Source organism: Kitasatospora sp. NPDC034533 (assembly GCF_055575155.1).
Map to the genome: position 1 here is coordinate 21742 of NZ_JBVITE010000009.1, position 95854 is coordinate 117595.

General features: G+C 74.4%; 83 protein-coding genes and 1 pseudogene. 41 read left to right on the forward strand and 43 right to left on the reverse strand.

Annotation, left to right across the window (positions count from 1 at the left end):
• Positions 1-140: 140 nt before the first annotated feature.
• The 5 genes from ACZ55U_RS08975 to ACZ55U_RS08995 form a co-directional block, all read right to left on the reverse strand.
• Positions 141-479, reverse strand: a complete 339-nt coding sequence (locus ACZ55U_RS08975) for a hypothetical protein (RefSeq protein WP_465523991.1) — start codon at positions 477-479, stop codon at positions 141-143.
• A gap of 103 nt (positions 480-582) precedes the next feature.
• The gene (locus ACZ55U_RS08980; protein WP_465523993.1) at positions 583-747 is read right to left on the reverse strand and encodes a hypothetical protein; all 165 of its coding nucleotides are present in this window, start codon (positions 745-747) and stop codon (positions 583-585) included.
• 161 nt (positions 748-908) lie between these two features.
• Complete coding sequence (locus ACZ55U_RS08985; RefSeq protein WP_465523995.1) at positions 909-2123, reverse strand: cytochrome P450; 1215 nt, start codon at positions 2121-2123, stop codon at positions 909-911.
• Between the two features lie 236 nt (positions 2124-2359).
• On the reverse strand, positions 2360-2578 hold the full coding sequence (locus tag ACZ55U_RS08990) for a ferredoxin (RefSeq protein ID WP_465523997.1): 219 nt from the start codon (positions 2576-2578) through the stop codon (positions 2360-2362).
• Positions 2579-2807: 229 nt separating this feature from the next.
• The gene (locus tag ACZ55U_RS08995) at positions 2808-4352 is read right to left on the reverse strand and encodes an ATP-dependent DNA ligase (protein ID WP_465523999.1); all 1545 of its coding nucleotides are present in this window, start codon (positions 4350-4352) and stop codon (positions 2808-2810) included.
• A gap of 1028 nt (positions 4353-5380) precedes the next feature.
• On the opposite strand from ACZ55U_RS08995, the gene ACZ55U_RS09000 reads away from it, so the two are divergent.
• The 3 genes from ACZ55U_RS09000 (at position 5381) to ACZ55U_RS09010 (ending at position 8782) form a co-directional block, all read left to right on the forward strand.
• Positions 5381-5860 carry a GNAT family N-acetyltransferase gene (locus ACZ55U_RS09000; protein ID WP_465524001.1) on the forward strand — a complete coding sequence of 160 codons (480 nt, stop codon included), beginning with the start codon at positions 5381-5383 and terminating at the stop codon, positions 5858-5860.
• 277 nt (positions 5861-6137) lie between these two features.
• The gene (locus tag ACZ55U_RS09005) at positions 6138-6965 is read left to right on the forward strand and encodes a CAP domain-containing protein (protein ID WP_465524003.1); all 828 of its coding nucleotides are present in this window, start codon (positions 6138-6140) and stop codon (positions 6963-6965) included.
• A 194-nt stretch (positions 6966-7159) separates the two neighbouring features.
• A complete protein-coding gene (locus ACZ55U_RS09010; RefSeq protein ID WP_465524005.1) occupies positions 7160-8782 on the forward strand; it encodes a sigma-70 family RNA polymerase sigma factor in 1623 nt (540 codons plus the stop codon).
• Positions 8783-8796: 14 nt separating this feature from the next.
• Here ACZ55U_RS09010 and ACZ55U_RS09015 read toward each other — a convergent pair whose 3' ends face one another.
• Positions 8797-9033, reverse strand: coding sequence for a hypothetical protein (locus tag ACZ55U_RS09015; protein ID WP_465524007.1), 237 nt, complete (start codon positions 9031-9033; stop codon positions 8797-8799).
• A gap of 406 nt (positions 9034-9439) precedes the next feature.
• Positions 9440-11029 (reverse strand): M1 family metallopeptidase, encoded by a 1590-nt coding sequence (locus ACZ55U_RS09020; protein WP_465524009.1) that lies wholly within the window; start codon positions 11027-11029, stop codon positions 9440-9442.
• A 395-nt stretch (positions 11030-11424) separates the two neighbouring features.
• On the opposite strand from ACZ55U_RS09020, the gene ACZ55U_RS09025 reads away from it, so the two are divergent.
• The gene (locus ACZ55U_RS09025) at positions 11425-12393 is read left to right on the forward strand and encodes a carbohydrate kinase family protein (protein ID WP_465524011.1); all 969 of its coding nucleotides are present in this window, start codon (positions 11425-11427) and stop codon (positions 12391-12393) included.
• On the opposite strand, the gene ACZ55U_RS09030 is transcribed toward ACZ55U_RS09025, so the two are convergent.
• On the reverse strand, positions 12394-12921 hold the full coding sequence (locus ACZ55U_RS09030; protein ID WP_465524013.1) for a GNAT family N-acetyltransferase: 528 nt from the start codon (positions 12919-12921) through the stop codon (positions 12394-12396).
• 160 nt (positions 12922-13081) lie between these two features.
• On the opposite strand from ACZ55U_RS09030, the gene ACZ55U_RS09035 reads away from it, so the two are divergent.
• Positions 13082-14041, forward strand: a complete 960-nt coding sequence (locus ACZ55U_RS09035; RefSeq protein WP_465524015.1) for a polysaccharide deacetylase family protein — start codon at positions 13082-13084, stop codon at positions 14039-14041.
• 82 nt (positions 14042-14123) lie between these two features.
• Here the strand turns inward: ACZ55U_RS09035 and ACZ55U_RS09040 are convergent, their stop codons facing one another.
• The 3 genes from ACZ55U_RS09040 to ACZ55U_RS09050 all read right to left on the reverse strand — a co-directional run bounded on the left by ACZ55U_RS09040 (position 14124) and on the right by ACZ55U_RS09050 (position 16822).
• Positions 14124-14555: a YchJ family protein gene (locus tag ACZ55U_RS09040; RefSeq protein WP_465524017.1), complete on the reverse strand. Its 432-nt coding sequence runs from the start codon at positions 14553-14555 to the stop codon at positions 14124-14126.
• Positions 14556-14635: 80 nt separating this feature from the next.
• The gene (locus ACZ55U_RS09045) at positions 14636-16180 is read right to left on the reverse strand and encodes an FAD-dependent monooxygenase (protein ID WP_465524019.1); all 1545 of its coding nucleotides are present in this window, start codon (positions 16178-16180) and stop codon (positions 14636-14638) included.
• A gap of 27 nt (positions 16181-16207) precedes the next feature.
• Positions 16208-16822, reverse strand: coding sequence for a TetR/AcrR family transcriptional regulator (locus tag ACZ55U_RS09050; RefSeq protein WP_465524021.1), 615 nt, complete (start codon positions 16820-16822; stop codon positions 16208-16210).
• Between the two features lie 275 nt (positions 16823-17097).
• On the opposite strand from ACZ55U_RS09050, the gene ACZ55U_RS09055 reads away from it, so the two are divergent.
• A complete protein-coding gene (locus tag ACZ55U_RS09055; protein WP_465524023.1) occupies positions 17098-17427 on the forward strand; it encodes a cytochrome C oxidase subunit I in 330 nt (109 codons plus the stop codon).
• Between the two features lie 80 nt (positions 17428-17507).
• Here ACZ55U_RS09055 and qcrB read toward each other — a convergent pair whose 3' ends face one another.
• Positions 17508-19130, reverse strand: coding sequence for a cytochrome bc1 complex cytochrome b subunit (qcrB, locus tag ACZ55U_RS09060; protein WP_465524309.1), 1623 nt, complete (start codon positions 19128-19130; stop codon positions 17508-17510).
• A 407-nt stretch (positions 19131-19537) separates the two neighbouring features.
• Here qcrB and ACZ55U_RS09065 point away from each other — a divergent pair, with 407 nt between their 5' ends.
• The 3 genes from ACZ55U_RS09065 to efeB all read left to right on the forward strand — a co-directional run bounded on the left by ACZ55U_RS09065 (position 19538) and on the right by efeB (position 23503).
• Complete coding sequence (locus ACZ55U_RS09065) at positions 19538-19864, forward strand: hypothetical protein (RefSeq protein WP_465524025.1); 327 nt, start codon at positions 19538-19540, stop codon at positions 19862-19864.
• 241 nt (positions 19865-20105) lie between these two features.
• Positions 20106-22181, forward strand: coding sequence for an iron uptake transporter permease EfeU (efeU, locus tag ACZ55U_RS09070; RefSeq protein ID WP_465524027.1), 2076 nt, complete (start codon positions 20106-20108; stop codon positions 22179-22181).
• The gene (efeB, locus tag ACZ55U_RS09075) at positions 22181-23503 is read left to right on the forward strand and encodes an iron uptake transporter deferrochelatase/peroxidase subunit (protein ID WP_465524029.1); all 1323 of its coding nucleotides are present in this window, start codon (positions 22181-22183) and stop codon (positions 23501-23503) included. Before efeU ends, efeB begins: the two co-directional genes overlap by 1 nt.
• Positions 23504-23579: 76 nt before the next feature.
• On the opposite strand, the gene ACZ55U_RS09080 is transcribed toward efeB, so the two are convergent.
• Complete coding sequence (locus tag ACZ55U_RS09080) at positions 23580-25034, reverse strand: HAMP domain-containing sensor histidine kinase (RefSeq protein ID WP_465524031.1); 1455 nt, start codon at positions 25032-25034, stop codon at positions 23580-23582.
• Entirely contained in the window at positions 25031-25711 is a 681-nt protein-coding gene (locus tag ACZ55U_RS09085; protein WP_465524033.1) for a response regulator transcription factor, read from the reverse strand. Before ACZ55U_RS09085 ends, ACZ55U_RS09080 begins: the two co-directional genes overlap by 4 nt.
• Positions 25712-25989: 278 nt before the next feature.
• On the opposite strand from ACZ55U_RS09085, the gene ACZ55U_RS09090 reads away from it, so the two are divergent.
• Complete coding sequence (locus ACZ55U_RS09090; protein ID WP_465524035.1) at positions 25990-27489, forward strand: glutamate synthase subunit beta; 1500 nt, start codon at positions 25990-25992, stop codon at positions 27487-27489.
• 829 nt (positions 27490-28318) lie between these two features.
• Complete coding sequence (locus ACZ55U_RS09095) at positions 28319-28849, forward strand: hypothetical protein (RefSeq protein ID WP_465524037.1); 531 nt, start codon at positions 28319-28321, stop codon at positions 28847-28849.
• 69 nt (positions 28850-28918) lie between these two features.
• On the opposite strand, the gene ACZ55U_RS09100 is transcribed toward ACZ55U_RS09095, so the two are convergent.
• Entirely contained in the window at positions 28919-30376 is a 1458-nt protein-coding gene (locus ACZ55U_RS09100; RefSeq protein WP_465524039.1) for an MFS transporter, read from the reverse strand.
• A 130-nt stretch (positions 30377-30506) separates the two neighbouring features.
• Between ACZ55U_RS09100 and ACZ55U_RS09105 the strand changes: the two genes are divergently transcribed.
• Entirely contained in the window at positions 30507-31139 is a 633-nt protein-coding gene (locus tag ACZ55U_RS09105) for a TetR/AcrR family transcriptional regulator C-terminal domain-containing protein (protein WP_465524041.1), read from the forward strand.
• Positions 31140-31241: 102 nt separating this feature from the next.
• Entirely contained in the window at positions 31242-31754 is a 513-nt protein-coding gene (locus ACZ55U_RS09110) for an isochorismatase family protein (RefSeq protein WP_465524043.1), read from the forward strand.
• 69 nt (positions 31755-31823) lie between these two features.
• Here the strand turns inward: ACZ55U_RS09110 and murQ are convergent, their stop codons facing one another.
• On the reverse strand, positions 31824-32729 hold the full coding sequence (murQ, locus tag ACZ55U_RS09115) for an N-acetylmuramic acid 6-phosphate etherase (RefSeq protein ID WP_465524045.1): 906 nt from the start codon (positions 32727-32729) through the stop codon (positions 31824-31826).
• Between the two features lie 94 nt (positions 32730-32823).
• Between murQ and ACZ55U_RS09120 the strand changes: the two genes are divergently transcribed.
• Positions 32824-33441: an endonuclease gene (locus ACZ55U_RS09120; protein ID WP_465524047.1), complete on the forward strand. Its 618-nt coding sequence runs from the start codon at positions 32824-32826 to the stop codon at positions 33439-33441.
• Between the two features lie 50 nt (positions 33442-33491).
• Here ACZ55U_RS09120 and ACZ55U_RS09125 read toward each other — a convergent pair whose 3' ends face one another.
• Both ACZ55U_RS09125 and ACZ55U_RS09130 read right to left on the reverse strand, forming a co-directional pair.
• A complete protein-coding gene (locus ACZ55U_RS09125) occupies positions 33492-34172 on the reverse strand; it encodes a DUF6445 family protein (protein WP_465524049.1) in 681 nt (226 codons plus the stop codon).
• A 122-nt stretch (positions 34173-34294) separates the two neighbouring features.
• Positions 34295-34942 carry a TetR/AcrR family transcriptional regulator gene (locus tag ACZ55U_RS09130; protein WP_465524051.1) on the reverse strand — a complete coding sequence of 216 codons (648 nt, stop codon included), beginning with the start codon at positions 34940-34942 and terminating at the stop codon, positions 34295-34297.
• A 168-nt stretch (positions 34943-35110) separates the two neighbouring features.
• Between ACZ55U_RS09130 and mca the strand changes: the two genes are divergently transcribed.
• A complete protein-coding gene (mca, locus tag ACZ55U_RS09135) occupies positions 35111-36016 on the forward strand; it encodes a mycothiol conjugate amidase Mca (protein ID WP_465524053.1) in 906 nt (301 codons plus the stop codon).
• 113 nt (positions 36017-36129) lie between these two features.
• Here the strand turns inward: mca and ACZ55U_RS09140 are convergent, their stop codons facing one another.
• The gene (locus ACZ55U_RS09140; RefSeq protein WP_465524311.1) at positions 36130-37548 is read right to left on the reverse strand and encodes an extracellular catalytic domain type 1 short-chain-length polyhydroxyalkanoate depolymerase; all 1419 of its coding nucleotides are present in this window, start codon (positions 37546-37548) and stop codon (positions 36130-36132) included.
• A 340-nt stretch (positions 37549-37888) separates the two neighbouring features.
• On the opposite strand from ACZ55U_RS09140, the gene ACZ55U_RS09145 reads away from it, so the two are divergent.
• Positions 37889-38434 carry a PaaI family thioesterase gene (locus ACZ55U_RS09145; RefSeq protein WP_465524055.1) on the forward strand — a complete coding sequence of 182 codons (546 nt, stop codon included), beginning with the start codon at positions 37889-37891 and terminating at the stop codon, positions 38432-38434.
• Positions 38435-38605: 171 nt separating this feature from the next.
• Here the strand turns inward: ACZ55U_RS09145 and ACZ55U_RS09150 are convergent, their stop codons facing one another.
• The 3 genes from ACZ55U_RS09150 to ACZ55U_RS09160 all read right to left on the reverse strand — a co-directional run bounded on the left by ACZ55U_RS09150 (position 38606) and on the right by ACZ55U_RS09160 (position 41136).
• The gene (locus ACZ55U_RS09150; protein WP_465524057.1) at positions 38606-39604 is read right to left on the reverse strand and encodes a YdcF family protein; all 999 of its coding nucleotides are present in this window, start codon (positions 39602-39604) and stop codon (positions 38606-38608) included.
• 323 nt (positions 39605-39927) lie between these two features.
• A complete protein-coding gene (locus ACZ55U_RS09155) occupies positions 39928-40353 on the reverse strand; it encodes a hypothetical protein (RefSeq protein WP_465524059.1) in 426 nt (141 codons plus the stop codon).
• Between the two features lie 105 nt (positions 40354-40458).
• On the reverse strand, positions 40459-41136 hold the full coding sequence (locus ACZ55U_RS09160; protein WP_465524061.1) for a TetR/AcrR family transcriptional regulator: 678 nt from the start codon (positions 41134-41136) through the stop codon (positions 40459-40461).
• 283 nt (positions 41137-41419) lie between these two features.
• On the opposite strand from ACZ55U_RS09160, the gene ACZ55U_RS09165 reads away from it, so the two are divergent.
• Positions 41420-42922, forward strand: coding sequence for an MFS transporter (locus tag ACZ55U_RS09165; RefSeq protein WP_465524063.1), 1503 nt, complete (start codon positions 41420-41422; stop codon positions 42920-42922).
• A 78-nt stretch (positions 42923-43000) separates the two neighbouring features.
• Here the strand turns inward: ACZ55U_RS09165 and ACZ55U_RS09170 are convergent, their stop codons facing one another.
• From ACZ55U_RS09170 to ACZ55U_RS09210, 9 genes are all read right to left on the reverse strand, one after another.
• The gene (locus ACZ55U_RS09170; protein WP_465524065.1) at positions 43001-43882 is read right to left on the reverse strand and encodes a lysophospholipid acyltransferase family protein; all 882 of its coding nucleotides are present in this window, start codon (positions 43880-43882) and stop codon (positions 43001-43003) included.
• On the reverse strand, positions 43879-44721 hold the full coding sequence (locus ACZ55U_RS09175; RefSeq protein WP_465524067.1) for a GNAT family N-acyltransferase: 843 nt from the start codon (positions 44719-44721) through the stop codon (positions 43879-43881). Before ACZ55U_RS09175 ends, ACZ55U_RS09170 begins: the two co-directional genes overlap by 4 nt.
• Positions 44722-45155: 434 nt before the next feature.
• On the reverse strand, positions 45156-46538 hold the full coding sequence (locus ACZ55U_RS09180) for a serine hydrolase domain-containing protein (RefSeq protein ID WP_465524069.1): 1383 nt from the start codon (positions 46536-46538) through the stop codon (positions 45156-45158).
• Positions 46539-46716: 178 nt separating this feature from the next.
• Entirely contained in the window at positions 46717-48042 is a 1326-nt protein-coding gene (locus tag ACZ55U_RS09185; protein WP_465524071.1) for a M1 family metallopeptidase, read from the reverse strand.
• A 46-nt stretch (positions 48043-48088) separates the two neighbouring features.
• Positions 48089-51964, reverse strand: coding sequence for a Pls/PosA family non-ribosomal peptide synthetase (locus ACZ55U_RS09190; protein ID WP_465524313.1), 3876 nt, complete (start codon positions 51962-51964; stop codon positions 48089-48091).
• A gap of 540 nt (positions 51965-52504) precedes the next feature.
• Entirely contained in the window at positions 52505-53368 is an 864-nt protein-coding gene (locus ACZ55U_RS09195; protein ID WP_465524073.1) for an NmrA family NAD(P)-binding protein, read from the reverse strand.
• Positions 53365-53853, reverse strand: coding sequence for a hypothetical protein (locus tag ACZ55U_RS09200; RefSeq protein ID WP_465524075.1), 489 nt, complete (start codon positions 53851-53853; stop codon positions 53365-53367). The genes ACZ55U_RS09195 and ACZ55U_RS09200 overlap by 4 nt, the downstream gene beginning before the upstream one ends.
• A gap of 150 nt (positions 53854-54003) precedes the next feature.
• Positions 54004-54525 (reverse strand): MarR family winged helix-turn-helix transcriptional regulator, encoded by a 522-nt coding sequence (locus ACZ55U_RS09205; RefSeq protein ID WP_465524077.1) that lies wholly within the window; start codon positions 54523-54525, stop codon positions 54004-54006.
• A gap of 57 nt (positions 54526-54582) precedes the next feature.
• A complete protein-coding gene (locus ACZ55U_RS09210) occupies positions 54583-55758 on the reverse strand; it encodes an FAD-dependent monooxygenase (RefSeq protein WP_465524079.1) in 1176 nt (391 codons plus the stop codon).
• A gap of 150 nt (positions 55759-55908) precedes the next feature.
• On the opposite strand from ACZ55U_RS09210, the gene ACZ55U_RS09215 reads away from it, so the two are divergent.
• The 3 genes from ACZ55U_RS09215 (at position 55909) to ACZ55U_RS09225 (ending at position 60396) form a co-directional block, all read left to right on the forward strand.
• Positions 55909-56514 (forward strand): TetR/AcrR family transcriptional regulator, encoded by a 606-nt coding sequence (locus ACZ55U_RS09215; RefSeq protein WP_465524081.1) that lies wholly within the window; start codon positions 55909-55911, stop codon positions 56512-56514.
• Positions 56515-56811: 297 nt separating this feature from the next.
• A complete protein-coding gene (locus ACZ55U_RS09220) occupies positions 56812-58431 on the forward strand; it encodes an alpha/beta hydrolase (RefSeq protein ID WP_465524083.1) in 1620 nt (539 codons plus the stop codon).
• Between the two features lie 342 nt (positions 58432-58773).
• Positions 58774-60396 carry an FAD-binding oxidoreductase gene (locus ACZ55U_RS09225; protein WP_465524085.1) on the forward strand — a complete coding sequence of 541 codons (1623 nt, stop codon included), beginning with the start codon at positions 58774-58776 and terminating at the stop codon, positions 60394-60396.
• A 77-nt stretch (positions 60397-60473) separates the two neighbouring features.
• Here the strand turns inward: ACZ55U_RS09225 and ACZ55U_RS09230 are convergent, their stop codons facing one another.
• Positions 60474-61202 carry an ABC transporter ATP-binding protein gene (locus tag ACZ55U_RS09230; RefSeq protein ID WP_465524087.1) on the reverse strand — a complete coding sequence of 243 codons (729 nt, stop codon included), beginning with the start codon at positions 61200-61202 and terminating at the stop codon, positions 60474-60476.
• Positions 61203-61615: 413 nt separating this feature from the next.
• Between ACZ55U_RS09230 and ACZ55U_RS09235 the strand changes: the two genes are divergently transcribed.
• The 3 genes from ACZ55U_RS09235 to ACZ55U_RS09245 all read left to right on the forward strand — a co-directional run bounded on the left by ACZ55U_RS09235 (position 61616) and on the right by ACZ55U_RS09245 (position 69004).
• The gene (locus ACZ55U_RS09235; RefSeq protein ID WP_465524089.1) at positions 61616-64999 is read left to right on the forward strand and encodes an FtsX-like permease family protein; all 3384 of its coding nucleotides are present in this window, start codon (positions 61616-61618) and stop codon (positions 64997-64999) included.
• The gene (locus ACZ55U_RS09240; protein WP_465524091.1) at positions 64996-67872 is read left to right on the forward strand and encodes an ABC transporter permease family protein; all 2877 of its coding nucleotides are present in this window, start codon (positions 64996-64998) and stop codon (positions 67870-67872) included. Before ACZ55U_RS09235 ends, ACZ55U_RS09240 begins: the two co-directional genes overlap by 4 nt.
• A 145-nt stretch (positions 67873-68017) precedes the next feature.
• The gene (locus tag ACZ55U_RS09245; RefSeq protein WP_465524093.1) at positions 68018-69004 is read left to right on the forward strand and encodes an ABC transporter ATP-binding protein; all 987 of its coding nucleotides are present in this window, start codon (positions 68018-68020) and stop codon (positions 69002-69004) included.
• A gap of 54 nt (positions 69005-69058) precedes the next feature.
• Here ACZ55U_RS09245 and ACZ55U_RS09250 read toward each other — a convergent pair whose 3' ends face one another.
• Positions 69059-69241, reverse strand: coding sequence for a hypothetical protein (locus ACZ55U_RS09250; protein WP_465524095.1), 183 nt, complete (start codon positions 69239-69241; stop codon positions 69059-69061).
• 328 nt (positions 69242-69569) lie between these two features.
• Here ACZ55U_RS09250 and ACZ55U_RS09255 point away from each other — a divergent pair, with 328 nt between their 5' ends.
• The 8 genes from ACZ55U_RS09255 (at position 69570) to ACZ55U_RS09290 (ending at position 77590) form a co-directional block, all read left to right on the forward strand.
• Complete coding sequence (locus tag ACZ55U_RS09255) at positions 69570-70202, forward strand: AAA family ATPase (protein WP_465524097.1); 633 nt, start codon at positions 69570-69572, stop codon at positions 70200-70202.
• 158 nt (positions 70203-70360) lie between these two features.
• Complete coding sequence (locus tag ACZ55U_RS09260; RefSeq protein ID WP_465524099.1) at positions 70361-71113, forward strand: thioesterase II family protein; 753 nt, start codon at positions 70361-70363, stop codon at positions 71111-71113.
• 133 nt (positions 71114-71246) lie between these two features.
• The gene (locus ACZ55U_RS09265; protein WP_465524101.1) at positions 71247-72485 is read left to right on the forward strand and encodes a styrene monooxygenase/indole monooxygenase family protein; all 1239 of its coding nucleotides are present in this window, start codon (positions 71247-71249) and stop codon (positions 72483-72485) included.
• A 245-nt stretch (positions 72486-72730) separates the two neighbouring features.
• On the forward strand, positions 72731-73138 hold the full coding sequence (locus tag ACZ55U_RS09270; protein WP_465524103.1) for an archease: 408 nt from the start codon (positions 72731-72733) through the stop codon (positions 73136-73138).
• A 45-nt stretch (positions 73139-73183) separates the two neighbouring features.
• Positions 73184-74611: an RtcB family protein gene (locus tag ACZ55U_RS09275; protein WP_465524105.1), complete on the forward strand. Its 1428-nt coding sequence runs from the start codon at positions 73184-73186 to the stop codon at positions 74609-74611.
• Between the two features lie 166 nt (positions 74612-74777).
• Positions 74778-75803 carry an ABC transporter ATP-binding protein gene (locus ACZ55U_RS09280; protein WP_465524107.1) on the forward strand — a complete coding sequence of 342 codons (1026 nt, stop codon included), beginning with the start codon at positions 74778-74780 and terminating at the stop codon, positions 75801-75803.
• Positions 75800-76633 (forward strand): ABC transporter permease, encoded by an 834-nt coding sequence (locus ACZ55U_RS09285; protein ID WP_465524109.1) that lies wholly within the window; start codon positions 75800-75802, stop codon positions 76631-76633. The genes ACZ55U_RS09280 and ACZ55U_RS09285 overlap by 4 nt, the downstream gene beginning before the upstream one ends.
• A 276-nt stretch (positions 76634-76909) precedes the next feature.
• Positions 76910-77590 carry a type 1 glutamine amidotransferase domain-containing protein gene (locus ACZ55U_RS09290; protein ID WP_465524111.1) on the forward strand — a complete coding sequence of 227 codons (681 nt, stop codon included), beginning with the start codon at positions 76910-76912 and terminating at the stop codon, positions 77588-77590.
• Between the two features lie 173 nt (positions 77591-77763).
• Here ACZ55U_RS09290 and ACZ55U_RS09295 read toward each other — a convergent pair whose 3' ends face one another.
• Positions 77764-79281: a carboxylesterase/lipase family protein gene (locus ACZ55U_RS09295; RefSeq protein WP_465524113.1), complete on the reverse strand. Its 1518-nt coding sequence runs from the start codon at positions 79279-79281 to the stop codon at positions 77764-77766.
• Positions 79282-79419: 138 nt separating this feature from the next.
• Here ACZ55U_RS09295 and ACZ55U_RS09300 point away from each other — a divergent pair, with 138 nt between their 5' ends.
• From ACZ55U_RS09300 to ACZ55U_RS09325, 6 genes are all read left to right on the forward strand, one after another.
• Positions 79420-80112 (forward strand): TetR/AcrR family transcriptional regulator, encoded by a 693-nt coding sequence (locus ACZ55U_RS09300; RefSeq protein WP_465524115.1) that lies wholly within the window; start codon positions 79420-79422, stop codon positions 80110-80112.
• Positions 80113-80238: 126 nt separating this feature from the next.
• Positions 80239-81312, forward strand: a complete 1074-nt coding sequence (locus ACZ55U_RS09305; RefSeq protein ID WP_465524117.1) for a TIGR03617 family F420-dependent LLM class oxidoreductase — start codon at positions 80239-80241, stop codon at positions 81310-81312.
• Between the two features lie 223 nt (positions 81313-81535).
• Positions 81536-82087, forward strand: coding sequence for a hypothetical protein (locus tag ACZ55U_RS09310; protein ID WP_465524119.1), 552 nt, complete (start codon positions 81536-81538; stop codon positions 82085-82087).
• Positions 82088-82268: 181 nt separating this feature from the next.
• Positions 82269-82514, forward strand: a complete 246-nt coding sequence (locus tag ACZ55U_RS09315; RefSeq protein WP_465524122.1) for a hypothetical protein — start codon at positions 82269-82271, stop codon at positions 82512-82514.
• Entirely contained in the window at positions 82511-83353 is an 843-nt protein-coding gene (locus ACZ55U_RS09320) for a hypothetical protein (protein ID WP_465524124.1), read from the forward strand. Before ACZ55U_RS09315 ends, ACZ55U_RS09320 begins: the two co-directional genes overlap by 4 nt.
• A complete protein-coding gene (locus ACZ55U_RS09325) occupies positions 83350-84009 on the forward strand; it encodes a ribonuclease FAU-1 family protein (protein WP_465524126.1) in 660 nt (219 codons plus the stop codon). The genes ACZ55U_RS09320 and ACZ55U_RS09325 overlap by 4 nt, the downstream gene beginning before the upstream one ends.
• 77 nt (positions 84010-84086) lie before the next feature.
• Here ACZ55U_RS09325 and ACZ55U_RS09330 read toward each other — a convergent pair whose 3' ends face one another.
• From ACZ55U_RS09330 to ACZ55U_RS09355, 6 genes are all read right to left on the reverse strand, one after another.
• Positions 84087-84863, reverse strand: coding sequence for a hypothetical protein (locus ACZ55U_RS09330; protein WP_465524128.1), 777 nt, complete (start codon positions 84861-84863; stop codon positions 84087-84089).
• 102 nt (positions 84864-84965) lie between these two features.
• Complete coding sequence (locus ACZ55U_RS09335; protein WP_465524130.1) at positions 84966-86087, reverse strand: bile acid:sodium symporter family protein; 1122 nt, start codon at positions 86085-86087, stop codon at positions 84966-84968.
• Positions 86084-86401: a hypothetical protein gene (locus ACZ55U_RS09340; RefSeq protein ID WP_465524132.1), complete on the reverse strand. Its 318-nt coding sequence runs from the start codon at positions 86399-86401 to the stop codon at positions 86084-86086. The genes ACZ55U_RS09335 and ACZ55U_RS09340 overlap by 4 nt, the downstream gene beginning before the upstream one ends.
• A complete protein-coding gene (locus ACZ55U_RS09345) occupies positions 86398-87285 on the reverse strand; it encodes an isocitrate lyase/PEP mutase family protein (protein ID WP_465524134.1) in 888 nt (295 codons plus the stop codon). The genes ACZ55U_RS09340 and ACZ55U_RS09345 overlap by 4 nt, the downstream gene beginning before the upstream one ends.
• 259 nt (positions 87286-87544) lie before the next feature.
• Positions 87545-88417: a class I SAM-dependent methyltransferase gene (locus tag ACZ55U_RS09350; protein WP_465524136.1), complete on the reverse strand. Its 873-nt coding sequence runs from the start codon at positions 88415-88417 to the stop codon at positions 87545-87547.
• Positions 88418-88628: 211 nt separating this feature from the next.
• The gene (locus ACZ55U_RS09355) at positions 88629-88928 is read right to left on the reverse strand and encodes a hypothetical protein (RefSeq protein ID WP_465524319.1); all 300 of its coding nucleotides are present in this window, start codon (positions 88926-88928) and stop codon (positions 88629-88631) included.
• A 157-nt stretch (positions 88929-89085) separates the two neighbouring features.
• On the opposite strand from ACZ55U_RS09355, the pseudogene ACZ55U_RS09360 reads away from it, so the two are divergent.
• Positions 89086-89610 (forward strand): annotated as a pseudogene (locus ACZ55U_RS09360) (DinB family protein).
• A gap of 90 nt (positions 89611-89700) precedes the next feature.
• On the opposite strand, the gene ACZ55U_RS09365 reads toward ACZ55U_RS09360, so the two are convergent.
• Together ACZ55U_RS09365 and ACZ55U_RS09370 are read right to left on the reverse strand one after the other, a co-directional pair.
• A complete protein-coding gene (locus ACZ55U_RS09365) occupies positions 89701-91134 on the reverse strand; it encodes an MFS transporter (RefSeq protein WP_465524315.1) in 1434 nt (477 codons plus the stop codon).
• Between the two features lie 2 nt (positions 91135-91136).
• Complete coding sequence (locus tag ACZ55U_RS09370) at positions 91137-91727, reverse strand: TetR/AcrR family transcriptional regulator (RefSeq protein WP_465524138.1); 591 nt, start codon at positions 91725-91727, stop codon at positions 91137-91139.
• Between the two features lie 75 nt (positions 91728-91802).
• Here ACZ55U_RS09370 and ACZ55U_RS09375 point away from each other — a divergent pair, with 75 nt between their 5' ends.
• Positions 91803-91961 (forward strand): hypothetical protein, encoded by a 159-nt coding sequence (locus ACZ55U_RS09375; protein WP_465524140.1) that lies wholly within the window; start codon positions 91803-91805, stop codon positions 91959-91961.
• Between the two features lie 141 nt (positions 91962-92102).
• Here the strand turns inward: ACZ55U_RS09375 and ACZ55U_RS09380 are convergent, their stop codons facing one another.
• Entirely contained in the window at positions 92103-92279 is a 177-nt protein-coding gene (locus ACZ55U_RS09380; RefSeq protein WP_465524142.1) for an antitoxin, read from the reverse strand.
• A gap of 152 nt (positions 92280-92431) precedes the next feature.
• Here ACZ55U_RS09380 and ACZ55U_RS09385 point away from each other — a divergent pair, with 152 nt between their 5' ends.
• Positions 92432-94063 carry a M28 family peptidase gene (locus ACZ55U_RS09385; protein ID WP_465524144.1) on the forward strand — a complete coding sequence of 544 codons (1632 nt, stop codon included), beginning with the start codon at positions 92432-92434 and terminating at the stop codon, positions 94061-94063.
• A 261-nt stretch (positions 94064-94324) separates the two neighbouring features.
• A complete protein-coding gene (gene lpdA, locus ACZ55U_RS09390; RefSeq protein ID WP_465524146.1) occupies positions 94325-95731 on the forward strand; it encodes a dihydrolipoyl dehydrogenase in 1407 nt (468 codons plus the stop codon).
• Positions 95732-95854: the final 123 nt, after the last annotated feature.

A 95854-nucleotide genomic window follows, 5' to 3' on the forward strand; every position in this document is an offset into this window, starting at 1 on the left:
CTGCCGCAAAACCTCCCCGCGAAAGGCTACGATCACGACCAAAAAAGTCCGCCCCCCCGCCCCCCCCCCCACCACCTCCCGCCCCCCCCCCCGCCGTTCCTGGAGACTCCGGCGAGGTTCCCAGAGCTTCGGCGAGGTTCCTAAAGCTTCGGGGGCGCCGGGGCACCCGTGCCCCCGCCGGCCTTGACGCCGTTCACCATCGCCTGGTGGATCGCCCGCGCGGTGGTCTCGTCGTCCGCCGGCAGCGGGCTGCCGGAGACGGTGTACCAGTCCAGCGCGCCGGTGTACTGGACGGTCAGCTCCACCTCGCCGTCCACCCAGGTGGTGTGCACGGTGAGGTCGCCGGAGATCGGGCCGACCTCGGCGGTGCGCACCCCACCGGGGCCGCTGATGATCGATTGGGTGGTCCAGGTCGCCCACGACGTGCGCGGGTCCGCGGGCGCCGGGGCCTGGCGGTTTCCTTGGTCGTGTTCGGTCATGCGCCTATCCTCCCCCGCGGGTGGCCCGCCGCCGGAGCAGCGACACCTGCGGTCACGGCGACCGCCCGGTCCCACCGGGCGGTCGAGTCGGTTCCGCGGACGGTCAGCCGGTCTGGCCTGGCTCGTCCAGCATGGTGTCGCCCTCCGCCTGGGAGGTGTCCTGCGCGTGCAGGTTCTGCATCGAGGTGATGCCCTCCTCGGGGTCCGCGGCGCGGACGTCCGCGTCCTCCTCGGTGCTCACCTTGGACCGGTCGCTCATGTCGGTCATCGCGGGCTCCGTCTCCTCGGCCGGCCCGGATGCGCCCGGGCCGGAGGCGCGGCAGGGTCGGTGCTGTCTTTCGCCCTTCAAGCCTGCCTCCGCCCCGGCGCCGGGGCCAGCCGGGTGACCCGGGGAGCGTCCCGGAGAGGTCCCGCCGATTCACACGGTCATCACCAGGTCACCGGCAGCGACCGCATGCCGTAGATGAACGAGTCGGTACGGAAGGCGAGTTCGTCGCGGGGGACGGTCAGCCGCAGTCCGGGCAGCCGCCGGAACAGGGTGGCCAGCGCGATCTGGAGCTCGGCGCGGGCCAGCGGCTGGCCCAGGCACTGGTGCACGCCGAAGCCGAAGGCCATGTGCCGCCGGGCGTCCCGGTCCAGGTCCAGCTCGTCGACCGGCGACCGGTCGGTGCCGCCGAACACCTCCTCGTCCCGGTTGGCGGTGGAGAGCATCGCGATCACGCCCTCCCCGGCCCTGACCGTCGTGCCGCCCAGCTCCACGTCCTCCAACGCCACCCGGGGCACCCCGGTGTGCACGATGGTCAGCAGGCGCAGCAGCTCCTCCACCGCGCCGGGCACCGCGGCCGGGTCGGCCAGCCTGGCGATCTGGTCGGGCCGGTCGAGCAGCAGGGCGGTGGAGAGCGCGATCATGTTCGCGGTCGTCTCGTGCCCGGCGATCAGCAGCAGCAGGCCGGTGGCGGCGACCTCGCGCGGGGTCAGGTCGTCCCGGGCGGCGAGCCGGCTGAGGATGTCGTCCTCCGGCTGCTGCCGCTTGCGGTCCGCCAGCGCCCGCAGGTACGCCAGCAGCTCCTCCTGGGCGTCGAGGAGCGTCTCCAGCGTGTTGGTGCTGTCGAGCAGCGTCCGGCTGATGCGCTGGAAGAACCGGCGGTCCCCGTACGGGACGCCGAGCAGCAGGCAGATCACCAGGGAGGGGACGGGCAGCGCGAAGTCGGCGACCAGATCGGCCTCGGTGCGGCCGCCGGTCATCGCGTCCAGCGCCTCGTCCACGATCCGCTGGATGTCGGGGCGCATCGCCTCGACCCGCTTGACCAGGAAGTCCCCGGTGACCATCCGGCGCAGCCGGGCGTGCTCGGGGTCGTCGAGCCGCAGGAAGGTGGGGTTCTCGGCGATCCGCTCCCGGCTTCCGGCGATCAGCACCGGGAAGGTCGGGTGGCGGGGGTCCGCGCTGAACCGGCGGTCGGACAGGACGGTGCGGACCTCGGCGTAGCCGGTGGCCAGCCAGCAGGGCTCGCCGCCGGGGACGTCGGCGCGGGTCAGCGGGGCGGTGGCGGCGGCCTCGGTGTAGGCGGGCGGCGGTCCGAACGGGCACTCGGCGGAGTGCCGGGCGGGGAGCGGGACGGCGTGGGCGGTGGGCGTGCTCGTCAAGGCGGGGGTCTCCTTGCTTCGCGGAGCTGCTCCGGTGGGGTGGGGTGACGGCGCGTCAGTTGTCGCGCAGCGTCCGGGGGAGCGGCCGGGCCGGATCGGCGCCGACCGGCCTCCGGGCGTTCGTCGTCGGGCAGTTGGGCGCTGCGGCAGTCGCGCAACTCGGCGGTCGGCAACTCGGCGGTCGGGCAACTGGCCGGTCGGGCGTTCGGGCAGGTGGCTGAGCAGGGGGCGGCCGGTCAGCCCTCGACCTCGGCCGGCTCGTCCTCGACCACGGTGATCGCGCCGCCCGGGCAGAGCTGCGCGGCCAGCCTGAGATCGTCGAACTGGTCCGGGCGGAAGGTGGTCTGACGGAGCCTCACCAGGCTGTCGTGGTCGTCCTGGTCGAACACCTCGGGAACGTTGGTCACGCACATCCCGGAGCTGCAACAGCGGTCCCGGTCGACACTCACCCGCATGGTCGGGCACCTCTCGCCAGTGTGCCGCCGGCTGTCCGGCGGCCGACTCTCGTTGTCATGGCCAACCTAGCCGCCGTTGCTCCGTCCACGGATGGTGCCGTGGACGGATCGTCGAGAATGGCCGATTCGGTGCCCGTCGGAGCCGCCGGGCGGCCCGGCAGGTTTGGACGGGCGCCGCCCCGGCGGTCGGGTGGCGCGCGGTGGATCGCGCCGCCCGCCACCGCCGGGCTCACAAACCCTCAGCGGCGGCGATCTCCCGCACCGTCGCGACGGTGTCGGCCTCGGCGGCGGACTTGTCCGTCCGGTAACGCACCACCCGGGCGAACCGCAGGGCCAGACCGGCGGGGTAGCGGGGGCTGCGCTGCACCCCGTCGAACGCGATCTCGACGACCAGTTCCGGCCGGACCCGCACCGTCCAGGCGTCCCGCCCGGTCTCCCGGGCCAGCAACTCGGTGGTCTGCCAGGCGAGCGTCTCGTCGGTCAGGCCCTTGAAGGTCTTGCCGAGCATCACCCACGGGCCCAGCCCCGGCTCGCCCGCCGCCCGGGCGCCCAGGTGCAGGTTGCTGAGGAAGCCGTCCCGCCGCCCGCTGCCCCACTCGGCGGCCAGCACCACCAGGTCCAGGGTGTGCCGGGGCTTCACCTTGATCCAGCCCGCGCCCCGCCGCCCGGCCGCGTACGGGACCGCCGGGTCCTTCACCAGCACGCCCTCGTGGCCGAGCGCCAGCGTCTCGCGGAAGAAGGCCAGCGCCCGTTCGCGGTCCCCGGTCTCGACCCGGTCGACCCGCAGGTCCCGCGGCGCGGCCTCGGCCAGTGCGGCCCAGCGCTCCCGGCCGGGACGGTCGACCAGGTCCTCGCCGTCCCGGTGCAGCAGGTCGAAGAAGTAGACGTCGAGCGGGACTTCGGCGCGCAGCCGGGCGGGGTCCCGCCGGGAGGCGGTGCGTGCGGCGGTCTCCTGGAACGGGCGCGGCCGACCGTCCGGACCGAGCGCGACCGCCTCGCCGTCCAGCACGGCCGAGCGCAGCGGCAGCGCCAGTGCGGCCTCGACCACCTCGGGGACGCGCGCGGTGATGTCGTCCAGGCTCCGGGTGAACACCGCGACCTCCCCGCCCTCCCGGTGCACCTGCATCCGGATGCCGTCCAGCTTCCACTCCAGCGCGGCCGGACCGGTGCGCTCCAGCGCCGTGGTCACGTCAGGGGCGGAGGCGGCCAGCATCGGCCGCACCGCCCGGCCCACCTCCAGCCGGAACTCCGCGAGCGCCGGTTCCCCGCCGCTCAGCGCCGCCTGCGCCACCGCCCGGGCCGATCCCCGGAACATCAACGCCCGCCGCACCGAGGCCGGCGACACCCCGGCGGCCTGCGCCACGGCGTCCCCGACTACCGCGTCCAGCGCCCCCTGCCGCAGGTCCCCGACCAGAACCGCCCGCAGGAACGCCTGCTCGACCCCGGTCGCCCGCGCGAACACCTCGTGCAACAGCCGCCGCCGCTCCGACTGGGCCCCCGGTCCGTGCACCCCGGCGATCCGCTCCAGGGTCTGCTCCACCTCCCGCACCCCGAGCGAAGCCTCCGCCGCCGGCTCCGGCAGCCCCCGCAACGCCGCCGGCCCGATCCCCGTCCGCAGCCGCTGTGACTCCCCGGACAGCAACGCCACCGCCGCCGCCCCCTCCACCGGCCCCAGCTCCCGCAGACACCCGGCCAGCAACGCCGTCTTCACCCGCCGCCCCGCCTCGGCCGCCACCTCCCGCGACACCACCGCCAACCGCTCCAACCCCGCCACGCCACCACCTCCAACCCTCCCCAGCATCCGCCCCACCCCCTGCCCCCGCACCCCTGGACCACTCGTCCCGGCCCGACGGCGATCGCCCCACCCTCACCCGACCGGCCCAGGCCCGGCCACTCGTCCCCGCATCCCAACCGCGGCCACCTTCACCCACCACGCGGGACCCAAGCCCCCGACGGCGGTCACCTCACCCCCCACCCGACCCACCGCGCATCGCCCCAGCCCAAATCCAGCCCCTCGCCCCCGAAACCCTGGCGCGCGGCTGTCCCCCGCCTACGCGTCCGCAGCCCCCTCGGGCCGACAATCCGCCCAGATCCCCATCCTGACCTCGGCCGCCCACCACTCCTGGACCACTCGCACTGGCCGTTGCCGGGTCCCTGACGGTGATCACCTCATTCCACCCGACCGGCCCAGGCCCGGCCACTCGCCAGCCCAGGGTCGGCCACCGCTTCCAAAGCCCGAGCGCGGCCACCCCACCCCTCACCCACCACGCGCAGCCCCCACCGGTGCGACCGACGCCCCCGGACACCACCAGGCCACAACCCCGCCCCCTGACGGCGATCACTCACCACCCAGCCCGGCGCGCGACCGCCGTCCGATCAGCCCAGGCCCGGCCATCCCCCTGGCCGCCCAACGCCCATCCGCATGCCGACAACCCGCATGGACCCCCGCTTGTCCTGGGCCGTCCACCACACCTGGACCACCGACCCCGGGCCCGCAACACCACCCTCACGGCGATCACGTCCCCACCCGGCTCGCCGCGTACCGCCCCTCGCCAGCCGCCCCTCCCCGAAACCCGGACACGCGGCCGCCGCACCCACCGACACGCCCGCAGCCCCCGAAGGGCCCAACCCAGACCGGGGCCGTTCATCACTGCCCCGCCCGATTGGCCCGTTCAGGTGGTGGTGGCAAGGCGACGGAGTGGTGTGCGTAGTGGGTGGTGTTGGCCGCTGTGGTGGTCGGTGGTGGCCCGACGGGGCGTCATGCTTGGGGCCCGCAATGATCGCCGAGTGATGGAGCCCGAGATGAGCGAGACCACCAAGAACGCCTGGCAGGTCGGTGCGCCCGAGTCCGGTGACTACGCCGCGTGGCGTGAACTCTACCGGGGGTACTGCGAGTTCTACCGGGTGCCGAGTACGGACGAGAAGGCCAAGCTGGTGTGGTCCTGGATCACCGACCCGGAGCACGAGGTGTCGGCGCTGCTGGTTCGGGACGAGGAAGGCCGGCCGGTCGGGCTCGCCCACTACCGGCCGTTCTCGCGGCCGCTGCACGGGGCGGTCGGCTGCTTCCTGGACGACCTGTTCGTGATGCCGGAGGTCCGGGGCGGCGGGGCGGTGGACGTGCTGTTGGGCCGCCTGCGGGAAATCGCGGCCGAACGCGGGTGGAACACCGTGCGCTGGATCACCTCCGAGGACAATTACCGGGCCCGCGGAAAGTATGACCAGGTCGCCACCCAGGTCAGGTTCATCACCTACGACATGGCTCCGGAGGCCCCGGCCGGCTGAGCCCGCGACGCGACCGCCGGACACTCGTTCGGAGTTTCTGTTATCGACGCCCCGCCGGGAGGTCTCCCAAGTGTCGACACCCGACCAGTCGACCCGGAACAGAAAGCGTGGCCACGTGAACAGCGACGACAGGACGACCATCCTCCCGGCGAGCGGAGGCGACGCCGGTGGCGGCCACGGGAGTGGTACCCGTGGCCGCCCCGGCGGTCGGGCGGCGCGGCGGGCCGCCGAGAGGCACGCCGGCCACGGCAGGCGGGCGCGGCGGCGCGGCGGGATCGTGCCGGTCGCCGCGGTCGCCGCCGCGGTGGCCGGCACCGGGCTGTTCGCCGCGCTGGCCGGCGCGGGCTACGCGGCGTACGGCGGCAAGCAGGCCGACCGCGACGTGGCCGCCCAGCCGCTGTCCGCCGACGCGCTGATCTCCGCGGAGCTGGGCACACGCGGGGGCATCCAGGTCCCCGGCACCGGGGGTACGAACCCGGACCTGCCGCTGCCGGTGAGCCCGACGTCCGCCGCCCCGAGCGCCTCGGCGGCCGCTCCGGCCACCACCGCCCCGGCCTCCCCGACGGCATCCGAGGCCGGTCCGGCCACCGCCCCCGCTGCCCCGGCGCCCGCGGCCAAGGCGGCTCCGGCCTCCAACCGCCCCAACTCCGCCGCTCCCGCCCCCGCCGCCGTGGCGGCCAGGCGCCCCGGCGGTGCCCCGCCGGTGGGTGGAGGAGCGGCGGCGGGGTATGCCCAGCAGGTCGTGGACCTGGTCAACATCCAGCGGGCCAAGGCCGGCTGTGGACCGGTCAGCGCCGACTCCCGGCTGGCGAGCGCGGCCCAGTCCCACAGCGACGACATGGCCGACCGCAACTACTTCGACCACGCCAGCCCCGAGGGCGAGCACGCCGACCACCGGATCGAGGCGGCCGGCTACAGCTGGAGCACCTGGGGAGAGAACATCGCCCGAGGCCAGAAGGACCCGGCCGCAGTGATGGACTCCTGGATGAACAGCCCCGGCCACCGGGCCAACATCCTGAACTGCTCGTTCGACCAGCTCGGCGTGGGCGTGCGCACGGGCGCCAACGGTCCGTGGTGGACCCAGGTGTTCGCCGCTCCCGAGTGACCGGCTCCGGTCCGGTCCTACGGCGGTCCGGTCCTACGGCGGTCCGGTCCGGTGGCGGTCCGTCCGACGGCGGACCGGACCGACCAATCCGGTCCGATTTTCCGATTCCGTGCACATTGTTGTTATCTGATCACTCCCCACAGGTCTCCGAGGAGGCAGCGGCGGACGAAACACGGCAACACGGAGTGCGGACCATGAACGCTGAGGTGCAGAAGAGGACCGGGACCGCCCTGGTACTCGCGGCGCAGGCAGGCGACCGGCAGGCACGGGAGGCGCTGGTCGCCGCCTGGCTGCCGCTCGTCTACAACGTGGCCGGCCGCGCCCTCGGCGGTCACGCCGACGTGGACGACGTCGCCCAGGAGACCATGATCCGGGCCCTGGACGGCCTGGAAGGGCTCCGTGACCCGGAGTCCTTCCGGTCCTGGCTGGTCGCCATCACCATGAACCAGGTGCGCCGCCGTCACACGGCCGGCCGGCAGCAACCGACCGTCGGCGGTCTGGACGAGACCTGGGAGGTCGCCGACCCGCGGGCCGACTTCACCGACCTCACCATCCTGCGCCTCGGCCTGTCCGGCCAGCGCCGCGAGGTGGCCGAGGCCACCCGCTGGCTGGACCCCGACGACCGCGAGCTGCTCTCCCTCTGGTGGCTGGAGGCCGTCGGCGAACTCACCCGCGCCGAACTCGCCGAGGCCCTCGGCCTGAGCCCGCAGCACACCGCGGTGCGGGTGCAGCGGATGAAGAAGCAGCTCGAAGCGGGCCGCGTCGTGGTCCGCGCGCTCTGCGCCTACCCCCGCTGCCCCGGGCTGGTCGAGCTCACCACGGGATTCGACGGCACCCCGAACTCGGTCTGGCGCAAGCGCATCGCCCGCCACACCCGGGACTGTACGGGCTGCGGCAGCCTCGGCCGTGACCTCTTCCCGGCCGAGGGCCTGCTGGCCGGCCTCGCCCTGGTGCCGATCCCACTCGACTCGCCCGTGCTGCTGCACTTCCAGCACACCGCGGCCACCGCCGCCTCCTCGACGGCCGCCACCGGAGCGGGCTCCGCCCACGGAGGCGCCACCGGCGGCCCGGGCGCCGGAGCCCACACCGGAACCGGCGCGCACCCGGGCACGGGCGGGGGAGGGCACGGAGGCTGGGCGGGCACCGCCGCCCGCAAGGCGGTGCTGGTGAGCGGAGCGGGAGCGGCAGTCGCCGTGACCACCCTCGCCCTGGTCTGGCCGCAGAGCGGCGAACCCCAGCGGGCGACGGCACCGGAGCCCGCCGCCCCGATAGCCGCCCAGGGCACCCCGACCGTTGCCGCCGCACCCGCCGCCGTCCCGCCCACGCCCAAGGTGACGCCGACCCTGACGCCGCCCCAGTCAGCGACCGTGTTCCCGACGCCCGCACCGACGCCGACCATGACCCGTACCGCCGCTGCGACAACGCTGCCCAACCCGGAGCGCCAGCTGGTGGACCTGGTCAACGCCGAACGCGCCAAGGCCGGCTGCGCCCCGCTGCGGGTCGAGCCCAGGCTGCACGCCTCGGCCCAGAAGCACGCGGACGACATGGCCACCCGCGGCTTCTTCGACCACGTCAACCCGGACGGCGTCCGCACCGATGCCCGGATCACCGCCGTCGGCTACCGCTGGTCTCAGTGGGGTGAGAACCTCGACCGGGGTCCGACCACCCCGGCCGCCGTCTTCGCCCGCTGGATGGACGGCGGAATCCACCAGTCCAACATGCTCGACTGCGGATTCAAGGACATCGGCGTCGGCTTCGCCACCAGCTCGGCCGGCACCCCCTACTGGACCCAGGACCTCGGCGCCCCGATGCCCTGAGCCGTCAGCGGGGACTACGCCGGAGTGACCGCCACCAGACCGTCGGCCGATCCGGTCACGTAGCCCGTGGCCTGCCCGACGACACCACCCGCGTCACCGACCTGCCCGGGCACCACGTCCGGAGCGCTGCTCAGCGGCCCGGGCAGACCCTCCTGCCCGCCCACGGCACTGGCGTGCGCACTCGGCGCGGTGAGGGAGGCCACGACGCCGACGGCGAGCGAGGCGACGGCAAGCATGCTGCGCTTCTTCATGGCCGGTCCAACGAGGCCGCGCCGGAGGGGTTACGGCCGGCCGCGCCGATCCCCCACCGCCACCACCGACGCCGGACCCGTCACCGGAGCGGCCGGCCGCCGGTTATGAGCCCACCGCTGAGCCGCAGTTCGACACCCATCAGGAGACCCCCGTTCATTCGTCCGATCGTGCTGGGGACGCTAGCACCCGGCACTGACAACGCCCCCGGGAGCAGCCGGCGCCGGTTCACGACGGCTCCGGCGCGGGAACGTTGGACGGCCCGCGAGCCGACCGGGACCATGCCGGGCGGCGGGCGGGCCGTGGGGACCACCATGGCCCCACGCGCCCCGGCCGGTCAGGGCGTGCGCGGGCCGATCGGGCGCACGGCGGCGCGCCGGGCGTGCACCAGCAGCCCCAACCGCGCCGTCAGGGCGTCCCGGCGCCCCGGGACCCCGGGGACCCGCCCGCCACCGTGGCCGCACCTCCGGTCCCGCCCCCGGTCGCGCCCTCCGAGGCCGACGGCCCCCCGGCCGCCACCACCGCCCCCGTCGCGCCCACCGCCGCCGCCCCGTCCACCGGCCCCACCACCCAGTCCGGGTGCCCCGGCATCGGCGGCGTCCGCGTCCCGTACAGCCAGTCGTCGAGGAAGCCCTCCAGGTCCTGCCCGGACACCCGCGAGGCCGTCCGCACGTAGTCCTCGGTGGTCGCGTTCCCGTGCCGGTGCTCGCGGAGGAAGGCGCGCTCGATCCGGTCGAAGGTGTCCGCCCCGACCTTCTCCCGCAGGGCGAACAGCACCAGCGCGCCGCCCGTGTAGCGCTGGTCGTGGAAGAGGTTGGCCGCGGTGGGGGAGGCGACCGGCCCGGCGTCGTGCCGCCACCGGTCGCCCAGGAGGTAGAGCGCGCGCATCTGGTCGACCAGCGAGGTGTGGCCCTCGGGGTCCGGCCAGCCGCGCTCGTAGCGGTACTCCAGGCCGTAGAAGTCGGCGTGGGCCTCGTTGAGCCAGACATCGGACCACCTGGCCGGGGAGACGCTGTCGCCGAACCAGGAGTGGACCAGCTCGTGCACCATGTGCGGGGCGATCGCCGCCTCCGGCCGGAGCAGGAAGGCCGGCTTGTAGAGGGTGAGCGTCTGGGTCTCCAGCCCGGTGAAGGCGAAGGCGGCCGGATCGTCCGTGTCGGCCGGCAGGATCCCGTACGTCTCGAACGGGAACGGCCCCAGGCGCGCCTCGGCCCAGGCGAGTTGACCGGGGGTGAGGGCGAGCGCGGGCTCCAGCTCGGCGGCGCGGGCGGTCGGCACCACGTCCCGCAGCGGCAGCCCGTGCGGGCCGGTGCGCCTGCGCACGGTGTAGGCGCCGACCGAGACCTGGACCAGCTCGGTGGCCATCGGCTCGCGGGAGACGTACCGGCGGGTGGTGCGGCCGTCACCGAGCCGCTCGGTCGCCGCCGGCTCCCCGTTGGCGACACCCAGGAGACCGTCCGGGGCGGTCACCGCGATGGTGAAGCGGGCCTTGTCGCCCGGGTGGTCGTCGCACGGGAAGACGGTGTGCGCGCCGTCCGGCTGGCCGGCCACCGCGAAGCCGTCCGGGGTGGGCACCCAGGCGGTGTGGGGCAGCTCGGCGCGCGGATCGACGGTGTACTCGACGGTCAGCCGGCTGACGTCGCCCGGGAGGAACGGCCTGGCCGGGGTGACCGTCAGCTTCTCGTCGTGGGTCGCGAAGCCGGCCGGCCGTCCGTCGACCCGCACGGCGCGCACGGCGAGCCCGAGCGCGTCCAGCTCCAGCCGGGCCAGCGCACGGTCGGTCCGCACGGTGACCGAGGCCGTGCCGTCCACCGTCCGGCTGTCGGCGCGGTAGCCGAAGGCCAGGTCGTACCCGAGCGCCCGGTAGCCGGGGTTCCCGAGCGAGGGGAAGACCGGATCGCCCGGTCCGTCGGCGGCGCCGGCCGGCGGCACGCTCGCGGACACCAGCGCCGCACTGAGCGCGAGCGACAGGAGGAGACCGGCACGGGGCCTGGACAAGGGCGATCACCGCACTTCACGAGCGGGGGCCGGAGCGGAAGCCGATGCCGATAGCGGCACCGGCGCGGAAGCCGCCCGGCCAGGGGGGGGACCGCGCCGATGCTAGTGGACCGCCGGGCCGGTATCGGTCCGTTCGGTGAGCGGGCGGTGGCGAACGCGACCCGCGCGATCCGGCGACACACCGTCGTCCCCCGGACGGCTCACGGTGATGGCGGGGCCCCCGGGCGCGGACTAGCGTCAGGAGTGCTTCGTCCCCTGACGGACGAGCCACGGCCGTCGGAAATCCTGGCCAGGTCCGGCGGCCGTACTTCATGCCCCGGCACCGCCCCCCGGCGCGCGCACCCCGTAGGCTGGCGGCCGAGACGCCGCCCGCGAACCGGATGCCAGGAGCCGCCGTGACCAGCCCAGCCTCCCCCGTCCTGGTGATCGGCGAGTGCGTCGCCGACATCGTCCGGACGGACGGCGCCCCGGACCGGGTGCACCCCGGCGGCAGCCCCGCGAACGTCGCCTACGGCCTGGCCAGGCTGGGCCGGCCGGCCACGCTGCTCACCGAGCTCGGCCCGGACGCCAACGGCCGGCTGATCCGGCGGCACCTGGAGTCGGCGGGCGTGCGGGTGCGGGCCGCCGAGGTCGCCCGGACGCCCTCGGCCGTGGTGGAACTGGACGGGCGGGGGCAGGCCCACTACGCCTTCGACATCGGCTGGACGCTCCCGCCGACCGGGCTGACCGAGCTCCCCGAGCCGCCGGCGGCGATCCACCTCGGCTCGATCGCCGCGGTCACCGAGCCGGGCGCGGGATCGGTCCTGGCGCTGGTGGAGCGCTGGCGCGGGCGGGCGGGGATCAGCTACGACCCGAACGTGCGGCCCGCGCTGATGGGCGAGCGGGCCGAGGCCGTCCGCCGGGTCGAGCGCTGCGTGGCGCTGAGCGACCTGGTCAAGGCCAGCGACGAGGACCTGGCCTGGCTCTATCCGGGGGAGCGGCCCGAGGCGGTCGCCGAGCGCTGGCTGGCCCTCGGCCCCTCGGTGGTCGCGGTCACCCTCGGTGCCGAGGGCGCCTTCGCCCGCACCGCCGGAGGCGGGCACGCCGAGGCCGCGGCGGTCCCGGTGCGGGTGGCGGACACCGTCGGCGCCGGGGACTCCTTCATGGCCGCCTTCCTCGACGCCCGCGCGACCGGGGCCGAGCTCCCCGGCTGCCTCACCCGCGCGGTGACGGCGGCCGCGCTGACCGTCGCCCGCCCGGGCGCCAACCCGCCCTCGGCGGCCGAACTCACGGCCGCGCTGGCGGGCACGACGGTGGACGGCCGGGTACCGGAGCGGGAGCCCTCCCCGGGCGCCGAGACCCCCTGGAGCCGCTCGACCACCTGATCACCCGACGGCCGTGAGGTCCTTCCCGTACCAGACCTCGGCGTACGGGCGGCTGTTGTAGGCGGGTGTCTCTCGGTACCCGTGCCGCAGGTACAGCGCGCGGGCCTCGACCAGGTCGAGGCGGGTGTCGAGGACGATCCGGCCGGCGCCGAGGGACCGGGCGGCCCGGTCGACGGCGGCCAGCAGTGCTCCGCCGCCGCCGGTGCCGCGCAGAGCGGGGCGGACGAAGACGCGGGTCAGCTCGGCGGTGCCGGCGTCGAGCCGGCGCAGCCCGGCACAGGAGTGGGCCACACCGTCGTGGCGGCCGATCAGGAAGAGGCCGTCGGGGGCGACGAGGTCGTCGCTGGGGGAGTCGGCCAGGCCGGATTCCAGCTCCTCGGGGGTGCCCTCCCGGCCGAGGTGCAGCCGGTAGTAGCGGTTGGCCACGTCGTAGTAGTACTCGCGCAGCAGTCCGAGGGCCTCGGGGGTGGTCACGTCGGCGGTGGTGACGGTCCAGAGGCCGGATCTGCGGGGCGCGGTGTTCGTCATGCGCGCATGATCCGGTTCGCGGGCCGTCGGCGCAATCGGATTTCGCGGCGGCCGCGATCGGCCGCCCGGGCAAAGGAACGGCAAGGCCTTCGGTGGGTCGTTGCCCCGGGCGGGTGACGAGGGGATTGGCGGTGGTGCACGACGGGGGAGCAGTGCACCTATGAACAGACCATCAGTTTGTCGTATTGGTGGGGATCTGAGCGGGAATCAGAAGCGCCGGACCGGCCTGCTGGCCACCGTCTGCCTCTCCGCCGTCCTCGCCGGCTGCGCCGGTCCGTCCGCTCCCGCCGAGCCGAAGGCAGCCCCGGTCGACGCGAACGCGGCGCTCGCCGCCCCGCCGCAGCTCCCCGGAGCGGCCCACACGGAGGAGGAGAGCGGCGGCGACACGATGGCCCGCCAGGAGGCGGCCGCCCGAACCGCGCTGGAGACGGCCCAGCGGTGGGGCCTGGACCAGGTGCCGTTCAAGGCCCCGCCGCGTCCGGCCACCAGGGTCGCGCTCACCCAGGGGCAGGGCGTCAAGCTGGCGGACGCCCGACCGCCCGTCGTCTACCGGGTGCCGACCGACGACAAGGTGGTCTTCCTGACCGTCGACGACGGCGACGAGAAGGACCCCGAGTTCTCCCGGATGGCCGAGGAACTGGGCATCCCGCTCAGCACCTACGTCTCCGACTACCTGGCCCGCGAGAACTACGGCTACTTCCGCGACCTGCACGCGCAGGGTGTGGAGATCAACAACCACACGATCAACCACCGCAACCTGAAGATCCTGGACTACGACACCCAGCGCGAGGAGATCTGCAACCAGCAGGACCAGCTGGAGCAGCAGATCGGCGTCCGCCCCCGGCTGTTCCGGCCGCCCTACGGCGAGTACAACGACGACACGCTGCGCGCGGCGGCCTCCTGCGGGGTGGAGGCGGTGCCGCTGTGGAACGAGGAGGCGTTCCCGGACCACATGGAGTGGCGCTACGACGACCAGAAGCTGCACCCGGGGGACATCATCCTGACCCACTTCCGGGGCACCGGCATCTGGAACGCCACCATGCCGGACCTGCTGCGCAAGGTCGTCAACGACGTCACCGCGCAGGGCTTCGCCCTGGCCCGGCTGGACGACTACCTGTAGCGGACGGGACCGACCGCCGCGGCCCCGGATCAGGACGATCCGGGGCCGCGGCGGTGCGAGGACACCTGGAAGCCTCCGGGGCTCAGCCGAGCGAGAGCGCGTCGAGGTACACCCAGGCGCCCTCGTGGCGCACGAAGCGGCTGTTCTCGGTGAGCACGCCCTCCTCGCCGCCCTCGGTCCAGTGCGCCCGGAAGGCGACCGTGCCCTCCGCGTGGAACGCGCCGCCCTCGGTGGTGGCGACCACCTCCAGGGCGGTCCAGCGCAGCCCCGGGTCGAAGTCGACCTCGGCCGGCCGGGTGTCGGGGTGCCAGGTGCGCAGCAGGTAGGCCTCGTCCTGCGCGGCGAAGGCGCTGAACCGGGACCGCATCAGGGACTCGGCGGTGGTGGCCGCCGTCTGGCCCCGGTGCATCCGCCCGCAGCAGTCGCCGTAGGGGGCGGCCAGGCCGCACGGGCAGGGCGAGGAGGGCAGCAGCCGGGGCGCGGAGGTGCGGGGCGCGGTACGACGTCGGGACATGCCGTCCATTGTCCCCCACCGCCGCGGCGGCTCTCCGGCCGCCCCGTGCGCGGAGCTGGCCGGGGCGGCGCGCGGCGCACTCAAGCGCGGGCTTCGCCGAACCAGCCGCGCAGCGCCCGGACCAGCCCGTCGGGGTCGGCCCGGCCGGGCTCGGCGGCCCAGGCCACGTAGCCGTCCGGGCGCAGCAGCAGGGCGCCGGCCGGTGGCCGCGCACAGTGGGCCGTCACGAGGTCCACCCGGTCCTTCCAGGCCGCCGCCGGGCCCGCGAGCCCGGGGTGCCCGCCCGTGAGGTCGATCAGCAACGGGCGTCCGGTGCGGGCGAGTTCGGCGATCCGGACGGAGCCGTCAGCGGTGGTCGCGGTGAGTTCGGGAACGAAGAGCCCGGCCAGCGGGTGCGGGCAGTCGACCTGGTAGCGGACGTCACTGCCCGCCATCAGCGCCGCGATCCGGCCGAGGTTGTCCGGGTGCTCCAGCAGTTCGCCGAACAGGGCGCGCACCGCGGTCGTCCCGGGGCCGGGGGACATCAGCGCCGTCTGGGCCTGGGAGTGCATGAAGACCCGCTCGCCGACCGGGTGGCGCTCCCGGTGGTAGCTGTCCAGCAGTCCGGGCGGGGCCCAGCCGCGCAGTTCGGCGGCGAGCTTCCAGCCGAGGTTGGCGGCGTCCTGGAGGCCGAGGTTGAGGCCGGGGCCACCGGTCGCGGCGTGCACGTGGGCGGCGTCGCCGACCAGCAGCACCCGGCCGTCGCGGTAGCGCTCGGCGAGCCGGGTGTGGTGGCCGACGGTGCGGCGCGGGCTGAACCGCCCGGTGGTACGGGCCGGGGCGAGTGCCAGATCGGCGCCGGTCACCCGGCGGATGCTGGCGCGCAGCTCGTCCAGGGCGAGCGGGGCCCGCTGGTCCACCGGGGGGCCGCCCCACTCCATGGTGGCGATCATGACGGCGTCCGGATCGAACGGCGCGATGACGAACACGCCGTGGTCGGTGCGGGTGTGGGTGTAGACGCGGAACGGCGTCGGGCAGCCCGGCAGCAGGACCCCGCCATCGCCCGTGAGGCGCATCCCCTCGGGCGGGAGCACGTGCGCGATGCGGGAGACCGGGTCGGGCGAGCTGACGCCGGGGAAGCCGATTCCGGCGAGCTTGCGGACGGCGCTGCGGCCGCCGTCCGCGCCGACCAGGTAGCGGGCGCGCAACCGCCCGGCGCCGTCGGGGCCGTGGACGTCGACGGTCACCCCGGCCGGGTCCTGGCACAGGCCGGTGACCTCGTGGCCGCGGCGCACGGTGACGCCCAGGTCGCGGAGGCGTTCCTCCAGCACCTCCTCGATCCGGTGCTGGGGCACGGGCACCGCGTGCAGCGGGTTCCGGTCGAGCCGCTCCAGGTCCAGCGGGAAGGCACCGAACACGAAGCGCGGCACGGGCCGCGGCGCGCCCGGGACACCGCTGATCGGCTGGTGCAGACCGCGGTGGTCGAGCAGCCGGAGCACCTGCCCGACCAGCCCGTTGGCCTTCTGCTCGCCCGAGCGCGCGGGCAGCCGGTCCAGCACCACCGGCCGCACTCCGGCCAGTGCCAGTTCGCCGGCCAGGAACAGCCCGACCGGTCCGGCGCCCACGATGACGACGTCGTTGATCATCTCGAATCCCCCTTGCACGAGGTGCGATCACTGCCGTGACGGATCGGGCAGCCCGGCCGCCAGCTGTCGCAGCGCCTCGGCGAGCAGCGACGGGAACGGCACCGGCGGGTCGGCGGTCAGGTACTGGTCGTTGGCGGCCTTGACCGCGGCGAGCGCGGCGGCGGTGACCAGCTTCGGGTAGAGGTCCCGGTCCGGGTCGGTGCCGGTCCGGGCGGCCACCGCGGCCGCGAGCCCGGCGGCGGTCCGCGCCCCGTCGCGCATCAGCTCGGCCTGGAGCGCCGGCTCGCGCAGCACCAGCCGGATGCCGGCGGTCCACTGCGGGTCCGGCTGCTCGGGCATGCCCTCGTACGGTGCGAGCAGGGCCCGGGTGAGCGCCTCCCAGAGCGGCTCCCCGGCCGGCCGCTTCCGCAGCGCCTCGGCGGACCGCAGGATGCGTTCGCGGTGCCGGTGGACGATCGCCTCGGCCTTGCTGGAGAAGTAGTTGTTGTACGTGCGGGGGGAGACCCCGGCCGCGGCCGCGATGTCCTCGACCCGGACGTTCTCCAGTCCCCGTTCCACCGCCAGGCGCAGTGCCGCCCAGCTGAGCGCCTCGCGCGTCGCGGCCTTCTTCCGTTCCCGGAGCCCGGGTCGACCCTCCGTCATGCCGTCCACTCTCCCGCAGAACATGCGTGCCACGCAATAGTGCGCGGTACGCAAGTTTTTGCCCGCTGCCCGGGTCGTGGCGAGCCGCCCGCCACCTGCGGTTCGTCGCTGGTAGTAGTTGCCTGGTCGCGGAGTGGTCCCCCTGGAGGACCGGATCCCGCAGGTTTCCGGCGAAACGGCTCGACAGGACGTGAGGAGCGGTCATGGGTGGCAGACAGCGTCCGCCGAGAGCGCGGAGCCCCCGCCAGGGCAGGCCCGCGGGTGGCGGCGCCCGGGTGAACCCCCGGACGGAGTTCGCCCGCATCGAGGGGTTCCTGGCCTGGGAGGCGGAGGTCGCGGCGGCCGAACGGGACGCCCGCGCGTTCGCCGGGCAGTTCGCGTGGCTCCCGGCGGCGGAGCGGGAGGTCCTCGAACAGGCCTACGCCGCCGACCGGTTGCGGTACGCGGAGGAGGTGGTCGACCGCGCGGTCGAGCGGTGCCGCCGACTGGCCGCCCGCTACCGCCTGGAGTGCCGCCGGATCTGTGCCCGCTGGGCGGTGCTCTGCCTCGCCGTCACCCTGTCGGCGGCGCTGTTCGCCGTCCTGCCGGCCGTGCTGAACGGCTGAAGCCTTCGCCGAGGGAACACGACGAGGGCCCGCTGCGCCGTCTCCGGCACAGCGGGCCCTTTGCGCCGTCGGCGCGGGGATCAGTGGTGGCCGTGGCCGCTGCTGATCTCCTCGTGCTCCTCGGCGGTGGGCTTGGCGATCTGGCTGCCCTCGCCGTAGAAGCCGCGGGAGAGCTTCACCCGCGCGCGGGTCCACAGCCCGGCCTTGCGGGCCACCCCGTTCTCGTCCACCTCGGGCGGCAGTTCGGAGGGCTGCGGCTGGTCGTGCGAGGTGAGGGTGTAGAGCCGGCCCTGCGGCAGCGGGGCGTGCACCTCGACGAACTCGCCGTGCTGGAGCCGGTTGATGACGCCGGTCTCCCGGCCGTGCAGCACCTTCTCCCGGTCCCGCCGCTGGAGGCCCATGGCCCACCGCTTGGCGACCACGAAGGCGACCACCGGCACGGTGAAGAACCCGATCCGTACCGCGTAGGTGATGGCGTTGATCGAGAGGTGGAAGTGGGTGGCCAGCAGGTCGTTGCCGCCGCCGGCCAGCAGCAGCAGGTAGAGGCTCATCCAGGCCACGCCGAAGCCGGTGCGGACCGGCGCGTTGCGCGGCCGGTCGGCGATGTGGTGCTCGCCCCGGTCTCCGGTGATCCAGCCCTCCAGGAACGGGTAGCACCAGATGGCCAGCAGCAGGGTCGGGAAGACCATCAGCGGGATGAACACCCCGAGGTTGAGGGTGTGGCCGCCCCAGACGCTGATCTCCCAGCCGGGCATCACGCGGATCAGGCCTTCCGAGAAGCCCATGTACCAGTCCGGCTGGGCGTCGGTGGTCACCTGGTCCGGACGGTACGGCCCGTACAGCCAGATCGGGTTGATCGTCGCGATCGCCGACATCACCGCGACCACGCCGAAGACCAGGAAGAAGAAGCCGCCCGCCTTGGCCATGTAGACCGGCATCAGCGGCATGCCGACCACGTTGGTGTTGGTCCGGCCGGGCCCGGCGAACTGGGTGTGCTTGTGGTAGAAGACCAGGATCAGGTGCGCGACCAGCAGGCCGAGCATGATGCCCGGGATCAGCAGGATGTGGACGGTGAACAGCCGGGGGATGATGTCGGTGCCCGGGAACTCGCCGCCGAACATGAAGAACTGGAGGTACGTCCCGACGATCGGGATGGACAGGATCGCGCCCTCCATGAACCGGATGCCGGTGCCGGAGAGCAGGTCGTCGGGCAGCGAGTAGCCCATGAAGCCGTCGAACATGCCGAGGATCAGCAGCAGCGCGCCGAAGACCCAGTTGATCTCGCGCGGCTTGCGGAACGCGCCGGTGAAGAAGACCCGCAGCATGTGCGTCAGCATCGAGGCGATGAAGACGACGGCCGCCCAGTGGTGGATCTGGCGCATCAGCAGGCCGCCGCGCACGTCGAAGCTGATCTTGACCGTCGAGTTGTAGGCCTCGGACATCGCGATGCCCCTGAGCGGGACGTACGACCCGTCGTAGACGACCTCGCCCATGCTCGGGTTGAAGAACATGGTGAGCCAGACGCCCGTCAGGATGATGATGACGAAGGTGTAGAGCGCGATCTCGCCCAGCATGAAGGACCAGTGGTCGGGAAAGATCTTGCGCAGGTTGGACTTGGCCAGGGAGTAGATGCCGAGCCGGCCGTCGGTCCAGTCGGCCAGGGCCTCGGCCTTGTTGGCGGGCTCGGCGCGCGTGGTGGTCACCGGTCCCGGCTGCGACTGCTGGTCGGCTCTCACGACGGGCTCCCCGGCGTCCTGGGCGTGCCGGGCTGGAGGCCCGCCGGCGGGAACGCCGGCCGGCGAAGTGTTGTGATCATGGGACCTCTCGATACGGGCCCGCCGGCCGGACCGGCGCGCGGACCAGGTGTTCCGCGAGACCCGTTGCTCAGGGTGATGGAGCGCTTACTCTGTCATGCTGTCGGCAGGGGGCCGACTGTGCACGTCCATCGGCCCGTCCGGCCGCGCGTGTCGGGCCGGACGGGGGCTCTGACGCCCGATCGGCTGGCCCCCGGTCGGCCCAACGGGGGCCGATGCTGCGGTCGAGTGCCGCTGGAGCGTGTCGTCGCGCGCCGCGTCCGGGGGCCGAGCCGTCCGGGGCCTACGCTGCGCCAATGGTGGATCAGCGTGAACTCTTCGACGACGTCACCGAGGCCCTGGCCCGCGCCGGGTTCGACACCGGGCCGGGCTCCTCACCGCTGTGGATCGACCGTCACCCCGAGGGCGTGGTGGTCGGTTGGACGCCGGGCGCGGAGCCGGGCGGGTCGCCGTCCCGGGAGGCGCTCGCGGCGCTGAGCGGCGCGGCCGCGGTCGTGCTGCGCGAGTGCGGGTACCTGGTCGCCGGGACGGAGCGGGGGGATCTGCTGGTGCGTTCCGCCGAGCCGGTGACGGTCCCCGGGTCGGCCGAGCCGGAGGCGGCGCCGGAGCAGTGGTGGGGATGAAGCGGGCCTCCTGACGATCCCCCACCTGCCGGTTTGACCGGCGTGCGGGTGACCTCATGCCAAATCATTACCTTCGCCGGGGGTTCTGTTGACCCGGTCGGCTCTAAGGTTTGCCTAAGCTAAGCCATCGCGCCCTGGACCTCAGCGTCCGGGGCGTTCGGCTGTCGCCGCCCCACCGCCACCGCGGCGGGGCCGAGAACAGGTGAATGACCCGGGCCGACCCGGGGGAGGAGCCCGCCGCATGTGGGATGAGGCGTTTCCCAGCTTCCTGATCGGGCTGCGCGAGGGCCTGGAAGCCGGACTGATCGTGTCGATCCTGATCGCCACGCTGGTCCGGGCGGACCAGAAGTCCCGGCTGCCGCAGGTCTGGACGGGCGTCGCGGCGGCCGTCGCGCTCAGCCTGAGCTTCGGCGCGGTGCTCACCTTCACCGCCGCCAACCTCTCCGGCCACGCCCAGGAGGCGTTCGGCGGGGTGCTCAGCCTGATCGCGGTCGGCTTCGTCACCGCGATGGTGTTCTGGATGCGGCGCTCGGCGCGCACCCTCTCCGCCGAGATCAAGGAGAAGGTGCAGGCCTCGCTGGCCATGGGCGCCGGCGCGCTGGTGCTCACCAGCTTCCTCGCGGTGGCCCGCGAGGGCCTGGAGACCTCGCTCTTCCTGTGGACCAACGTGCGCACGGCCGGTGAGTCGACCGGGCCGCTGATCGGCGCGGCCGTCGGCCTGGTGCTCTCGGCCGGGCTGTGCTGGGGGCTTTACCGGCGCGCCCTGAGGATGAACCTCACCCGGTTCTTCACCATCACCGGCGTCGGTCTGATCATCGTCGCGGCGGGCGTGCTCGGCTACGGGCTGCGCGACCTCCAGGAGTCCGGCCTGGTCGGCGGCGGCAGCTCGTACGCCTTCGACCTGAGCGGGCACCTGGACGCCTCGTCCTGGTACGCGACCCTGGTCCAGGGCACCCTCAACCTGACCGTCACCATGACGGTGCTCCAGGTCGTCGGCTACGTCGCGTACCTGGCCGTCGTGATGACGCTGTTCGTCGAGGGGGTCCGGGGCGGCAAGAGCGCCCCGGCCGCCGCCTCCGGCCCGGCGAAGCCCGCTGCCGTGGAGAAGCCCGCCGCCCCGGGCGGGTCCGCCGGGGCCGAGGGCGGGCCGGTGCGGGCCGGGCGGCCGCGCTGGGTGCTGCCGACCGCGGCGATCGCCGTGCCGGTGGTGGTGGCCGGTGCCGTGATCGCGATCAGCGACGGCAAGCAGGACGGCTCCGCCACCGTCGCCGTCTCCGAGCAGGAGTGCGGCAAGGGCTTCGCCAACCCGCAGCCCGGCCAGCAGGTCTTCCAGATGCACAACACCGGCGACAAGGTCTCCGAGGTCTACCTGGTCAACCCGGCCACCGGCGCGGTCTACGGCGAGATCGAGGGCCTGGCGCCCGGCACCACCCGCGCGCTGACCGCCACCATCGGCTCCGGCGACTACGCCTGGCGCTGCGTGCCCACCGGCGGCAAGCCCGTCACCTCGGCCGCCGTGCACGTCAGCGGCGGCACCGAGGTCAAGGCCGTCAAGCCGGTCGCCGAGGACGACCTCAAGGCGCCGCTCGACAGCTACAGGGCGTACGTCGAGCAGGGGCTCGCGACGCTCGTGACGGAGACCCAGAAGCTCCAGGCCGACGTGCACTCGGGCGACCTCGCCACCGCCAAGGCCGACTGGCTCACCGCCCACCTCCAGTACGCCTCGCTCGGCGCCGCGTACGGCACCTTCGCCGACCTCGACGGCAAGATCGACGGCCGCCCCGACGGCCTCGCCGGCAAGGAGCGGGACCCGGGCTTCACCGGATTCCTGCGGCTGGAGCACGGCCTCTGGCACGGCCGGTCCGCCGCCGAGCTGACGCCTGTCGCCGACGGGCTGGCCCAGGACGTCGCCCAGCTGGCGCACGACTTCCCCGGGCAGGACTTCGCCCCGGGCGACCTGCCGCTGCGCGCCCACGAGATCCTGGAGAACACCCTCCAGTTCGAGCTGACCGGCGACACCGACATGGGCAGCGGCACCAACCTGGCCACCGCCCAGGCCAACCTGGCGGGCACCCAGGAACTGCTGACCCTGCTCCAGCCGCTGCTCGACGAGCGGGACCCGCAGGTGCTCGTCCGGGTGAACGCCGGGATGAAGCGGGTCGGCGACCTGGTCGCCGCCGCCCACCAGCCCGAGGGCTGGACCCCCGTCGACCGGCTGCCCGCCGACGCGCGCCGACAGCTCGACGGCGCCACCGGCCAACTGCTCGAAGACCTCGCTCCCGTCCCCGCCCTGCTCGAGATCCGGAAGGCCGCCTGATGACCGACCACACCGCAGCCACCGGCTCCTGCCCGTTCCCGCACACGGCCGCCGCCGAGCCGGCGGCCTCGGGAGGCTGCCCGGCGGGCCCGGCCCGGCGCAGCTTCGTGCGGGCCGCGCTCGGCGCCGGCGCCGGAGCGGCCGTGCTGGCCGGCGGCGCCCTCAGCCTCGGCGCGGGCCCGGCCGCCGCCGGGGACGACAAGCAGGAGAAGAGCGGGGCGGTGCCGTTCCACGGCGACCACCAGGCGGGCATCACCACCCCGGCCCCGGCCTTCGCGGCCTTCGTCTCCTGCCAGGTGATCGCCCAGGACCGCCAGGGCCTGGAGGCGCTGTTCCGGACCCTCACCGAGCGGATCCGTTTCCTCACCGCCGGCGGCACCCCGCCCGACCTCGGCGTCGGCGCGCCGCCCTCGGACAGCGGCATCCTCGGCCCGACCGTCCCCACCGACCACCTGACCGTCACCGTCGGCGTCGGCGCCTCGCTCTTCGACGACCGCTACGGGCTGGCCAAGGCCAAGCCGGTCAAGCTCGCGCCGATGAGGACCTTCCCGAACGACAACCTCCAGGCCGCCGAACTGCACGGCGACCTCTCGCTCCAGATCTGCGCCGACCGCCAGGACACCGTGCTGCACGCGCTGCGCGACATCACCCGGCACACCCGGGGCGCGATGCAGATCCTCTGGCGGATCGACGGCTTCCAGAACGAGTCCCGTCCGGACGGCGCGCAGCGCAACCTGCTCGGCTTCAAGGACGGCATCGTCAACCCGGACACCGCCTCCGCGCGCGAGATGGACCGCCTGGTCTGGGTCACCGAAGGGACGGGCGAGCCCGCCTGGGCGACCGGTGGCAGCTACCAGGTGATCCGGATCATCCGGATGCTGATCGAGTTCTGGGACCGCGTCACCCTCGCCGAGCAGGAGAAGATGTTCGGCCGCCGCCGCGACACCGGCGCACCGCTGGACGGCGCCCGGGAGACCGACGCGCCGGACTACGCCAAGGACCCGGGGGGCAAGGCGATCCCGCTCGACGCCCACATCCGGCTGGCCAACCCGCGCACCGCCGACACCGACAACTCGCGCATCCTGCGGCGGGGCTTCAACTACGACCGGGGCGTCGACCGGGCCGGGAACCTGGACATGGGCCTGGTGTTCTGCTGCTACCAGCAGGACGTGGTGCGGCAGTTCGAGGCCACCCAGACGCGACTGATCGGCGAGCCGCTGGTGGACTACATCTCGCCGACCGGCGGCGGGTACTTCTTCGTCCTGCCCGGGGTGAGGGACGACGCCGACTGGCTCGGGCGGGGGCTGCTGGCGGCCGTCTGACGGCGGCTGCCACGGTGGGCCCGGCGGGTCCGGCGCCGGGCCCGCCGGGCCCCGTTCGTGTCGTCGGGAGGGCCCCTCAGGAGCCGAGGGTGAAACCGATGACCGCGCCGCCGCCCTCCCGGTTCGCGGCGAAGGCCGTCCCGCCGTGCGAGCGGGCCACCTCGTGCACGATGGCCAGGCCCAGGCCGGAGCCGGGCAGGCTGCGGGCGGCGGTGGCGCGGTAGAAGCGGTCGAAGACCCGGTCGAGGTCGGCCGTCTCGATGCCCGGGCCGCGGTCGCGCACCTCCACCCGCGAGCCGCGCACCACCACCTCGATCGGACCGGTCCCGGCCGGGTCGAACTTGGCGGCGTTGTCCAGCAGGTTGCCCACCGCGCGGAGCAGCGCGTCCGGCCGGGCGGTGACGACCGTGGCGTCAGCGTCCACCACGATCCGCCGGCCGCTGCGCCGCCGGGCTTGGGCGGCGGCCTCCCGGACCACGTCGGCGAGCACCACCCCGGTCGGCTGCCCGTCCGCCCTGCGGTCCGCCGCGAGGGCCACCAGCTCCTCCACCAGCTGGGTCAACTCCCGTGCTTCCTCGGCCAGATCGGACATCAGCGCGGCCTGCTCGGCGGGCGGCAGCCGGTCGAGGCTGGGCAGCACCGCGAGGTTGGTCCGCAGGCTGGTCAGCGGGGTGCGCAGTTCGTGCCCGGCGTCCTGGACGAGCCGGCGCTGGTTCTCCTTGGCGGTGGCGAGCCGGACCAGCATCCGGTCGAAGGCGCGGCCGAGCCGGCCCACCTCGTCCCTTCCGGCGGCGGGTACCTGGACGTCCAACCGCCCGCTGGCGGCGACCAGTTCGGCCGCGGCGGTGAGCCGGACCAGGCGGCCGGTGATCCGCCCGGCGAGTAGCCGGCCGGCCGCGCCGGCGAGCACCGCGACGACCGCGACCAGGGCCGCCGTACGGGTCCGCAGGGTGGTCAGCAGTGCCTCGGTGGGGCCGACCTGCTGGATGATCTGGACCGCGCCGCGCCGTCCGCCGAGCGAGACCACGCCGACCCGGTAGCCCTCGCCGCGCTGGTGGCGCAGCCCGATCGAGGTGCGGCCCGGCTGGTCGGTGTGGGCGAGTTCCTGGTCGGCCGGGACCGGGGGCAGGTCGAGCCGGGCGGTGCCGGGCAGCACCGCGCCGTCGGGGTCGAGCGACTGGGTGGTGACCCGGATCGGGCGGACCAGGTCGGCGCTCAGGCCGTTCGGGCCGGCGAAGTCGCCGGGGAAGAGGACCTCCCGCTGGACCTGCCGGCCGACGGAGTCGACGGCCGCGCCGAAGTCGGCGGTCTCGTCGTCCCGGATCAGCTGGGCGGCGGCGTGGTAGCCGAGGGTGCCGATCACCACCGCGACCAGCGCGGCGATCGCGGCGAAGGCGAGGGCGAGGGTGGTGCGCAGGCCCGGGCGGGGGAGGCCTCCGGTCGGTCGGGGTATCCGGGGCAGGCGGGGGAGGTGGGGGGTCGGTCGGGGGATCCGGGGCAGGCGGGGGAGACGGCGGGCCGGGCCGGTCATGGCTCGCGCAGTGTGTAGCCGACGCCGCGGACGGTGTGGATCAGTGGGGCCAGGCCGGGGCGGTCGAGCTTGCGGCGCAGGTACCCGATGAAGACGGCGAGGTTCTTGGAGCCGGGGCCGAAGTCGTATCCCCAGATCCGCTCGTACAGGGTGGCCTGGTCGAGGACGGCGCCGGTGTTCCGGGCCAGCAGCTCCAGCAGGTCGAACTCGGTGCGGGAGAGTTCGAGCTCCCGCCCGGCGCGCCAGGCCCGCCGGGCGGGCGGCTCGATCCGCAGGTCGGCGACGGCCAGCACCTCGGCGGTGGGTTCGGGCGGTCGGCGGCGCAGCAGGGCGCGCAGGCGGGCGAACAGCTCGTCCACGTCGAAGGGCTTGACCAGGTAGTCGTCGGCCCCGGCGTCGAGGCCGGCGATCCGGTCCGGGACCTCGACCCGGGCGGTCAGCATCAGCACCGGGGTGTGGTCCCCGGCGGTGCGCAGCCGGCGGCAGACCTCCAGACCGTCCGGCTCGGGCATCATCACGTCGAGCACCAGGACGTCGGGGCGTTGTTCGGCGAGGACGGCGAGGGTCTGGGTGCCGTCGGCGGCGATCCGCACCCGGTAGCCCTCCAGCATCAGGGCGCGGGAGAGCGAGTCCCGGATGGCCCGGTCGTCCTCGGCGATCAGCACGGTGTGCGTCATGGCGGAAATTCTCCCTGGCGTGCTCACGACTGTTCCAGGGGGGGGAGGGCGGGATCGGGGCCGGGGTAGGAGCTGCTGCCGGGGCAGCGCCGGGTCGGGGCCGGAGCGGGTGCCGGGGCCGCGGCGAGTGGTGCGGGGTGCCGCCGCTTTGGCGCGGGTGATCGGTGCGGGAGGCCGCCGCTTTCGCCCGGTGCGTCGCGGGCGTACGGTGGCCACACGGTGGCGCGCCGCCGGGTGGGCCGCCTGGTCCGAGTCGGCACGCCCTGCCGGAGGCCGCGATGGCAGACCGGATGGCTTTCTTCACCACCCCGCGCGCGGAGCGGGCGCGGCGGGACGCACGGGAGCGGCTGGGGGACTGGCGGGAGGTGTACCGGCCGGGCCCGCTGTTGCCGGTCGTGGGCGGTCAGGCGGGGCGGTGCATGGACTGCGGGCTGCCGTTCTGCCACAGCGCCTGTCCGCTGGGGAACCTGGTGCCGGAGTGGAACCGGCTGGTGGCCGACCCGGGGGCGGAGTCCGGCGAGGGCGCGGGGGTGGACTGGCGGGCGGCCGCGGCGCGGCTGCTGGCGACCAACAACTTCCCGGAGTTCACCGGGCGGCTCTGCCCGGCGCCCTGCGAGAGCGCCTGCGTACTGGCGATCGACGGCGCGGCGGTCACGATCAAGGACGTGGAGCTGGCGATCGCGGACCGGGCCTGGGAGGAGGGCTGGGACGGGCCGCGACCGCCCGAGCGGGCCGACGGCCGGCGGGTCGCGGTGATCGGCTCGGGCCCGGCCGGACTGGCCGCCGCCCAGCAGCTGACCCGCGCCGGGCACGCCACCACGGTGTACGAGCGGGCCGACCGCGCGGGCGGGCTGCTGCGGTACGGCATCCCGCCGTTCCGGCTGGAGAAGCACCGGTTGGAGCGCCGGCTGGACCAACTGCGGGCCGAGGGAACCGAGTTCCGCACCGGGGTGTGGGTCGGCCGGGACGTCCCGGGCGAGGAGCTGCGGGCCGGGTACGACGCGGTGGTGGTCGCGGTGGGTGCGACCGCCTGCCGGGAACTGCCCGTCCCCGGGCGGGAACTGTCCGGGGTGCACCAGGCGATGGAGTACCTGATCTGGGCGAACCGGGTGGACGAAGGCGACTGCCCCGCGCCGCGGGTGTCCGCCGAGGGACGCCACGTGGTGATCGTCGGCGGCGGGGACACCGCGGCGGACTGCCTGGGGACGGCGCTGCGCCAGCACGCCGCCTCGGTCACCCAGTTGGACATCAACCCGCGCCCGCCGAGGCGCCGGGCGCCGGAGCACCCGTGGCCGGGCCACCCCAAGGTGTACCGGGAGACCACCTCGCACGAGGAGTCCGGCGCGGTGGAGGCGGGCCCCCGGCTGTTCGCGGCGACCACCGTGGGCTTCGATCCGGGCCCCGACGGCCGGCTCGAAGCCGTCCGGTTCGCCGAGGCCGAACCCGCCGGCCGCAGCCCCCGGCCGGGTACCGAGCAGCGCCTTCCGGCCCAGCTCGCGCTGCTCGCGCTGGGCTTCACCGGGCCGGAACCGGATCCGCGGCTGTTCGCCCAACTCGGCCTGGCCACCGGGCCGGAGGGCGCGCTGGCCAGGGACGACGGCTTCGCCACGGCGACGCCGGGCGTGTTCGTCGCGGGGGACGCCGGACGCGGACAGTCGCTGATCGTGTGGGCGATCGCGGAGGGACGGGCGGTGGCGGCGGCGGTGGACCGGTACCTGCGGGGGTGGACGGAGCTGCCGGAGCCGATCCGGGCCTCGGCGCGGACGTTCACGGTGTGAGCGCGGGAGCGTTCGTGCCTGGCCGTGCCGGTCGGATCAGGGCGGCGGCAAGCGGTGGAGGACACGTCGCCGATGCCGCTGGTGTCCCGGGGGACCGGGAGTGCCGTCCGAGGCGGCGAAAAGCTGCCGAGGGGATCGACGTACGGACCGGAGGGGTTGCCGGTGTTCTGCGAACCGTCGCTTGCCAGCGGCGGTCCCATGAGGAGTCGCCCTTCGGGGCCGGGGACGCGTACTCCGGGCAGATCGACGGTCTGGACACGCCGCGGTGGCCTCGGTGGGTGTCCGGCCTGGCCAGGCTGGTTCGTTCCGGAGCGCGGGTCGCGGGCGTACAGCGGGTAGAGGGGGCGGGCAGAGGGGGCGGTTTGAGGGCCTCCGCGCGGGGGGGTCCCGGGCCGGAAGGAGTCAGATGGCCGTGTTGCCGTCGGCGCCGGCTTCCGATGCGGCGGAGGAAGCGGGGCCCGGTGGGCTGGGGTGTTGGGGCTGCCGGGGCGAGGTGGTCCGGGCCGGGCCCGGTTGGGGTGGGGTGGCGGTGCCGGTGGTCAGTGGGGCGGACGCGCGGGGGCAGGCCACGCGGAGCGGGCGACGGATACGGGACTTCTGGTTCCCCTGGGACCGGCCTTGCGGCGGCGGCGGGCGCGGAACTCCCCGTCGACCGGCCCGGGGCGAGCCGGCCTCCGGGCGAGGCGGCCGGCCAACGGCTGTGCGCCGGGAGTGGCGCCTTGGCGCCGGAGGGCCGAGGGTGCGATCCGATCGGATACGTACGGCCTTTGCTACGATCCGGCCGCGAGGGTGTCAGGAGATGTGCGTACGGCGGTCGGAGGGTGAAGGCATGAGCGCAGGTGGGCGGACGGCGGAGTCGGTCGAGGTCCGCTACACCCCGACGGCCGCCGACTTCCGGGAGGCCTTCGCCGCGAGGAGCAGGCACACGGTGGCGGGGCGCCGGGCGCGGAGGGCCAGGTACACCGTTGCCGCCTGCCCGGCGGCGGTCGCGGTGCTGCTCGGGGCCGCCGGAGGGACGGCGCTGTTGTTGCCGGCCGCGGCGCTGCTGCTGGGTGCGGTGCTGTTGGTGTTCGCGCCGCCCCGGCTGCGACTGCGGCGGGTGGTGCGGATGGCGGCGGACAAGGGCGAGTTCCGGGTCCTGGTGGACGACCACGGGGTGGTCGTCCACAGCGCGGGCTCGGTCACCGAGTTGGGCTGGCCGCAGCAGCGGTACCACCTGGAGACGCCCGGTCTGTTCCTGTTGCTGGGCGGGGACGAGGAGACCGGGGTGCTGACCATGCTGCCCAAGCGCGGGGTCGAGGACGCTCGGCGGCTGGGCGAGCTGATCGACCGGCATGCGACGGCGCTCGTCCTGGACTGAGAGCGGGTCGTGACGCGGCTCGGTTCGGTTCGGCCGGTTCGGCGTGACCGGCGCGCCCGTGCTGAGGTGTCACGGCGTGCGCTCCAACGGGGCCGGCTCCGGTCGGGGTGCCTGCCGGTTGTCGGGCGCTTGGTGGGTGTCGTGCGTCCGCTGGGTGTCGTGCGCGCTCTGGTCGTAGCGCCAGAGGGCGGGGATCGCGGCCAGCAGGGCGGCTGAGCTGCCGAGGCAGAGCAGCCCGCCGGTGCGCAGGGCCGCTCGGATGCCCTGCCGGGCGGCGAACCCGCCGGCCCGCAGGTCGCCCAGAGCGGGCCCGGCGGAGCCGATCAGCATCTCCAATCCGGCTGCCCGGCCCCGGAGTTCGTCCGGGATGGACTGGTTCCAGATGGCGCTGCGGAAGGTGTCGCCGATCCAGTGGCCGCAACCGGCGACGGTCAGGCAGAGCAGGACGGCCCACAGGCCGGGGGCGAACGCGGCCGCGGCGGTCGCCGCGCCCACCAGGGCGGCGGAGAGCAGGACCAGTCGGCCGTGCCGGTGCACCCGGTCCGTCCAGCCGCTGGTCGCGGCGGCGATCAGGCTGCCGACCGCGCCGGCCGAGTAGAGCAGCCCGAGCGCCCAGGTCGCCTCCAGATCGGCGGCCAGGAACGGGAACAGCGCGGTGGGCAGGGCGAAGACGGTGGTCGCGAGGTCGGCCAGGTAGGTGCCGACCAGGTCGGGCCGCCGGGCCGCGTACCGGGCGCCGGCCAGGAACTCGGTGAGCTGTGGCGCCTCGGCGTCCCGTTCGGAGGGGACGGGGCGGACCTGGGCGAGCAGGGCGATCGAGAGCAGGAAGGTGCCGAGGTCCACCAGGTAGGCGGCCGGGACTCCGGCGGTCGCGATCAGCAGGCCGGCCGCGGCCGGGGCGGCCACGCCGCCGATGCTCCAGCGCAGCGAGAGCAGGGCGCCCGCCGCCACCAGCTGGTCCTGGGGCACCAGTCGGGGAACCATCGCCTCGACCGAAGGCTGTTGGATGCCCTGGAGCGCTGCCGCGATCCCGGCCGCGACGTAGAGGGGCCAGACGGCGGGGGTGCCGAGCAGCGCGTTGGCCAGCAGCAGGGCGCTGAGCACGGCGAGTGCGACCTCGGTGGCCAGGGCCACGGTTCGGCGGTCGGCACGGTCGGCGAGGACGCCGCCGTAGAGGCCGAACAGGACGGTGGGCACGAGTTCGACCGCGCCGACCGCGCCCACGGCCAGGGGCGAACCGGTGAGGTCGGCGATCTGGAGCGGGATCGCCGTCATGGTGAAGATCGAGCCGAGCAGGGTGATCGTGCCGGAGGTCCAGGTCAGGCGGAAGTCCCGGGAGGACCGCCAGGGTGCGGTGTTCGGCAGCAGGCGGGAGCGGGGGCGGTTCTCTCCGGTGGATCGGTTCGCCTGGGTGGATCGGTTCGCTTCGGTGGGTTCGTTCGCTTCGGGAGGCGGGCCCGTCTCGGCGAGAGGGCTCGGCTCGGGGGACGGGTTCGGTTCCGGGAGGGGGTTCGGTTCGGAGGTCATGCGGGTGGAGTCCCTTCCCGGCCGTCGGCGGAGGCCGCGACGGCTCTCCTTATCGCTGATAAATTCCGGCTCGGGAACTTATCGGCGATAAGGTGCCTCTGGCAAGCGAGTGGCCCGGGAGGTCGATCGGATGGCGCTGCAACGCGACGAGGTGGTGCGCACCGCGCTGCGGCTGCTCGACGAGGAGGGCATCGACGGGCTGACCACCCGCCGGCTCGCCCGTGAACTCGGCGTCCAGTCACCGGCCTTGTACTGGCACTTCAAGAATAAGCGGGAACTCCTCGACCTGATGGCCGAGCAGATGCTCGCCGAAGCGCTCCCGCCCGACCGGGAGCCGGACCCGCGGAACTGGCCCGAGTGGATCGCCGCCGACGCCCGTGCCAAGCGCAACGCCCTGCTCGCCTACCGCGACGGCGCCCGGGTGCATGCCGGAACCCTGCCGACGGAGGGAGAACTCCCGGCGGTCGAGGCCCAGTTGGGCGCGCTGTGCCAGGCTGGGCTGCGCCCGCGTACGGCGCTGCGACTGCTGCTGACCGTCGACCGGTACATCATGGGCTGGGTCACCGAGGAGCAGGCCTGGCGGCAGGACGTCGCGGACCGGGGCCGGCCGCCGTTCCCGGACGAGGCGCTTCGCGAGCTGCCGCTGCTGCTCGAGGCGGCCGACGTGCTGCGGATGACCGACCACGACGCCGACTTCGAGTACGGGCTGCGGGTGCTGATCGAGGGCTTCCGGGCGGAGATCGCCCGGGAGGCGGGGGCGTGAAGTCGAGGTGGCGGCCGTTGGCCCGGCGTCGCCGGGCCGACTCCCGGACGTTCCGGTCGTTCCGACGTTCCGGATGTTTCGGGATGGGCTAGCGTGATGCGCGTGACCACTCTTGACCCCCGCAGCACGGCCCTGGTCCTGATCGACCTGATGGGCAGGATCGTCGCCAACCCGCTGGCGCCGCACACCGGTCCGGAGGTGTTGGGGGCCTCGCTGGAGCTGGCCCGGGAGTTCCGTGCGGCGGGCGCGCCCGTCGTCGCGGTCCGGGTCGAACGGCCGGGCGTCGCGGAGCAGCCGGCCGGGAGCGAACTGGTCGCGGAGGTCACGGCGCTGGCCGATGAGGTCGTGGTGAAGCGCACCATCGGTGCCTTCCGGGGCACCGGCCTGGACGAACTGCTCCGGGCCCGGGGCGTGGAGACCCTGGTGTTCGCCGGGATCGCCACCAACCTGGGCGTGGAGTCGAGCGCCCGGGCGGCCTGCGACCACGGGTACCGGGTGGTGTTCGTCGAGGACGCGATGGCCGCACTCACGGCGGAGGAACACCGGGCTTCGGTGGAGCTGGACTTCCCGCGGCTCGGCGAGGTCGTCGCGGTGGCGGATCTGCGGTTGGGGTGAGCCGGAGGGCGTCCGGGCCGGAGCCTCGCCGCCGGGCCGCCGCTGACGCGACCTTGGTACGCGCGGGTGCTACGCCCGGGCGCGGTGGAGGGCGTCGCGCAGTCGTCCGTCCGAGGCCTTGAGCAGGCGGGCGGCGGTGGGCGCGTCCACGTCCGCGAGCAGGGCCAGGACCGCGTCCTTGACCCTGCCGTCGGTGGTGGTCAGGGCGCGTTCTACCGCTTCCTCGTCGGCGCCGGTCGCTTCGGCGACGATCCGGCGAGCGCGGTCGCGAAGCTTCTCGTTGGTGGCACGGAGGTCGACCATCAGATTTCCGTACGTCCGGCCGAGCTTGACCATCACGGCCGTGGACAGCATGTTGAGCACCAGCTTCTGTGCCGTGCCCGCCTTGAGCCGGGTCGATCCGGCCAGCACTTCCGGGCCGACCTCCACCTCGATGCCCAGCTCGGCCGCTGCGACCAGGGCCGAGTTCCGGTTGCACGCCAGCCCGACGGTCAGCGCCCCGGCCGCCCGCGCGGTCCGGACGGCGGCCAGCGCATAGGGCGTGCGGCCTGAAGCGGAGATGCCCACCAGGGTGTCGGCGGGGGTGAGCCGGAGGGCGGCCACATCGGCCTCGGCGAGGTCGGTGCGGTCCTCGGCGCCCTCGGCGGCGGCCGTGACGGCCGGGCGCCCGCCCGCGATCAGGCCGACGACCAGCGCCGGGTCGGTGCCGAAGGTCGGCGGGCACTCGGCGGCGTCCAGCACCCCGAGCCGCCCGGCCGTTCCCGCGCCGGCGTGGACCAGCCGGCCGCCGCGCGCCATCCGGGCGGCGACGGCGTCGACCACGGTGGCGATCCGCTCCACCTCACCGGCGACGGCGGCGGGCACGCTGCGGTCCTCGGCGTTCATCAGGCGGAGCAGATCGACCGTGGGCAGCCGGTCGATCTCGGCCCAGTCGCGGCGGACGGTCTCGGTCGCGGGTACGGCGTCGTGGCTCATGCGCCGAGCCTCCCCAGGTGCGAGGGGCCCGAATCCGGGCAAGCGTGGGGGGAGAGGCGGAGGGGGCGGAGGCGGATGGAGGGAGGCGACGACCGTGGAACCGTCCGTTGCCGAGTTGTTGGACCGATTCGGCCGCACCTATGCCGAGGAGGCCGGGATCACCCTGCGCGACAAGCCGTCGCCGCTGTACCGGCTGCTCGTCCTGACCGTGCTGTGCTCGGTGCGCATCAGCGCCGCCACCGCGACGGCGGCGGCCCGCGAGCTGTCGGCGGCGGGACTGCGGACCCCGCGGGCGATGGTCGATGCCCGGCGCAGCACGCTCATCGCCGCCCTGGGCCGGGCCCACTATGTGCGGTACGACGAGAGCACCGCCACCGCGCTCGGCCAGGGGGCCGAGCTGTTGCTCGACCGCTGGCACGGTGACCTGCGGCGCCTGCGGGAGGAGGCCGAGGACGTACCGGAGCGGATCGGTGAGCTGCTGCGGGAGTTCCCCCGGATCGGGCCCGTCGGTGCCGGGATCTTCCGGCGTGAGGCGCAGGAGGTCTGGCCCTCGCTGCGGCCGTACTTCGACGAGCGGGTGCTGGCGGAGGCGCGGGCGCTGGGACTGCCGGGCGAACCGGAGGGTCTGGCGGCGCTCGTCGCGCCGGGTGAGCTGGCCCGACTGGCGGCGGCGCTGACCCGGGCGAGTCTGGCGCACGTCGAGGCCGGCTGAGGGCGGGTGGTTCGAGCGGAGCGGTGGGGTGGTCGGGCTGTCCCGGGGGATCAGGCCATCCAGAAGAAGACCGCTGTCATCCGTCGCTCCGCCAGCTCGGTGCCGTAGTAGCTGGTGGCACTATGGATCAAATTGGCGTGGTAGAGGAGCAGTTGGTTGTAGCGGTTGGGGACGCGGACGTCCTCGGTGAAGTGGTCGGCGGGAACGTGGCGGGTGCCGAGTGCCTCGACCAGGTTGTTGTGCGGGGCGTTGACCAGGTTGCCGCCGAGACGGCCGCCCGGGAACTGCTGGCGGTAGAAGCTGGTGCCGGCCTCCTTCGGTGCGCCGGGGCTGAGGTAGAGGACGGCGGCGTAGCGGCAGAGCGCGCGGGAGTCGGTGTGTGGGCGGGACTCCGACTCTCCCGAGCCGACGACCTGGACGCAGTTGTGGTTGAGCGTGCCTCCGCCCGGGGTGCTCTGCACCCAGAGCCGGGAGGCACCGGTGGCCTTGCGGACCAGTGACTCGACCCGGGCCAGTTCCGCGGGCTCCAGGCCCGGCATCGTGCGCAGTCCGGGCCAGGTCTCGGGACGGTACGGATAGCCCTCGGTCCAGTTCCCGCGGGCCAGACAACGCTCCCGGACGGCGTCCGGGTCGGGCAGGACGTTGTCCAGGACCCAGTAGTCCCGGCCCCGGGTGGGTTTGCGGTAGGGCAGGACCGGCAGGGTAGTGGGCCTGATGGGCTGTGAGGGCATGGGCCGACCATAGAGGCGGTGATCGTCAATCTTCTGCCGTGAGCAGGTCAACCTTTCGTCAAGAGTGGTATGGCGTGGGCGGGTCCTCGGATGCCAGGTCGCGTGCGGTGCTCCGGTGTGCGCTAGGACGCCCGGACGGCGAAGTTCCCCAGGGCGCCCTCCAATCGGTCGAAGGCGCGCACCGCCGAGGGGCGGACGGCGGTGGCGATCGCGGCCTGGTCCTCGCCGGCGAGGGTTCGGCGGAACACCTCGGCGAACACCGCCCGGTCGACGGCGGCGAGCAGTGCGGCGGCGACCCGGCACTCGAAGCCGACGGGTATCTCCTGCACCGCCTCGGCCAGGGCCTCGGCGAGCGCCGCCTCGTTCTGCTCGTGCAGTTCGCGCAGCCGGGCGGACAGGGCGGGACTGTCCACGACGGTGCGGACGAAGGCGGAGTCGGAGAAGCCGAGCCGGGCGTCCCGCCGGTCGAGGCCGGCCAGGCAGTCGCGGCGCAGCGCGGCGAGCGCGGACTCGCCCGGCGCGCGCTCGCCGACGGCCTCGGCGAGCCGGCCGGCGAGCTCCTCGTGCAGGTCGAAGAAGAGGTCCTCCTTGCGCGGGAAGTGGTTGGTGACGGTCATCTTGGCGACGCCGGCGGCGGCCGCGACCTCGGCGATGGTCGTCCGGTCGAAGCCCCGCTCGATGAAGAGCCTGGTCGCGGCGTGCGAGATCGCCTCGCGGGTGCGGCGCTTGTTGAGCTCGCGCAGGTTCGGAGTGGTGCCGGTGTCGGTCATGGCGACAGCGTAGCGCACTTCACTGGGTCGAGCACAATAATTATGCTTGACCCAATCGCTGGGTCCGTCCTAAGTTGTCTCCGGGTGGTCGAGGAGGCCGCCCCGGGGCGACCCGAGGAGGCCGGTCGGCCGCCGCTCGGTCCCCGACGACGCAACGTGGAGGCACCCGTGTTCACCCGTCACTCCCGCGACCTCCGCCTGCTCAGCGTGCACGCGCACCCCGACGACGAGTCCAGCAAAGGCGCGGCCACCCTCGCCCGGTACGCGGCGGAGGGGGTGGACGTCCTGGTCGCGACCTGCACCGGAGGCGAGCGCGGCTCGGTGCTCAACCCGGCCCTGGACAGGCCGGAGGTCCGGGCCGACCTCGCCCGCGTCCGGCGCGCGGAGATGGCGGCCGCCCGGGAGATCCTCGGGGTGCGTCAGCAGTTCCTCGGCTTCGTGGACTCCGGCCTGCCCGGGCCGGGTGAACCGCTGCCGGAGGGCTGCTTCGCGGCCCAGCCGGTGGAACTCGCGGCGGCGCCCCTGGTCGCGCTGATCAGGGAGTTCCGTCCGCACGTGGTGATCACCTACGACGAGACGGGCGGCTACCCGCACCCGGACCACGTGATGACCCACCGGATCACCGTGGCCGCCTTCGACGCCGCGGCCGACGGGGAGCGCCACCCCGAGCTGGGTGAACCCTGGCGGGCGGCCAAGCTCTACTACCACCTGGCGCTCTCCCGGGCCTGGTTCCAGGCCATGCACGAGGCCATGACGGAACGGGGTGTCCCCTCCGGGATGGGGGAGGTGCTCGCCGACTGGCCGGACACCGCACCCGCCCTGGCCGTCACCACCCGGATAGCGTGCGCCGAGCAGTTCGCCGTGCGGGACGCGGCGCTGCTGGCGCACGCCACCCAGGTCCAGCCGGGTGTGGCCTTCATGGCCCACCCGCGGGACATCGAGCGCGAGGTCTGGCCGACGGAGGACTACCACCTGGCCCGGAGTCCGCTCTCCCGGGGCGGCGCGGTGGCCGGCCCGGGCGGGATCGAGACCGACCTGTTCGCCGGACTCCGGGAGGGGGTGGGGGCGGGATGATCCGTAGGCCGTGCGCGGCGGCGCGGGTCGTCGTCGGGCGGGTGGCTACGGCCTCGGGCGGTGCCGGGTCGCTCGGCGGAGTGCTGCGGCGCGTCGCCTCGGCCGTCGTCCGGTCAGCACTGGCCGTCGGCGAGCACGTAGTAGCCCGGGCCGGTCTGCTTCAGGGTGTGGGTGACGAAGGTGTTCCAGAGCCCCATGTTCTGGCCCGAGCCGATCGCGTAGGTCAGACCGCCGCTCTGGGTGGCGCGGCCGGCCAGGACGTGGGCGTAGTTGCTGGCGGTGAAGCACGGGGTGGTGCCCCCGCCCGGGGTGGTGCCCCCGCCCGGGGTGGTCGCCGGCACCGCCGCGGACCGGGCGCCGACCGCTCCCGACGCGTCGACCGCCGCGACGGTGTAGTTGTACGTGGTGCCGGCGGCGAGCCCGCCGTCGGTGAAGGTCGTGCCGGTCGGGCTGCCGACCTGGGCACCGTCCCGGAAGACCTGGTACGAGGCGGCGCCGCTGACGGCCTGCCAGGCGAGGGCGACCGAGCCGGCTGCCGCGGTGGTGGTCAGCCCGGTCGGGGCGGGCAGCCCGGGCTCGGTGGGGCCGGATCCGCCGTCCAGCCCCCAGAACTGCGCCGTGTAGTAGCTGGAGCAGACGGTGTCGAGGAAGTAGGCGCCGGTGGCCCCGCACTGGTCGGCTCCCGAACCGGGGTGGACGGCCAGGCCGTGGCCCATCCCGCTGACCGTGAACAGCGCCACGGAGGGCTGCCCGCTCGGGCCGGTGTAGAGCTCCTGGGCGGCGCCGCCCGGCAGGCTCCTGGTGCTGCTCGGCTGCCGGCCGATGCCCTGGACGTTCGTCCACTGGTCCCGCAGCTCGGTCGCGTTCACCGGCTTGACCACGGTGTCGGCGCTGCCCTGCCAGATCGCCACTCTGGGCCACGGCCCGGCGTAACCGGGGTACGCGGCCCGGACCTTGTCGCCCCACTGCGCCGGGGTGAGTCCCTGGTCGGAGTTCTGGCAGCCGGACGCGGCGGCCTGGGTGGTGGCGCAGTGGGCGGGCAGACCGGAGTCGATCGCCCCGCCGGCGAACACGTCCGGGTAGTCGGCCAACAGGTCGGCCGCCATCCCGCCGCCGGCCGAGAGCCCGGTGACGAACACCCGGTGGGCGTCCGAGCCGTACAGGGACTCGGCCTTGGCGACCATCTCGACGACCGACTTGGCCTCGCCCACTCCCCGGGCGTCCTTGGCCGCGTCGAACCAACTGAAGCAGGAGAGGCTGTTGTTGGTGCTGCTGGTCTGCGGGAACACCACCGCGAAGCCGTACTGGTCGGCGAACTTGGTCCAGCCGGAGTTGCGGTAGTAGTCGGTGGCGCTCTGGAGACAGCCGTGCAACGCGACCACCAGGGGAGCGCCACTGGGCAACCCGGCGGGGGCGTAGGTGAACATCGCGAGATTGCCCGGGTTGGTGCCGAACCCGGTGACCTGCTGGAAGCCGCCGGCCGCGGCTCCGGCGGAGACGCCCGCGGCCAGGGGCGCCGGGGCGGGTGCCATGGCCGAGACGGGCGCCGTGGTGGGGGAGGCGGCGGCCGAGCCGGGTACCGCCGTGGGGAGCGCGAGGGCGGCGGCCGCGAGCAGGGCCGCGGCCGTGGGGCGCAGTGGCATGGGGGCTCCTGGGTGGGGGAGGAGTGGGGGCTGCTTCCGTGCAGGGTGGCGCGCTCACCGTCCCGGGGCCATGTGGTGGTCATCCGGGGTCCACCGTCAGGGCATGTCGCGGGCCGCCATGGCCCGGCGGCGCCGTGGGTGGCGTGCTCCACCGGAGGCCGTACCCGCCGGACCTGCCGTACGCGGGAACGCACTTGAAGCGCGCGAGCGGAACGGGCAGGTTGACCTCATGACCACCGATGAGTTCGCCGATGGCCGGCCGCCCACGAGCACTCCGGAACAGCGCTTTCGCACCCACACCTGGACGCCCGGCCCGCCGATCGCCGAGTACGCCCAGCTGACCGGAGAGGAGATCCTGCTGGAGTGGATCGCCGGGCGAATCCCGGAGCCCTCGATCTGTAGCACCATGGGCTTCCACCTGACGGAGGTGAAGGCCGGAACGGCGGTGTTCGTGGGCGAGCCCGGAGACCACCTCCACAACCCGATGAACACCGTGCACGGCGGCTACCTGGCCACCCTTCTCGACTCGGCGCTCGGCTGCGCCGTGCTGAGCAGGCTGCCGGCCGGGGTGGGTTACACGACCACCCAGCTCAACGTCCACATGCTGCGCCCGCTGTTCGCCGACTCGGGGCCGGTGCGCTGCGAGGGTGTGGTGCTGCACCTGGGCCGGACGATGGCGACCGCCGAGGCCAGGGTGACCGGTGCGGAGAACGGCAAGCTCTACGCGCACGCCACCACGACCTGCGCCATCCTGACGCCCCGCCCGGCGGTCTGACGCCCCGCCCGGGGGCGGCATCGCCCGGGGCCGACATCGCCGGTAGCAGCGGTCGCGTCCGTACCGGAACGGGCGAGCCCCGGCCGTCGCTTCCGTCGCGGCGACCGGGGCTCGACGGGGCTCGCCCGGGGAATCCCGGGCCCCGGCGCGGTGGCCGGGGCTCGGGGCGGTTCAGAGGGCTGCGATCGCGCCGCAGAGGGCGATGAAGCCGCAGATGCCGAAGTTGACCAGCTTGTGCGAAAGGAAGATCGCGGCGAACTCGCGGATGGTCGCGCTCGGCCAGTAGTAGCGGGCGGTGGGCGAGCCGAAGACGTGTCCGTTGACGCCGGTCTGGCGGGCGAGCAGCGCGGCCCGGAAGGCGTGGAAGTTGTTGGTGACCACGACGCAGCGGTAGTCGGGCTTGGCCTGCTCCATGATGGCCTTGCTGAAGAGGAGGTTCTCCTCGGTGGTGCGCGAGCGGTCCTCCCGCTCGATGTGCTCCGCGGGGAATCCGCGCTCGATCAGGTAGTCGGCCATCGCGTGGGACTCCGGCAGCTTCTCGTCCGGTCCCTGGCCGCCGGAGGTGATCAGCACCGGCGGGTTGCCGCGCGCGGCCTGCTTCTCGTACACCTCGCGGCCCCGGTTCAGCCGGCTGGCCAGCAGCGGCGGAACGCGCTCGCCGCCGATCAGCCCGGAGCCGAGCACGACCACGAAGTCCACGTTCTTACGCGGCCGGTGGCGGCTGTACAGGAAGGCGTAGCCGACGAAGCAGGCGAACAGGAAGGAGATGTAGCCGACCACCAGGACGGCGGTACCGGCCAGGGCGGCCAGCAGCCGCGAGTGGAAGACCATGGCGGCGATCAGCAGCCCGATGACCCCGAGGATGCCCAGCCCGGCGAGCAGTGACAGCAGGTTGGCCGGCCGTCGGCCCTCCTTGCGGATCATGGTCAGGCCGTTGGCGAGCAGGAACCAGACCAGGGCCCCCGTGCCGAAGGCGGGCAGCAGGATGACGGCCACGGCCACCATCTCCACCACCAGGTTGGGCGCCTTGCTGAGTTCGGCGAGCACGGGGAGCGCGAGGAGGCAGACGGCGATGCCGAGCAGGACGGCGTTGCTGAACTGGCGGCGGTCGCGCAGTACCCCGATTCCGAACAGCAGGAAGAACAAGGCGGCTGGGGTGTAGGCGATCATGTGTCGTAATGGTAGGGCTTTCGGAGGTCTTCCTCGGTCTGGACCATTCATCGGAACGGCCCAGCCGACTTCGCGGTCCGAGGACGCTCAGGCTCAGGCGGAGCACTCGATCGCGGCCGGAACCGCCACCCTCGTCCGGGCGCTCCCGGTGTGGCGGCCTCGTCGACACGACCGCCGACCGGGCGTCCGGTCAGGCCTCGGCCCCACCTGCCGGGCGGTGGCGGCTGCCCGCCGGGCCGGCTCGTCGATGCTGTCGAGCAGCTCGGTCATCCGTGAGCTCGTCCTGCGGCGCGCCGGCTGGTTCCGGCGAGCCCACCCCGGGGTCAGATCCCGAGGTCGAGGCCGAAGGCGGTGTCGAAGGAGGCGAACCCGACGCAGAGGATCAGCCAGACACCGAGCGCGCCGGTCACCGAGGCGGTGATCCGCCCGATCCTGGTGCGCTGCTCCTCGGGCTTCCGCCGGTGGCGGATGCCGTGGACGAGCCCGAGTGCGCCGAGGGCCGCGAGGGCGCAGGCACCCGCGGGGCTGGCCGCGTACAGCACCTGCGCGAGGACGAAGGCTCCCGCCAGCGAGGCCGTGGTCAGGACGAGGAGCGCGATTCCGCCGACGAATTCGAAGACCAGCTCGCTGAGGCAGCCCATCGTCTTCCGGGCGGCACCCTCCGCCAGGCTGATCTGCCCGCCGGGGACAGGTGTCGGATCCCCGGGCTGATGGCCGGTCGGCTCCTCCGCTGTCCGGTCCTCGGCCATGCCCCCACCTCGTGCTCTGCCGGTCCTTGCCCCGGCGGTGATCGTACCTGGGGGTCGGGGCGTTGCCGCAGGTCGGGGGCGGCCGTGGGAGTGGTCCGGGCCGGGTCAGCGCCGATCCGGTGGCAGCAGGGCCGCGAGGCCGTCGAGGATCCGTTGCAGGCCGAACTCGAAGCGGGTGTCCATGTCGGGCCCGGTGAGGTGGTCGGCCAGGGCCGCGAGGTTGGGGTAGGCGTCCGTCGGCAGACCGCGGAAGACGTCCCCGGCGGCGTCGGCGATCTCCCGACGGCTGGTGCCGAGCACTTCGGCGGCCGAGATCGGTGACTGCTCCTGGAGCACGAAGCCCTGGACGAAGGCGCCCAGCAGGTAACTGATCATGGCCGTGTCGGCGTCGGAGAACCCGGCGGAGCGGAGCCGGTCGAGCTGGTCCTCCATCAGGTTGAGCAGGCACGGCCCGGGGGCGAGGCGGCCGGCGACGACCTTCGCGGCGTCGCGGTTGTCGAGTAGCAGCCGCCGGTAGCGGGAGCAGTACTCGTGCAGTTCCGATCGCCAGTCGCCCTGGCGCGGCGGGGGTTCGGCCGTCGCCAGGAGAGCGTCGCTGAGCAGGTCGAGCAGCTCCTGCTTGTTGCGGACGTGCCAGTACAGGGAGGCGGCCTTGACGCCGACCTCGGCGGCGACCTTGCGCATCGACAGCCCGTCCAGGCCGTCCCGTTCCAGTACGCGCAGCGCGGCCTGGGTGAGGGCCTCCCGGGTCAGGGCGGGGGTCGCGTCGTCGTTCTCCGGCATGGCGGTGCGGAGGCCTCCAGCGGTGGGGCGGACCGGTGCGGTTCGCGGATCAACAGTGTGGCGGATCAACAGTCCGGTGGACCAACAGTGCCACGACCCGCTCCGGGGACGGACCCCCGGTCGCGGATATGAGCTTGCGATCTAACGGTGTTAGGGGCACTCTGTGCGTGTCACATCGAGCCCTAACACCGTTAGGGGCGAGCGGTCGGGAGGAATCTCCATGGGGGAGTCGAGCACGCGCCGGAAACGGCTGGCGCTGTTGACGCTCTGTATCGCCATGTTCATGGCCATGTTGGACAACGTCATCGTCAACGTCGCCCTGCCCCGCATCGGGCAGGAGCTGGACGCCGGGATCAGCGGCCTCCAGTGGGTCGCGGAGGGCTACAGCCTGGTCTACGCCGCACTCGTCCTGACCGGTGGCGCGTTGGGCGACCGCCACGGTCGTACCCGGATGTTCGTGCTGGGTCTGGGCCTGTTCACGGTCGGCTCGGCGCTGGCCGCGCTCGCCGGAACGATCGGGGTCCTCGTCGCGGCCCGGATGGTCCAGGGGGTCGGAGCCGCGTTGCTCACCCCCGGGAGCCTGACCCTGCTGGGGCACGTCTTCACCGGCGAGCGTGAGCGGGCCAAGGCCATCGGCGTGTGGTCCGGGGTGTCCGCGATCGGCCTCTCCATCGGTCCGGTGATCGGCGGCCCGATGGTCGAGCACCTCGGCTGGGCGAGCGTGTTCTGGATCAACGTGCCGATCGGCGTGGCCGGAGTGGTGCTCGCCGCCAAGGTCCTGCCGGAGATCCCGCCGCGAGCCCGGCGGATCGACTTCGGCGGGTTCGTGCTCTCGGCGGCGGGCCTCGGCCTCCTGGTCTACGCCCTGATCGAAGGCCCGGCACGGGGCTGGACCGATCCCCGGGTGGTCGGCTGCGGCGTCGCCGCCCTGGCCCTGCTGGCCGGCTTCCTGCTGCTCGAACTCCGGCTGGCCGAGCCGATGCTGGAGCTGCGGCTGTTCCGTGACGGCGCGTTGAGCGGCGCGCTGCTCAGCGGATTCATGGTGAGCTTCGGGATGTTCGGAGCGCTGTTCTTCCTGCCGTTGATGATGCAGGGCGTGCTCGGCTGGTCCCCGTCCGGCGCCGGGTACGGCGGACTGCCGATGACCGCGATGCTGGTGATCGCCGGCCCGCTGTCCGGCCGGCTCGCCGCCCGGTACGGCCCCCGGCCGCCGATGGTGTTCGGCCTGGCACTGTGCGCGCTCGGCCTCGGTGGCTTGTCCCTCTACGGAGACCGCGCCCACTACCCGGAGTACCTCTGGACGCTGGTCGCGATGGGCTTCGGGATGGGACTGACCTTCACCCCGGTCTCGGTCGCGGTGCTCCAGAGGGTGGCCCCGGCGCAGACCGGCATGGCGTCGGCGACCGTCAACACCCTGCGCGAGCTCGGCGGTGTGCTCGGGATCGCGGTGCTCGGCGCCGTCCTGACCAACCGGATGACCAGCGAGCTGACCTCGGCGCTGCACCGGCTCGGCGTCCCGTCGGACGCCGTCGGTCCCGTCGCCGACGCGCCAACCGGTGCCGGGCACGGCGGTGGCGGCGCGGCCGGGGTCCTGCCCGCTCCGCTCCAGGAGGCGGTGGACGGCGCCTTCGTCGACGGCATCCACCTCGCCGTGCGCTGCGGGGCGCTCGTGCTCGCGGTCACCGCGGTCCTGGTCGCCGTCCTGCTCGGCCGGGCGCGCCCGATCGCCCCGCCGGAGGCCGCCCCTCCGCGCCCGGCGGAGCCGGCCGGGGCCCGCTCCGTCTGACCGGTCGCCCGAACCAGCGCCCGGCCGGGCGCTGGTTCTCCGCCTGGCCCCGCGTCTGCCGCACCGTCGGCCCGTCCGTCAGCGGATGCCTTCGATCGCCGCCTGCGCCCGGCGAGCCAGCTCACGCCGGGCACCCGCGCGGTCGGGCCGCGGGCCGGGCGGTGGGATCGGCGGCAGGAAGGTCACGTCGGCGACCAGCCCCCGGGCAGCGACCACCCGGGCGAGCGAGGTGAGCAGCCCGTCGTCCCCGATGAAGGCGGGCACGCTGGTCGGCCGCCCGTCCGCCAGCCGGTAGCGGATGGTCACCGGCTGGACGTCGGCACCCGCGTCCACCGCCGCCTGGAACAGCGCGGGCCGGAACCGGCCGCTCTCCCGCCCGCACCAGGTGGATCCCTCCGGGAACACGATCACCGGCTGACCGGAGCGCAGCACCTCGGACACCGCCGCCACGGTGTCCGGCAGGGTGCGCAGCCGGTCGCGGTCCAGGAAGACGGTGCCGCACCAGGCGGCCAGCGGGCCGAGCACCGGCCACCGCCGGACCTCGGTCTTGGCCAGTGAGCGGCCCGGGCAGCCGGCGGCGAGCAGCGGTATGTCCAGCCAGGACACGTGGTTGGCCACCACGAGCACCCCGCCGTACACCCCGATGCCCGTTCCGCCGTCCCTCCCGCCGTCCGTCCCGCCGTTCGCCTCGCGCGCCGGCTCGCGCGCCGGCTCGCGCGGCCGGGTGAGGTGGACGGTCACCCCCAGGGTGTGGAGCACCACCCGGGCCCAGAGCCGGACCAGCCGGATCCGGGCGTCGTACGGGAACAGCCGGACCGGTACGCCGAGCACCACCCCGGCCAGCACCGCCGCCAGACAGCCGGTCAGCCGCAGCGCCCGCCGGGGGTGGGAGACCTCCGGCGCGGGTTCGGCCAGGCAGGTCTCGGGCCGGCAGGTCGCCGTCGGCAGCCAGACGCTCACGACGAGGAGCCGGGGGTGCCCGAGGCGGGCACCCCGGACAGGAAGTGCCGCAGGTAGCGCGGGTCGGTGCGCTCCAGGGACAGCAGCACGTACAGGTCGGCGCAGTCGAAGTCCGGATCGTACGCGGGCTCGCCGCAGACCCAGGCGCCCAGCCGGAGGTAGCCGCGGAGCAGGGCCGGCAGCGGGCCACGCTCGGCGCGCGGCACCCCGGTGGCGTCCCAGCGGCGGTGCGGGGTGACCCGGTACTCCGCGGGGGCCAGGTGCTTGGCGCTGACGGCGTCCCAGACCCGGGCCGCGGTGGCGCCGCCGTCCGTCAGCTCGATCGAGCAGCAGCCGCCGACCCAGGTGTTGCCGGTGTCCGCCAGGTAGCGCGCGATCCCGCCCCACATCAGGTTGATGACGGCGCCGTTGCCCCGGTGGTCCGGGTGGATGCAGGAGCGCCCGAGTTCGACCAGGCCGGGGCGGACCGGCGCCAGTGCGGAGAGGTCGAACTCGCCGTCGGAGTACGACCGACCGGCCCGGCGGGCGGCCTCGGGGCGCAGCAGCCGGTAGGTCCCGACGACGGCGCCGTCCTCGCCCTCGCGGACCAGCAGGTGGTCGCAGTACTCGTCGAAGGGGTCGACGTCCAGGCCCGCGACCGGGCTGTGCAGGACGGCGCCGAGCTCGGCACCGAAGACCTGGTGGCGCAAGCGCTGGGCGGCCCGCACGTCGTCCTCGTCGCGTGCGAGGGAGACGGTGTAGGCGGTCGGCTCGGCGGGCTGGGGGCGGGGCGCGGGGACCGCCGGGGCGTCGGGGGTGGGGGCGACTGCGGACGGAGCGTACGTGGGGACGGTGGTCATGGCAGACCCTCCAGGGCAGCACGATCGGCGGTGCCGTGGATCACCAGGGCACCGTCCCGGTCCGCAGGCGGTTGGGCAAGGACGCGAACCGGTCCCCGTATGTCTCTCCGAGCCGGTTGGCATTCATGTTGCGGCCCGGGGGAGCGCAGATGTGCACCTGTTGAATGGGACCACCCGTGGCGTGCCGGACACGTGTCCGGCACCCGCCGCTCGTCCGCCGGGGGTGGACAACACGGGCCGCAGGGGCGTACGGCCGTACCGTACGCCCCTGCCCTTCGGGGGGCGCACGCCCGCTCCCAGGCCGTGCGCCCTTGTCGTCGCCCGCGCGTGTTCCCGGCGTCGCGCCCCAGGGATGCCGTGGCGTCCTCAGGGTGCCGTCGCCTCCGCGGAACGCCGTCGCGCGTCGCGGCGCCGTGGCGCCCCGTGACGTGCGATCAGAACGACCGCCAGCCCTCCGGGTCGACCCCGCCCGGGACGGCGCCGGTCGGACCGTACGGTTCGCGGGTGTAGACGAAGGAACCGATGTCGAGGTGGCTGACCGTGCCGTCGGGGTGGCGGACCACCCGCAGGGTCTCGCCCGCGTAGTAGTTCGCCACGCCGGTCCAGGTGCCGTCCGGTTCGGGCCGGAAGCACGAGCCCCGGCCGACGCCGGTGAGCGGGGCGAGCTCCAGGACCCGGCCGGGCCGCAGCCGCAGGGCGGCCGGCGCGGCGCCCCAGTACCAGGGGCCGGTGATCTCCGGCAGCTCCGGGTCCACCGCCTCGGCGAGCGGGCGCCACGGTTCGGGCAACCGCGGTTCGAGCTCGGCGGTGAGCGCGATCAACTGGGCGGCGAGCGACGCGGCGCTGCCGCCGCTGGTGGCGTTGGAGAGGGCGTACGCGGCGAGGCCGTCGGCCTCGCTGATCCACAGGCCCGCGGTGAAGCCGGGCATCGAGCCGGTGTGTCCGAAGAGCAACCGGCCCTCGTGGCGGCGCAGTTGCAGGCCGAGGCCGTAGCCGCTCGTCCACTCGCCGTCGTCCGGGGCCACGGCCGGTCGGCGCATCTCGGCGAGGGTGGCGGCGGACAGCACCTTGTCGTCGCCGGCCGCGAGGAAGGCCGCCCAGTGGGCCAGGTCGGCGCCGGTGGACCAGAGCTGGCCGGCCGGGCCCATCAGGCCGGTGTCGGTGAGCGGTTCGGGAAGCATGACGTCGGCCCACGGGTGGACCGCGAAGCCCCCGGCGTGCGGGTGCTCGGGCAGCAGCGTGGTGCGGTCCATGCCGAGCGGGGCGAGCACCTCGCGGCGCAGGACCTCGCCCCACGGCTCGCCGCGCAGCCGGGCCACCAGTGCGCCGAGCAGCGCGTAGCCGGGGTTGGAGTAGTGGTGCACCCGGCCGGCCGGGTGCACCAGCGGACGCTCGGCCTCCAGGAGGTCGTCGAGATCGGGCCGCAGCGAGCCCTCGGTCCGCTCCCACCACGGGGCGGGGGTCTCGGCGGCCAGGCCGGCGGAGTGCGCGAGCAGCTGGGCGATCGTCGCATCGTCGGCGGGGGTGCCGGGCAGGTGGCGGGAGAGGGGGTCGGCGAGGTCGAGCAATCCCTCGTCGCGCAGCCGGAGCACCAGCACGGCGACGAAGGTCTTGGTGAGCGAGCCGATCCGGTACTGGACGTCCGGGGTCGGCGCGTGCCCGTCGACCATGCTGCGGGCGCCGCTCCACACCGGCTGCCCGTCGCGCACCACTCCGGCGACCATCGACGGCGTGCGGCCCTCGGCCTGGGCGACGGCGAGCCGGTGCAGCAGGGCCCGGCGGGTGGTCGGCAGCAGCTCGTTGGGCAGGTCGGTCATGTGGGCTTCTGGACTCATCGGCATGGGTACGCACAGTAGCCCAGCCCTGGTCCGGGGCCGACCGAATAAGGCCCTGGTCGAGCGAGGCCCGTCGGACAAGCCGACGGACAAGCCGACGGACAGGGCCCGTCGGAGAAGCCGGCGGGCAGCGGGCGGACCGCCGTTCCCGCCGCCGTGCTCACTCCGGCAGCGGCGGCAGCTCCGGCAGCTCCAGCCAGGCCTCGAAGAGCGGGCCGAGCGGGACGGTGGTGAACCGCGCGGCGTGCGCGCGCAGGTCGGCGGTGGAGACCACGCCGTGCCGGTTGGCGCCGGTCCAGTCCCGCAGCATCGCGAAGAACGCGTCCTCACCGAGCGTGCGCCGCAGCGCGTGCACCACCAGCCCGCCGCGCTGGTACAGCCGGTCGTCGAACATCAGCTTCCGGCCCGGATCGCCGAGCCGCAGGTCCTGCGGCAACCCGGCCAGCAGCCGGTGCGCCGCCGCGGCGTGCACCGCCGCGCCCGGACCGCCGGAGTGCTCGGACCAGAGCCACTCCGCGTACTTGGCGAAGCCCTCGTTGAGCCAGATGTGCCGCCAGTCGGCGATCGTGACGCTGTTGCCGAACCACTGGTGGGCCAGCTCGTGGGCGATCAGCCGCTCGCGCTCCCAGCCGCCGCCGAGGTGGTTGGTGCCGAAGGTGGCGACGCCCTGCGCCTCCACCGGGACGTCCAGCTCCTCGTCCGCGACCACCACCGCGTACTCGCCGAACGGGTACGGCCCGAAGACCTCGCCGAAGTACGCCGCCATCTCCGGCTGCCGGGCGAAGTCCCGGGCGAACGCGTCGGCCAGGCGCTCCGGCACGTACCCGGACTGCGGCACCGCCGGCCGCACCGCCAGCGGCACCGGCCGGTAGTGCCCGATCGACACCGTCACCAGGTACGTCGGGGTCGGCGCGCTCTGCTCGTACACCCAGGTGGTGCTGGACGCCTTGGTCGTGCGGGTCAGCAGCCGGCCGCTCGCGACCACGGTGAACGGGGACGGCGTGGTCACGGCCAGCTGGTAGGTCGCCTTGTCGGCGGGCCGGTCGTTGCACGGGAACCAGGACGGCGCTCCGACCGGCTGGCTCGCCACCAGCGCGCCCTCGGTCAGCTCCTCCCAGCCCAGGCCGCCCCACGGACTGCGCACCGGGCGCGGGTTGCCGGTGTAGTGCACCTCGACGGTGAACGCCGCGCCCGGCGCCAGCGCCCTGGCCGGACGGATCCGCAGCTTGCCGGACCGGTGGGTGTAGCGGGCGGCCCGGCCGTCGACCAGCACCCGGCCGATCCGGAACTCGGCCAGGTCGAGCGCGAACTCCGCCAGCGCCGCGTCCGCCACCGCGCTCAGCCTGGCCGAGCCGGCCAGCCTGTTGGGACCGGGCCGGTAGTCCAGCGCCAGCTCGTAGCGGTGCACCCGGTAGCGGTGGTCGCCGCTGTTCGGGAAGTACGGGTCCGGGGCACCGGCGGCCGCGGGGGCGTGCTTGGACTTCACGGGGCGTGCGCTTCCTGCGGGCCGGGACGGGGGGTCGGGGAGGTGGTCACGACGTGGTCTGCCACGCCTCGATCGGGTTGCCCAGCCACCGCGTGTCGGCGGGGACGGACTCGGCGCGCATCACCAGCGAGGCCGGGCCCAGCGTGCTGCGCGCGCCCACCGTGCTGCCGGGCAGCACGATGCCGCCCGGGCCCAGCGTGGCGCCCTCGCGGAGGACCACAGTATCCATCCGCATGATCCGGTCGTGGAAGAGGTGCGTCTGCACCACGCAGCCCCGGTTGACGGTGACGCCGTCGCCGAGCGTGACCAGGTCCGCCTCCGGCAGCCAGTAGCTCTCGCACCAGACGCCGTGGCCGACGTGCGCGCCCAGCGAGCGCAGCCACAGGTTGAGCACCGGTGTGCCCGGCACCGCGCCGACCAGCCACGGCACCGCCAGCATCTCCACGAAGGTGTCCGCCAGCTCGTTGCGCCACACGAAGCCGCTCCACAGCGGGTGCTCCACCGCCCGGAACCGCCCCACCAGCAGCCACTTCGCGGCCACCGAGACCACGCAGGCCACCACACCGGCGGCCAGCAGCACCACGCCCGACAGCAGCGCGGCGGTCAGCGGCGAGCCGGCCGCCAGCCGGCACAGCGCCGCCGCGGTCAGCAGGCCCAGTGCCGCCGAGGCCAGCACCGGCACCAGCCGGCCGAGCTCCACCAGCCCGCGCGCCCACAGCAGCCGGGTCGGCGGCTCGTAGGTCAGGCTCTGGTCGGCCCGGTCCGCCGAGCGCGGCAGCCGCATCGGGGGCATGCCCAGGTACGAACCGCCCTTCTTCGCCTTCGCCGGGGTCGCCGACAGCACACCCACCAGGCCGCGCTTGGGCACCGAGCGGCCCGGCGCGGTCATCCCCGAGTTCCCGAGGAACGCCCGCTCGCCGACCTTCGCCTCACCGAGCCGCACCCAGCCGCCGCCCAGCTCGTACGGGGCCATCAGGGTGTCGTCGGCCAGGAACGCGCCGTCGCCGACCGTGGTCAGGCTGGGCAGCGCCAGCACCGTGGACACCTCCGCGTGGCGGCCGACCCGCATCCCGAGGGCGCGCAGCCACAGCGGTGTGATCAGCCCGGCGTAGAGCGGGAACAGCACCTCGCGGGCCCGGTCCATCAGCTGGGTGACGGTCCACGCCTGCCAGCCGACCCGGCCGTGCAGCGGGTGCGTCCCGGGCACCAGACCGATGCTCAGCAGTCGGACCAGGGCCACCAGCTGCGCCGCGTACACCGCGCCGAACGCCAGGGTCGCGGGGACCAGGCCGAGCAGCGCGCCGCCGAGGGCCGGGCCGAGGTCCTGTCCCTGCTCGACGAACCGGGACAGCACGGCCAGCGCGGCGAGCGCGGGCAGTGCCGGGAGCAGGCCGAGCACGGCACCGCTGGCGCCGTACAGCGAGGCCCAGCGGGCCCGGCGGGCCGGGCGTTCCTTGGGCCAGCCGCGTTCGGCACGGCCCAGCTTGACGGCGGGCGCGCCGCCCCAGCGCTGGCCGGTCGGCACCTGGCCGGTGACGCTGGAGCCGGCCGCCACCTGGGCGCGCTTGCCGACCCGGGCACCGGGCAGCAGCGTCGAACGGGTGCCGACCACGGCACCGGAGCCGATCTTGACCGGGCCGACCAGCAGCCGGTCGCCGTCCAGCCAGTAGCCGCACAGGTCCACCTCGGCCTCGACCGCGCAGCCGCGGCCGAGCTTCAGCATGCCGGTGACCGGCGGCAGCGAATGGAGGTCCACCTCGGGCCCGACCTTGGCGCCCAGCGCCCGGGCGTAGCGCACCAGCCAGGCGCCGGACAGCGAGTCCGCGCCGCTCAGCTCGGTGAGCCGCTCGGCGGTCCACAGCCGCAGGTGGACGGAGCCGCCGCGCGGGTGGCTGCCCGGGCGCAGGCCGCGCAGCAGCAGCCGGGCGCCGCCCGCCGCGATCGCCAGCCGGCCCGGCGGGGTGTACAGCGCGAGCGCGCCCGCGCCGACCCACCACCCGGAGGCGGTGGGCGCCCACGGGAAGTCGCCGAGGTGGCCGAGCAGGTTTCCGGCGGCCAGCAGGGCGACCGTCCAGCGCAGGCCGACCACGGTGAACAGCGGGATCAGCAGGAGCAGCTGGAGCAGCTTGGCCCTGGTCGGCACCAGGGTGACGGTGCGGGCCTCGCCGCTCTCGCCGGCGGTGCGCTCCAGGTGCCGGGCGAGCTTGCGCAGCGTCGGGTGCTGGTAGATGTCTAGCACGGCCGCGCTCGGGTAGCGGGTGCGCAGCAGGGTGGTCAGCCGGGCGGCGGCCAGACTGCCGCCGCCGATCGCGAAGAAGTCGTCGCGCGGGCCGGTGACCCGGACACCGAGGATCTCCGACCACTGCTCGGCCAGCCAGGCCTCGGTGCCGTACAGCTGCTCGGCCGGCCCGGCGGTCTCCAGCTCGGGCAGCGGCCAGGGCAGGGCGGCCCGGTCGACCTTGCCGGAGGTCCGGGTGGGCAGGGTCTCGACCGTGGCCAGCAGCGGGACGAGGGCGGCGGGCAGTTCGGCGCGCAGCCGCTCGACGGCCTGCTCGCGGTCGAAGCCGTCCTGGACCACCAGGTAGCCGACCAGCAGCTGGTTGCCGCCGCGCGCGGTCCGGACGGCCGCCGCCGCGCCCGCCACGCCGGGCAGCGCCTGGAGGGCCGCGTCGACCTCGCCGAGCTCGATCCGGCGGCCGCCCAGCTTGATCTGCTCGTCGGTGCGGCCGAGGAACAGCAGGCCGGCCGGGTCGGCCTGGACGAGGTCGCCGCTGCGGTAGGCGCGTTCCCAGCCCAGCGAGGGCAGCGGCGCGTACTTCTCGGCGTCCTTCTCGGGGTCGAGGTAGCGGGCCAGGCCCACGCCGCCGATCACCAGCTGTCCGGTGCCGCCGGCGGCCACCGGCAGGCCGGCCTCGTCGACCACGGCGAGGTCCCAGCCGTCCAGCGGCAGGCCGATGCGCACCGGGCCCTCGCCGGTCAGCAGGGCGGCGCAGGCGACCACGGTGGCCTCGGTGGGGCCGTAGGTGTTCCACACCTCGCGGCCCTCGGTGACCAGGCGCTGCACCAGCTCGGGCGGGCAGGCCTCGCCGCCGAAGATCAGCAGCCGGACCTCGTTGAGCGCCTCGGCCGGCCACAGCGCGGCCAGGGTCGGGACGGTGGAGACCACGGTGATCTCCTGCTCGGCCAGCCAGGGGCCCAGGTCGGCGCCGCTGCGGACCTGGGAGCGGGGGACCGGCACCAGGCAGGCGCCGTGCCGCCAGGCCAGCCACATCTCCTCGCAGGAGGCGTCGAAGGCCACCGAGAGGCCGGCCATCACCCGGTCGCCGGGGCCGATCGGCTCCTCCTGGAGGAAGAGCGCGGCCTCGGCGTCCACGAAGGCGGCCGCGTTGTGGTGGGTGACGGCCACGCCCTTGGGCTTGCCGGTCGAGCCGGAGGTGAAGATGATCCACGCGTCGTCGGCCGGGGTGGGGCGGCGCTCCAGGGCGGGGGCGCGCTCCACGGGGACGGCCAGGGCGCGGTCGGCGCCGAGCACGGCGGCGACGGCGGCCTCGCCGAAGACCAGCTCGGCCCGCTCGTCCGGGTCCTCGGCGTCCACCGGGACGTAGGCGGCCCCGGCGGCGAGCACGGCGAGGATCGAGACGTACAGGTCGTTGGTGCCGGAGGGCACGCGGACGCCGACCCGGTCGCCCGGGCCGATCCCGGCAGCGGCGAGGCGGCGGCGCAGCTGTTCGACCTCGGCGGCCAGCGCGCGGTAGCTGAGCACGGCGCGGCCGTCGTCCAGGGCGGGTTCGTCGGGGTGGGCCCGCACGGTGGCGTCCAGGACGTCGATCAGGGTGCGCGGGGTGGCGGCCGGGCGGCCGGGGAACAGGGCGAGCGGCTGCTCCGGCTGCGCCGGGGAGGCCTGGAGCGCCTGGGAGGCCAGGGCGGTCCGGGTGTGCTCTCCGGGTGCGGGTACGGCCCGCACTGTGGGCTCCTGTGGTGTCGGCGTCGGTGTCGGTGTCGGCGTGGGTGCCGGGGGCGTCGGGCCTGGTGGTGGCGTGGCGTGCTGCTGCGGGTGGCTCGGTTCAGCTGTCATGGCAGCCGTGCGCTCCTCGTCCTCGCCCCGTTCCGACCGATGCCCGGCCCCTGGGGCGGTGGGAGCACCCCCTGATCGGGTGACCCCACTCCGGGGCCGGAGCGGACAACCCGACCGATGGTAGTCCCGGGTAGACGACCGGGCAGGACCGGAAACCCGGCTCAACTGGCGCTGGGACGGGCTCATCTGACATTGCGTCAGGTGATAACTGAGGTTTCCCCGCATTGATGTGACGGCTTGTCAGTCGAACTGACGATTCGTCAGGTCGATTTTCCGACCGTGATCCACACCACAGGGAATGCTGCTCCCTTCGGGTGCCCGGGGCTGCGGGCCGGGCATTCCGGGGCGAAAATCCCGGTTCGGGTCCGGCCCGCCCCCCTGTGGTGGTCAGCGGAACCGGTGCAGGTTCTCGGAGAGGAAGGCCTCCAGGGTGCGGGGAGCACGTCCGGTCAGGCGCTGGAAGGCGTCGTCCGGCAGCTCCTCGCGAATCGTCGCGAGCTGCTGGATCTCCACCACGTGGGTGGCCAGCCAGTGCGGCATCCCGGCCTGGTCGACCAGGTGGGCGTGCAGCTCGGACGGGCTCAGGTCGAGGTAGCGAACCGGCCGGCCGAGCAGCCGGCCCAGCAGCGCGGTGAGCTCGGGGTGGCTGTAGGCCCGTCCGCCGGTGAGCGGAAAGGTGCCGCCGGCGGTCTCCGGACGGGTGAGTACCTCGGCGGCGGCATCCCCGATGTCCCGGGTGTCCACGTAGTTGCACCGCGCCCGCCCCAGGGCGCCGTGCACCACCCCGGCGGCGATGGCGGGTGCCAGCAGCAGCAGTTTCTGCATGAACGCGTACGGTCGCAGGACGGTGGTGGTGAGGCCGGATGAACGCAGTCGCTCTTCGATCAGGTGGTGGCCGCGGGAGGCGCCGACGGGGGAGTCCGGTTCGGCGGCGGGCGCGGAGACCTTGACGACGTGCTCCACGCCGCAGTCGACCGCCGCCTCGATCGCGTTCAGCTCGTACCTGACCTGCTGCGGGCCGTTGGCCATGGTGAGGAAGAGTTGGCGAGCGCCGTGGAAGGCGGTGCGCAGGGAGTGCGGGTCTGAGGCCTCGACCGGGAGGACGGAGGTCCGGGCGAGCGTGCTCTCGTCGAGTGAGGCGGCCAGCCGGGCGGGGTCGCGGCTGAGGGCGCGGCTCCGGACACCGAGGGCGGCGAGGCTGCGCAGGGCGGCCCCGCCGGTGGCGCCGCTCGCGCCCATGATGACGATCATGATGTCTGCCTTTCGAGGGTGGACGGGCTGGGGCGTCGGTGCTGCGCCGCGCGGGCGGCGTGGCTGCCGTGCCAGCGCCAGGTGGTGATGGTCGCGGCGATCGCCGAGGAGACCGGCAGGTCGACCGGCAGCCGGTGCGGCCACGGGCTGTCGGCGAGCCCCGGGACCTGTGGGAGCCAGCGGGCGGCGGCCAGGCCGATGGCCGTCGCGAGCACGGCGGCGGCCAGGCCCAGGGCGGCGGACGCGATCGCACGAGGTGCCCGGGTGGGGCGGGAACGGGCGGGGCGGCGGCGCAGCGCGGTGCCGAGGGCCGAGGCCACCAGGGCGGAGGTGCCGCCGATGGTGGTGAACGCGGCGGCCGTCAGGTGCGGTTGGCCGGAGACGACTCCGCCGGCCCCGGCCATGGCGGCGGGCATGGCGTAGGCGACCAGGACCTCGCGCCACAGGACGAAGGGCGGGGGCGCGCCGGGAGCCTTCTTGCTCATGGGTGGACTTCCTCCGGTATCGGGTGGGGCGCCCGAGCAGTTGTGATTAGGTGCCTAACTATCCGGGCTGAGGGGAGGCGGGCCGCCGGATGGCGGCCCGCCTGGGCGTGAGTCGGTTTCCTGGGTGCGAATCGCTCTTCGGGGCGTGGCTCAGTCCTCGGTGAGCGCGTCGATGCCGGCGACCAGCCGGGCCAGCAGGTCGAGGAAAGTGGTGCGCTCCTCGGTGGAGAGGCCTCCGACCAGGGCCTGCATCCGGGCGAAGTGCTCGGGTGCCAGTTCTCGGAGCCGGTCGGCGCCGCGCGCCGTGAGGATCACCACGTTGCCTCGGCCGTCCTCGGCGGACCGTCGGCGGGCCACCAGGCCCTCCCGTTCAAGTCCGTCGACCAGGCCGGTCACGGTCGCCCGGGAGACGCCGAGACTTGCCGCGAGCTGGGAGGGCGACTTCTCGCCGCCGTGGTCCTCCAGGTCCGCCAGCAGGCGGTAGCGGCCGGTGGAGAGGCCGAAGCGGCCGAAGTGCACCTCGCCGGCCTGGCCGAGCCGGGCCGCTGCCGCCATCAGGTGGGCCGCGACCAGGACCGCCTGCGGATCGGCCGTGAGGCCGTAGCGGGCGATCTGGCGGCGGGCCTGTTCGAGGCTGGGGGCAGTGGGGCCGTTCTCGGAGTCCTGGGGCACGAGAGGTAATATGGCTCCTCATCAGATTGCCGGTCAAGTGTTCGCGTCGGATCTTGCCTAGGCGGCACGGGGAGCGATCGCGGGCGGGGTCCAGTCGGCGTGGCGGAGGACGGTGCGGACCATCGCGCCGGGCGGGGTGAGCCGGATCGCGGCGTTGCGCAGGCCGACCGCCAGAGGGTGGGCGAGCTGCTGGCCCATCCGGCCGGCTCGGCGGGCGTCGCGGGCCACGGTCTGGCTGCGCGGGCGGCGGGCCGAGTCGTAGTGGGCGAGCGCGCCCTCGACCGTCCGGGCCTCGGCGAGTGCCGCCGCCAGGGTCACCGCGTCCTCCAGGGCCTGGCAGGCGCCCTGGCCGAGGTGGGGCGTCATCGCGTGTGCCGCGTCGCCGAGCAGTGCGACCCGGCCCGAGACGTAGGACGGCAGCGGGGTGACCAGCTCGTTGACGTCGTGGTGCAGCACCGCCTCCGGCCGGGTCGCGGCCAGTAGCGAGGGGATCGGCTCGTGCCAGCGCGCGAAGCGACGGCGGACCTCGGTCAGCGGGTCCCGGTAGCGGACCCCGGCCGGGGCGTTGAGGACCGCGTGCCACTCGGCGGTGCCGTCCGGGAAGGCGATGTGGCCGAACTCGGCGCCGTGGCCCCAGGTCAGCTCGAAATCGGCCTTCAGTCCGTCGATCGGGCGCTCGGTGATCGCCCGCAGCACCGTCGAGCCGCTGTAGACCGGCCCGGGGTGGGTGGGGAAGAGGCGGCGCCGGACGCGGCTGTTGATCCCGTCGGCGGCCACCAGGAGATCGGCCTCCAGGGCGGTGTCGCCGAAGCCCACCCGGACCCGGAACGGCTGGGTGGTGTCCACCTCGGTCACCTCGGCGCCGATGACGAGGGATTCGGCGGGCAGCGCCTCGCGCAGGATGCGGTGCAGGGCCGCGCGGGGGATACCGACGATCGGGGCGCCCAGCTCGCGCTCCAGCGCCGCCCCGTCCATCGCGGCGAGCCGACGGCCGTCCGGCGTCCGGGTGCCGCCGGTGTACTGGCGGCGTGCGGCCGCCTCGATCGCCTCGCCGACCCCCAGAGCGGCGAGCGCGCGCATCCCGTTGGCGGCCAGTGAGATGCCGGCTCCCGCGTCGTCCAGGACGGCCGCCCGCTCGACGACGGTCACGTCCCAACCCGCCAGCCGGAGTCCGATCGCGGCCGCCAGCCCGCCGATGCCGCCCCCGACCACCACCGCGCTGTTGCTGCTCATGCCCGGTCCTTCCCGTGTTGCCGCGCTGTTTTCTACAGCTGTAGAAGGAGCGTACTACGGCATGCTCCGGGGGCGGACGGGGTGGGGGTGGACGTCTGCCGAGGTGGTGGGGCGACGCCCGGAGTGCGGTGCTGCCGGTAGAAAGGGGGGATGCGGCGAAACGAGGACCAGAAGCGCGACGATGCGGGGCGGCCGGACCGGCGGACGGTGTTGGCGGACGCCGCCATCGGGGTGTTGGCCGACCTCGGAGTGCGCGGACTGACCCACCGGGCGGTCGACGCGGCGGCCGGGCTGCCGCTCGGGACCACCTCCGCCTACCTGCGGACCAGGCAGGCGCTGCTCACCGCGCTGGTGCGGCGGCTGGTGGAGCTGGACCAGGGCGAACTGCACACCATGGGGGAGCGGGTCTCGATCCGTTCGGCGGAGGAACTGGCGGACGGGATCGTCGAGTTGATGCGCCGCCGACTGTCCGGCGAGGGGCGCCGACGGTCGCTCGCCCGGTACGCCTGCGCGGTGGAGAGCGTGCGTGACCCCGAGCTGCGCGAGATCCTCGTGCCGCGCGAGAACGCGGGCCGGGCCGCCGTCCGGGCGTTCCTCGCCGCGCGGGGCGTGCCGGACCCGGACGGGCGGACCGCCACACTGCTGGCCTGTGTCGACGGCCTGGTCTTCGACCGGCTGGTGGGCGGGGGCGAGCCCGGGGCCGACGAGATCCAGGGGCTGGTGGCCGCAGCCCTGCGCGGAGCGGACGCCGGGTAGTCGGTCGGCGCGCGTCGCGACGGGCCCGGACCGCCCCGGCGATGCGGGGCGTTTCCCGGAGGCGGTGAGACGGGAAACCCGTGCCGCGGAACGGCATCACCGATCCGGGAGGAGGGGGATCGGCCGGCCGGGTCCGATGACCGAATGTCAGGTCAATCAACCGTCAAGTTGGTTCATTCACAGAATGTTTCACGGAGCCTTGTCTCTCGCGAGATCGAATTACGCCGCTCCCAGGTCTTCACAGGGAGATCTCAGACTGACAGGCTGGGGCCGCCCTTTCAGTACGGAGGAGGTTCCTTGTCCCGCATATCCACGCTGGCCGGAGCGGTCACCTGCGCGCTCGCCCTTGTCACCGGCACCGCCGTCGCCGCGTCGGCAGCGCCCTTCGACCAGACGCCGGGCCTGGCCGAGGCGAAGGTCGCCCCTGTTGCCTGGACGCCCTGCAACCCCGACCCGACCAAGCCGGATCCCGGCATCTATGACTGCGCCGTCTACCCCGTGCCGCTGGACTACGACAACCCGTCGGGCGACACGATCGGCATCGCCATGATGCGGCGGCGGGCGAGCGACCCGTCGAAGCGGATCGGCTCGCTGTTCCTCAACCCCGGTGGCCCGGGCGGCAGCGGATACCTGTGGGCGACGACCAACCGCTTCGGCACCGAGGTGCAGTCCAAGTTCGACCTGATCGGCTTCGACCCGCGCGGCGTGGCCCGCAGCAACCCGATCAAGTGCTTCAAGACCCAGGAGGAGGCCGACGCGGTCAACGACCGCATGGTCGGCGTGCCGGTCACCAAGGCCGAGATCAACGGGACGCTCGACGCGGACCAGGACTACACCGACGCGTGCAGCAAGAACGCCGGCCCGCTGATCGAGCACATGTCGACCATCAACGTGGTCCGCGACCTCGACCGGATGCGCCGCGCCGTCGGCGACTCGCAGCTCACCTTCGCCGGCTTCTCCTACGGCACCCTGATCGGTTCGACGTACGCCAACATGTACCCGAACAAGGTCCGCGCGATCATCGTCGACGGCAACGTCGACCCGAACCTGCGCCTGCACAACGGCATGGAGTACGACCGTCAGCGGGCGGGCGGCTTCGAGCTGGCCCTGGACGAGTTCCTGAAGCGCTGCCAGGCCGCCGGCGCCCCGCGCTGCGCCTTCGGCGAGGGCGACACCCGGGCCAAGTTCGACCAGCTCCGCGACCACCTGCGGACCAGCCCGATCACGCTGCCGAGCGGCGCCAAGGTGACCCTGAGCAGCTTCACCGGCGAGGTGGCCAGCGCCCTGTACTCGCAGGCCAAGCTGGCCCCGCTGGCCAAGTCGCTCCAGGCGACCTACCAGGTGTTCCAGCAGCCGAAGGCGACCAGCCTGCTGGCCCCGCAGGCGAACGTCTCGGACGAGGACGCCAACCTGCTCTCGGTGGACGTCCCCCGGGCGGCGCTGCGCGAGGCCCCGGTCGACTCCGAGTACAGCGCGGACGACTCCTACATGGCCGTCAACTGCCAGGACAAGCCGTACCCCTCCAACGACCGGCTGTTCGCGAACGCGGCCAAGGTCTGGGAGAAGGAGTCGCCGACCTTCGGCCGGTACCAGGCGTTCGACGCGCCGGCCTGCGCGAGCTGGCCGGCCCCGGCCCGGGACGCCGAGCGCTTCTCCGGCCCGTGGAACAAGAAGACCTCCAACACCGTGATGGTGATCGGCAACCTCTACGACCCGGCCACCCAGTACAAGTTCGCCCAGCGGATGCAGCAGGAGCTGGGCAACGCCGTGCTGGTCAGCGTGGACTCGATCGAGCACTGCGCGGTGGGTCGCAGCAAGGCGCTGAACGACCTGGTCACCCGCTACCTGGTGGACGGCACGGCGCCGAAGCCCGGCCAGCTGCTGAAGCCGGACGCGGAGATCTTCCCGGCGGTCTGACGGAACGGCCCCCGGCGGCCCCGGGGATGAGGTGACGGTCGTGGTGGTCGGGGGTGGAGCCGACCACCACGACCGTGTTTTTCGGGCGAACGCCAGGACGGCGCGGGAAATGCGGCAGCGGATCGTCATCGAACCCCCGTCATCGGCTTCCGGTGAGTCGTCGGCGACCATAGCCCTGGGCACTGACAACCGACTTCCGGCGGGAAGGTCAAGGTCAACTCGGGCACGAACCAGCTAAAATGACGTACTGTCACACTATTTTTAATCGATTTCCCCGGTCGGAAGTCCGTGTTAGCTTGCGGTCGCCAACTGCTCTCGAACCCGAGAAAGCGGGGACCGGTCATGCGGTTCGAATTCTCCCGACGGGGATTCCTCGGCGGTGCCGGCGCGGCTGCCGCCGGGATCACCGCCGGTGCCACGGGCGCGGCGGCGGCCGGGGGCTCGCACCGGGAGCCGCCGGCGGGGCGCTCGGTGTTGCCGGGCGATCCCCGCTACCAGACGCTCAGCCAGGGCTTCAACCAGCGCTGGAGCAGCAGCCCCGCCCGCATCCGCCTGGTGGGCAACGAGGCGGACGCGGTCGCCGAGTTGAACCGGGCGCTGGGCGACGGGCTCCGGCCGACGGTCCGCGGCGGCGGGCACTGCTACGAGGGTTTCGTCGACAACGACCGGGGCGTCATCCTCGACCTCGGCACGATGCGCGGTGTCACCGCCTCGACCGACAAGTTCGGCCGGCCGACGTACAGCGTCGAGGGCGGTGCGACCAACTGGGACGTCTACACCGCGCTGTTCCGCGAGTACGCCGTGACCCTGCCCGCCGGGTCCTGCTACTCGGTCGGTGCCGGCGGGCACGTCTGCGGCGGCGGGTACGGCCTGCTCTCCCGGCGGCACGGGCTCACCGTGGACCACCTCGTCCAGGTCGACGTGGTCACCGTCCGGGGCGGGACGGCGGTGGTGACGCGGGCGCACCGCGAGGACGCGGAGGGCTCGCCCGAGCAGGACCTCTTCTGGGCCCACACCGGCGGCGGTGGCGGGAACTTCGGGGTGGTGCTGCGGTACCACTTCGCACCGGACCTGCCCCAGCCGCCACCCCGGGTCTGGCTGAGCAGCGTGGCCTGGCCCTGGGCCGAACTGCTCGAACGGCCCGCCGACTTCGAGACCCTGGTGGGCAACTTCGGCGCCTTCATGGCCGAGCACAGCGGGCCCCGGGAACCGGTCTACCAGGGGCTGTTCGCCATCCTCAAGCTCACCCACCACTCGAACGGGAACGTCGTCCTGCTCAGTCAGTGGGACGGCGAGGACCCGGCGCCGCTCGACGCCTTCGTGGCGGCCGTCGAACACGGGGTGGCGACGCGTCCGGTGGTGCAGGGGCGGCCGGCCGGCGGACTGCTCCTGCCCTACCGGGAGAAGCGGCGCCAGATGCCCTGGTTCCAGGCGACCATGACGCTCAATCCCTCGGGGGACAACGAGCGGGGCAAGTACAAGTCGGCCTACCACCGGGAGCCGTTCACCTCCGCGCAGATCGCCTCCTTCTGGCGCTGGCTGGTGCGTGACGCGAAGGGGGCGGACCTCTCGAACACGCTGGTCCAGATCGACTCCTACGGCTGCCGGATCAACACGCGCCGGCCCGAGGAGACGGCCGTGCCGCAACGCGACTCGATCATGAAGTTGCAGTACCAGACGCACTGGACGGACCCGGCCGAGGACGACGAGCACCTGTCCTACCTGAGCGGGATGTACCGGGACGTCTACCGGGAGACCGAAGGTGTCCCGGAGGTCGACACCGCGACGGACGGCGCCTACGTCAACTACCCGGACACCGACCTGGGCACGGTCGACCAGCCCGCCCCGGCCTATCCGCGCCTCTACTACAAGGACAACTACCCGAGACTGCAACGCACCAAGGCCTACTGGGACGGGGAGGAGGTGTTCCACCACGCCCAGTCGATCACCCCGGCCGGGGCCTGAGGCGAAGCTCCGGCGGCTCGGAACCACCGGGGCGCGGGGCCCGCTCCACCACAGGGCCCGCGTTACGGCCCGCGCCGCTACGCGGCGCGCTCCGCCTCCTCCTCGATGATCCGGCCGTCACGGACCTCGATCACCCGGTCGGCGAGCCCCATCAGCGTCGGGTCGTGGGTGGCGACCAGCACCGTGACGCCCTCGCTGCGCACCACGGCCCGGAGCAGCTCCATGATCGAGCGGCCGGTCTCCGAGTCCAGCTGGCCGGTGGGCTCGTCGGCGATGATCAGGCTGGGTTCGTTGGCCAGCGCGCGGGCGATGGCGACGCGCTGCTGCTGGCCGCCGGAGAGTTCACCGGGGCGCTGGTTGGCGTGGTCGGCCAGGCCGACGAGGGCGAGCAGGGTGTGGGCGCGCTCCTCGCGTTCGGCGGCCGGGGCCCTGCGCAGCCGCATGGGCACGCCGACGTTCTCCGCGGCGGTGAGCATCGGGATCAGCCCGAAGGATTGGAACACGAAGCCGATCCGTTCCCGCCGCAGGGCGAGTCGCCCGTCCTCGTCCAGCCCGGCGAGGTCGACGCCGTCCAGCGCGATGGTGCCGCTGGTCGGGGTGTCCAGGCCTCCGACGAGGTTGAGCAGGGTGGTCTTGCCGGAGCCGGAGCGGCCCTTGAGCGCGGTGAGCTCGCCACGGCCCACGGTGAACGAGACGCCGCGCAGGGCGTGTACGGCCCGTTCGCCGGTGCCGAAGCTCCGGCGGAGGTCGGTCACGGCCACCATCGGCGGGGTGGTGGTTGCGGCGGCGGCCTGATGCTGCGTCATGCGGCGTCCCCCTGTGGACGTGGTCACCCGGTTTCTCCCGGGCCCATCCGGTTCTACGGATATGACTGCTCTGGTGGTTCACGTTCCCGGACGGGAATCCGTGAAGGCGGCGCCCCTGGTCAAAGGAGCACGTTAAAGCCGAAGTTGTGAAGTGTTCATGGCATTCAAGCGGGTCGTCCCCGGCGGAGATGCTATCAATGAAAGGAATTTGTTCACTGCTTACTTGATTCGCGCAAGTCCCTTCCGTTCCTGGATCGAATCTGACAGCATCGTCCGCTATCCGGCGACTGAGTGCCGGTGATCAATGCGCCGGTGTGCTCGCGATGTGTCCGTCTGTGGCCGATTTGTGCTCGGACTGGATCGGCGAGCGGGGCCGGGATGCAACCGGGGACCTGGTCCGGGGGAGGAACTTGATGCTCGGCTTCGTCATGCGCCGACTGCGCGGGCGAGTGCCGCTGGCTGCCGCTGTCCTGTTTGCGGTGCTGATCACCACGTCCGTGCTGACCGCCTTGGTGGCCTTCAACAGCAGTGTCGGCGAGGCCGGCCTGCGGCAGGCGCTCCAAGGGCCCGGGCACGCGCGGACCACGGTGGCGGTGACCGGTGAGCACGGACTCGGCCAGCGGACGAAGGACGAGGAGGCACTCGCCGCCTACCGGCAGCAGCTCTTCGGTGACCTGCCCGTGCACACCGACAGCCTGATGCGCAGCCGCTCCTACGGACTGCCGGGCTCCGAGGGCCCGGCCAACGGTAGTGCGGCCAACGGCAGTCCGGTGAGCGGCGGCCCGGAGACCGGCAGCGCCCCCGGCACCACGGGAACGGCGGCCCCGGCCACGACGCCCGCCCCGGCCACGCCGGGGGGCTCCGCCCCCGGCGCCCAGCTCGACCTGACGGTCCTCGCCGACCTCGACCGCAGCCGGGTCCAACTCCTCGCCGGCGCCTGGCCCGCAGCCGCCACCGGTCCGGTCCAGTCCGCCGCGCCGGAAGCCGCCGTCCCGCAGAGCCTGCTGCGCCGACTCGGCCTGACCGAGCAGGCCCTGCCCGCGGAGGTCCTGCTCTCCGACCGGATCGACGGCAAGCCGCTGACCGTCCGGATCACCGGCGTCTACCGGGCCACCGACCCGACCGCCTCGTACTGGCGGATCGACCCGGTCGGCGGCCACGAGATCGAGGTCCGCAGCTTCACCACCTTCGGCCCGATGATGGTCGACCAGAGCGCCTTCACCACGGCCGGCCTGGTCCAGAGCGGCCGGAGCTGGCTGCTGGACGCCGACTTCTCCGGCACCGACCGGGCCGCCACCCAGGCCATGGGCGACCGCGCCCAGCGCCTCGGCGAGGAACTGCGGTCCGGCGGATCGCTCGTCGCGAAGACCGAACTTCCGGACATCGTCCACGAGCTGTCCGACAGCATGGTGGTCGCCCGGTCCACCCTGCTGATCGGCGCCCTCCAGCTGGCCGTGCTCGCAGCGGCGGCCCTGCTGCTGGTGGTCCACCTGATCGCCGCACGGCAGGAGTCCGAGAACGAGATCCTCGCCGCGCGCGGCGCCTCCGCCCTCAAGCTCGGCTCCTTCACCGCCCTGGAGTCGCTGCTGCTGGCCCTGCCCGCGGCACTGTTCGCGCCACTGCTGACCCCGGTCCTGGTCCGCGCACTGGCCGGCCTCGGCGGTTCCCACCAGGTCACCCTGGACACCGGCATCAGCTGGTCGCTCTGGCCGGTGGCCGTGGTCTGCGCCTTCGCCTGCGTCCTCCTGGCCACCGTGCCCAGCGTGGTGCGCGGCGTCGGCGCCGCCCTGCGCCGCCGCGCCGGCCGACGCCAGGCCGTGGTCTCCGGCGTCGCCCGCAACGGTGGCGACCTCGCCGTGCTCGCGCTGGCCGCGCTCGCCTACCAGCAGCTCGACCAGTACGGGGGCGGGCTCTCCGCCGACTCCTCCGGGCGGCTCGACGTCGACCTGCTGCTGGTCGCCACCCCGACGCTCGCCCTGTGCGCGGGCACCCTGGTCGTCCTGCGCCTGCTGCCGTTCGTGGCCCGGCTCGGCGCCCGCGCCGCCGCCCGGGGCCGCGGCCTCGGCCCGGCCATGGTCGGCTGGCAGCTGGCCCGTCGGCCCGGTCGGGCCACCGGCCCGGTGCTGCTGCTCGTGATGGCCGTCGCCACCGGCGTCCTGGCGCTCGGTCAGCACGCCACCTGGACCTCCTCCCAGCGCGACCAGGCGGCCTTCGCCACGGCCGGCGGCCTGCGCATCTCCGGCTCGTCCAACGCGCCGATGGGCCAAGGCGGCCGCTACGGCGGCCTGCCCGGCGGCGACCGGCTGATCCCGGTGGTCCGCGACGAGCAGCCGCTCCAGGACGGCGGCAGCGGAGAGCTGCTGGCCGTGGACGCCGCCGCCTTCGCCGAGCGCGTCCCGGTCCGCGGCGACCTGCTCGACGGTCGCACCGCGGCGGAGGTCTTCGGCTCGCTCGCCACGACCCCCGGCGCCCAGTCCGGCATCCCGCTGCCCGGACACCCGCTGCGGATCGACGCCGACATCGCGGTGAACCAGCAGGAGGTCCTGAAGTCGCGGACCGGCTCGATCCACCCGGAGGTCCGGCTGCTGCTGCGCGACCGCTTCGGCCTCGTCCACAAGGTCCCGTTCGGCGAGCTCCCGCTGAACGGCCAGGTCCGCTCCTCGATCGCGCTCGGTGCGCTGGTCGACGCCCCGGTGGGCTCGGTCGCCGCCCCGCTGAGCGTGGTCGGTGCGACCGTCTCCTTCGGCGACCGCAGCGCGGGCGACGTCACCGTCCGGAACCTGGCCGTCTCCGAGACGGCCGACGGTCCGGCTGCCGCCGTCCCGGTGCCGGCCGGGGCCGGCTGGAGCCTCAAGGCCCCGACGAGTGGTGGTGCCAGGAACAGCACGCCGACGGTCTCGCTCGCCTCCGAGGCGGCAACGGCCGACGCGCTGTTCACGTTCCGCTACCAGTCCGCCAAGGGCCTCGGCAACACGGTGCGCGCGGTGCTGATCCCGGCCGGGGCGGCCACCCCGGCCACCGTCAGCGCCGTCGCCTCCCGCGACTACCTGAAGGCCGTCGGAGCCAAGGTCGGCGCCACCTTCCAGGTGCCGTTCAGCGGCATCGTCGTCCCGGTCAAGGTGACCGGCGAGGTCGAGGCCCTCCCGGTGGCCGGCCGCCGGGCGCTGGTGATGGACCTCGACTCGGTCGCCCGGGTGCTGATCGCCCAGGACCGCGACCTGCCCACCCGCACCGAGTGGTGGCTGCCCGCCGCCGGGCCGCACGACCGCGCCCCGGCCGAGGCCGCCGCCGCCCTGCGCGGCGCCCCCGGGAGCCAGAACCTCGCGCTCTACGAGGAGGTCGCCGACGGGCTCCTCGGCGACCCGGTCGGCGCCGCCCCGCAGAGCGCGCTGATGGCCATCGCGATCGTCACCGCCGTGCTCGCCGCGATCGGCTTCGCCGCCGCCGTGGCCGGCTCCGCCCACGAACGCTCCCGGGACTCCGCGCTGCTGCTCGCCCTGGGCGCACCGCGCAAGCAGGCCACCCGCACCGCCGCCGCCGAGAACGCGGTGCTGGTCGGACTCGGCGGGGTCGTCGGCCTCGCCCTCGGCGCCCTGCTCGTCCGGCTGATCGTGCCCTTCGTGGTGCTGACCCCGGCCGCCCGCCGTCCGGTACCCGAGGCGGTGGTCGAGCTGCCCTTCGGTCAGGCGCTGCTGTTCGCGGCCGCGATCGCCGTCATCCCGCTGCTGTCGGCCTTCCTCATCGGGCGCCGGCGCCGAGACCTGGCCGCCCGGCTGCGCCACGTGGAGGAGATGTGACCACCAAGGACGGCACCACCGTGCCCACCCCCGCACCGGCGCCCCCGCCTCCGCCCGCGCCACCGGCCGAGCCCGCGCAGGCGTCACCGGCCGGCCACCGCCCCGCGCCCTGGGTCCGCACCAGACTGCGCGCGACGCCGCTGGCCGCGCTGCTCACGGCCGCCCTCGCCCTTGTCACCGTCTTCCTGGCCGCGGCCTTCCCGCGCCTCGCGGACCGGGGCGCGGACAGCGCGCTCCAGGAGTTCGCCCGCAGCATGGGCGTCAACGTGACCAACCTGGAGGTCACCTCCGAGACGGCCCGCGACGAGAGCGCCGCCACCCTGGGCGACGTCCAGCAGAAGCTCGGTGGGCAGATCGGACAGCAGCTGCCGCTGGCCCGGTCCGGCCAGGAGTACGGCACCCGGGTGAAGACCGAGCGCCAGATGTTCAACCCCGGTTTCACCCGGCTCTCCGAACAGGCCTTCCCGACGCTCAGCCTGTTCTACCTGCACGGCCTGGCCGACCGGGTGACGCTGACCGCGGGCACCTGGCCGGGCGCCGCCGCCCCGGACAGCGGTCCGCTGCCGATCGTGCTGAGTCAGCAGGCCGCCGAGGCCATCAACATCAAGCTCGGCGACGTCATCGAGAGCGGTACCGACGGGCCCTTCCCGCTGCGCACCACCGTGGTCGGCCTGTACCGGGTCAACGATCCCCAGGACCCGGTCTGGGAGACCCTCGGCTGTCCCACCAGGGCCTGCCTGAGCCTCAAGCGCGAGGACGCGTGGTACCGGACCAGCGGCTTCGTCGACGGCGGCAGCCTGGCCGCGCTGGCCGCCTGGGGCTCGAAGGGCCAGAACTTCTGGCGGATGCCCATCGACCCCGGCTCGTTGCGAGCGGACCGGCTGGACGGGATCCGCGAAACCCTCGGCTCGTACACCTCCGGTCCCGGCCTGTCCAGCCTGGTCGGCACGACCCTCCGGGCCGATCTGCACGCCACCTCGCTGATGCCGGACGTCCTGAACCGGGCCGCCGAGCGCGACCGGGCCGCCGCCCCGCTGGGCGCCGTCGGTCCGGCCGGTGTGGCCGGCATCGCGGTCGTGGTGCTCTGCATGGCCGCGGCGCTCGGCACGGACCGGCGCACCGCCGAGATCCGGCTGCTCCAGGCCCGCGGCGGCTCGCGCGGCGGAGTGCTGCTGCGGCTGATCGGCGAGGGCGTGGTGACGGTCGTGCCGGCCGCCGTGCTCGGCACCGTCCTCGCGCTGGTCCTGCTGCCCACCCCGCGATGGAGCGGCTCGGTGCTGTCGGCGCTCGCCGTGACCCTGCTCGCGGTGCTGGCCTTCCCGCTGCGGGCCGCCCGGCTGTGGTCGCGCCCGCGGGCGGCGGGCGGCTGGCGCCGGGCGATCGGCGAACTCGCCGTGCTGGCCGTCACCGCCGCGGCCGTGGCCGAGGTCCGCCGGCGCGGCGTCGGTCACTCGGGCGGCGGCGTGGATCCGCTGCTGGTGGCCGCCCCGCTGCTGATCGCCGTCTGCGGTGGACTGCTGCTGGCGCGGATCGAGCCGGTCGTGGTCGGCTGGCTGGCCGCCCTCGCCGGGCGCGGCCGCGGCCTGGTCGGCTTCCTCGGCCTGGTCCGGGCCGCCCGCGACGACTCGGGCCGGCGCCGGCCCTCCGCACTGCCGCTGCTGGCCCTGCTGATCGCCGTCACGGTCACCGGTTTCGGCGCCACCGTGCTCGACACGGTGGACCACTCCCGGATGCGGGCGGCGCGCCTCGCCGTCGGCGGCGACGTGTCCATCAGCATCCCGGTCTACGCCACCTTGGCGGAGGACTTCACCAAGGCGGCCGGCGAGCTGCCCGGGGTCCGGGCCGCGACCGGCGCCTGGGTCGAGGACCGGGCCACCTTCATCGCCGGGGACCGGTCCACCACCGAGGCGATCCTGGTGGTGGTCGAGCCCGAGGCCTACGCGGAGATCTCCCGCACCGCCGGGGTCGGCGGCTTCGACCCGGCCAAGCTGGCGAGCGCCCCGGGCGGCCAGGACGCCCCGGTGCCCGCGCTGTTCAGTCAGGACCTGGCCGATCGCCTCGCCAAGGGCACACCGCAGGTGCGCACGCCCAGCGGCAGCTGGATGACGACCGGCGTCGCCGGAGTCGTCACCGCCACGCCCGCCCTGCCGGACCCCGGCAAGCCCTTCGTGGTGGTGCCGGCCGGCCCCGCCGCAGAGCACCTGCCCGAGCTCAAGCGGTCGACCAGGACGAACAAGTGGTTCGCGGTGGGCGACGTCGACCCGGACCGGGTGCGCGCCCTGCTGACGGAGCGCGGCCTCGGTGACCGCCAGCTGTCGGGCGTCGTCAAAATGGTCAACGACGAGGCCGCAGCGGCGGGCAAGGCGGGCTTCGGACTGCCCCCCGGCTACGCGGTGCACAGCAGCCGGGAGAAGTTCGCCGAACTCTCCGACGACCCGTTGCAGCGCGCCGCCGGGCGGCTGTTCTGGTACGCGGGCTTCGCCGCCGCCGGATTCGCCCTGCTCGCCGTGCTGCTGACGCTGGTGCGGGCCGCACCCAACCGCACCGCCGTGCTCGCCCGGCTGCGCACCATGGGCCTGCGGCCCCGGCAGGGGCTGGCGCTGGTCATCGCCGAGGCGCTGCCGCAGACCCTGGCGGCGGCCGTCGGCGGCGGCCTGGCCGCGGTGACGGCGGTGGTCCTGCTCGGGGGTGCCATCGACCTCTCGGCGCTGGTCGGCGCCCCGGTCGGCGAGACCCTGACGCCCGCGCTGATGCCGGTGCTGCTGCCCACCGTGGGCCTGGCCCTGGTGGTGTGCCTGGGCGTGGTCGCGGAGACGCTGGTCGCCGGCCGGCGCCAGATCGCGACCGAACTCCGAGCGGGGGAGCAGCAATGAGGCCTTGTACAGCGGGCGGCGCGCCGACGGGAGGGCCGCGGCCGACGGCGGCCGGCGGTGACCGGGACGTGACCGTGGCACGGGCCGTCGGGACAGTGGAGAGCGGTGCGATGACGCAGACAGTCGAGACAGGAGACGAGCGGTGATGAGCACCCCCCAGGAGCGGACGGTCACCGAGGCGCCCAGCCTCCAGGAGCTCCAGCAGCGGGCCCTGGCCGCCGCGTCGCCCAAGGCGTTCGGCGAGGGAGCGGCCATCGTGTGCGACCGGCTGGTCCGGATCTTCAGCGCGGAGGGGGTCGAGGTCCAGGCCCTCCAGGGACTGGAGCTGACCATCCAGCAGGGCGACCTGGTCGCCCTGGTCGGCGCCTCCGGCAGCGGCAAGTCCACCCTGCTCACCATCCTGGCCGGGCTGGACGTGCCGACCGCCGGCACCGCCACCGTGGCCGGCTGCGACCTGCTGGAGATGTCCGTCAAGGAGCGGCTGCGCTACCGGCGCGAGGTGGTCGGCTTCATCTGGCAGCAGACCGCCCGCAACCTGCTGCCCTTCCTCACCGCCGCCGAGAACATCGCGCTGCCGATGCAGCTGCGCGGCCGCCGCTCGGGCGCCGGCGGCGCCAAGCGGCAGACGGCCCGGGTGACCGAGCTGCTGGAGGCGCTGGGGATCGGCGAACTCGCCCACCGCAAGCCCAACGAGCTCTCCGGCGGCCAGCAGCAGCGGGTGGCGATCGCGGTGGCGATGGCCAACAACCCGCCGGTGCTGCTCGCCGACGAGCCCACCGGCGAGCTGGACTCGGAGACGGCCGGGAGCATCTTCGAGGCCTTCCGCACCGTCAACCGCGACCTGGGCGCCACCGTCGTGATCGTCACCCACGACCCGATGGTCGCGGGCGAGGTCCGCCGTACGGTCGCCATCCGGGACGGGCGGACCGCCAGCGAGGTGCTGCGCCGCACCGTGACGGACGAGCACGGCGAGGAGTCGGTGAACGAGCGCGAGTACGTGATGCTGGACCGCAGCGGCCGGGTGCAGTTGCCGGTCAAGTTCCTGGAGTCGCTCGGGATGGAGCACCGGGTGGCGGTCGACCTCGCGGCCGACCACATCGAGGTCCGGCCGGACGACCTCGCGGGGCACTGAGCCGGTCCGGTGGGGGCCGGCCGCGGTGTGGTGCTCCCGGGCGCCACTCCGCGGTCAGTTGTCGCCGCCCATCCGCTGGAAGAGCCCGCTGCCCTCGGCGTCCGTCCGCAGGTCGGGCGGCGCCTCCTGCGCGGCGCGCTCGCCGCGGGAGGTGGCGGTGCAGAGGGCGAAGACGATCAGGGCGCTGGCCGCGAGGGCGAGGATGCCCAGTGCGGTCAGGACGCGGAGCCAGGTCAAAGGAGTGCCTCCTGGGGGACGGCGCGGCCCGCACGGACGTGCGCGGCGCCGCCGGGGTGTATCGGCAGGTCGTGCCGCACGGTCGAGTGCCCACGGACGGTTCTTCCCGACGGGCGGCGCGCGAGAGGCCGCCCGCGTGGGCGCTCGAAGCACTTGTCGGGCGCGTCATGCCTTGTCGCGCGCCCCTGTGGTGGCGGAAGGCCGTCCGGTCCCGTCGCCCACCTGGGCCCCTCGGCGACGGTGGGAACGGGCACGGAGGAGGCGGGTGAGCCGTTGTCCGAGGTGGTCGTCAGGGTTTCCGATCGGACGTGAACGGGGGTTCGGGCTGGTGGACGGTGGGTCGGAGGCGGTGGTGACGCCGCACGGGGTGGTCGATCTTCGGGGCGAGGCCGGAGCGGGGTTCGTCACCGGCTACCCGGCCGACGCCGTCGTGGTGGTGTCGGGGCTGCCGGGAGCCGGGAAGAGCACCCTGCTGCGGCGCTGGTCCGCGGCGGCGCCCCGGGTGGTGGACCCGCGGACGGTGCACGAGGCCTGCGAGGCGGTGATGCCCGCCGCGCTGCCGTACGCGGTCTACCGGCCGTGGGCCCGGCTGGAGCACTTCCGGCTGCTGCGCTCCTCGGTGCGCGCCGGCGGTCCGCTGCTGGTGCACGACTGCGGCAGCCGTGCCTGGATGCGGCGCTGGCTGGCCCGGGAGGCGGGCCGAGCGGGCCGTGAACTGCACCTGGTGCTGCTGGACGTCGGCGCCGCGACCGCGCTGGACGGTCAGCGGGCCCGCGGCCGGCGCGCCTCCGCCCGGGTCTTCGCCCGTCACCGCCGCGGCCTGGAGCGGCTGTCGGCCGCGTTCACCCGCCACCTGCTGTCCGGCGGGCCGGAGCCCGTGCCGGAGGCCGCGTCCGTGCTGCTGCTCGACACCGTCTCCCGCTCCCGGGCGCAGGCGGTGCGGTTCGGGCCGGCGGGCTGACCCCGGGCGGGCCGCCCCCGCCGGGGGCCCACGGCCGGAGGAGCACGGGCGAGAACCGGCCGACCGAGCTCCATGATCGCCACAACGCCCGCGCGGCCGCCCCCGGCACTGCCAGACTGGTCCGGCACAGTCCGTCACGGAGAGAGGTCACACCCCGCATGCCCAGCAGCGCCGCCGTCGACAATCCGTGGTTCCGCCGGTTCAACCCGTCCGACTCCGCGCCCGCCCGGGTCGTGATCTTCCCGCACGCCGGAGGCTCGGCCAGCTACTACCTGGAGCACTCCAACGCACTGGCCCCGCACGCCGACGTGCTCGCCGTCCAGTACCCGGGCCGGCAGAACCGCATCGCGGAGCCGACGATCAACTCGGTGACCGGGCTCGCCGACGAGCTCTACCGGGAGCTGCGGGACTGGGCGGACCGGCCGTTCGTCTTCTTCGGGCACAGCATGGGCTCGGCCGTCGCCTTCGAGACCGCCCGGCGCTTCGAGCGCGACGGCGTGCGGGGGCCCGACCGGCTGTTCGTCTCGGCGGGCCGCGCCCCCTCGCTGGGTCGTGACGCCAAGGTCCACCAGCTGCCGGACGACGAACTGCTCGCCGAGATCGCCGCGCTCGGGGGCACGGACGAAAGGGTCTTCACCATCCCGGCCCTGCGTGAGCTGATCCTGCCGAGCCTGCGCGCCGACTACACCGCCATCGAGACCTACCGCTGCGCGCCGGACGCGACCGTGTCGCTGCCGATCACCGCCCTGGCGGGGGAGTCCGACACGCACGCCACCGTGGACCAGGTCGGCCAGTGGGAGCGGCACACCACCGGCTCCTTCGACCTGCGGGTCTTCCGGGGCGGCCACTTCTACCTGGCCGACCGGGCGGAGGCCGTGGCGGAGGTGATCTCCGCGCATCTGGGCAGCTGAGCCACGGGCGGGCGCCCCGGCCGGCGATCGCGCCGACCCCGGGGGCCGTCCGTCCGCGACCGGTGACCGGAGCACGCCCGTTCGGATACTGTGCCTGCTTGACGTGCCGTCAGCAGACCATCGGGAGGCAGTCGTGCGCCGGATCGCCGTCGTCGGAGCGGGCCAGGCCGGCCTCCAGCTCGCCCTCGGGCTGGTGGCGGACGGATACGAGGTGACGCTGGTCGCCGAACGCACCCCGGAGCAGCTGCGCGCCGGCCGGGTGATGTCCACCCAGGCGATGTTCGGTCCCGCGCTGCGGATCGAGGCGGCGGCCGGGCTGGACCTCTGGGCGCGGCAGGCGCCGGCCGTCTCCTCGGTGGCGGCGGTCCTCGCGGCGCCCCCGGGGGTGCGGGCGCTGGAGTACACCATGACGCTGGACGAGCCCGCCCAGTCGGTGGACCAGCGGCTCAAGCTGGCCGGCTGGCTGGAGCTGCTGGCCGAGCGCGGCGGCCGGATCGAGTACCGCACGCTGGATCCGGACGGGCTGCACGAGCTGGCCCGCCGGCACGAGCTGACCGTGGTCGCGGCCGGGCGCGGCGCGCTGGCCGGGATCTTCGAGCGCGATGCCGCCCGTTCGCCCTTCGACCGGCCGCAGCGGGCGCTGTCCTGCCTGTACGCGCACGGCGTCGGCTCGCCCGACCCGGCGGCGGAGCCGACGGCACGGATGAACGCCCTGCCGGGCCTCGGCGAGCTGTACCTGCAGCCGGCGCTCACCCTGTCCGGCCCGTGCGACATCCTGCTCTGGGAGGCGCTGCCCGGCGGCCCGCTGGACGCCTTCGGCGACGCCCCGCCGCCGGACGTCCAACTGGCGCGGATCCGCGAGCTGTTGGGCGAGTACCTGCCGTGGGAGGCGGAGCTCTGGACGGAGGCCGAGCCGACCGACGCCGGGGCCGGGCTGTTCGGCGCGGTCACCCCGGTGGTCCGGCGCCCGGTGGCGGAACTCGGCTCGGGCGTGGACGCCGTCCACGTACTGGGCATCGGCGACGCGGTGGTGGTGACCGACCCGATCACCGGACAGGGCGCCAACAACGCCGCCCGGGCGGCCGAGGCCTACCGCCGGGCCGTCGTGGAGCACGGCGAAGCCCCGTTCACGGCCGACTGGATGTGCCGCACCGCCGAGCGGTTCTGGCAGCAACAAGCGCGTCACAGCGTCGAGTTCACGGCCACGATGCTGACCGTTCCGGACCACCTCCAGGGGGTGTTCGCGGCCGCCGCCGCACACCCGGAGGTCGGCCGCCGGCTCGCCAACACCTACGCCGAGCCGAGCGAGCACGCGTCCTGGCTGGCCACCCCCGAACTGGCCGCCGCCTACCTGGACTCGGTCGGGGCCTGAGGAGCCGGAACCCCGAGGAGCCGGAACCCCGAGGAGCCGGAACCCGGAGCAAGCGGTGACCGGAGCAACCGGACCCAGCAGCAACCGGAACCCGAGCGCCCCCTCCGCGGCCGTCCCCACCCGTCCGCACTTGCCCCCGGGCGGTGCGCGGGACGACGCTGGAGGGAAGACGGCAACGGGTGCGGGAGGCGTCGCTCGTGGACGCACGCGAGCCCGCGGGGCGGTCCGGCCGTGGCCACCGGAGCGTGCCGCACACGGCCGACCTGCGGGTCGAAGCCTGGGCGCCGACGGCCGAGGGCTGCATCGGCGAGCTGGTGCACGCCGTCGTCGGCAGCTTCGCCGACCTCGCCGGCGCGCGGATCACCGGCGAGCGCGGCTGCACCGTCCTCGCGGTGAGCGACCCGGACCTGCTCGCCGGCGTCCTGGAGGAGGTCATCTACCGGATGGACGCCGACGGCGAACTGCCGGTCGCGGTGGCGATCGGCCCGATCGAGGGCCTGGACGGGGCCCGCCGGGTGACGGTCCGCTTCCGGATGGCCGACGCCGCCACCGCCGCGCTGGTCGGCGCCGTGCCGAAGGCCGTCGCCCTGCACGACCTGGACCTGAGTGCCGGGCCGGACGGCTGGACCTGCCGGGTCACGGTGGACGTCTGAGCGCGGCCCCGGGCACGGCGGACCCGTGGGAGCGAGGTGGCCGAGGTGGAGATCGCACTGGCCGAGGCGGGCCGGCACCGCTGGCGGATCGAGCCGCACCCACCGATGCGGGTGCCCGGCGTGGTGTTCGCCAGCGGCGCGCTGCTGCCGCAGGCCGCCGGGGACAGGGCACTGGAGCAGGTGGCGAACGTGGCGACGCTGCCCGGGATCGTCCGCGCCTCCTACGCGATGCCCGACGTGCACTGGGGCTACGGCTTCCCGATCGGCGGGGTCGCCGCCACCGACGTCGAGCGCGGCGGGGTCGTCTCGCCCGGCGGGGTGGGCTTCGACATCTCGTGCGGCGTCCGGCTGCTGGCCGCCGGTGTCAGCCGCGACGAACTCGACCCGGAACGGATCCGCCGCCTGATGGACCTGCTGGACCGCACGGTGCCGCGCGGCCTGGGCCGGGGCGGGCTGTGGCAGCTCTCCGGGCCGGGGGAGCTGGACGAGCTCCTGCTCGGCGGTGCCCGCTACGCCGTCGACCACGGCCACGGCGTGCCGCGCGACCTGGAACGCTGCGAGGACCGCGGGGTGCTGGCCGGCGCGGCCCCCGGAGAGGTGAGCACCCGGGCCGTCGAACGCGGACTTCAGCAGGTCGGCAGCCTCGGCTCGGCCAACCACTTCCTGGAGGTGCAGGCCGTCGACCGGGTGCCCGACGAGCGCACCGCCGCCGCCTTCGGACTGCGGCCCGGCCAGGTCTGCGTTATGATCCACTGCGGCTCACGCGGCCTCGGCCACCAGATCTGCACCGACCACGTCCGCGCCATGGACCGGGAGCTGCACCGCTACCGGATCGAGGTCCCCGACCGCCAGCTCGCCTGCACCCCGGTCGGCTCCCCGCGCGGCCGCGCCTACCTGGGCGCCATGACCGCCGCCGCCAACTACGGCCGGGCCAACCGCCAACTGCTCTCCGAGGCTGCCCGCCGCGCCTTCGCCACCGCGCTCGGCGTCGGGCTGGAACTGGTCTACGACGTCTCGCACAACCTCGCCAAGCTGGAGACCCACGAGGTGGACGGCGAGCCCCGCACCCTGTGCGTCCACCGCAAGGGCGCCACCCGGGCGCTGCCACCCGGTGACCCCGACCTCCCCGCCGATCTGGCGGAGGCCGGGCAGCCGGTGCTGGTGCCGGGCACCATGGGCACCGCCTCGTACGTCATGGTCGGCCTGCCCGGCAACGAGGCCTTCCACTCCGCCTGCCACGGCGCCGGGCGGGTGCTCAGCCGCCACCAGGCGCAGCGCACCGTGCGCGGCGAGCGGCTGAAGAGCGAGCTGGAGGCGCGGGGCGTCGCGGTGCGGCCGGCCTCCTGGCGGGCGCTGGCCGAGGAGACGCCCGAGGCGTACAAGGACGTGGACGCGGTCGCCGCCGTCACCGAGGCCGCCGGGCTCGCCCGGCAGGTCGCCCGGCTGGTGCCGCTGGGCGTGTGCAAGGGGTGAGCCGCCCGTCCGGTCCGGGCGCGTCCCTCGACCGGCCCGGCCGGGCGCGCTTGGATGTCGCACGCGCCCCCAGCCGGAGGGGGCCGAGGCCGCCGCCGGAACCGAGGTGCGGGCGGCGCCGGGAGCGGACCCGTCACACGGAGGAAATCCGTCACAGGAGGTGGTCATGCCGGGGAACCAGGACCCACCGGAGCCGAGCGTGCTCCGGGGTGGCAACGGAGGCGGCCCGGTGATCGAACTGCGTTCGCTCACCAAGCGATACGGCACCACGGTCGGCATCGAACAGCTGGACGTCTCCGTCGAGGCCGGCGAGGTGTTCGGCCTGCTCGGCCCCAACGGCGCCGGCAAGACCACCACGCTGCGCTGCCTGGTCGGGCTGCTCGGCCCCAGCGAGGGCCAGGTCCGGGTGCTCGGCCTGGACCCGGTGGCCGACCACGGCCGGCTCGCCCCCTCGATCGGCTACCTGCCCGGCGAACTGCGCCTCTACCCCGAACTCACCGGGCAGCAGACCCTCGACCTGCTCGCCGCCCTCCAGGGCGCCGGGGTGCCCCGTCAGGGCGAGCTGTGCGAGCGGCTGAAGCTCTCCCGGGCCGACCTGGCACGTCCCGTGGGGCAGTACTCGCGCGGCATGAAGCAGAAGCTCGGGCTCGTCCAGTCGCTCCAGCACCGTCCTCCGGTCGTGGTGCTGGACGAACCCACCGAGGGGCTGGACCCGCTGGTCCAGGAGGCCTTCTACGAACTGCTCGCGGGCGAGACGCGGGCCGGACGCACCGTACTGCTCTCCAGCCACGTACTGCCCGAGGTGCAGCGGACCTGCCGCCGGGTCGCCATCGTCCGCCACGGCCGGCTGGTCACCGTCCGCTCGGTGGCCGAACTGCGCCAGGCCAGGGCCCGCCGGGTCCGGCTGCTGCTCGCCGACGGGCGGGGCGCCGGGCCGCTCGGCGCCGCCGAGCGGTGGTCCCCGCGCTGGGACGGTTCACGGGTCGAGCTGCTGGTGCCACCGGACGAGGTGGTGGCGGCGGTACGGGACCTGCTGGCGGACCTGCCGGTGGCCGACCTGACGGTGGAGGAGGCCGGCCTGGACGAGGCGTTCCTCGACCTCTACCGCTCCGTCGGCGCCGCGGACCCCGACGGCTTGGACGAGGACGGCACGCACGCCAGCGGCCGACCGGCACCGGAGGAGCGGCCGTGAACCCGGGCACCGTCAACCGTCGCCTCCCACTGGTCTGGCTCGCCCTGCACCGGCGCCGCCGGATGCTGCTCTTCCTGCTGCTCGGCATGGTCGTCTTCGAGACCCTGATCGTGGTGATCGCCGTGACCGTCCCGAGCGGTGAACTGTTCGGCGAACGCCGCACCCCGCCCGGGGCGTTCAAGGCCTTCAGCGGCTCCAACGGCGACATCTCCATCGCCAGCTACCCCGGCCTGCTCGGCGCCGGGCTCACCCACCCCTTCTGGATCGCCCTCCAGCTGACCGTGATCGGCTCGCTCGGTGCCGCCGCCGTCGCGGCCGACGTCGAGTCCGGCACCATCGAGCTGCTGATGACCAGGCCGGTCTCCCGGCGCCGACTGCTCGCCGAGCGGAGCGGCGCCCTGGTCGCCGCCACGGTGCTGCTCAACGCCGCCGCCACACTGACCCTCGCGATCGGGGTGGCGTCCTCCGCCAAGCTGCGCGAGGCCGTCCCGGAGAGCGCCGTGTTCACCGCCGGACTGCTCGGCTGCGCCCTCGCCTTCTGCCTGACCGGGCCGGTGCTGGCGGTCTCCGCGCTCAGCCGTCGCCGGTCCCATGTGATCGGCGCCGCCGTCGCCTTCGGCGCGGTCGGCTTCGCGCTCAACTTCGTCGCGCTGGCCTGGTCCCCGGCCCGCTCGCTGCGCTACGTCAGCCCGTTCCACTACTACGCCCCGGGTGACGTGCTCGGCCACGGCGGGGTGCCGTGGGCGGCGTTGGGGGTGCTGCTCGGGGTGGGGCTGCTCGGGCTGGTGGTGGCCTTCCGGGCGCTGGAACGGCGAGACCTGGCGGTCTGAGGTCGGGCGGGGGCGGTGCGCCGGTGACCGGGTGTCCCGGTGTCCCGGTGCGCGGCTGGCCGGAGGGGGCGGGGGCGTCGGCCGGCGGTTCGGGCGGCAGCCGCACAGGTCGAGGCGTCGGGTCCGGCCGGGCCGCGCACTCCGGCCCGGACGCGCGGTGCCCACCGGGGGCGCCGCCCGCAGATCCGGCGCGGCGAGCCGGGCGCGTCTAGCGTGGGGTGAGTGCCGCGGCGGGGCCGTCGTGGCGGAGAGCATCACACCCTGGAGGCACACCCGATGGCCGACATCCTGTTCGTCCTGACCGGTTCGAAGGTCTGGACGCTGAACGACGGCACCGCCCACCCGACCGGCTTCTGGGCGGAGGAGGCGGTCGTCCCGTACCGGGCCTTCACCGAGGCCGGCCACCGGGTCACGGTCGCCACCCCGGCCGGGGTGGTCCCGGTCGCGGACGGCGCCAGCCTGACCGACCCGGCGATGGCCGAGGAACTGCCGAAGATCGCCGAGTTCCGGCACCCGCTGGTGCTGGCTGACGTCGACCCGGCGGACTACGACGCCGTGTACTACCCCGGAGGGCACGGCCCGATGGAGGACCTGGCGGTCGACCCCGACTCCGGCCGGCTGCTCACCCGGGCGCTGGCCTCCGGGCGCCCGCTCGGGGTGGTCTGCCACGGCCCGGCGGCGCTGCTCGCCGCGCGGGGCGACAAGGGCGGCTCGCCCTTCGCCGGGTACCGGGTGACGGGCTTCACCAACGCCGAGGAGGCCCAGGCGGGCCTGGCCGACCGGGCGCCGTGGCTGCTCCAGGACCAGCTGGTCGAGCTCGGCGTGGAGTTCGAGGAGGGCGAGCCCTGGGCGCCGCACGTGGTGGTCGACCGCAACCTGGTGACCGGCCAGAACCCCGCCTCCTCGGGTCCGGTGGCCGCCGAGCTGCTGAAGCTGCTGCGCGTCCCGGCGGCATAGCTGCCGGGTGGAACACAGCGGCCGGGTGGCACACAGCGGGCGGGTAGCGGAGCCGCGGGGTGGCGGCGGCGGAGCGGCGAAGCGGAGGGTCGCCCGGGCGGGTGAGCGAGGGGCCGTGCGGACGTATCCCACCATGAGGGCCCGCCGCTCACCCGCCCGGGTCGGGCCGGACGTCAGCGCAGGTCGTAGGCGGTGAGCGGGTGCCCCGACCAGATCCGGCGGGTGTCCTGCTCCGGGTAGCGGACGGTCTCCGAGTGGGCGTCCAGGACCCGGGTGAGCTGCCCGTCCGGCTCGAAGGCGGGCCACCCGGGGTCGCCGGTGGTGGCGAACCGGACCCAGGCCCGCCGCAGTTCCTCCGAGACCCGGACCGCCGCCGCGGTGGGCGGGTCGCCGAGGAAGTACCGGCCCATCGGGCTGTCCAAGGTGCCGAAGGCGAGGGGCACGTCCAGGCCGTGGCAGGCGCCGAGCGCGCCGTCCGGCGCGGGCGCGGGCAGGGCGAGTTCGAAGAGGTACGAGGTGCCGCCGACCGCCGCGTTGACCTCGGCCAGGCGGAGCGAGGGCACCCGGAACAGGGCGTCCGAGCTGACCACTTCGAGGAGTTCGGAGGCCGTCGCCCCCGGAAGGGCGGCCCGGTAGGCGCCAGGGCCGGTCGGCGGCGGGGCGAACAACTCCAGGGCGAGCCGGGCCTCCTCCTCCGTGAAGCCGCCGTGCCGACCGCTCAGGACGCTGAACAGCCGGAACTCGTCCCGGGTGTGGCCGACCAGCAGCTCGACGCCGTCGGTGACCGCCGACCACGGTGAGCCGGGCAGGACCTCGCCGTCGACCACCGGGACGGTGGCGATGCCGGACCGGGCCAGCCGCCCCCAGCGTCCGAGGTGCCGCGGCAGCGCGGCGCCGAGTTCGGTGACCGCCGCGGCCAGCCGCCAGGGGTGCACCTCGGCCAGTGCGGCGGCGGTCGGGGCCGTGCCGAGCAGCTTCGCCGTCTCGGCGGTGACCTCGGCGGCCAGGGCGGGGGTGCAGTGGTTGCCGGGGACGGTGTGGGCGACGGCCCGGTGGAACAGCCCGCGGGCCGCGTCCATCGCCAGCAGGGCGGCGACCGAGCCGGCGCCGGCGGACTGTCCGGCGACGGTCACCCGGGCGGGGTCGCCGCCGAACCGGGCGATGTTGCGCCGCACCCAGCGCAGCGCGGCGAGCTGGTCCAGGAAGGCCCGGTTGGCCGGGGCGCCCTCCAGCAGGAGGAAGCCCTCGGCGCCCACCCGGTAGTTGACGCTCACCACGACCAGCCCGGCGGAGGCCAGGGCGGTCGGGTCGTACAGCTGGTCGCCGGCGGTCCCGGAGATGAACCCGCCGCCGTGGATCCAGACCAGGACCGGAAGCCCGGCCGACCCGGGATCGGGCGTGCAGACGTTGAGCGTCAGCCAGTCGGTGTCCTCGGACGGCTCGGCGGCCCCGGCGGGCATCGGACCGGACTGCGGGACGGCCGGGCCGAAGGCGTCGGCCTCGCGGACGCCGTCCCAGGGCTCGGGCTCGACGGGGGCGGCGAAGCGCAGGGCGCCGACCGGTGGCCGGGCGTAGCGGAGGCCGCGGAAGAGTGCGAGGTCCGGGCCCTCCAAGGGCTCCTTCCCGCGCCGCCGCTCCCAGCGGCCGCGGACGAGTCCCTCGGTGGTGCGGACCACGGGCTGTTCTGGCATGTGTCCTCCCTCGGAAGGCCTCCCACGTTATCGGTCAGCTGTATTATGTCAAGCGTATGGAAAAGAGTACGCGAAGCCCGTAGAGTCCGACGGGTACGGACGGGGTTCGTCCGGACGGACTTCGAGGAGCCGCCGCCCATGCCCAAGCAGGTCGACCACCGGGAACGCCGCGAGACGATCGCCCGGGCGCTGTGGCGGGTCGTGGAACGGCGCGGCGCCACGCACCTGACGATGCGCGAGGTCGCCCAGGAGGCCGGCATCTCGCTGGGGCAGCTCCAGCACTACTTCGGCTCCCGGTCGCAGATGCTCTCCTTCGCGATGGACTTCGCCGGTGAGCAGAGCGGGCTGCGGGTCGGCCGGGCGCTGGGAGCGCTCGGGGAACGGCCGCACCCGAGGGACGTCCTGCGGGCGATGCTGGTGGAGATGCTGCCCCTGCACGCCGACGCCCGGGCGACCAGCCGGATGAGCGCCGCCTACGTGCTGGAGGCGCTGCACGACGAGGAGGTCCACGCGCGGGCGCGCGGCGCGCTGCTCCAGGGGCGGGCGCTGGTCGAGCAGGTGGTGCGGCGGGCGATCGCCGACGGGTACCTCGCGGCCGACCGGGACCCGGCGGTGGAGACGGACCTGCTGCTGGCGCTCACCGGGTTCACCACGCTGCTGGAGCTGGACGTGATCGGGCCCGCCGCCGTCCTGACGGCCGTCGACCGGCACCTGGACCGGCTGTTCGGGGCGACCGGCGCCGCCGCCGGGGACCCCGGTGCGGGCGCGGGCGCCGACATGGACGGGGACGGGAACGCGGGCGGGGCCGCGGGGATCGGTGCCGGTGGTTGAGGCGGCAGTGGTTGAGGCAGCGGCGGGGGATCCGGGGACGGGGTGTCCGGAGGGCGGGCCGGGGCGTGGTCCGGGGCGTGGCAGGCTACCCGGGTAGCACCGCCGCCCGCGACCAGGAGCACCGCCATGGACCGACCCGCCGCCCTCCGCCTCGACGCCACCGCCTCCGGCCACCCGGCGGGCATCCTGGACGCCGCCGAGCAGGCCGAACGCCGGGGCATGGACCGTTTGGTGGTCGCCGAGACCGCGTACGACCCGTTCCTCCAGCTCGCCCGCGCCGCCGACCGGACCGAGTCGATCGAGCTGGCCACCGGCATCGCCGTGGCCTTCGCCCGCACCCCCATGACGCTGGCCTACCAGGCCTGGGGGCTGCACGCGGCCTCGGGCGGACGGGCCGTCATCGGGCTGGGCTCGCAGGTCAAGCCGCACATCGAGAAGCGCTTCGGGATGCCGTGGGACCGCCCGGCCGCCCGGATGCGCGAGTACGTCCACGCGGTGCGGGCGATCTGGCACAGCTGGCAGACCGGTGAACGGCTGCGTTTCCGGGGCGAGTTCTACACCCACACCGTGATGACGCCGGTGTTCTCGCCGGACCCGGTCCCGTCCGGAGCGCCCCGGATCCTGCTGGCGGGCGTCGGGCCGCTGATGACCCGCACCGCCGGAGCGGTGGCCGACGGCTTCCTGAGCCACCCGTTCACCTCCACCGCCTACCTGGCCGAACAGGTGCTGCCCGGCCTGACCGGGGAGCGGGCCCGGGCCGAGGCGGAGGGCGCCGCCTGGACGGAGCGGCCGTTCGAGATCGTCGGCAACGTGCTCACCGCCACCGGCCGCACCGAGGAGGAACTGGCGGCCAACCGGGCGGCCACCCGTGAGCGGCTCGCCTTCTACGCCTCCACGCCGGCCTACCGGCCGGTCCTGGCGCAGCACGGCTGGGAGGGCCTCCAGGAGGAGCTGCACACCCACTCGGTGCGCGGGCGCTGGGCGGAGATGGCCGCGCTGATCGACGACGAGGTGTTCGACACCTTCGCGGTCTGCGGCCCGGTCGAGGACGTCGCCCGGGAGATCCGGCGCCGGTACGCGGGTCTGGTCACCCGGCTGTCCGTCAGCCTGCCCGAGGACGCCGACCCGGGGCTGGGTCTGGACGTCCTGACGGCGGTGCGCGCGCTGGACCGAGCGGAAGCGGGCAGAGGGCGGCCGTGAGGGGAGGGCGATCGGGCAAGGGGTGACGAAGTCCGGGCAGATTCGTGCAACGCGTTTCCGGTGGTGAGGACGGGCGGCAGGATCGCGGTGGCAGGCCCGGCCGTGCGGTGCGGTCCGGCGCCCCGGACCTGCCGCGTTGTGGGGCCTGTCGCGCCGTGCGGTCCGTAGCGCCGTGCGGCCTGCCACGCCTCGGCCACCCGTTGCCGATCCTGGGGGTGCCCGCGTGTCCGTCTCCGACGACCGCCCTGCCGACTACGACCTGGTGGAGAGCTGGGACCCCGTCGCGAACCAGTACGTCGACGCCCTGGCCGACCTGGACGAGTTCCTGCGCGTCTGCGCCGAGCTGACCGGCTTCGACGTCCCCGAGCTGCGCGCCACCGGCATGGCGGACGAGCACCACCGCACCACGCTGGCCCACCGGGTGCGCGACGAGCACGCCCTGGTCCACCTCTGGTACGTCGGCACCTGGCCCGGAGAGGCGCCGTCCTCTGCCCGCGCCCGCGACCAGGGGCTGGTCTGGCGGACCTTCCACGCCGGCCCGCCCGGCGCCGCCGCCCCCGGCCACAGCAGCTGGGCCGAGGCGCCGCGCGGAGCGGAGGTGCCGCGCGGGGCGGAGGCACCGGCCGGGTCCGAGGTGCTGGGCGGTGGACCCAGGACAGGGGCTTCGACAGGCGGATCGTCAGGAGCTTCGGCGGAGACCTCGGAAGCCGCCGATCCGCCAGGCGGAGCCGAGGCGGCGCAGGGAGACGCGACACCCGGGGCCGAGGGGCAATGAGCGCGCGCTGGGACGTCGTCGTGGTCGGCGCGGGCTTCGCGGGGACGCTGGTCGCCCACCGGCTCGGGGCGCGGGGCCGGCATCCCGGGCGGCTCGAACACCGGGGACCGTCCACGGCTACCGGGGCGCCGGCCATGCCGGAGGGACCCACGTCCTGGGCGACTCGCCCGCCACCTCGGTGGTGGACCAGTGGCAGCGCTGCCGGGACCACCCCACCCTGTACGCCGTCGGCTGCGGCTCGATGCCCTCCCTGGGCGCCTCCAACCCGTCGCTCACCATGGCCGCCCTCGCCCTGCGCAGCGCCGAACGGATGCACCAGGACCTGCTGGAGCTGCACCGCCCGGCGGCCGTGCGGTCATCGGCTGCTTCCGCCGCGACCCCGTCCTCCTCCCCTTCCCCTTCTCCCACGCCCTCGGAGTCCTCATGACCGGCCTGCCGCTGCCGCCCGTACCGGAGCCGTACCACCTGCCCTTCCACTACGGCGCGCTGCACAACATCGGCGTCGACTACCTGGTCGACCCCGGGCGGGCCCGGGAACTGCTCGCCAAGCGCCACCCCGGGCTGAACGCCGCCAGGTTCGACGGCGGGGCCTGCGTCACGCTCAACTACCGGCTCTACTTCGCCCAGTATCCGAACGGCGGCGGCATCACCCAGGAGCTGGAGATCAACCTGGTCGCCCATCCGCTCTTCGCCGAGGAACGGATTCCGGAGGTCAACTACGGCCAGTACGCCCGGGGTTACGACCAGACCAAGCTGCTCGGCATCGCCCGGCTGCACGTGCTCTGCGACAACCCGCTCGCCATCGAGGCCGGGCGCCGGCTCTACGCCGAGCCCAAGCACCCGGGCTGGTTCGACACCACCCTGCCCTCCCTCAACGCGCCCGCCGTACGCGAACGCTGGTCCGTCTCCTGCCGCCGGGCCACCCTCGGGCCCGACGGGCTGCGCCGCCACGACGAGGAACTCCTCGCCCTGGACGTGAACCTGATCGGCCTCACCCCCGAGTCCGTCAACAACACCCCGATCACCGGCTACGGCACCGACGACGAGGGCAAGCTGCTGGCCGGGCCGCTCAGTGTGTACCAGCCCTACCGCTACTACAGCCTGGACGACCGGACCGCCGAGCGGGTCCGGCTCGACCTCGGCAACCCCGCCGAGGAGTCCGCCCGCGACCTCGCCCACCTCATCGCCGACGCCCCGGCGGCCGGGGTCTGGACCTACCAGTCCCCGCCGGTGGCCGCCCACAACCGTGCCTACTACGTCCGATGACGGGCCCGGTGTTCGCCCCGGGCGCCACCGCCGTCCGGCGGGACGTCGCGCGCGGCCGGGTGTGGTCGGCCATGCCCTACACCGTGCTCGCCGATGACGGCGCCACCCTGACCCTCGCCGCCCGCCCGGGGACCGACAGCCTGGTCCCGGCCCGTTGGGCCGCGGCCACCCGTGCCGGAGGCACCCGCGCGGGCTGCATCGACGACCTCGCCGCCGGCCGGTGGGAACTCGACCACTGGACCTGGCGCGACACCGTGGTGGTCGGCCGTTTCACCGCCGGAGCGCCGTTCAGCGTGCACCGCTTCCTGACACCCGAGGGGCGGCCGCTGTGCTGGTACGTCAACTTCGAGCGCCCGTACCGGCGGACGGCCATCGGCATCGACACCCTCGACCTCTTCCTGGACCTGGTGATCACCCCCGATCTCTCGGCGTACAGCTGGAAGGACGAGGACGAGTACGCCCAGGCCCGGCGCCTCGGCGTCATCGACGAGGCCACCCACCGGTGGATGGACCGGGCCCGCGACCTCGCCCTCGCCCAACTCCGGGACCGCACCGGTCCGTTCGCTCCCGCGCCGGACACCTGGCGGCTGCCGCCCGAGGGGCCGCTGCCCGACCTCCCGGCCACCGCCCTCAGCACCCCCACCGAAGGAGGATGAGGACCGGCCAGCGCCGCGCCGGTCCGCTCCTCGCGGCTGTAACCCGCCTCGTGGGCTCCGGCCGGCCCGGCGTGCCGTCAGCAGTGACAGCACACGTCCAGCACCACGACCTCTGGGGCCAGGGAGTCCAGGTAGGCGTTGGCGTCCTGAAGGTAGCCGTCCTCGCGGAGGTCGCTCCAGGTGCCGTCCAGCCGCAGCAACGCGAAGCCGGGCACCGCGTTGGCGCGGCCTCGCGCGAGGTAGGCGGCCCGGTCCTCGGTGAACCGGAACGGCTGGTCCGACGGCTTGTCGCCACCGGCGGCCCACGCGTCGTGCCGCGCAGCCGCGAGGCCCTCGTGTACGGCGCGCAGCGCTTCGAAGTCGAGGAGCCCGCGCGGGCCTCCGTCGCAGCGGTTCGGCAGGCCGGCGAGCACGTCGCGGCCTTGGGGCACTTCGCCGTGCTCCTCCTTGACCAGGAGGGGGCTTCCGGAGGCGCCCGGGCGGTGCAGCAGGCGCGGGCCGCCGAGGCGCAGGGACAGGCCGTCCCACTCGCCGTGGGGGTTACGGGTGCTGAGGAAGTACCCGCGGCCGGCGTCGTCGACGTGGAGGTAGCCGGGGTCACCCGGGGCTCTCCCGGCCGCGGAGTTCTTGAGATCGGCGATCTCGGCCCAGCCCAGGCCTTCCCGCTTCGGGAGGAGACCGCTTTCCTTGTTCATCCGCACCCAGTGGACGCTGTTCGGGTCCGCCGGTTCGTACTCCCGGTAGGGGGCCACTTCGAGTTCGCTGTGGTACGGCATGAGGGCGGCGACCAGCGCCTCGCGGTACCGCTCGGGCGGCATCGGCGGCAGGACGACGAGCATGTCGTACTTCGACATCGGTATCTCCCCCTCGGGTCGTTGACCCGGCACATTGTCCAACAGTGGTGTGCTGGTGCGTCCGGGTGTCGGCCAGGGGCGTGCGCGCGGGTGCGCCCGGGGTCACCCAGGTGCCGGCGGAGCGTCCGCGCCCGGGGTCGCGGCCAGTGGCGGGTCGAGCGCGCCGGCCGCCGCCGGTGCCCGTGACCAGCGGCCGGCGAGCAGCGAGCCGACCACGAGCTGGAGCTGGTGGTAGAGCATCAGCGGCAGCGCCATCAGCCCCGCTGCCGGGCCGAACAGGACGGTGGCCATCGGCAGGCCGTTGGCCAGGCTCTTCTGCGAACCGCACAGCACCGCCGCGATGGTGGCCGACCGGTCGAGCCCCAGCAGCCGTGCACCGAGCCCCGTCACCGCCAGGGAAGTGGCGAGCAGGGCGAGCAGCACCGCGAGCAGCCCGAGCAGCGCGAGCGGAGTGGCCAGGCGCCAGATGCCCTGGGAGACCGCCGAGCTGAACGCCGTGTAGACGACCAGCAGGATCGACCCCCGATCCACCACGGTCAGCACCCGTCTGTGCCGGGACAGCAAGCCGCCGAGCCACGGCCGCAGCACCTGCCCCAGCAGGAAGGGCGCGAGCAGTTGGAGCCCGATCCGCACCAGCCCGGCGGCGGACAGCCGGGTGTGCGAGCCCAGCAGCAGAGCGGACGACAGTGGGGTCAGCACCAGCCCCGCCAGGCTGGAGTAGGTGCCCGCGCAGATCGCCGCCGGGACGTTGCCCCCGGCGGCGCCGGTGAGCGCCACCGAGGACTGCACCGTCGAGGGCACCAGACAGAGGAACAGCACACCGGTCTGCAACTGCCCGGTCAGCGGGACGGGCGTGAGCAGTGCGGTGGCCAGTCCGAGCAGCGGGAAGAGGGCGAAGGTGACGGCCAGCACCAGTGCGTGCAACCGCAGGTGGCGCAGCCCGGCCAGCGTCTCGTGGGTGGAGAGCCGGGCTCCGTACAGGAAGAACAGCAGGGCCACCGCGAGGTCGCAGGCCACCTCGGCGCCTCGTGCGCAGGCGCCCGAGGCCGGGACCAGCGCCGCCAGCCCGACCGTCCCGGCCAGCGCCACCAGATACCAGTCCGGTCGGCGCGGCAGCAGCCCGCGGAGGCGAAACCCGAGGGGGCGCTGCCGGCTCCCGCAGGTCTGGTCCCCGCGCGCCCGGAGCCCGGGTGGGGACTCCGGGCGCGCCAGGTGATCGGTCATGGGCCGCCTCCCGACGCGGGGCGGAGCGAGGGCCCGGACGAGGAGTCAGGCCCCAGCAGACCGCCCACCAGCGAGCCGGCGCCGTCGTGGTCGCTGCCCGCGGAGCCGCTGCCGTTCTGGAGGTTGGCCGTCCGGTCGATCTCCAGCCAGGAGTCGGCGTTCGAGTTGTCCACGACGGTGACCAGCGAGCCGCCGGCCGCCGCGGGCGCCGCAGCGCCCGCGAGCAGGGCACAGGCTCCGGCCAGCCCGAGCGCGGTGGCCCGCAGCGCCACGGCCGGCGAGGGCGGGGCGGGCCCGCGCGGCCCGGCGCTCACGCCGACACCGCCATCAACCCGCGGGAGCGCGAGATGTTCCGCTCCAGCAGCTCGGTGGACTCCCGCACGCCGACCTGCTCCCGACCCGTGGCCGGGGTGGGCAATCGCCCGTCGGAGTTCTTCAGCTGCGTCAGCGCCTCGTCCATCGCCCGGTGCGCCGCGAACAGGCACGGCGTGCTGTAGATGGCCACGTCGACCCCCAACGCGGACAGCTCGGAGAGCGACAGCCGGGGCGACTTGCCGCCCGCGATCTGGTTGAACAGCAGCGGCTTGTCACCGACCGCCCGGCGGATCCGGCGGATCCACTCCTCGTCGCGCACGCCGTCCACCAGCACCACGTCGGCGTCCGTGGCGGCGAGCGCCCGGGCCCGGCGCAGGATGTCCTCGTCCTCGGTGGCGTCGGTGCGCGCGACCACCACCAAGTCCGTCCGGTTGGCGAGGACGAGCTCCAGCTTCTCCAGGTACTCCGCCAGCGGCAGCACCAGCTTGCCGTCCGCGTGCCCGCAGCGGCGCGGCCGCTTCTGGTCCTCCAGGATCACGCCCGACGCCCCGATCCGTTCGAGTCGGCGCACGACGTGGCAGGCCACCTCCGGGTCGACGTAGCCGTCGTCGATGTCGACCAGCAGGTGGTGCCGGGGGAACGCGCCGCGCAGCCGCTCGACGAAGCCCACCATGTCGGGCCAGGCGATGAAGCCGATGTCGGGCAGCCCGTAGTACGAGGCCGCGAAGCCGAAGCCGGAGACGAACATGCCGTCGTAGTGCTCGGCCGCGATGGAGGCCGAGTACATGTCGTAGACGCCGATCAGCGGCGTCGTCCCCGGGCTCGCGATCCGCGCGCGCAGCCGCCGGCCGGGGCTGTCCGATGCCGTGTGTCCGTGGAACAAGGCCTTCTCCTCACTGGGGTGGTTCTTTGCCTGAACTTGGTCTCCACTAGACCGAACTGAGGTGTCATCACTATGCGGCCTTTAATGTTCCGTGGGCAAATCTTTAAGGGAGGTTCACTCGCAAGAGTGAAGGAATGTCGAAAATATGAAATACCAAAAAGATGTCATATTTTGAATTGGTCCACGTTCCTGCGGAAACGGCGAAGGGGCCCGCCCCCGCCCGGTGAGGGGCGGGGGCGGGCCCCTTCGGAGGAGGGGGTCAGCCGTTCGGGACCGGAGGGGCGGCGCGGCGTTCGCGCAGCGTCCGGAGCATCCGCCGGGTGGCCTTGGTGGCGACCGGGGGCAGCAGCTCCAGCGCGAGCCGGCGCGGGGTGGACCGGTGGACCGGGGCCTTGACGCGGTAGTTGAGGCGCAGCACCCGGGCGCCGGCGATGGTGTCCTCGTCGGCGGTGTACCCCTCGGCCTGCCAGTCGCGCTCCCGCAGCACCGCCTGGGCGCCCGCGGCGTCGCCCCAGGTGCCGTAGAACTTCATCGGGGTGAGCAGGACCGGCCGCAGCCCGCCGGTGAACACCGCCTCCCAGACCGCGGCCGAGACGCCCGGGGTGTGCTCGGAGCGGTAGTCGTCCAGGGCGACCAGGCCGTCCTCGGCGAGCGCGGCGCGGGCCACCCTGATGTCCCCGGCGACGTGTTCGTAGAGGTGGGAGGCGTCGATGTGGACGAAGCGGCAGCTGCCGGCCCGGATGCGGCCGTCGGCCAGCACCGAGGTGGGGGCCTGCACTATCTCGGGCAGCTCGCTGTGGAAGGCGAGGTAGTTGGCCTCGAAGGCGCTGCGGGTGAGGGTCTTGCGGTAGGACATGTCCATCTCGGCGGCGTTCTCGGCGTCGCCGGCCTCGGAGTCGAACAGGTCGCAGACCGTCAGCCGCTCGCCAGGCCGGAGGTGGTCGCCGAGCAGGACGGCGCTGCGGCCGAGGTAGCTGCCGAGCTCCAGGATGTCGCCGGTGACGCCGGCCGCGGTCTGGGCGGAGAGCAGGTGGCTGAAGGCCGCCCGGTCGAGGCTGAAGAACCAGCCGGGGATGTCGTCCCGCTTCAGCGGCGTGGGGTGGACGGCGGTCTCGACCTCGGTCTCGGACATGGGCACGGCGGCCTCCAGGGGACGGCGGGGCGCGGTGGCGGATCACGCCCCGGAGGGGACGCCGAGGACGTGAGGCGGATCATCATAGCGATGCCGGGGCCGCGGGGAACCAGGTGCGGAACGACCCGGTTCCGGGCCTTCGCTCCGACGTTCGGCAGGGGCGTGCGCCTTCGTTTCCGCTCTCGATTCGCCTGTTCGGCTCAAGCCGTGACTAGCCTTCGGACCGCGACCGCCCCGCAGGCGCGACGGGGGTCTCCGGCGCCCCTGCCGAGGCCGCCCGCACCGCCGGCGCGGCACGGCGGCGGCGGTGCTCTCCGCGGTGCTGGCCGGACCGCTGACCGCGCTCTTCACCGACGACCGGGCGGTGGCCGCCCAGTCCGTCGGGTTCCTGCGCGCGGCGGCGCTCCACCTGCTGCCGTACGCGCTGGTGGTGGCCCTCGGCGGGGTGCACCAGGCGGCGGGCGCGGGCGGTCGGCTGGTGGTCTCCGTGCTGGTCGGTCTCGGGGTCCAACTCGCCGCCTCCGCCGCGCTGTCCGGGCCGTTGGGGGTGTTCGGAGTGTGGCTCGGCCCAGCAGCGGGCGCGGGCGTTCAGCTGGTGCTGCTCGTGGCACTGACACGGGCCCGGAGTTCCGCCGGGCCGAGCGGGGGCGTGTGCCAGGGTGGGGACCATGGCACTCACCCCGGACGGGCGGCCCCTCCCGCCCCGCACGCCGATGAACGCGTCATGCTGGAGAGCTGGTTGGACTTCCAGCGGGCCACGCTCGCCCGGAAGGTCGACGGGCTCGACGACCGGCAGGTACGGCTGGCGTCCGTGCCGCCGTCACCGATGACCCTGCTCGGCCTGGTCCAGCACCTGGCCGAGGTCGAACGCAACTGGTACCAGCGGGTGTTCGCCGGCCGGGAGGTCCCGCCGGTGTACGGCGCGGACAACGCCGACGGCTACGGACTGGACCCGGCGCGCGGGATGCCCGAGGCACTGGCGGACTGGACGGCGGAGGTCCGACTCGGCCGGGCCCTGACCGGACAAGCCGCTCGACGCGGCCGGCCCGCTCGACCCGCGGCACGCGGCCCTGATGGGGGCGGACAGTGTCTCGCTGCGCTGGATCCTGGTGCACCTGATCGAGGAGTACGCCCGCCACAACGGCCACGCCGACCTGCTCCGGGAGTGCGTCGACGGCGCCACCGGCGTGTGACCGAGCGGGTGCCGCCGGCGTGTGACCGGGCGCCGGCGCCGGTACGTGACCGGGAGGGCCCCACCGGCGTGCGATCCGGGAGGGCGTCGGTCAGCGGCCGGTGACCGACGCCCGGCCCGGCTTCGGCGACGCGGGCGCGGCCTGGCCCGGCACCCCGCCGGACACCAGGGCCGCCGCCCGGCCGGGCAGCCGCACGGCGAGCAGCGTCCCCGCGCCGGCCACCGCCGCCATGGTCAGCACGGCGGGCGTGAGCGCCGCGCCGGGGTCCGTGCGGCCGGAGGCGGCGGTGGCCAGGGCGATGCCCAGCGCCGGGCCGATGTTCAGCACGGTCTGTTGCAGGCCGCCCGCGACCCCGGCCCGGGCGGCGGAAGCGCCCCGGACCAGCAGCGCGGTGGTGGTGGCCATCACCGCGCCGAAGCCGGCGCCGAGCAGGGCGAAGCAGCCGCCGATCGCCACCGTTCCGGAGCCCGGCCCGAGCCGGGCGGTCAGCAACGCCCCCGCGGTGATCATCACCATGCCGGCGAGGACCACCGTCCGTTCGCCGTGGCGCTTCGTCAGCCAGGCGGAGCCCGGCGCCGCGAGGATCATCGTCACGGCGAGCGGCGCCGCCCGCAGAGCGCTCCCCAAGGGGTCGAGCCCGAGCACGTCCTGGAGGTAGTACGTGGCCGGGAAGAGCGCGCCCTGGAGCGCCGCCGAAGCCGCGAGGAGGACGCCGAGCGGTGGGGCGACCAGCGCCGAGCCGAGCAGCGAGGGCGGCAGCAGGGGGTCGGCGGCGCGGCGTTCGTGCCGGACCAGGAGCACCGCGAGGAGCACGGCCGCGGCGAGCCCGAGCACCGGGCCGGCCGACCAGCCGTCCTGCGGCAGCATGACCAGGGTCTGCACCAGGCAGGCCAGCGCCGGCGCGAGCAGGGCCGCCCCCGGCAGGTCCAGCCCGGCGCCGCGCGCGGCTGCCGAAGGGCGGGGTCTGGCGGTCCCGGCCGGCACGGCGAGGGCCGACAGCAGGGCGGCAACGGCGGGCAACAGGCCCAGCAGGAAGACCGACCGCCAGCCGAAGTGCGCGGTCAGCGCCCCGCCGACCAGCGGTCCGGCCGCCGCGGCCAGCCCGATGGCGGCGGTGCGGATCGCGATCGCAGCCGCCAGCCGGTCGGCGGGCCAGGCGGCCCGCAGCATGCCCAGGGTGGCCGGTTGCAGCAGGGCGCCCGCCACGCCCTGGACCACCCGCAGCGCGATGACCCAGCCGATGCCGGGGGCGAGCGCGATCCCGAGCGAGGCGGCGGCGAACCCCGCCACGCCGAGCGCGAACACCCGCCGGTGCCCGTACCGGTCGCCAAGTCGGCCCGCGAAGACCAACAGGGAGGCGACGGCGACGAGGTAGCCGGTGCCGGCCCGCTGGACGGCCGCGACGGAGGCGTGCAGATCGTGCTGGAGGACGGGCCGGGCGACGGTCAGCGCGGTGCCGTCGACGGCGACCAGGGCGGCGCCGGTGATGCTCGCGGCGAGGACGAGCCCCCGGCGGGGCGCCAGCGTCACCGGGCGGCCGGGCCGAGGTGGGCGTCCAGCACGGTGCGCAGCAGCGGCTCGACGGAGTCGCTGCCGGTGATGAGCCGCAGGCTGCCCCAGGTGCGCAGCTGCGCGAGGCCGTGCAGGTTGGACCAGAGGGCCGCGGTGGCGGCGGCCGGGTCGTCGGAGCCCGGGTGCACCTCGGAGACCAGTCCGACGAAGGTGTGGAACAACGGCAGGGTGGTGCGGCGCAGTTCGACGCCGCTGCCCTCCAGCAGGTCGTGGCGGAACATCAGCTCGAACATGCCGGGGTTGGCGGCGGCGAAGCCGAGGTAGGCGCGGGCGAGGGCGTCGAGGCGGGTGCGCGCGTCGGCGCCGGTGGTGGCGGCGAGCGCGTCGGCACCCGCGAGGGTGTCGGTGAGCCGGCCGAAGCCGTGCTGGGCGATGGCGGCGAGCAGTTCGCGGTGGGCGGGGAAGTAGCGGCGGGGCGCGCCGTGCGAGACGCTGGCGCGGCGGGCGATCTCGCGCAGGCCGAGTGCCTGGACACCGCCCTCGGCCACCAACTCGACGCCCGCGCTCACCAGCCGGGCCCGGAGGTCCCGTTCCTGTTCGGTCATGAAGACACTGTCTACCAAAGGTGGTAGACAGTGTCTACTCGCGCTGGCGGGGGCGCGCGGAGCAGAATCGACGGCATGGACGAAGGCGGCGAATCGGCCTGTTGGCTGGAGCGGGTGTGCCCGGAGTGCGGACGGCTGCGCGAGCGGCCCGGACCGGAGCCCTGCGAGAACTGCGGCGCCGTCGGTGAGGACGAGGGTGCCGGCGCCCCGCCCGGGACGGCGGACCAGGGCTGAGCCCCGGCGGACCAAGGCTGAGCCCCAGCGGACCAAGGCTGAGCCCCGGCGGACGAAGGCTGAGCCCCGGACCGGCCGTTCGGCCGGTCCGGGGCCGGTGAGCCGGCCGGACAGCGCCGGCGCGGAGTCCCGTGCGGTGCGCTACTGCGGGGGCTGGTCGCGGAACTGTTCCTTCAGCTTCTCCTGGGCGGCGTCGGTCTGGCGGCTGTACTTGCCCTGGGTGCGCTCGTCGAACGTGTCGCCGCCCTTGTCGACGGCCTTCTCGGCCTGGTCCTCGTGGCCCTTCAGCAGGCTCTTGAGCTTATCCAACACGGACATCTGGTCACACTCCCGGATGAGACGCCCCCACCCCTCCAATATCACCGCGCGCGGCGCGGACCGCATCTCGCAAGGTGCGCGTAAAGGCTTGGCAACGGGATTCCGGTCGGGTCAAATCGTGACCTCACGGCCCGTCGGAAGGAGTCGCCCTGATGCTGCGCGCCCGTCGCTCCACGTCCCCGTTCGACCGCTCCACCCCGCCCGACCCGCTCACCTCCCCGGCGCGCCCGGGGCCCGCCGTCACCCGGCGCGGCGCGGGCGCCGCCCTGGCCGTCACCGCCCTGGTCGCCCCGCTGCTCCTGGCCGGCGCGGGCAGCGCCTCGGCGGACCCGGACCCGGCGCGCAGGGGCGCCAAGCTCGCGTCCGCGCTGGTCGAGGCCGGCAGCGCCCGGGAGGCCCGGTCTACCCTGGTCGCGCTCCAGAAGATCGCGGACCGCAACGGCGGCACCCGGGTGGCCGGTTCGAAGGGGCACGACCAGTCCGCCCGGTACGTCTACGAGCAGGCGTGGCGGGCCGGACTCCAGGTCTCGGAGCAGGAGTTCACGTACACCTACTTCGAGGCCCGCTCGGAGCACCTCGACGTGCTGTCCCCGAAGGCCGAGTCGGTGCCGGTGATCGCCATGACCTACTCGGTGAGCGGCCCGGCGGCGGGCCTGACCGCGGACCTGGCGGTCGCGCCGGTCAGCGCCACCACCGGCTGCACGCCCGCCGACTACCCGGCGGGCGCGTTCACCGGCAAGATCGCGCTGATCCGCCGCGGCGGGTGCTCGTTCGCGGAGAAGCAGTCCGCCGCGGCGGCCGCGGGGGCGGCCGGGGCGATCGTCTACAACAACACCGAGGGCAGCCTCAACGGGACGCTCGGCGACCCGGCGGCCGGGAGGATCCCGACCGGCGGGATCACCCGGGCGGCCGGTGAGGCGCTGGCCGCCGAGGCCGCCGCCGGGCCCGTCCGGGTGGCCCTGGACATCCGGACCTTCATGGAGCCGCGCAAGACCCGGAACGTCATCGCCGAGACCCGCGGCGGCGACCCGAAGAACACCGTGATGGTCGGCGCGCACCTGGACTCCGTCCCCGAGGGGCCGGGCATCAACGACAACGGCTCCGGTTCGGCCGGCATCCTGGAGGTCGCGAAGAACCTCGGCACGCACCCGGTGAGGAACAAGGTCAGGTTCGCCTGGTGGTCCGCCGAGGAGTTCGGCCTCAAGGGCGCCGAGGCGTACGTGAACTCCCTCCCGGAGGCGGATCGGAAGAAGATCGCCCTCTACCTCAACTTCGACATGATCGCATCCCCCAACTACGCGCAGTTCGTCTACAACGGCTCGGGCAGCGCGGGCGGCGACGCGGGCCCCGAGGGCTCGGCGCAGATCGAGCGGGACATCAACGGCTACCTGGACGGACGCCGCCTGCCGCACGACCCGACCGCCTTCGACGGCCGCTCCGACTACGGCCCGTTCATCGACGCGGGCATCCCGGCCGGCGGGACGGACACCGGCGCCGAGAAGTTCAAGTCCCCCGAGCAGGCGGCCCGTTACGGAGGCACGGCCGGCGCCGCCTACGACGCCTGCTACCACAAGGCCTGCGACGACCTGGGCAACATCGACATGCGTGCCTTCGACGTCAACATCGACGTGATCGCGAACGCCGTCGGCACCTACGCCTGGGACCTCTCCTCGCTGCACAAGCCCGCCCCGGCGCAGCGCCCGGCCGCGAAGGCGGCCCCCGGCGCCGGCGCGACGGGCACCGGCTACACCGGCGGCAGCCCCTCCCACACGGTGGCGGCCTGACGCCCGGGTGGGCCCGCCCCTCCCGCCCGGCGGGCCCACCCGACCGCCGTACGCGAAGCCTCCATCCGGGACCTCCCTCCGTCATCGCCCCTGGTGGGGGCGGGTGGCGGCCAACGTGGCGGAGAGGACTGACAATCCGGCCCGGCGGCCGGTACGGTGCCGCGAGCGCCTCCGCCGGGACCCGGCGGGTGCGCCGAGCCCGGTCCTGACACCATGGGACCGAGATCACGACACCGTGACACCCTCGGAGGAGTCAGCAACATGAGCACCCACTACGACGTCGTCGTCCTCGGCGCGGGCCCCGGCGGCTACACCGCCGCCGTCCGCTCGGCCCAGCTGGGCCTGAAGGTCGCGGTCATCGAGGCCAAGTACTGGGGCGGCGTCTGCCTCAACGTCGGCTGCATCCCCTCCAAGGCCCTGCTGCGCAACGCCGAGCTCGCCCACATCTTCACCAAGGAGGCCAAGACCTTCGGCATCAAGGTCGACGGCCAGGTGACCTTCGACTTCGGCGAGGCGTTCCGGCGCAGCCGCACGGTGGCCGACGGCCGGGTCAAGGGCGTCCACTACCTGATGAAGAAGAACGGCATCACCGAGTACGACGGCTGGGGCACCTTCGTCGACGACCACACCCTCCAGGTCGCGCTCAGCGGCGGCGGCTTCGACGTCGTCACCTTCGACCACTGCATCATCGCCGCCGGTGCCACCACCCGCCTGCTGCCCGGCACCAGCCTGAGCGAGCGCGTGGTCACCTACGAGGAGCAGATCCTCACCGAGCAGCTGCCGGAGAGCATCATCATCGCGGGCGCCGGCGCGATCGGCGTCGAGTTCGCGTACGTGCTGCACAACTACGGCGTGAAGGTCACCATCGTCGAGTTCCTGGACCGCGTGGTGCCGCTGGAGGACGTCGAGGTCTCCACCGAACTCGCCAAGCAGTACCGCAAGCTGGGCATCGAGGTGCTGACCTCCACCCGGGTCGAGTCGATCGACGACAGCGACCCGAACGCCAAGGTCCGGGTCACCGTCACCAAGGACGGGCAGCAGCGGGTGCTGGAGGCCGACAAGGTGCTCCAGGCGATCGGCTTCGCGCCGCGGGTCAACGGCTACGGCCTGGAGAACACCGGGGTCAAGCTCACCGACCGGGGCGCCATCGCGGTGGACGGCCGAGGCCGCACCAACGTCGAGCACATCTTCGCGATCGGCGACGTGACCGCCAAGCTGATGCTCGCGCACGCCGCCGAGACGATGGCCGTGATCGCCGCCGAGACCATCGGCGGGGCGGAGACCCAGGAGGTGGACTTCGTCATGGTCCCGCGCGCCACCTACTGCCAGCCGCAGGTCGCCTCCTTCGGCTACACCGAGGCGCAGGCCCGCGAGCTGGGGCACGACGTCAAGGTCGCCAAGTTCCCGTTCACCGCGAACGGCAAGGCACACGGCCTCGGCCAGGCGACCGGTTTCGTCAAGATCATCAGCGACAACGAGCACGGCGAGCTGCTCGGGGCCCACCTGATCGGCCCCGAGGTCACCGAGCTGCTGCCGGAGCTGACGCTGGCCCAGCAGTGGGACCTGACGGTCCACGAGGTCGCCCGCAACGTGCACGCCCACCCGACCCTCGGCGAGGCGGTCAAGGAGGCCATCCACGGCCTCGCCGGCCACATGATCAACATGTGACGCGCCGGCTCCGGCAACCGGCCGTGGGGGGGGGGGGGGAAGGGGGGAGGGGGGGGGGGGGGGGGTGGGTGGTGGGGGGGGGGGGGGGGGGGGGGGGGGGGGGGGGAAGGGGGAAACAGCAAA

What these genes read in the sequence shown, in the direction of transcription:
- ACZ55U_RS08975 (WP_465523991.1), bottom strand. Translation starts at nt 479, where the DNA reads ATGACCGAACACGACCAAGGAAACCGCCAGGCCCCGGCGCCCGCGGAC.
- ACZ55U_RS08980 (WP_465523993.1), bottom strand. Translation starts at nt 747, where the DNA reads ATGACCGACATGAGCGACCGGTCCAAGGTGAGCACCGAGGAGGACGCG.
- ACZ55U_RS08990 (WP_465523997.1), bottom strand. Translation starts at nt 2,578, where the DNA reads ATGCGGGTGAGTGTCGACCGGGACCGCTGTTGCAGCTCCGGGATGTGC.
- ACZ55U_RS09000 (WP_465524001.1), top strand. Translation starts at nt 5,381, where the DNA reads ATGAGCGAGACCACCAAGAACGCCTGGCAGGTCGGTGCGCCCGAGTCC.
- ACZ55U_RS09010 (WP_465524005.1), top strand. Translation starts at nt 7,160, where the DNA reads ATGAACGCTGAGGTGCAGAAGAGGACCGGGACCGCCCTGGTACTCGCG.
- ACZ55U_RS09015 (WP_465524007.1), bottom strand. Translation starts at nt 9,033, where the DNA reads ATGAAGAAGCGCAGCATGCTTGCCGTCGCCTCGCTCGCCGTCGGCGTC.
- ACZ55U_RS09030 (WP_465524013.1), bottom strand. Translation starts at nt 12,921, where the DNA reads ATGACGAACACCGCGCCCCGCAGATCCGGCCTCTGGACCGTCACCACC.
- ACZ55U_RS09035 (WP_465524015.1), top strand. Translation starts at nt 13,082, where the DNA reads ATGAACAGACCATCAGTTTGTCGTATTGGTGGGGATCTGAGCGGGAAT.
- ACZ55U_RS09040 (WP_465524017.1), bottom strand. Translation starts at nt 14,555, where the DNA reads ATGTCCCGACGTCGTACCGCGCCCCGCACCTCCGCGCCCCGGCTGCTG.
- ACZ55U_RS09045 (WP_465524019.1), bottom strand. Translation starts at nt 16,180, where the DNA reads ATGATCAACGACGTCGTCATCGTGGGCGCCGGACCGGTCGGGCTGTTC.
- ACZ55U_RS09050 (WP_465524021.1), bottom strand. Translation starts at nt 16,822, where the DNA reads ATGACGGAGGGTCGACCCGGGCTCCGGGAACGGAAGAAGGCCGCGACG.
- ACZ55U_RS09065 (WP_465524025.1), top strand. Translation starts at nt 19,538, where the DNA reads ATGGTGGATCAGCGTGAACTCTTCGACGACGTCACCGAGGCCCTGGCC.
- efeU (WP_465524027.1), top strand. Translation starts at nt 20,106, where the DNA reads ATGTGGGATGAGGCGTTTCCCAGCTTCCTGATCGGGCTGCGCGAGGGC.
- efeB (WP_465524029.1), top strand. Translation starts at nt 22,181, where the DNA reads ATGACCGACCACACCGCAGCCACCGGCTCCTGCCCGTTCCCGCACACG.
- ACZ55U_RS09080 (WP_465524031.1), bottom strand. Translation starts at nt 25,034, where the DNA reads ATGACCGGCCCGGCCCGCCGTCTCCCCCGCCTGCCCCGGATCCCCCGA.
- ACZ55U_RS09085 (WP_465524033.1), bottom strand. Translation starts at nt 25,711, where the DNA reads ATGACGCACACCGTGCTGATCGCCGAGGACGACCGGGCCATCCGGGAC.
- ACZ55U_RS09090 (WP_465524035.1), top strand. Translation starts at nt 25,990, where the DNA reads ATGGCAGACCGGATGGCTTTCTTCACCACCCCGCGCGCGGAGCGGGCG.
- ACZ55U_RS09095 (WP_465524037.1), top strand. Translation starts at nt 28,319, where the DNA reads ATGAGCGCAGGTGGGCGGACGGCGGAGTCGGTCGAGGTCCGCTACACC.
- ACZ55U_RS09100 (WP_465524039.1), bottom strand. Translation starts at nt 30,376, where the DNA reads ATGACCTCCGAACCGAACCCCCTCCCGGAACCGAACCCGTCCCCCGAG.
- ACZ55U_RS09105 (WP_465524041.1), top strand. Translation starts at nt 30,507, where the DNA reads ATGGCGCTGCAACGCGACGAGGTGGTGCGCACCGCGCTGCGGCTGCTC.
- murQ (WP_465524045.1), bottom strand. Translation starts at nt 32,729, where the DNA reads ATGAGCCACGACGCCGTACCCGCGACCGAGACCGTCCGCCGCGACTGG.
- ACZ55U_RS09125 (WP_465524049.1), bottom strand. Translation starts at nt 34,172, where the DNA reads ATGCCCTCACAGCCCATCAGGCCCACTACCCTGCCGGTCCTGCCCTAC.
- ACZ55U_RS09130 (WP_465524051.1), bottom strand. Translation starts at nt 34,942, where the DNA reads ATGACCGACACCGGCACCACTCCGAACCTGCGCGAGCTCAACAAGCGC.
- ACZ55U_RS09140 (WP_465524311.1), bottom strand. Translation starts at nt 37,548, where the DNA reads ATGGCACCCGCCCCGGCGCCCCTGGCCGCGGGCGTCTCCGCCGGAGCC.
- ACZ55U_RS09145 (WP_465524055.1), top strand. Translation starts at nt 37,889, where the DNA reads ATGACCACCGATGAGTTCGCCGATGGCCGGCCGCCCACGAGCACTCCG.
- ACZ55U_RS09150 (WP_465524057.1), bottom strand. Translation starts at nt 39,604, where the DNA reads ATGATCGCCTACACCCCAGCCGCCTTGTTCTTCCTGCTGTTCGGAATC.
- ACZ55U_RS09155 (WP_465524059.1), bottom strand. Translation starts at nt 40,353, where the DNA reads ATGGCCGAGGACCGGACAGCGGAGGAGCCGACCGGCCATCAGCCCGGG.
- ACZ55U_RS09160 (WP_465524061.1), bottom strand. Translation starts at nt 41,136, where the DNA reads ATGCCGGAGAACGACGACGCGACCCCCGCCCTGACCCGGGAGGCCCTC.
- ACZ55U_RS09165 (WP_465524063.1), top strand. Translation starts at nt 41,420, where the DNA reads ATGGCCATGTTGGACAACGTCATCGTCAACGTCGCCCTGCCCCGCATC.
- ACZ55U_RS09175 (WP_465524067.1), bottom strand. Translation starts at nt 44,721, where the DNA reads ATGACCACCGTCCCCACGTACGCTCCGTCCGCAGTCGCCCCCACCCCC.
- ACZ55U_RS09180 (WP_465524069.1), bottom strand. Translation starts at nt 46,538, where the DNA reads ATGACCGACCTGCCCAACGAGCTGCTGCCGACCACCCGCCGGGCCCTG.
- ACZ55U_RS09195 (WP_465524073.1), bottom strand. Translation starts at nt 53,368, where the DNA reads ATGATCGTCATCATGGGCGCGAGCGGCGCCACCGGCGGGGCCGCCCTG.
- ACZ55U_RS09200 (WP_465524075.1), bottom strand. Translation starts at nt 53,853, where the DNA reads ATGAGCAAGAAGGCTCCCGGCGCGCCCCCGCCCTTCGTCCTGTGGCGC.
- ACZ55U_RS09210 (WP_465524079.1), bottom strand. Translation starts at nt 55,758, where the DNA reads ATGAGCAGCAACAGCGCGGTGGTGGTCGGGGGCGGCATCGGCGGGCTG.
- ACZ55U_RS09215 (WP_465524081.1), top strand. Translation starts at nt 55,909, where the DNA reads ATGCGGCGAAACGAGGACCAGAAGCGCGACGATGCGGGGCGGCCGGAC.
- ACZ55U_RS09225 (WP_465524085.1), top strand. Translation starts at nt 58,774, where the DNA reads ATGCGGTTCGAATTCTCCCGACGGGGATTCCTCGGCGGTGCCGGCGCG.
- ACZ55U_RS09230 (WP_465524087.1), bottom strand. Translation starts at nt 61,202, where the DNA reads ATGACGCAGCATCAGGCCGCCGCCGCAACCACCACCCCGCCGATGGTG.
- ACZ55U_RS09235 (WP_465524089.1), top strand. Translation starts at nt 61,616, where the DNA reads ATGCTCGGCTTCGTCATGCGCCGACTGCGCGGGCGAGTGCCGCTGGCT.
- ACZ55U_RS09245 (WP_465524093.1), top strand. Translation starts at nt 68,018, where the DNA reads ATGAGCACCCCCCAGGAGCGGACGGTCACCGAGGCGCCCAGCCTCCAG.
- ACZ55U_RS09260 (WP_465524099.1), top strand. Translation starts at nt 70,361, where the DNA reads ATGCCCAGCAGCGCCGCCGTCGACAATCCGTGGTTCCGCCGGTTCAAC.
- ACZ55U_RS09280 (WP_465524107.1), top strand. Translation starts at nt 74,778, where the DNA reads ATGCCGGGGAACCAGGACCCACCGGAGCCGAGCGTGCTCCGGGGTGGC.
- ACZ55U_RS09290 (WP_465524111.1), top strand. Translation starts at nt 76,910, where the DNA reads ATGGCCGACATCCTGTTCGTCCTGACCGGTTCGAAGGTCTGGACGCTG.
- ACZ55U_RS09295 (WP_465524113.1), bottom strand. Translation starts at nt 79,281, where the DNA reads ATGCCAGAACAGCCCGTGGTCCGCACCACCGAGGGACTCGTCCGCGGC.
- ACZ55U_RS09300 (WP_465524115.1), top strand. Translation starts at nt 79,420, where the DNA reads ATGCCCAAGCAGGTCGACCACCGGGAACGCCGCGAGACGATCGCCCGG.
- ACZ55U_RS09305 (WP_465524117.1), top strand. Translation starts at nt 80,239, where the DNA reads ATGGACCGACCCGCCGCCCTCCGCCTCGACGCCACCGCCTCCGGCCAC.
- ACZ55U_RS09320 (WP_465524124.1), top strand. Translation starts at nt 82,511, where the DNA reads ATGACCGGCCTGCCGCTGCCGCCCGTACCGGAGCCGTACCACCTGCCC.
- ACZ55U_RS09325 (WP_465524126.1), top strand. Translation starts at nt 83,350, where the DNA reads ATGACGGGCCCGGTGTTCGCCCCGGGCGCCACCGCCGTCCGGCGGGAC.
- ACZ55U_RS09330 (WP_465524128.1), bottom strand. Translation starts at nt 84,863, where the DNA reads ATGTCGAAGTACGACATGCTCGTCGTCCTGCCGCCGATGCCGCCCGAG.
- ACZ55U_RS09335 (WP_465524130.1), bottom strand. Translation starts at nt 86,087, where the DNA reads ATGACCGATCACCTGGCGCGCCCGGAGTCCCCACCCGGGCTCCGGGCG.
- ACZ55U_RS09350 (WP_465524136.1), bottom strand. Translation starts at nt 88,417, where the DNA reads ATGTCCGAGACCGAGGTCGAGACCGCCGTCCACCCCACGCCGCTGAAG.
- ACZ55U_RS09370 (WP_465524138.1), bottom strand. Translation starts at nt 91,727, where the DNA reads ATGACCGAACAGGAACGGGACCTCCGGGCCCGGCTGGTGAGCGCGGGC.
- ACZ55U_RS09375 (WP_465524140.1), top strand. Translation starts at nt 91,803, where the DNA reads ATGGACGAAGGCGGCGAATCGGCCTGTTGGCTGGAGCGGGTGTGCCCG.
- ACZ55U_RS09380 (WP_465524142.1), bottom strand. Translation starts at nt 92,279, where the DNA reads ATGTCCGTGTTGGATAAGCTCAAGAGCCTGCTGAAGGGCCACGAGGAC.
- ACZ55U_RS09385 (WP_465524144.1), top strand. Translation starts at nt 92,432, where the DNA reads ATGCTGCGCGCCCGTCGCTCCACGTCCCCGTTCGACCGCTCCACCCCG.
- lpdA (WP_465524146.1), top strand. Translation starts at nt 94,325, where the DNA reads ATGAGCACCCACTACGACGTCGTCGTCCTCGGCGCGGGCCCCGGCGGC.